This window comes from Amycolatopsis sp. SB7-3, assembly GCF_041021335.1.
Classification (GTDB): Bacteria; Actinomycetota; Actinomycetes; order Mycobacteriales; family Pseudonocardiaceae; genus Amycolatopsis; species Amycolatopsis japonica.
Genome location: NZ_JBFPJQ010000002.1, coordinates 338234 through 450098, shown reverse-complemented (window position 1 = coordinate 450098; position 111865 = coordinate 338234). Strand labels below are relative to the sequence as shown.

At 69.0% G+C, this 111865-nt stretch carries 109 protein-coding genes and 1 pseudogene (2 of these 110 cut by a window edge); 59 read left to right on the top strand and 51 right to left on the bottom strand.

Annotated elements, in window-relative coordinates:
• On the bottom strand, positions 1-1024 hold the 5' portion of the coding sequence (locus AB8M46_RS20310; protein WP_037338171.1) for a calcium:proton antiporter. Its footprint begins 74 nt before the window's first position; 1024 of the gene's 1098 nt are visible here — the first part of the coding sequence; the start codon lies at positions 1022-1024; its stop codon lies beyond the left edge, outside the window.
• 65 nt (positions 1025-1089) lie between these two features.
• Complete coding sequence (locus AB8M46_RS20305; protein ID WP_394361175.1) at positions 1090-1626, bottom strand: TetR/AcrR family transcriptional regulator; 537 nt, start codon at positions 1624-1626, stop codon at positions 1090-1092.
• Between the two features lie 77 nt (positions 1627-1703).
• Here AB8M46_RS20305 and AB8M46_RS20300 point away from each other — a divergent pair, with 77 nt between their 5' ends.
• Entirely contained in the window at positions 1704-3164 is a 1461-nt protein-coding gene (locus AB8M46_RS20300; protein WP_394361174.1) for an aldehyde dehydrogenase, read from the top strand.
• Here AB8M46_RS20300 and AB8M46_RS20295 read toward each other — a convergent pair.
• Positions 3136-3387, bottom strand: a complete 252-nt coding sequence (locus tag AB8M46_RS20295) for a hypothetical protein (RefSeq protein ID WP_394361173.1) — start codon at positions 3385-3387, stop codon at positions 3136-3138. The two genes, AB8M46_RS20300 and AB8M46_RS20295, sit on opposite strands and share 29 nt — an antisense overlap.
• Positions 3388-3724: 337 nt before the next feature.
• Here AB8M46_RS20295 and AB8M46_RS20290 point away from each other — a divergent pair, with 337 nt between their 5' ends.
• Positions 3725-4156, top strand: a complete 432-nt coding sequence (locus tag AB8M46_RS20290; protein WP_394361172.1) for a hypothetical protein — start codon at positions 3725-3727, stop codon at positions 4154-4156.
• A 57-nt stretch (positions 4157-4213) separates the two neighbouring features.
• Here AB8M46_RS20290 and AB8M46_RS20285 read toward each other — a convergent pair whose 3' ends face one another.
• The 3 genes from AB8M46_RS20285 to AB8M46_RS20275 all read right to left on the bottom strand — a co-directional run bounded on the left by AB8M46_RS20285 (position 4214) and on the right by AB8M46_RS20275 (position 7759).
• Positions 4214-5668: a trypsin-like serine protease gene (locus tag AB8M46_RS20285; RefSeq protein WP_394361171.1), complete on the bottom strand. Its 1455-nt coding sequence runs from the start codon at positions 5666-5668 to the stop codon at positions 4214-4216.
• A gap of 123 nt (positions 5669-5791) precedes the next feature.
• Complete coding sequence (locus AB8M46_RS20280) at positions 5792-6193, bottom strand: hypothetical protein (protein WP_233629657.1); 402 nt, start codon at positions 6191-6193, stop codon at positions 5792-5794.
• A 525-nt stretch (positions 6194-6718) separates the two neighbouring features.
• Positions 6719-7759: a DUF2891 domain-containing protein gene (locus AB8M46_RS20275; RefSeq protein WP_394361170.1), complete on the bottom strand. Its 1041-nt coding sequence runs from the start codon at positions 7757-7759 to the stop codon at positions 6719-6721.
• An 81-nt stretch (positions 7760-7840) separates the two neighbouring features.
• Between AB8M46_RS20275 and AB8M46_RS20270 the strand changes: the two genes are divergently transcribed.
• The gene (locus AB8M46_RS20270) at positions 7841-8524 is read left to right on the top strand and encodes a class I SAM-dependent methyltransferase (RefSeq protein WP_394361169.1); all 684 of its coding nucleotides are present in this window, start codon (positions 7841-7843) and stop codon (positions 8522-8524) included.
• Here the strand turns inward: AB8M46_RS20270 and AB8M46_RS20265 are convergent.
• Entirely contained in the window at positions 8521-8982 is a 462-nt protein-coding gene (locus tag AB8M46_RS20265) for a nuclear transport factor 2 family protein (protein ID WP_394361168.1), read from the bottom strand. The genes AB8M46_RS20270 and AB8M46_RS20265 overlap by 4 nt on opposite strands.
• 89 nt (positions 8983-9071) lie before the next feature.
• Here AB8M46_RS20265 and AB8M46_RS20260 point away from each other — a divergent pair, with 89 nt between their 5' ends.
• On the top strand, positions 9072-9635 hold the full coding sequence (locus tag AB8M46_RS20260) for a TetR/AcrR family transcriptional regulator (RefSeq protein WP_037338148.1): 564 nt from the start codon (positions 9072-9074) through the stop codon (positions 9633-9635).
• Here the strand turns inward: AB8M46_RS20260 and AB8M46_RS20255 are convergent, their stop codons facing one another.
• Together AB8M46_RS20255 and aztA are read right to left on the bottom strand one after the other, a co-directional pair.
• On the bottom strand, positions 9636-11645 hold the full coding sequence (locus tag AB8M46_RS20255; RefSeq protein WP_394361167.1) for an acyltransferase family protein: 2010 nt from the start codon (positions 11643-11645) through the stop codon (positions 9636-9638).
• 83 nt (positions 11646-11728) lie between these two features.
• Positions 11729-12466, bottom strand: a complete 738-nt coding sequence (gene aztA, locus AB8M46_RS20250; RefSeq protein WP_394361166.1) for a zinc ABC transporter ATP-binding protein AztA — start codon at positions 12464-12466, stop codon at positions 11729-11731.
• Between the two features lie 47 nt (positions 12467-12513).
• On the opposite strand from aztA, the gene aztB reads away from it, so the two are divergent.
• The 4 genes from aztB to aztD are packed head-to-tail and all read left to right on the top strand — an operon-like array spanning position 12514 to position 16647.
• Positions 12514-13365, top strand: a complete 852-nt coding sequence (aztB, locus tag AB8M46_RS20245) for a zinc ABC transporter permease AztB (RefSeq protein ID WP_037338133.1) — start codon at positions 12514-12516, stop codon at positions 13363-13365.
• A complete protein-coding gene (locus AB8M46_RS20240; protein ID WP_394361165.1) occupies positions 13362-14552 on the top strand; it encodes a hypothetical protein in 1191 nt (396 codons plus the stop codon). Before aztB ends, AB8M46_RS20240 begins: the two co-directional genes overlap by 4 nt.
• On the top strand, positions 14549-15448 hold the full coding sequence (aztC, locus tag AB8M46_RS20235; RefSeq protein WP_378418784.1) for a zinc ABC transporter substrate-binding protein AztC: 900 nt from the start codon (positions 14549-14551) through the stop codon (positions 15446-15448). The genes AB8M46_RS20240 and aztC overlap by 4 nt, the downstream gene beginning before the upstream one ends.
• A gap of 26 nt (positions 15449-15474) precedes the next feature.
• Positions 15475-16647 (top strand): zinc metallochaperone AztD, encoded by a 1173-nt coding sequence (aztD, locus tag AB8M46_RS20230; RefSeq protein WP_125733905.1) that lies wholly within the window; start codon positions 15475-15477, stop codon positions 16645-16647.
• Between the two features lie 308 nt (positions 16648-16955).
• On the opposite strand, the gene AB8M46_RS20225 is transcribed toward aztD, so the two are convergent.
• The gene (locus AB8M46_RS20225) at positions 16956-17591 is read right to left on the bottom strand and encodes a response regulator (RefSeq protein ID WP_394361164.1); all 636 of its coding nucleotides are present in this window, start codon (positions 17589-17591) and stop codon (positions 16956-16958) included.
• A complete protein-coding gene (locus AB8M46_RS20220; RefSeq protein WP_394361163.1) occupies positions 17588-18763 on the bottom strand; it encodes a sensor histidine kinase in 1176 nt (391 codons plus the stop codon). Before AB8M46_RS20220 ends, AB8M46_RS20225 begins: the two co-directional genes overlap by 4 nt.
• A 171-nt stretch (positions 18764-18934) precedes the next feature.
• Here AB8M46_RS20220 and AB8M46_RS20215 point away from each other — a divergent pair, with 171 nt between their 5' ends.
• The 6 genes from AB8M46_RS20215 to AB8M46_RS20190 all read left to right on the top strand — a co-directional run bounded on the left by AB8M46_RS20215 (position 18935) and on the right by AB8M46_RS20190 (position 25019).
• On the top strand, positions 18935-20017 hold the full coding sequence (locus tag AB8M46_RS20215) for an ABC transporter permease (protein ID WP_394361162.1): 1083 nt from the start codon (positions 18935-18937) through the stop codon (positions 20015-20017).
• Positions 20014-20697, top strand: coding sequence for an ABC transporter ATP-binding protein (locus tag AB8M46_RS20210; protein ID WP_394361161.1), 684 nt, complete (start codon positions 20014-20016; stop codon positions 20695-20697). The genes AB8M46_RS20215 and AB8M46_RS20210 overlap by 4 nt, the downstream gene beginning before the upstream one ends.
• A 170-nt stretch (positions 20698-20867) precedes the next feature.
• Entirely contained in the window at positions 20868-21728 is an 861-nt protein-coding gene (locus AB8M46_RS20205; RefSeq protein ID WP_394361160.1) for a universal stress protein, read from the top strand.
• 13 nt (positions 21729-21741) lie between these two features.
• Positions 21742-22347, top strand: a complete 606-nt coding sequence (locus tag AB8M46_RS20200; RefSeq protein ID WP_394361159.1) for an HPP family protein — start codon at positions 21742-21744, stop codon at positions 22345-22347.
• Positions 22344-23231 (top strand): universal stress protein, encoded by an 888-nt coding sequence (locus AB8M46_RS20195; RefSeq protein WP_394361158.1) that lies wholly within the window; start codon positions 22344-22346, stop codon positions 23229-23231. Before AB8M46_RS20200 ends, AB8M46_RS20195 begins: the two co-directional genes overlap by 4 nt.
• 51 nt (positions 23232-23282) lie before the next feature.
• Positions 23283-25019, top strand: a complete 1737-nt coding sequence (locus AB8M46_RS20190; protein WP_394361157.1) for a GAF domain-containing protein — start codon at positions 23283-23285, stop codon at positions 25017-25019.
• On the opposite strand, the gene AB8M46_RS20185 is transcribed toward AB8M46_RS20190, so the two are convergent.
• Positions 25016-25678, bottom strand: a complete 663-nt coding sequence (locus AB8M46_RS20185) for a response regulator (RefSeq protein WP_394361156.1) — start codon at positions 25676-25678, stop codon at positions 25016-25018. The two genes, AB8M46_RS20190 and AB8M46_RS20185, sit on opposite strands and share 4 nt — an antisense overlap.
• Positions 25679-25871: 193 nt before the next feature.
• On the opposite strand from AB8M46_RS20185, the gene AB8M46_RS20180 reads away from it, so the two are divergent.
• The 6 genes from AB8M46_RS20180 (at position 25872) to AB8M46_RS20155 (ending at position 34861) form a co-directional block, all read left to right on the top strand.
• On the top strand, positions 25872-26858 hold the full coding sequence (locus tag AB8M46_RS20180) for an Acg family FMN-binding oxidoreductase (RefSeq protein ID WP_394361155.1): 987 nt from the start codon (positions 25872-25874) through the stop codon (positions 26856-26858).
• A gap of 495 nt (positions 26859-27353) precedes the next feature.
• Positions 27354-28622, top strand: coding sequence for an aspartate kinase (locus AB8M46_RS20175; RefSeq protein ID WP_394361154.1), 1269 nt, complete (start codon positions 27354-27356; stop codon positions 28620-28622).
• Complete coding sequence (locus AB8M46_RS20170) at positions 28619-32683, top strand: Pls/PosA family non-ribosomal peptide synthetase (RefSeq protein ID WP_394361153.1); 4065 nt, start codon at positions 28619-28621, stop codon at positions 32681-32683. The genes AB8M46_RS20175 and AB8M46_RS20170 overlap by 4 nt, the downstream gene beginning before the upstream one ends.
• A complete protein-coding gene (locus AB8M46_RS20165) occupies positions 32680-34050 on the top strand; it encodes an aspartate aminotransferase family protein (protein WP_394361152.1) in 1371 nt (456 codons plus the stop codon). The genes AB8M46_RS20170 and AB8M46_RS20165 overlap by 4 nt, the downstream gene beginning before the upstream one ends.
• A gap of 202 nt (positions 34051-34252) precedes the next feature.
• Complete coding sequence (locus AB8M46_RS20160) at positions 34253-34603, top strand: beta/gamma crystallin domain-containing protein (protein ID WP_125733918.1); 351 nt, start codon at positions 34253-34255, stop codon at positions 34601-34603.
• 108 nt (positions 34604-34711) lie between these two features.
• Positions 34712-34861 carry a hypothetical protein gene (locus AB8M46_RS20155; protein WP_162836891.1) on the top strand — a complete coding sequence of 50 codons (150 nt, stop codon included), beginning with the start codon at positions 34712-34714 and terminating at the stop codon, positions 34859-34861.
• A gap of 17 nt (positions 34862-34878) precedes the next feature.
• Here the strand turns inward: AB8M46_RS20155 and AB8M46_RS20150 are convergent, their stop codons facing one another.
• Entirely contained in the window at positions 34879-35520 is a 642-nt protein-coding gene (locus tag AB8M46_RS20150) for a hypothetical protein (RefSeq protein ID WP_394361151.1), read from the bottom strand.
• 263 nt (positions 35521-35783) lie between these two features.
• Between AB8M46_RS20150 and AB8M46_RS20145 the strand changes: the two genes are divergently transcribed.
• Positions 35784-36137: a helix-turn-helix transcriptional regulator gene (locus AB8M46_RS20145; protein ID WP_037340009.1), complete on the top strand. Its 354-nt coding sequence runs from the start codon at positions 35784-35786 to the stop codon at positions 36135-36137.
• 401 nt (positions 36138-36538) lie between these two features.
• Here AB8M46_RS20145 and AB8M46_RS20140 read toward each other — a convergent pair whose 3' ends face one another.
• Positions 36539-37495, bottom strand: coding sequence for a helix-turn-helix domain-containing protein (locus AB8M46_RS20140; RefSeq protein ID WP_394361150.1), 957 nt, complete (start codon positions 37493-37495; stop codon positions 36539-36541).
• A 120-nt stretch (positions 37496-37615) separates the two neighbouring features.
• On the opposite strand from AB8M46_RS20140, the gene AB8M46_RS20135 reads away from it, so the two are divergent.
• Both AB8M46_RS20135 and AB8M46_RS20130 read left to right on the top strand, forming a co-directional pair.
• Positions 37616-38206, top strand: a complete 591-nt coding sequence (locus tag AB8M46_RS20135; protein WP_125733922.1) for a cysteine hydrolase family protein — start codon at positions 37616-37618, stop codon at positions 38204-38206.
• 70 nt (positions 38207-38276) lie between these two features.
• Entirely contained in the window at positions 38277-40016 is a 1740-nt protein-coding gene (locus AB8M46_RS20130; protein ID WP_394361149.1) for a pyruvate dehydrogenase, read from the top strand.
• Positions 40017-40097: 81 nt separating this feature from the next.
• On the opposite strand, the gene AB8M46_RS20125 is transcribed toward AB8M46_RS20130, so the two are convergent.
• Positions 40098-40673 (bottom strand): TetR/AcrR family transcriptional regulator, encoded by a 576-nt coding sequence (locus AB8M46_RS20125; RefSeq protein WP_037338078.1) that lies wholly within the window; start codon positions 40671-40673, stop codon positions 40098-40100.
• A gap of 222 nt (positions 40674-40895) precedes the next feature.
• Between AB8M46_RS20125 and AB8M46_RS20120 the strand changes: the two genes are divergently transcribed.
• The 5 genes from AB8M46_RS20120 to AB8M46_RS20100 all read left to right on the top strand — a co-directional run bounded on the left by AB8M46_RS20120 (position 40896) and on the right by AB8M46_RS20100 (position 47310).
• Positions 40896-41348, top strand: a complete 453-nt coding sequence (locus AB8M46_RS20120) for a (2Fe-2S)-binding protein (RefSeq protein ID WP_037338075.1) — start codon at positions 40896-40898, stop codon at positions 41346-41348.
• The gene (locus tag AB8M46_RS20115; RefSeq protein ID WP_378429122.1) at positions 41335-42297 is read left to right on the top strand and encodes an FAD binding domain-containing protein; all 963 of its coding nucleotides are present in this window, start codon (positions 41335-41337) and stop codon (positions 42295-42297) included. Before AB8M46_RS20120 ends, AB8M46_RS20115 begins: the two co-directional genes overlap by 14 nt.
• The gene (locus AB8M46_RS20110; protein ID WP_394361148.1) at positions 42294-44468 is read left to right on the top strand and encodes a xanthine dehydrogenase family protein molybdopterin-binding subunit; all 2175 of its coding nucleotides are present in this window, start codon (positions 42294-42296) and stop codon (positions 44466-44468) included. Before AB8M46_RS20115 ends, AB8M46_RS20110 begins: the two co-directional genes overlap by 4 nt.
• 275 nt (positions 44469-44743) lie before the next feature.
• The gene (locus AB8M46_RS20105) at positions 44744-46369 is read left to right on the top strand and encodes a carboxylesterase/lipase family protein (protein ID WP_394361147.1); all 1626 of its coding nucleotides are present in this window, start codon (positions 44744-44746) and stop codon (positions 46367-46369) included.
• A gap of 35 nt (positions 46370-46404) precedes the next feature.
• Positions 46405-47310 (top strand): SAM-dependent methyltransferase, encoded by a 906-nt coding sequence (locus AB8M46_RS20100; RefSeq protein ID WP_394361733.1) that lies wholly within the window; start codon positions 46405-46407, stop codon positions 47308-47310.
• On the opposite strand, the gene AB8M46_RS20095 is transcribed toward AB8M46_RS20100, so the two are convergent.
• A complete protein-coding gene (locus AB8M46_RS20095; protein WP_394361146.1) occupies positions 47289-48224 on the bottom strand; it encodes an ornithine cyclodeaminase family protein in 936 nt (311 codons plus the stop codon). The genes AB8M46_RS20100 and AB8M46_RS20095 overlap by 22 nt on opposite strands.
• Before the next feature lie 12 nt (positions 48225-48236).
• Complete coding sequence (locus AB8M46_RS20090; RefSeq protein WP_394361145.1) at positions 48237-49250, bottom strand: proline racemase family protein; 1014 nt, start codon at positions 49248-49250, stop codon at positions 48237-48239.
• A gap of 59 nt (positions 49251-49309) precedes the next feature.
• Between AB8M46_RS20090 and AB8M46_RS20085 the strand changes: the two genes are divergently transcribed.
• Positions 49310-49978, top strand: a complete 669-nt coding sequence (locus tag AB8M46_RS20085; protein ID WP_394361144.1) for a GntR family transcriptional regulator — start codon at positions 49310-49312, stop codon at positions 49976-49978.
• A gap of 56 nt (positions 49979-50034) precedes the next feature.
• Here AB8M46_RS20085 and AB8M46_RS20080 read toward each other — a convergent pair whose 3' ends face one another.
• The 5 genes from AB8M46_RS20080 to AB8M46_RS20060 all read right to left on the bottom strand — a co-directional run bounded on the left by AB8M46_RS20080 (position 50035) and on the right by AB8M46_RS20060 (position 54539).
• Positions 50035-50838, bottom strand: coding sequence for a metallophosphoesterase (locus AB8M46_RS20080; RefSeq protein ID WP_394361143.1), 804 nt, complete (start codon positions 50836-50838; stop codon positions 50035-50037).
• A 64-nt stretch (positions 50839-50902) separates the two neighbouring features.
• Positions 50903-51361, bottom strand: a complete 459-nt coding sequence (locus tag AB8M46_RS20075; protein WP_394361142.1) for a GreA/GreB family elongation factor — start codon at positions 51359-51361, stop codon at positions 50903-50905.
• Positions 51362-51451: 90 nt separating this feature from the next.
• Positions 51452-51622, bottom strand: a complete 171-nt coding sequence (locus tag AB8M46_RS20070; protein WP_037338058.1) for a hypothetical protein — start codon at positions 51620-51622, stop codon at positions 51452-51454.
• Between the two features lie 11 nt (positions 51623-51633).
• Positions 51634-52896: an NAD(P)/FAD-dependent oxidoreductase gene (locus AB8M46_RS20065; RefSeq protein ID WP_394361141.1), complete on the bottom strand. Its 1263-nt coding sequence runs from the start codon at positions 52894-52896 to the stop codon at positions 51634-51636.
• 107 nt (positions 52897-53003) lie between these two features.
• Complete coding sequence (locus AB8M46_RS20060; protein WP_394361140.1) at positions 53004-54539, bottom strand: PucR family transcriptional regulator; 1536 nt, start codon at positions 54537-54539, stop codon at positions 53004-53006.
• A 174-nt stretch (positions 54540-54713) separates the two neighbouring features.
• Between AB8M46_RS20060 and AB8M46_RS20055 the strand changes: the two genes are divergently transcribed.
• From AB8M46_RS20055 to AB8M46_RS20040, 4 genes are all read left to right on the top strand, one after another.
• Positions 54714-56282 (top strand): discoidin domain-containing protein, encoded by a 1569-nt coding sequence (locus AB8M46_RS20055; RefSeq protein WP_394361139.1) that lies wholly within the window; start codon positions 54714-54716, stop codon positions 56280-56282.
• 87 nt (positions 56283-56369) lie between these two features.
• Positions 56370-57929, top strand: coding sequence for a discoidin domain-containing protein (locus AB8M46_RS20050; RefSeq protein WP_394361732.1), 1560 nt, complete (start codon positions 56370-56372; stop codon positions 57927-57929).
• Positions 57930-57945: 16 nt separating this feature from the next.
• The gene (locus AB8M46_RS20045) at positions 57946-58989 is read left to right on the top strand and encodes a hypothetical protein (RefSeq protein ID WP_394361138.1); all 1044 of its coding nucleotides are present in this window, start codon (positions 57946-57948) and stop codon (positions 58987-58989) included.
• 11 nt (positions 58990-59000) lie between these two features.
• Positions 59001-59768, top strand: a complete 768-nt coding sequence (locus tag AB8M46_RS20040) for a class I SAM-dependent methyltransferase (RefSeq protein WP_394361137.1) — start codon at positions 59001-59003, stop codon at positions 59766-59768.
• Here the strand turns inward: AB8M46_RS20040 and AB8M46_RS20035 are convergent.
• On the bottom strand, positions 59693-60934 hold the full coding sequence (locus AB8M46_RS20035) for a tyrosine-type recombinase/integrase (protein WP_394361136.1): 1242 nt from the start codon (positions 60932-60934) through the stop codon (positions 59693-59695). The two genes, AB8M46_RS20040 and AB8M46_RS20035, sit on opposite strands and share 76 nt — an antisense overlap.
• 210 nt (positions 60935-61144) lie before the next feature.
• Here AB8M46_RS20035 and AB8M46_RS20030 point away from each other — a divergent pair, with 210 nt between their 5' ends.
• Positions 61145-62254, top strand: coding sequence for a response regulator receiver protein (locus AB8M46_RS20030; RefSeq protein WP_394361135.1), 1110 nt, complete (start codon positions 61145-61147; stop codon positions 62252-62254).
• Positions 62255-62261: 7 nt separating this feature from the next.
• Here AB8M46_RS20030 and AB8M46_RS20025 read toward each other — a convergent pair whose 3' ends face one another.
• Together AB8M46_RS20025 and AB8M46_RS20020 are read right to left on the bottom strand one after the other, a co-directional pair.
• Positions 62262-63911: a WXG100 family type VII secretion target gene (locus AB8M46_RS20025; RefSeq protein ID WP_394361134.1), complete on the bottom strand. Its 1650-nt coding sequence runs from the start codon at positions 63909-63911 to the stop codon at positions 62262-62264.
• Positions 63912-64013: 102 nt separating this feature from the next.
• Positions 64014-64793, bottom strand: a complete 780-nt coding sequence (locus AB8M46_RS20020) for an SDR family NAD(P)-dependent oxidoreductase (RefSeq protein WP_394361133.1) — start codon at positions 64791-64793, stop codon at positions 64014-64016.
• Between the two features lie 85 nt (positions 64794-64878).
• Here AB8M46_RS20020 and AB8M46_RS20015 point away from each other — a divergent pair, with 85 nt between their 5' ends.
• Positions 64879-65730 (top strand): helix-turn-helix transcriptional regulator, encoded by an 852-nt coding sequence (locus AB8M46_RS20015; RefSeq protein ID WP_394361132.1) that lies wholly within the window; start codon positions 64879-64881, stop codon positions 65728-65730.
• Here AB8M46_RS20015 and AB8M46_RS20010 read toward each other — a convergent pair.
• A complete protein-coding gene (locus AB8M46_RS20010) occupies positions 65689-66912 on the bottom strand; it encodes a PucR family transcriptional regulator (RefSeq protein ID WP_394361130.1) in 1224 nt (407 codons plus the stop codon). The two genes, AB8M46_RS20015 and AB8M46_RS20010, sit on opposite strands and share 42 nt — an antisense overlap.
• 146 nt (positions 66913-67058) lie before the next feature.
• Here AB8M46_RS20010 and AB8M46_RS20005 point away from each other — a divergent pair, with 146 nt between their 5' ends.
• Complete coding sequence (locus tag AB8M46_RS20005) at positions 67059-67889, top strand: SGNH/GDSL hydrolase family protein (protein WP_394361731.1); 831 nt, start codon at positions 67059-67061, stop codon at positions 67887-67889.
• 342 nt (positions 67890-68231) lie between these two features.
• Here the strand turns inward: AB8M46_RS20005 and AB8M46_RS20000 are convergent, their stop codons facing one another.
• Positions 68232-69371, bottom strand: coding sequence for a S8 family peptidase (locus AB8M46_RS20000; RefSeq protein WP_125734273.1), 1140 nt, complete (start codon positions 69369-69371; stop codon positions 68232-68234).
• 304 nt (positions 69372-69675) lie between these two features.
• Here AB8M46_RS20000 and AB8M46_RS19995 point away from each other — a divergent pair, with 304 nt between their 5' ends.
• Positions 69676-70479 carry a pentapeptide repeat-containing protein gene (locus tag AB8M46_RS19995; protein ID WP_394361129.1) on the top strand — a complete coding sequence of 268 codons (804 nt, stop codon included), beginning with the start codon at positions 69676-69678 and terminating at the stop codon, positions 70477-70479.
• Between the two features lie 5 nt (positions 70480-70484).
• Here AB8M46_RS19995 and AB8M46_RS19990 read toward each other — a convergent pair whose 3' ends face one another.
• Positions 70485-71123: an SDR family NAD(P)-dependent oxidoreductase gene (locus tag AB8M46_RS19990; RefSeq protein WP_394361128.1), complete on the bottom strand. Its 639-nt coding sequence runs from the start codon at positions 71121-71123 to the stop codon at positions 70485-70487.
• Positions 71124-71239: 116 nt separating this feature from the next.
• On the opposite strand from AB8M46_RS19990, the gene AB8M46_RS19985 reads away from it, so the two are divergent.
• Positions 71240-72193 carry a helix-turn-helix transcriptional regulator gene (locus tag AB8M46_RS19985; protein WP_394361127.1) on the top strand — a complete coding sequence of 318 codons (954 nt, stop codon included), beginning with the start codon at positions 71240-71242 and terminating at the stop codon, positions 72191-72193.
• Here AB8M46_RS19985 and AB8M46_RS19980 read toward each other — a convergent pair.
• Positions 72172-73110: an AraC family transcriptional regulator gene (locus AB8M46_RS19980; protein WP_378427237.1), complete on the bottom strand. Its 939-nt coding sequence runs from the start codon at positions 73108-73110 to the stop codon at positions 72172-72174. The genes AB8M46_RS19985 and AB8M46_RS19980 overlap by 22 nt on opposite strands.
• 80 nt (positions 73111-73190) lie before the next feature.
• Here AB8M46_RS19980 and AB8M46_RS19975 point away from each other — a divergent pair, with 80 nt between their 5' ends.
• Together AB8M46_RS19975 and AB8M46_RS19970 are read left to right on the top strand one after the other, a co-directional pair.
• A complete protein-coding gene (locus AB8M46_RS19975) occupies positions 73191-74018 on the top strand; it encodes an NmrA family transcriptional regulator (protein ID WP_394361126.1) in 828 nt (275 codons plus the stop codon).
• Between the two features lie 32 nt (positions 74019-74050).
• A complete protein-coding gene (locus tag AB8M46_RS19970; protein WP_394361125.1) occupies positions 74051-74542 on the top strand; it encodes a DUF1772 domain-containing protein in 492 nt (163 codons plus the stop codon).
• 59 nt (positions 74543-74601) lie between these two features.
• Here the strand turns inward: AB8M46_RS19970 and AB8M46_RS19965 are convergent, their stop codons facing one another.
• From AB8M46_RS19965 to AB8M46_RS19955, 3 genes are all read right to left on the bottom strand, one after another.
• Entirely contained in the window at positions 74602-75375 is a 774-nt protein-coding gene (locus tag AB8M46_RS19965) for an alpha/beta fold hydrolase (protein WP_394361124.1), read from the bottom strand.
• Positions 75376-75448: 73 nt separating this feature from the next.
• The gene (locus tag AB8M46_RS19960; RefSeq protein ID WP_394361123.1) at positions 75449-76681 is read right to left on the bottom strand and encodes an RNA polymerase sigma factor; all 1233 of its coding nucleotides are present in this window, start codon (positions 76679-76681) and stop codon (positions 75449-75451) included.
• Positions 76678-77814, bottom strand: coding sequence for a glycosyltransferase (locus AB8M46_RS19955; protein ID WP_394361122.1), 1137 nt, complete (start codon positions 77812-77814; stop codon positions 76678-76680). Before AB8M46_RS19955 ends, AB8M46_RS19960 begins: the two co-directional genes overlap by 4 nt.
• 43 nt (positions 77815-77857) lie before the next feature.
• On the opposite strand from AB8M46_RS19955, the gene AB8M46_RS19950 reads away from it, so the two are divergent.
• Genes AB8M46_RS19950 through AB8M46_RS19930 form a run of 5 tightly spaced genes read left to right on the top strand, consistent with a single transcriptional unit; the run spans position 77858 to position 81222 of the window.
• Positions 77858-78796: a hypothetical protein gene (locus AB8M46_RS19950; protein WP_394361121.1), complete on the top strand. Its 939-nt coding sequence runs from the start codon at positions 77858-77860 to the stop codon at positions 78794-78796.
• A 9-nt stretch (positions 78797-78805) separates the two neighbouring features.
• Positions 78806-79093: a hypothetical protein gene (locus tag AB8M46_RS19945; RefSeq protein WP_394361120.1), complete on the top strand. Its 288-nt coding sequence runs from the start codon at positions 78806-78808 to the stop codon at positions 79091-79093.
• Positions 79090-80490: a WXG100 family type VII secretion target gene (locus AB8M46_RS19940; RefSeq protein WP_394361119.1), complete on the top strand. Its 1401-nt coding sequence runs from the start codon at positions 79090-79092 to the stop codon at positions 80488-80490. Before AB8M46_RS19945 ends, AB8M46_RS19940 begins: the two co-directional genes overlap by 4 nt.
• The gene (locus AB8M46_RS19935) at positions 80474-81010 is read left to right on the top strand and encodes a hypothetical protein (RefSeq protein WP_394361118.1); all 537 of its coding nucleotides are present in this window, start codon (positions 80474-80476) and stop codon (positions 81008-81010) included. The genes AB8M46_RS19940 and AB8M46_RS19935 overlap by 17 nt, the downstream gene beginning before the upstream one ends.
• Positions 81007-81222 carry a hypothetical protein gene (locus AB8M46_RS19930; RefSeq protein ID WP_394361117.1) on the top strand — a complete coding sequence of 72 codons (216 nt, stop codon included), beginning with the start codon at positions 81007-81009 and terminating at the stop codon, positions 81220-81222. Before AB8M46_RS19935 ends, AB8M46_RS19930 begins: the two co-directional genes overlap by 4 nt.
• 178 nt (positions 81223-81400) lie before the next feature.
• On the opposite strand, the gene AB8M46_RS19925 is transcribed toward AB8M46_RS19930, so the two are convergent.
• On the bottom strand, positions 81401-82195 hold the full coding sequence (locus tag AB8M46_RS19925) for a TetR/AcrR family transcriptional regulator (protein WP_378427220.1): 795 nt from the start codon (positions 82193-82195) through the stop codon (positions 81401-81403).
• A gap of 68 nt (positions 82196-82263) precedes the next feature.
• Between AB8M46_RS19925 and AB8M46_RS19920 the strand changes: the two genes are divergently transcribed.
• Positions 82264-84981, top strand: coding sequence for a DEAD/DEAH box helicase (locus AB8M46_RS19920; protein ID WP_394361116.1), 2718 nt, complete (start codon positions 82264-82266; stop codon positions 84979-84981).
• Positions 84978-86138, top strand: coding sequence for an SWIM zinc finger family protein (locus tag AB8M46_RS19915; protein WP_394361115.1), 1161 nt, complete (start codon positions 84978-84980; stop codon positions 86136-86138). The genes AB8M46_RS19920 and AB8M46_RS19915 overlap by 4 nt, the downstream gene beginning before the upstream one ends.
• On the opposite strand, the gene AB8M46_RS19910 is transcribed toward AB8M46_RS19915, so the two are convergent.
• The gene (locus AB8M46_RS19910; RefSeq protein WP_394361114.1) at positions 86075-86722 is read right to left on the bottom strand and encodes a DUF4865 family protein; all 648 of its coding nucleotides are present in this window, start codon (positions 86720-86722) and stop codon (positions 86075-86077) included. The two genes, AB8M46_RS19915 and AB8M46_RS19910, sit on opposite strands and share 64 nt — an antisense overlap.
• Before the next feature lie 67 nt (positions 86723-86789).
• On the opposite strand from AB8M46_RS19910, the pseudogene AB8M46_RS19905 reads away from it, so the two are divergent.
• Positions 86790-87859 (top strand): annotated as a pseudogene (locus AB8M46_RS19905) (FAD-dependent monooxygenase).
• A 4-nt stretch (positions 87860-87863) separates the two neighbouring features.
• Here the strand turns inward: AB8M46_RS19905 and AB8M46_RS19900 are convergent.
• The 5 genes from AB8M46_RS19900 to AB8M46_RS19880 form a co-directional block, all read right to left on the bottom strand.
• Positions 87864-88295: a hypothetical protein gene (locus AB8M46_RS19900; protein ID WP_378427210.1), complete on the bottom strand. Its 432-nt coding sequence runs from the start codon at positions 88293-88295 to the stop codon at positions 87864-87866.
• A 243-nt stretch (positions 88296-88538) separates the two neighbouring features.
• Entirely contained in the window at positions 88539-90158 is a 1620-nt protein-coding gene (locus AB8M46_RS19895; protein ID WP_394361113.1) for an acyl-CoA dehydrogenase family protein, read from the bottom strand.
• On the bottom strand, positions 90142-90747 hold the full coding sequence (locus AB8M46_RS19890) for a TetR/AcrR family transcriptional regulator (RefSeq protein WP_037337980.1): 606 nt from the start codon (positions 90745-90747) through the stop codon (positions 90142-90144). Before AB8M46_RS19890 ends, AB8M46_RS19895 begins: the two co-directional genes overlap by 17 nt.
• Positions 90748-90779: 32 nt before the next feature.
• Positions 90780-91238 (bottom strand): peroxiredoxin family protein, encoded by a 459-nt coding sequence (locus tag AB8M46_RS19885; RefSeq protein ID WP_394361112.1) that lies wholly within the window; start codon positions 91236-91238, stop codon positions 90780-90782.
• Between the two features lie 22 nt (positions 91239-91260).
• A complete protein-coding gene (locus AB8M46_RS19880; RefSeq protein ID WP_394361111.1) occupies positions 91261-91794 on the bottom strand; it encodes an RNA polymerase sigma factor in 534 nt (177 codons plus the stop codon).
• 145 nt (positions 91795-91939) lie between these two features.
• On the opposite strand from AB8M46_RS19880, the gene AB8M46_RS19875 reads away from it, so the two are divergent.
• The 4 genes from AB8M46_RS19875 to AB8M46_RS19860 are packed head-to-tail and all read left to right on the top strand — an operon-like array spanning position 91940 to position 94632.
• Entirely contained in the window at positions 91940-92455 is a 516-nt protein-coding gene (locus AB8M46_RS19875; RefSeq protein ID WP_394361110.1) for a DinB family protein, read from the top strand.
• Positions 92456-92457: 2 nt separating this feature from the next.
• Positions 92458-93225, top strand: a complete 768-nt coding sequence (locus AB8M46_RS19870) for an NAD(P)-binding domain-containing protein (protein ID WP_394361109.1) — start codon at positions 92458-92460, stop codon at positions 93223-93225.
• Positions 93222-93980, top strand: coding sequence for a putative protein N(5)-glutamine methyltransferase (locus AB8M46_RS19865; protein WP_394361108.1), 759 nt, complete (start codon positions 93222-93224; stop codon positions 93978-93980). The genes AB8M46_RS19870 and AB8M46_RS19865 overlap by 4 nt, the downstream gene beginning before the upstream one ends.
• Before the next feature lie 10 nt (positions 93981-93990).
• A complete protein-coding gene (locus tag AB8M46_RS19860; protein ID WP_394361107.1) occupies positions 93991-94632 on the top strand; it encodes a class I SAM-dependent DNA methyltransferase in 642 nt (213 codons plus the stop codon).
• 1 nt (position 94633) lies between these two features.
• On the opposite strand, the gene AB8M46_RS19855 is transcribed toward AB8M46_RS19860, so the two are convergent.
• The 3 genes from AB8M46_RS19855 to AB8M46_RS19845 are packed head-to-tail and all read right to left on the bottom strand — an operon-like array spanning position 94634 to position 96262.
• On the bottom strand, positions 94634-95473 hold the full coding sequence (locus AB8M46_RS19855; RefSeq protein WP_394361106.1) for a class I SAM-dependent methyltransferase: 840 nt from the start codon (positions 95471-95473) through the stop codon (positions 94634-94636).
• Positions 95474-95522: 49 nt separating this feature from the next.
• Positions 95523-95774: a hypothetical protein gene (locus AB8M46_RS19850; RefSeq protein WP_394361105.1), complete on the bottom strand. Its 252-nt coding sequence runs from the start codon at positions 95772-95774 to the stop codon at positions 95523-95525.
• On the bottom strand, positions 95774-96262 hold the full coding sequence (locus AB8M46_RS19845; protein WP_394361104.1) for a DUF4303 domain-containing protein: 489 nt from the start codon (positions 96260-96262) through the stop codon (positions 95774-95776). Before AB8M46_RS19845 ends, AB8M46_RS19850 begins: the two co-directional genes overlap by 1 nt.
• A gap of 634 nt (positions 96263-96896) precedes the next feature.
• Here AB8M46_RS19845 and AB8M46_RS19840 point away from each other — a divergent pair.
• Positions 96897-97877, top strand: a complete 981-nt coding sequence (locus AB8M46_RS19840) for a tyrosine-type recombinase/integrase (protein ID WP_038513499.1) — start codon at positions 96897-96899, stop codon at positions 97875-97877.
• Position 97878: 1 nt separating this feature from the next.
• On the opposite strand, the gene AB8M46_RS19835 is transcribed toward AB8M46_RS19840, so the two are convergent.
• The gene (locus tag AB8M46_RS19835) at positions 97879-98262 is read right to left on the bottom strand and encodes a hypothetical protein (RefSeq protein WP_037337960.1); all 384 of its coding nucleotides are present in this window, start codon (positions 98260-98262) and stop codon (positions 97879-97881) included.
• A gap of 66 nt (positions 98263-98328) precedes the next feature.
• On the opposite strand from AB8M46_RS19835, the gene AB8M46_RS19830 reads away from it, so the two are divergent.
• Entirely contained in the window at positions 98329-99108 is a 780-nt protein-coding gene (locus tag AB8M46_RS19830) for a glycerophosphodiester phosphodiesterase (protein WP_125733977.1), read from the top strand.
• A gap of 58 nt (positions 99109-99166) precedes the next feature.
• Here the strand turns inward: AB8M46_RS19830 and AB8M46_RS19825 are convergent, their stop codons facing one another.
• Positions 99167-99841 (bottom strand): transglycosylase family protein, encoded by a 675-nt coding sequence (locus tag AB8M46_RS19825; RefSeq protein ID WP_199754979.1) that lies wholly within the window; start codon positions 99839-99841, stop codon positions 99167-99169.
• A 270-nt stretch (positions 99842-100111) separates the two neighbouring features.
• Between AB8M46_RS19825 and AB8M46_RS19820 the strand changes: the two genes are divergently transcribed.
• From AB8M46_RS19820 to AB8M46_RS19810, 3 genes are all read left to right on the top strand, one after another.
• A complete protein-coding gene (locus AB8M46_RS19820; RefSeq protein WP_394361103.1) occupies positions 100112-101512 on the top strand; it encodes an MFS transporter in 1401 nt (466 codons plus the stop codon).
• 30 nt (positions 101513-101542) lie between these two features.
• Entirely contained in the window at positions 101543-102301 is a 759-nt protein-coding gene (locus AB8M46_RS19815; RefSeq protein WP_038513508.1) for a thymidine kinase, read from the top strand.
• A 226-nt stretch (positions 102302-102527) separates the two neighbouring features.
• Positions 102528-102875 carry an RNA polymerase-binding protein RbpA gene (locus AB8M46_RS19810; RefSeq protein ID WP_005151365.1) on the top strand — a complete coding sequence of 116 codons (348 nt, stop codon included), beginning with the start codon at positions 102528-102530 and terminating at the stop codon, positions 102873-102875.
• Positions 102876-103027: 152 nt separating this feature from the next.
• Here AB8M46_RS19810 and dapA read toward each other — a convergent pair whose 3' ends face one another.
• Positions 103028-103927, bottom strand: a complete 900-nt coding sequence (gene dapA / locus AB8M46_RS19805) for a 4-hydroxy-tetrahydrodipicolinate synthase (protein ID WP_394361102.1) — start codon at positions 103925-103927, stop codon at positions 103028-103030.
• 73 nt (positions 103928-104000) lie between these two features.
• On the opposite strand from dapA, the gene AB8M46_RS19800 reads away from it, so the two are divergent.
• Entirely contained in the window at positions 104001-105002 is a 1002-nt protein-coding gene (locus tag AB8M46_RS19800; protein WP_394361101.1) for a LysR family transcriptional regulator, read from the top strand.
• On the opposite strand, the gene AB8M46_RS19795 is transcribed toward AB8M46_RS19800, so the two are convergent.
• From AB8M46_RS19795 to AB8M46_RS19785, 3 genes are all read right to left on the bottom strand, one after another.
• The gene (locus AB8M46_RS19795) at positions 104895-105680 is read right to left on the bottom strand and encodes an SDR family NAD(P)-dependent oxidoreductase (RefSeq protein WP_394361100.1); all 786 of its coding nucleotides are present in this window, start codon (positions 105678-105680) and stop codon (positions 104895-104897) included. The genes AB8M46_RS19800 and AB8M46_RS19795 overlap by 108 nt on opposite strands.
• A 67-nt stretch (positions 105681-105747) precedes the next feature.
• Positions 105748-106782: an RNA polymerase subunit sigma-70 gene (locus AB8M46_RS19790; protein WP_394361099.1), complete on the bottom strand. Its 1035-nt coding sequence runs from the start codon at positions 106780-106782 to the stop codon at positions 105748-105750.
• A gap of 133 nt (positions 106783-106915) precedes the next feature.
• Positions 106916-107290, bottom strand: a complete 375-nt coding sequence (locus AB8M46_RS19785; RefSeq protein WP_394361098.1) for a DUF4406 domain-containing protein — start codon at positions 107288-107290, stop codon at positions 106916-106918.
• A 51-nt stretch (positions 107291-107341) separates the two neighbouring features.
• Between AB8M46_RS19785 and AB8M46_RS19780 the strand changes: the two genes are divergently transcribed.
• A complete protein-coding gene (locus AB8M46_RS19780) occupies positions 107342-108106 on the top strand; it encodes a DeoR/GlpR family DNA-binding transcription regulator (protein WP_394361730.1) in 765 nt (254 codons plus the stop codon).
• Here the strand turns inward: AB8M46_RS19780 and AB8M46_RS19775 are convergent.
• The 3 genes in view from AB8M46_RS19775 to AB8M46_RS19765 are tightly spaced (at most 26 nt apart) and all read right to left on the bottom strand, a layout consistent with a single transcriptional unit that may run on beyond the window.
• Entirely contained in the window at positions 108093-108860 is a 768-nt protein-coding gene (locus AB8M46_RS19775) for a polyprenol monophosphomannose synthase (RefSeq protein ID WP_394361097.1), read from the bottom strand. The genes AB8M46_RS19780 and AB8M46_RS19775 overlap by 14 nt on opposite strands.
• Positions 108861-108886: 26 nt before the next feature.
• Positions 108887-110479, bottom strand: coding sequence for an apolipoprotein N-acyltransferase (lnt, locus tag AB8M46_RS19770; protein WP_394361096.1), 1593 nt, complete (start codon positions 110477-110479; stop codon positions 108887-108889).
• A gap of 9 nt (positions 110480-110488) precedes the next feature.
• Positions 110489-111865: the 3' portion of an amidohydrolase gene (locus AB8M46_RS19765; RefSeq protein ID WP_394361095.1), read on the bottom strand. The gene runs 234 nt beyond the window's last position; only the last 1377 of its 1611 coding nucleotides appear in the window; its start codon lies off the right edge, out of view; it ends in the stop codon at positions 110489-110491.

Here is a 111865-nt window from a genome sequence, read left to right as displayed (position 1 = left end):
GGCCGGGGACGACGGTGAGCACGCTGACCGCGATCGTCAGCGCCAGCAGCACGATATGGGTGGCGCCGAGGCCCAGCAGCAGGGGCCCGTCCAGCCAGATCGACGCCAGCGCGATGGTCGGGATGGTGAGCCCGATGCTCGCGATCGCCGAACCGTAGGCGAGGTTGATGCTGGTCTGCATCCGATCGCGCCGCGCGGCCCTGGTCGCGGCCAGCGTCTCCGGCAGCAGCACCAGCATGGCGATCACGACGCCGACGAACGACTGCGGGAAGCCCGCCGCGCTGACCCCCGCTTCGATGGCGGGGGATTCGACCTTCGCCAGGCCGACCACGGCGACCAGTGCCACGAGCAGCAACCCGAGGCTGGTGAGCGCGGCCTTGTTGGTCGGCGGCTCGGCGTGTTCCTCTTCCTTGACCGAGCCCTCGCTGTCGACCGGCAGGAAGAAGTCGCGGTGGCGGACGGTCTGTGTGAGCACGAAAAGGCCGTAGAGCAGCAGAGAGGCGACGGCGGCGAAGGTGAGCTGCGTGCCGTTGAAGGCCGGCCCCGGGGTGCTGGTGGTGAAGGTCGGCAGCACGAGACTGACGGTCGCCAGCGTCGCCACCGTGGCGAGCGCGCCGCCGCTGCCTTCGGGGTTGAAGTGCGTCTCGCCGTACCGACGGGCGCCGACCATGAGCGAAATACCGGCGATGCCGTTCATGGTGATCATCACCGCGGCGAACACCGTGTCGCGGGCCAGCGTCCCGGCCTCAGGGCCGCCCGAGGACATCATCGTCACGATCAACGCGACTTCGATGACCGTGACCGCGATCGCCAGCACCAGCGAGCCGAAAGGCTCCCCGACGCGATGCGCCACCACTTCGGCGTGATGCACCGCGGCCAGCACCGTCCCGCCGAGCGCGAGCGCGACGATGATCACCGGCACCGCGCCCAGGTCGCGGCCCCAGCTCAGCGCCAGCACGACGATGGCGACGACCGGCATGACGGTGGTCCAGGACAGCGGGAATCGCCTGTGGGAAGCGGCCATGCCGCCACCTTCGCACACTCTGCGTGACGTCGCCGTTCCATGTGGGTCGAGGGGTGACGAAGTTCTTAGTGAGCGCCGACCCCGCTCAGGAAGGTCTCGACGAGCAGATCGGCGGCGCGCGGGGCGTCCATGTCCTCCCGCGAAGCGAGATGGAGCAGCTGGATCAGCAGCCTGCCCGCCCAGCCGTCCGGGACGTCCGCGCGGAGAAATCCCTCGTCGGTGGCCCGCTGCAGGAACCTCTCCACCTCGGCGGAGAGCCGGTTCCGGCGGTCCTGGATGGCGGGTTCGGCGCGCATCCGGGTCAGTTCGACCGGCCAAACGCGGTTGACCTCGATGATGCCCTCGACGTAGCGGTGCAAGGCCACGGGAACAGCCGTCTCGGTGAGCCGGGCAGCTTGAACGACCTGCTCGACCGCGGACAGCCGCGAGTCGTAGATGGCGGCCAGGAGCTCCTCGCGAGAGGCGAAGCGCCGATAGACGGTGCGCCTGTCGACACCGGCTTCGGCGGCGATCGCGCTGATGCTGGCCGAGGGGTCGTGAGCGAGCATGCGCGCGCCGGTGGTCAGGACGGCTTCGAGATTGCGCGTCGCATCGGCTCTCATGCCGGGAATGTATCACGCAGCTGTGTCGTTAACCGTCATAAATGCTACTCAGGTGTGACAGTTAGCGAGGTAGAACGATGATCACGAACGACAGGCTCTTCATCGGAGGCGAGTGGACGGCGCCGAGCGATCCGGCGCGGCTGGACATCGTGTCCCCGCATGACCAGTCGGTTCTCGGACGCGTCGTCCAAGCTCTTCCGGCCGACGTCGACCGTGCCGTCGCCGCGGCACGGCTCGCCTTCGACGAAGGTTCGTGGCCACGGACTCCGCCGGAGAAGCGGATCGCGGTGCTCCGGCGGCTGAACGCGCTGAGGGAGGCCCGCGCGGACGAGATCGCCGAGCTCATCTCGGCCGAGAACGGTTCCGCGCTCTGGTTCACCAAGGCCGGACAGCCCGGAGTAGGACGTCTCGCCGTCTCGTACCTGAAGGCGGCGGAGGAATTCGGGTGGGAGGAGACGCTCACGCCCTCGGACCCGTCCGCGCCGTTCCGTTCGATCGTGCGCCGGGAGCCGATCGGCGTGGTCGCCGCGATCATCCCGTGGAACTCGCCGTTCTCGGCGTCGATGGCCAAGATCGTCCCGGCGCTGCTCGCGGGGAACACCGTCGTCCTCAAGGTCTCGCCGGAGAATTCGCTCAGCATGAGTCTGCTCGCGGAGCTGCTCAAGGAGGCCGGGCTGCCGTCCGGAGCGATCAGCGTGCTGCCCGCGGACCGCGAGACCAGCGAGTACCTGGTGAAGCACCCCGGCGTCGACAAGATCGCGTTCACCGGTTCGACCGCCGCCGGCCGCCGGATCGCGTCACTGGCGGGGGAGCGGCTGAAACGGGTCAGCCTTGAGCTGGGCGGGAAGTCCGCGGCGGTGATCATGCCCGACGCCGTCCTCGAGGACGTGATCGCCGGGCTGAAGTTCGGATCGCTGCTCAACAACGGCGAAGCCTGCATCGCGCAGACACGGATCCTCGCGCCGCGCGACCGGTACGACGAGGTCGTCGCCAGGCTCAAGGAGATGATGGAATCGCTCGTGGTCGGCGACCCGGCCGACGAGAAGACCTTCATCGGCCCGATGGTGCGGCCGGACCAGCAACAGCGGGTGCGCGACTACATCGAGATCGGAATCGCCGAGGGCGCGCGCCTGGTCGCCGGAGGCTCGGGAATCCCGGCAGGCCTGGACAAGGGCAACTACGTCACGCCGACGTTGTTCGCCGACGTCGACAGCGCGATGCGCATCGCCCAGGAGGAGATCTTCGGGCCCGTGCTCGTCGTCATCCCCTATACGGACGAGGACGACGCGGTCCGCATCGCCAACGACTCCGAGTACGGGCTCTCCGGCGGTGTCTGGTCGGCCGACGAGGACCGCGCGCTCGCCGTCGCACGGCGCATGCGCACCGGGACGGTCACCGTCAACGGGGCGCCGATCGGCTTCGACGGCCCCTTCGGCGGCTACAAGGCCAGTGGCATCGGCCGTGAATACGGCGCGGCCGGCCTCGCGCAGTACGTCGAGCTCAAGACCGTCACGAAAGGCGAGCGTCCGGGATCTTGACCGTGATCCGCTCGTCCGCGGCCAGGATCCGCTGCAGCCGGAACCGGCAGAGCGTATGGAACATCTCGCCCAGCTCTTCGGGGTCGATACGGCCTTCGAGGTCGCGCTTGCTCGCGTTGAGCACCCGGCTGATCACGTTCGCGGGCAACCGGCCGCCGAACTCGCCCAGCAGCCAGACACCGATTTCGCCGATCTCGTCCGTGATCGTGCGCTGCGCGGTCATCAGCCGTACCCCTCTGCTTCGGAGTGTCGCCGGTTCGCCCCGGCGACACTCCGACGGGCGACCGGGTCACCCATGACGGGGATACCGCGAGATTGCTCTGCTCGGCCTAATCGCCGACGCCGGTTGCACCGAACCGTGCAGTGGGCGGGGCGATCTCCGGGGAAACCCCGATGTGATCGACATCCGGGTGTGCCAGCCTCGATGGTGACCCTTGTGGACAGTCGGAGAGGAGGGCACACGCGTAGTGGCCCCGGCAAGTGATGAACAAACCGCGCGGTGGATCGCGGAACTGATGATCCTGACGGAGCTTTACCGATCCTCGGGATCGGCGGGCCAGGTGTCACACGAGGGGTGGCACACCGGAGCCCGGATCGGGTCCAGCACCGGGGACGGGCGGATGCTGGCGTACCAGGATTCGGGCGTCGAGGCGGAATGCGTCTTCCGAGCGGGAGAAAGCACGCTGTTCAACATCATGAGCACCGGATACGGGAGTGACACCACGGAGCGCGGGTTCGCGGTGTGGAGCGCGCGGCCGGGCGCGCTGGGAGCGATCGACCCCGGGGTGACCCGGCTGGACGTGACCGACGCGGACGGCGTCGTCGTCCAGGCCGAGATCGTGGCCCACACCTTCGCCGTGGACGTGGACCTGGGGCCGGCGCCCCGGACGATCGACGAGGTGTTCGCACCCTGGGAGCCGCCGGAGCTGACGGTCCGGGTGTACGGCGAGGATGACGCGTTGCGCTACGAAGGTCCCTTGCTGACCAGGTGACGCGAAGGCCCCCTTCACCGCGTCCGCGACGAAGGGGGCCTCCAGTTACTGGCGAGATCAGCCGTTCGGAGTCGTGATCACCGCGAAGGTGGATCCCTGACTGGCGATCCGCTCGCTGAGATCGGTCGTGATCGTCTCGATCGGCGCGTAGTTGTTCAGCTCACCGGCCTGGCAGGGGCCCGAGCGGGACTGCTGGTTGCCGACCAGGATGCCCAGCGCCGCGTGGTCGGCCTGGCTGAACAGCGGTCCGCCGCTGTCGCCCGGACGGGCACACAGGTCGGTGTTGATGCCGACATCGGTGGACAGGACCCGGCCGCAGCGGGTCCCGACGAGGTAGCCGGCGCCCGCTCCGCTGTCGACGGAATCGGGGTAGTTCACCTTGCTCGACGCCGTGCCGGAAGCGCAGACGACATACCCGGCCTTGATCTCGGCGAGCTTGCGCGCGCCGGTGATGTACTCGTCCACAGAGGTGGCCTGCGCACCGCACGGGGTGTCGCCGTTGCTGTCCATGCCTCCGTTGCGGCAGTACTTCAGCACCCGGTTGTGGCCGGTCTGGCCTTCGAGCCACTTCGTCGACGCCGCGTCGTTGACGTACGGCAGGGCCGCGTAGTCGTACGGATACGAGCTCTTCTCGATGCCGTGCTGCTGCAGGACGTCATTGCCGTTGTGCTGCGTCGGCGTGTTGTTGGTCTTCGTCCGCATGCAGTGCCCGGCGGTGAGCACCCAGCCCTTGCCGGGGAAACCGCCACCGGTGGACCGCAGGTTGAACCCGCTGGTGCAGCCGCCCCAGGTGCCGTCGTCCCGCTTCATGTCCAGCCGGAGGCCGCCCCGCATCGGACCGTAGTTCGTGCAGTAGAGCGGATGACAGAAACCGAGATCCACGTTCGGCGTGGCCAGCGCGTTCGGATTCTTCAGCACCCGGGAGACGACCATGCCGGATTCCTCCGCTGTGGCCCGTTGCGCGGTGCTCGTCTCGGTGGCCACGGCCGCCTTCGCCCGCGCCACCCAGTCGCGTTCCCAAAGCACCACACGGTTTTCCGACTCGCTCACCGACGGCAGGTAGACCGCGTCCGGTCCCGCGCCGACCTTGGCGGCGACGCGTTCCTTCGCCGCTGTGAGCTGCTGCAACGAGTGCTGGACCTGTTGCGTGCGAACAGCGGAACGCCTTGGCATCGCCCTCAGATACGGCTCGGCCGCCGCCGGCTTGGTCATCGCGACGACCAGTTGCCCCCGGTCCTGGTCGAGCCACATGCCGCCGTACTCGGCGCCGCGGTCGCGTCGCAGCAGTTCGTCCAGCTTGCCGCCGTCGGTCTGCAATTCCAGGCGGCGCAACGCCTCCTGTTCGCTCACTCGGTAGTTCTCGACGAGATAGCGCACCGACTCCCGCACCGAAGCGGGGTCGAGCGAGGTGTGGAACGACTGCACGGTTTCGGCCGACGCCGAGCCGCCCAGTGCCGTGGCCGCCGCCAGCACCGAAACGACCAGGGCCCCCAGTCTTCTAGCTCTCCGCACGAGATCTCCTCACATGTCGGGACTTCGCGATCATTTAACCGGAGGGCACCGAACAGGCGTGGAGATTTTCCGACATTGCCGCGCCCCGTGCCCGCGACGAGGCGGGCACGGGGCGGAATTCGTTTACAGACTCGGCTCTCGCCGCGGTTTACCTTGCCGGGACTTCACAATCCAGGCGCCGAAAAGAGTCAGAAGACCGATGCTGGTCCCCGCCGACACCCCGACTTTCGGAGTGCTGATCTCGACGACGCCGACGACGATGGCGCCACCGACCGTCAGCAGCAGGCACATCCGCAACGTCGGAGCCCAGCCGGCGAGGACCGCCATCGCCAGGCAGAGCCAGCTGTCGCGGCTCTGCACTTTGCGATGGCGTCCCGGCGTCCTCAGCAGCGGCCGCGCCGCGCGGATCATCTCCGCGGACGTCGCGACTCGCCGAGCCGGCTTTTCGACGTGTTCGATGACGACCTTGACCCGTTGGGGCGGTCCGTTGTCTGGTGTCTTCGCGTTATCAGGCTGTATGGTCACGACCGTCCTGTCCTTGTTCTAGCGAGCTTGCGAATGGACATCCGCGTGGCCTCCTGTGACAGCAGGGGGCCACGCGTGCGTTACCGGTTCTTGACCGGTGCGGCTGAGGACATCTTGGCGAAAGCGGACTGTGACCGTTCAGTAGTACAGCGTGTGTCGCGCTGAACGGTATGCACGCGTCGCTCAACGGTCTGGGTGACCCGGAAAACTACTAAAAGTAGCGGGTGGGGCCGAATGGACCAGCGCCGCCGACAGCTCGGCAACTTGCCTTTTCCGGCGCCGACGTGAAAGTGCAGCTGCGGTTCTCTTCGCAGGTGGCGACCAAGATCTTCCCCTGTTTGTTTGCCGCTTTCGCATGATGCGAAATGCTGATCGCAACTGTCGAGTACGGTCGAACTTCGGTCAAGCTCGCCGAGATTCGAGCAGGCATGCTCACGGTGGGTTCACTCGTTCAGGCGCTTGGACGCCCGTTGTCGACCCGCTCGGCTTACCAACAGCGAGTGACTAGTCTGAACGGGTGGACACTCAGCCGAGCAGTAGGAGTGCGTAGTAGGCGAGGAAGTGTTCGACCATGTAGGCGCCGCCGGTCGCCTGTGCGAATGAGGCTTGGGTGTGAGCGCGCGTGGTTTCGAGTATGGCGGGGATTCGCTCGTCATCGCCGGGAAGGGCGCGCGCGACCCGGTGCCAGCACCAGGCTCGGTGCAGGTTGAGGCCGTGCAGGTGGGCGAGCAGCCCGTCGGAGGTGTCGGTCGCGGTCACCGGCGTGAAGAGCGTCGCGGGTTTCCGTTCCCCGACGCCGGGCAGGAATCCGTCCAGCCAGCCTGCGAACTCGGCTGTGGGGAGCAGGCGGGACATGAGTTCGGCTTCGGCGAGGGCTGGGGACAGGAAGTCGGCCCCGGAGGGTTCCCAGGAGCCGGGGTAGTCACGGTCGGAACCGAACCAGCGCCAGGCGGTCTCGGTGAGGACCTGGAGCAGCCGCGGGTCGCCGTGGTCGGCGAGATGGCGTGCGTACGGCAGGGCGCGGGACAATCCGAACGCGCCGTTGTCGTGCACCCCGTATCGAATCGGGTAAGTGGCCTTGGGCAGCCAGCCGAGGTAGCGGGTCACGAAGATCGCACTCAACTCTCGCAGCCCCGTCGACCAACGCGCGGCGTCCGGGTCGTCCCAGGTGGCGGTTTCGAAGGTGAGCTCCAGCAACGCCGACCAGCCGTAAGGGCGCTGAGTGGTGCGGTGTTCCTCTGGAGTGAAAAATGCGACCTCGCCCGCGAGGGCGTCTGCGGTCAGGTGTTCGTCGAGGGTGTCGCGGATCTCGTCGGCGGGCACGAGATCCCCGTGATGGCGAAGCAGGCGTACGAGCACCCAGAACATCTCGACGCACGAATGCCAATCGAAACTGCCGTAGAAGCACGGGTGCGCCAGCCGCGGGGAGGGGATGGGTACGCCTTCGAGGTGCCAGTGACTTTCGTGGTGCGGATACTCGCGCACGACGTTCGTCAACGCCGTCCTGGCCAAGGCCTCCGCATTCGCCTCGAGCAGCTCGTTTCGTTCGGAATTCCAATCGGTCATGACGCTGCCCCCGGAACCTCGTGAGTGGTAAGGACGGTTCTAACCGTCCTTACCACTCACGAGGTCATCTACGATGAGGAAGTGGACGAACGACCGATCACCACGGCGCAGCGCAACTTCCGTCGGGTCGCCGGCGAGCTGGAAAGCATGGGGACCCAGGATCGTTTCACCTACATCTTCCGCTCCCGATTGTGGAGTTCCTCGTCGGCCTCCGGGCCCGGCTCCGAGTCCGTCCAGACGCGGGAGCTGAGCGATCAGTTGCCGCCGCTCCTCGCTCGGTTCGGGGTTCGGACGCTGCTCGATCTCCCCTGTGGCGACTACGGCTGGCTCAGCGAGGTGGATCTCGATCTCGACCGCTACATCGGCGCGGACATCGTTCCCGATCTCATCGACCTGAATGCGGAGCGGTTCCGGGGCGATCCGGTCCACGAATTCCAGGTGCTCGATCTGACCGCCGACCCGCTGCCGAAGGCCGATCTCGTGCTGTGCCGGGATTGCCTGGTGCATCTCAGTTTCGCCGACATCGAGCGGGCGTTGCGCAACCTCCGGCGGAGCGGTTCCCGGTACCTGCTGACCACGACGTTCACCGAACTCGGTACCAACAACGACATCGTGACCGGCGACTGGCGGCCGCTGAACCTGTGCCGCGAACCGTTCGGGTTCCCCGAACCGCTGGCCGTACTGGTCGAGGGGTGCACCGAGGAGGGCGGCGCCTACGCCGACAAGTCCTTGGGGCTGTGGGAGATCTCGGCGATCGTGGACTAGCGGAGCGGGAACTCGTCGCCGTGTTCCTCCTGGGGACGCGGGCCGAAGATGCGTCGCTCGGCTTCGGGGATGGCGACGTCGTTGATGCTCGCCTCGCGACGGCTCATGAGGCCGTGCGCGTCGAACTCCCAGAGTTCGTTACCGTAGCTGCGCCACCACTGTCCGGCCCGGTCGTGCCATTCGTACTGGAACCGGACGGCGATCCGGTTCTCGGTGAACGTCCAGAGATTCTTGCGCAGCGCGTAATCCAGCTCTCGCTCCCACTTCGCCGTCAGGAACGCGGCGATCTCCTCCCGGCCCTGGACGAAGGTGTCGCGGTTCCGCCAAACGGAGTCCGGCGTGTACGCCGACGCCACCTTCCGGGGATCGCGCGTGTTCCAGGCGTCCTCCGCCGCTTGTACTTTCCGCAGCGCCGTCTCCCGGGTGAACGGCGGGTAGGGCGGGCGATCTTCCGTCATGGTCGAACCTCCTCATGTAGAGAACGTGCGTTCTCTACGGTCGGCGCCTACGATAGGGAACGACCGTTCTCGACGTCAAGGGAGTACCGATGCCTGCCGCCGTCACCGACGAGCAGAACCGCGTGGACCGCGAAGCCCTGCTCGATGCCGCCGAGAAACTCTTCTACGAGAACGGCATCCAGGCGGTCGGCATGGATCAGGTCCGCGCGGCGTCCGGCCTCTCGCTCAAGCGGATCTACCGCTTCTTCGAAGCCAAGGAAGACCTCGTGGTGGCGATGCTCAAACGCCGTGATCAGCGCTGGCGGGGCAGCCTGGCCGCTCGCGTGGAGCAGGTCCACGATCCCCGGGCGCGCGTGCTCGCGGTCTTCGACTGGCTCGCCGACTGGTTCGCCGAACCCGGCTTCCGCGGCTGCGCCTGGATCAACGCCCACGGCGAGTTCGGTCCGTCGTCCGCGGCCGTACTGGCCGAGGTGCGGGCCCACAAACAGGCGTTCCACGAGCAGATCGACAACTGGGTGCGGGCCACCGGACGGCCGGTCACGGAACCGGTGTACCTCCTCGCCGAAGGGGCGATCGTGACGGCGGGGATCAGCGGCGACCCGGCGCCGGCCCGTCAGGCGCGCGAGGCCGTCAAGGCGCTGCTGGGCCTGTGATCACCAGCTGAGCGCGCTGATCATTCCTCGTTCCAGCACGGGGGACAGGGTGGTCATGAAGCTGGCGGTGACGTGGTTGTCGTCCATGTACACCAGCACGTTCCCCACGACCGGACGGCAGAGTCCCCGCCCGCAGAAGTAGTCGCTGAAGTCGAGGAAGGAGACGTTCTCGGGAACGTCCTTCAGTTTCGCGTACGGCGGCTCGGCGAGCAGCTTGTTCCGCGGCACGGTGCATTCGGGTGCTTTGATTCCGTGAGCGTCGATGCAGGCGGGCGGGGAGAAGCCGGGGCGGGGACTGTCCCGGATCGCCACCACCGGGATTCCCGCGCGGTCGAGGACCTTCCACTGGTCGACGAACCCCTGCGGCGTCTTCTCCGTGGGGCCGACCCGGACGTCCCGAGTGGACAGTGCCACCACGGCGTCCGGCCGCATCGCCAGGATTTCCTTCTGTGCCGCCGAATTCCACGCGAGACAGCCCGGGTCGCCCGGCATCACGTCCGACGTCGTGGAGAACGGGCACGCTCCCTTGAGCATGAACGTGACCTGGTAACCGTTCTTCTCCGCCATCGGTTTGATCGCCGCCAGGTATTGCTGCATATGCGAGTCACCGACGGCGACGATCGTCTTCGTCGGGGCGCCCTCCGGCCGGGATGTGCACACTTCGAGGATCTGGTCGAACCGGGACGGTGTGCATTGCGCGTCGGGGATACCGCCCCAGTCGTTCGGGACGGCGATCAACGGAGGTAACGCTTCTTTGCCGGGGACGGTCTTCTTCGGCGTCTCCGGGTCTCGCGCCATCGCGCCGGGATGGTTTTCGTCGTCGAGTGCGATGGTGAAGTCGGCCTTCTTGGTGCTCACCACCTGCCAGGTTCCGGCGACCAGGAGCACCGGCAGCAGCGCGAGCACGGCGAATCGGTACGCGCCCCAGGGCGTCCGCTCGCCGATCGAGGACTTCCGCACCGGTTCTTCGACGAACCGGTAGGTGGCGGCCGCCAAGACCAGGGACACCCCGATCACCACCGCCCCGCCGAGTGGTCCGACGGCTTCGCGATGCCGGGCGACCAGGTAGAACAGCAACACCGGCCAGTGCCACAGGTACAGCGCGTAGCTGAGGTTGCCCAGGTACACCAGCGGCCGGGACGACAGGAACCGATCCGCGCCCGCGCGGCTGCCGGTCGCACCGGCGACGATCACGAGCGCGGCGGACACGGTCGGCCACAAGGCCGCCCAGCCGGGGAAGACCTCGCCGACGTCCAGGACCATCCCGCAGGTCACCAGCGCGGCCACGCCGATCCAGCCCAGCAGGATCCGGGCGAGCCGTGGCAGGACGAAGCGGTCGATGGCCAGTGCGAGCAGCCCGCCGAGGGCGAACTCCCAGACCCGGGTGAGGGAGTGGAAGTAGGCCAGCGGCTGGTTCGTCGCGGTGAGCCGGATGGAGAACGCGAGCGACACGGCGAACAACACACCGAGGGTGATCGCGACCGAGTCGGTCAGGGAACGGCGCAACCGGGTGGAGGCGAAGGCCACGAGCCCGATCAGCAGGGGCCACACGAGATAGAACTGCCCCTGAATGGACAGCGACCAGTAGTGCTGGACGACACTCGCCGTGTTGTGCTGGGCGAAGTAATCGACCGAGTCCGCCGCCAGCCGCCAGTTTTCGACGTAGAGCGCGGCGGCGAAGACCTCCTTGATGGTCTGGAACCAGCGATCCTGCGGCAGCAGCCACATCCCCAGGAAGAGCACCGCGAGCAGAACGGTCAGCGCGGCGGGGAACAACCGCTTGATCATCCGGCCCCACAGCGGCCGGAACGCGATCCGTCCACGGCCGGCGGCCCGCACCAGCTGGCCGGTGATGAGGAACCCGGAGATCAGGAAGAAGACGTCGACGCCGCCGGAGATCCGGCCCAGCCACACGTGGTAGACCACGACCAGTAGCGCCGCGAGGGCACGCAGTCCCTGCAACTCTGGCCGATAGCGGCGGCGCGTTTCCGCTGCTTCGGCGGCTGGCATACGCGATTCCTCACTGACGGTCGGACGTCCTGGCAGCCTAGGTGGTGACCCAGGGTGATTTCGTTCCCACCGTCAGGGGAGTGTCACGTCACAACGTGCCGCGGTCTGCTCGCCCTGCCGGACGGAAGACCCCAGGCTTCCGCCACCTGCTCCGGGGTCAGCACCGAAGCGGGCGCGCCTTCGCCGACGAGGCGGCCGTCCTGCAACAGCAGGCAGTGATCGGCCCGGCCCGCCACTTCGAGATCGTGCGTGACCCGTACGACCGTCGTACCCGCGGCGAGTGCGGCACGCAAGGCTTCATCGATTAAACCGCGGGCATGCAGGTCGAGACCGGCCGAAGGCTCGTCGAGCAGCAGCAACCCGGATCGCTGGGCGAGTCCCTGCGCCACCAGCGCGCGTTGCCGCTGCCCGCCGGACAGCATGCCGATCGGCCGGTCCGCGATCGACGTGATCTCCAGTAGTTCCAGGCATTCCCCGACGATCTTCCGGTCCAACTTGGACAGTCGTCGCCAATGGCCCCGGTGCGCCCAGCGGCCCATCGTGACGGTCGCGCGCACGGTGATCGGCAGCGATCGCGACACCTCGCTCTGCTGGGTCACGTAGGCGACTCGGCCTGGATCCCGGCGGGTCACCGAACCGGTGGTCGGCGGGAGCACGCCCGCGACGAGGTTGAGCAGCGACGACTTGCCCGCGCCGTTCGCGCCGGCGACCGCGGTGAGCCGCGCCGACGGGATCTGGGCGGTGATCCCGCGCAGCACCTCGCGGGAGCCGTAATGGGCGTGCGCACGGTCGATCGTGAGCGCCGTTGTGTCCTGGGTCATCCCACCTCTTTCAGATAATGACAATCATTACCACTATAGTGTGACGCGTGGAGTGGTTGCTGATCCCCTTCGAAGTGTCGTTCGTGCAGCGTGCGCTGGTGGCCGGAGTGCTGGTTTCGGCGGTGTGCGCGGTCGTGGGCACCTGGGTGGTGTTGCGCGGTATGGCGTTCATCGGCGACGCGATGTCGCACGGCATGTTGCCCGGCGTGGCGATCGCCTCGCTGACCGGCGTGAACCTGTTGATCGGTGCGGCGATCAGCGCCGGCGTGATGGCGCTCGGGGTGACGGCGCTCGGGCGTTCGCGGCGGCTTTCCGAGGACACCACGATCGGGCTGTTGTTCGTCGGCATGCTCGCGAGCGGCGTGATCATCGTGTCGCACTCGCGGTCGTTCGCCGTCGATCTCACCGGATTCCTGTTCGGTGACGTGCTCGCCGTCGGCTCCGGCGATCTGGTGGGCCTCGCGATCACCCTGCTCGTCGTGGGGGTGGTGGCACTGGCGGGACACCGCTCGTTCACCGCACTCACCTTCGACGTCCGCAAAGCGCACACCCTGGGACTGCGGCCACGGCTCGCGAACGCGGTGCTGCTCGGGCTGGTCACGCTCACGATCGTCGCGTCGTTCCGTGTCGTGGGGACACTGCTGGTGTTCGGCCTGCTCATCGCCCCCGCCGCGGCGGCGCTCTTCTGGTCGCGGCGGATCACCACGATCATGCTCGTCGCGGCGCTGCTCGGCATCGCCGCCACGGTCGGCGGTCTGCTCGTGTCCTGGCATTGGGGCACCGCGGCCGGCGCGACCATCGCCGCCGCCGCGGTCCTCCTGTTCTTCCTTTCCGCGTTCCTTTCCTTCGTACGACAGCGATTCCGTTCCCTGACACCGGAGATCGAGTGCTCACGATGAAACTGAAAGCAGTGACGGTGGTCGTCGCGGCGCTGACCCTGGCGGCGTGCGGCGGCGAGCAGCCGAAGGAGGTGACCGCGGAAGTCCCACACGGCTATGTCGAAGGCGCCGAGGAAGCGGCCGAGGCGCAGTCACGGCTGATCGTCGCCGACTCGGACACGGGCGCGGTGCGGGTCGTGGACCTCATCACCGAGGAGGTGCACGAAGTCGGGCGCGTCGACGGCGTGCAGGCCGTGACCGGCGACGGCCGCTTCGGCTACCTGACAGCCGGTGACGGCACGATCCGGGTGATCGACAGCGGGTCCTGGATGGTCGACCACGGTGACCACGTCCACTACTACCGGGCGAAGGTCCGTGATGTCGGGCTGGCGCCGGGAAAGCAGCTCTTGGCTGCCTACAGCGATCCCGCGGTCTCGGCACTGTCCTATTCGGACGGAACGGCGATCCTGCTCGACCGTGCCGCGCTGGACAAGGGGACGTTCACCGAACTGGGGAAGATCCCGCGCGAGCCGCATGCCGGCGTCGCGATCCCGTACGGCGAGCACATCATCGCCACGGTGGCGGACACCGGTAAGCCGTTCGCCCGCGGAGTGCGTGTTCACGACCGCCAAGGCAAGGCCGTGGCCGAGATCGACCAGCCCTGTCCGGAACTACGGGGCCAAGCGGTGACCCGGCGAGGTGTCGTCTTCGGATGCGCGGACGGCGCTCTGCTGGTGACCGAAAAGGACGGTGCGTTCGCCGGGGTGAAAATCCCGTATCCGCGCAGCGTCACCGCTCAGGAACGCGCCACCGCCTTCTTCCATCGGCCGGGTGGTGCCACGCTGGCCGCCCGGGCGGGCGAGTCAGCCGTGTGGTCGCTGGACGTCGGACGCCGCAGCTGGCAGTACGTCGAGACCGGACCGGTCGCCGCGGTGAACGCCGTCGGTGAGGGCGGCCCACTGCTGGTCCTCAGCCGAGACGGGAAGCTGCGCTCCTTCGACGGCACCGGAAAGGAACAGACGGCGATCCCGCTCCTGACTCCGGAAGCGACAGCCGCCGCCTTGATCCAGGTCGATCTGACGCGCGCTTACGTCAACAACCCGCTGTCCGCTGAGGTGTACGAGATCGACTACAACGACAACCTCCGGCGTGCCAGGACCCTGAAGGTCGGCGGCAAGGCGGGTCACATCGTGGAGACCGGCCGATGAGGCGCCGGGCGCTCGCCCTGGTCGCGGTGGCACTGCTGGCGGCGGCGGGATGCTCCGGAAGCGGCGGGGGCGGCAAGTCGGTCGTCGTCACGACGAACATCCTCGGCGACATCACCCGCGCCGTCGTCGGCGATCAGGCCGAAGTGACCGTGTTGATGAAGCCGAACGCCGATCCGCACTCGTTCGGCATCTCCGCACAGCAGGCCGCCCAGGTCGAGCGGGCGGGGCTGATCGTCTACAACGGACTCGGGCTCGAAGAGGGCATGCTGCGCACCGTTCGCACCGCCGAGGAAAACGGCGTACCGGCGCTGCCCGCCGGGGAGCGGGTGAATCCGATCAGTTACGCCGACAACAAGCCGGACCCGCATTTCTGGACGGATCCGGCACGGGTGCGCGATGCGGTGAAGACGATCGCGGACGAGGTCGTCGCCCATGTCGGCGGCGTCGACGAAGCGGTCATCCGCGCGAACGCCGACCGCTATCGCGGGGAGATCGAAGCGCTCGACCGCATGATGACCGAGAAGTTCGGCGGGATTCCCCGTGAACGCCGGAAGCTGGTGACGAACCATCACGTGTTCGGCTACCTGGCCCAGCGGTTCGGGTTCGAGGTCGTCGGCGCGGTGATTCCCGGCGGGACGACGCTCGCATCACCCAGCTCGTCGGATCTGAAATCCCTCGCCGACACCGTTCGCGCGGCGGGCGTGCCGGTGATCTTCGCGGATTCCTCCCAACCGGACCGGCTCGCGCGGGTGCTGGCTGAGCAGGCCGGACTGCACGTCCAGGTGGCCCCGCTCTTCTCCGAGTCGCTCAGCGAACCAGGCCAGGGCGCGGCCACCTACCTGGAAATGATGCGCGCCAACACCGAATCGATCACCACCGGTTTGACCCGTTCCTGATCGGAACAGACGAAAGGCACAGTGAAATGGCACGGAAGACCCGATATCTCGCGCTGATGGCGACGACGGCGAGCACCCTCGCACTCGCCGCCTGCGCGACCGAACAGCCGGCGGCGGAACCCGGAAAGGACGCGGCTCCGGCTCCCGTCGTCGCGAATCCGGTGGCCGTCACCTACGACGGCGGAATCGTCCTGCTCGACGGGAAGTCCTTGCAGGTCGCGAAGAACCTTCCACTGGAAGGCTTCAACCGGCTCAACCCGGCCGGGAACGACCGGCACCTCATGGTCTCGACCTCCACCGGGTTCCGGGTCCTCGACGCCGTCGGCGCCGTGCTGACGGACAACGAGGTGAAGGCGGCCAAGCCGGGCCACGTCGTCCGTCACGCCGGCAAGACGGTGTTGTTCGCCGACGGGACCGGCGAAGTGACCGTCTTCGACCCGAAGACGATCGGTACCGCTGCCTTCCCCGCGCCGAAGCACAAGACACCGGAAGCGCATCACGGCGTGGCCGTCGAGCTCGAGAACGGCGAACTGGTGACCACGGTCGGGAACAAGGACAAGCGCTCCGGGATCGTGGTGCTGGACAAGGACAAGAAGGAGATCGCGCGGAACGAGCAGTGCCCCGGTGTGCACGGTGAAGCCGCCGCGCGCGGGGAAGCGATCGTGGTCGGCTGCCAGACCGGCGCGCTGATCTACCGGAACGGGGTGATCACCAAGGTGACCAGCCCGGATGCCTACGGGCGCATCGGCAACCAGGCGGGTTCGGACGTCTCGCCGATCACCTTGGGCGACTACAAGGTCGACGAAGCGGCCGAGCTCGAACGCCCGACCCGGATTTCCCTGATCGACACCGAGAAGGCCACGCTCAAGCACGTCGACATCGGGACCAGCTACACCTTCCGCTCGCTGGCCCGCGGTCCTCAGGGCGAGGCGCTGGTGCTGGGCACCGACGGTCAGATCCACGTGATCGACCCGGTGAGCGGTGCGGTGACGAAGAAGATCGCCGTCATCGGCACCTGGCAGGAGCCGATCGAGTGGCAGCAGCCGCGCCCCGCGATCTTCGTCCGCGGCGGGACCGCGTACGTGACCGATCCCGGGAAGAAGGAGATCCACTCGGTCGACCTCGCCTCCGGCGCGAAGACCGCGACCGGCACGATCCCGGGAACGCCGAACGAGGTCAGCGGCGTGCTCGGAGGCTGATCAACTCGTGGGTGTGAGGACGGGTTCTCACACCCACGAGAGGTGTCCGACCACGCGGCCGCGCCTTTGCTCCCCTTGCGGTACAGGAAGGTCCGTGAAGGCCTCCTTGAGGGACTTGTTTGCTGTGGGGCGAGCCTGAGGGGATGGGGCCTTGTAGGTCCTGGCTCCTCCACACAGGGAGTTGTTGATGAAGGATTTGGGACTGTGAACGTCCCAAATCCTTCATCAACGACGCTCGGCCCGGTCTGGAACGGAGCGAATCCCAGGAGGCCTTCACGGACAGAGCCGGAACCTGCCGCGGCAGGCGGTCAGCGGCGGATGAGGCCCAGGTCGGTCGCGGTGGCGACGGCGGCGGTGCGCGAGTCGACGCCGAGTTTGGTGTAGCTGCGGGCGAGGTGGGATTTCACGGTGCCTTCGGTCAGGTGGAGCCGTTCTGCGATGGCCCGGTTGGACAGACCGTCGGCGACCAGGACCAGGACTTCGATTTCGCGCAATGTCAGCGCGGCGGTGGGCATCCGCATGCGGTTCATCAACCGGTCCGCGACGGTCGGGGCGAGGGTGGTGCGTCCGGCGGCGGCAGTACGCACGGCGGCCACCAGCTCCTCGGGTGGGGCGTCCTTGAGGAGATAGCCGGTGGCGCCCGCTTCGATGGCGGGCAGTGTGTCGGCGTCGGTGTCGTAGGTGGTGACGATCAGCACGCGCGGAGCGTCCGGCCGCGCCGTGATCACCGCGGTGGCCTCGGCGCCGGTCATTCCGGGGCCGAAGCGCAGATCCATCAGCACGACGTCGATGTCGCCTCCCGCGGCGCGGGCAACGGCTTCCTCCGCGGTCGCGGCTTCGGCGGAGACGACGAGACCGGGTTCGGTTTCCAGCAAGGCGCGGAGGCCCGCCCGGACGATCGGATGATCGTCGGCCAGCAGGAGCCGGATCGGGGGTTCGGTCACGGACGTTCCTTGGTTTCGACGGGCAGCCGCACGGACAACTCGGTGCCGTTACCGGGGGAGGACTCGACGGTGAAGGTTCCGTCCAATGCCTCGGCTCGGGTCCGCATCGCGGTCAGACCGAAGCCGCTGTGTTCCGGATGGAAGCCCACACCGTTGTCGACGATGTCGAGCGTGACGTGCTCGTCGAGGTAGCACAGGGTGACTTCGGCGGTTGACGCGTCGGCGTGACGGACGGTGTTCGCGAGGGCCGCCTGGCCGATGCGCAGCAAGGCGACCTCGTATGCGGTCGGCAGGGGAGTGGGTGTACCGGTGAACCGGAACCGCGCGGCGATCCGGTGCCGGGCGCTGGTGGTGGCACACAACCGTTCCAACGCGTCGGCGAGCGTGGTGTCGTCGAGCGCCGGCGGGGACAGCGCGTCGACGAAGCGGCGGGCTTCGGCCAGGTTGTCGGCGGCCGCCTGCCGAGCCTGCTCGACGTAGCGGGCGGCGTTGCCGGCGGTGTCGGGAATGGTTCGTTCCGCGGCACGCAACAGGAGCTGAATGCTCGACAGTCCTTGGGCGAGGGTGTCGTGGATCTCGTGGGCCAGCCGTTCCCGCTCGGCGAGCACTCCCGCCGCGTGCTGGGCTTCGGCGAGATCGGCGCGGGTGGCGGTCAGTTCCTCGATCAGGTTCCGGCGTCGTTCGCTTTCGCGGTACAGCGCCTGGTATCCCCAGACGACCGCGACCGCCACGGCGGCTCCCAGCGCCGGGCCGATCGCCGCCGCCGGGACGAAGGAACCTTGGTGGGCGGCGAACGCGGTGATCGCCGCCAGCGCGGTCGCGATCACCGCGACCAGGCCCTGGCGGCGCGGCAGCAGATGCAACTGCAGGAAGTAGAGCGGGAAGGCGACCCAGACGCCGTCGGCGGTCAGTACCAGCAGGACCAGCCACACGACGCCCACCGCGATCAGCCACCACTGGGCGGCCTGCCGGGACGTCCTGACACGCGGCAGGAGCGGGCCTGCCGCGTACACGACAGCGCACGCCAACGCCGTCGCGACGACTGCTCCCGCGTCGGACGAACCGTCCGCCACCGCACGGACGGCCGCGAGTGCGAGCAGGGCGATGAGCAGCAGGTGCAGACACCAGGTCAGCAGCCGGCTGGTCGGGGTCAACGGGAATGTGGTGGTCACAGTGCTTCCAGGTTACGGAGCGCGACCGGCGGCCGCCTCTATCCAAAGGTAGAACCGGCGTGCCGTCTTCCGGCCGACGAAGTGCCATCTCCGGCCAGATGTCATCGCGATCCCCGGCGGCGATCGTGGAGAGGTAACCAGCCCACCCGCCGGAGAGGACAGACCGGAACCGTGTTCGTCGCCTGGAGAGATCTGAGATTCGCCAAAGGGCGGTTCGCCCTGATGGGAGCCGTGGTCGTGCTGATCACCCTGCTGGTCGGCCTGTTGTCCGGGCTCACCGCAGGGCTGGGTGAGCAGAACATTTCCGCGATCACCGGCCTGCCCGCCGACAAGATCGTCTTCGCCGCTCCTGGTGACGGGCAGAGCCTGTCCTACGCCAACTCCGCGATCAACGAGACACAGCGGCGGCAGTGGGCCGAAACCCCGGGCGTCACCGGTGCCGAACCGTTGGGCATCTCCACCACCAAGGCCACCGCGGGAAACCGCAGTGCCGGGATCTCCGTCTTCGGAGTCCGGCCCGGTTCGGCGCTCGCCCCGGAGGCCGGGAACATCACCAGTGACTCGGTGGTGCTGTCGGCGTCCGCCGCCGACGACCTGGACGTCCGGAACGGGGACACCATCGCCGTGGCCGGGCGCCAGCTGACGGTCTCCGCCGTGGCGGGGGACGCCTGGTTCAGCCACACCCCGGTGGTGTGGGCCGGGCTCGACGTCTGGGCGAGGACGGCGCCGCCCACCGGCGGTGAGCCGAGCGCGACGGTGCTCGCGCTGACCACCACTGCCGGCGCCGATCTCGCGGCCACCGATCTCGCCGCCGGCACGAAGACGGTCTCGAAGAGCGACTCGTTGTCCGCGATCGGCTCCTACACCTCGGAAAACGGCACGCTGCAACTGATGCGAGGGTTCCTCTTCGCGATCTCCGCGCTCGTGATCGGCGCCTTCTTCACCGTCTGGACGATCCAGCGCAGCGGCGACATCGCCGTCCTCAAGGCGCTGGGGGCGAGTACGGCCTTCCTGCTGAAGGACGCGCTCGGCCAGGCTGTCGTCCTTCTCGTCGGTGGTACCGCCGTCGGCACCGCACTGGCCGTCGGCCTCGGCGCGGTCGTCGCCGGATCCGCCGTGCCGTTCCTCCTGACACCGGCCACCGTACTGGTCCCGGCCGCCGTGATGATCCTGCTCGGCGCTCTCGGGGCCGCGCTTTCCGTCCGCCGCATCACCTCCGTCGACCCGCTGACCGCATTGGGGAGTGCCCGATGAGCCTGAACCTGACCGATGTCACCCTCACCTATCCCGACGGCGATTCCCGCCTCACCGCCCTCGACGGCGTCACCCTGGACGTCCCGCCGGGCACGATCACCGCCGTCGCCGGGCCTTCCGGCTCGGGCAAGTCCAGCCTGCTCGCCGTCGCCGCCACCCTCATCGCCCCGGACCACGGGACCGTCACCATCGACGGCACCGAGACCACCGGGCTGAGCCGTGGTGAACTCACCGAGCTACGCCGTCGCAAGATCGGGATCGTCTTCCAGCAACCGAATCTGTTGCCCGCCCTCACCGCCGCCGAACAACTGCAGGTCATGGCCCGGATCGACGGCCGCTCCCCGTCCGCGGCACGCGGCGTGGCCCTGGATCTGCTCGATGCCGTCGGGCTCGGGCAGCAGGCGGGACGTCGGCCGCACCAGCTCTCCGGCGGCCAACGGCAGCGGGTGAACATCGCCCGTGCGCTGATGAACGAGCCCACCGTGCTGCTGATCGACGAGCCGACGAGCGCCCTCGACCACGACCGCGGTGCCGCGGTCATCGACCTGATCACGCGCCTGACCCAGCAGCGGGCCACCGCCACCGTCCTGGTCACGCACGACCGGGCGCATCTCACCGCGGTCGATCGGATCGTCGAAGTCCACGATGGACGGTTGGGCATCCCCGCGCCGGTCGGCTGATCCGCCTCCGGTCATAGGGACTTTCGCCCCTTTCTCGTGGGCCGGTCGGCGACGCGACCGGGACCCTGGAGCAGGTGCCGGGGGACTTCGTCCTCTGCGATCGGGAGGCGCCGCCATTCGAGACTGGGACCGGCCCACGACAGCGGGTCCGACCTCGAAAGGAGCCGGGGATGCCGATCGCCACGGAAGGTTCGATCGTCGCCGGGATCGACGGATCGCGCTCGGCGAGGACGGCGGCCCTTTGGGCGGCGGCCGCCGCTTCGCGACGGGGTGTGCCGCTCCGGCTCGTCCACGTCTACGCCGTGCCGCTCGCGAAGGTACCGAGTGTCCTTCCGCCGGCCGAGACGATCCGAGCGGGGTTCGCCGGTCTGGGGGAAGAGTGGGTGTCCCAGGTGCGGGAGGCGGTGCTGGCCCGCTTTCCGGGCCTGGTCGTCGAGACCGCGGTCCGGGAGTGGAGCGCGGTGCCCGCGCTGGTCCAGGAGTCCACCAGGGCGACGATGCTGGTGCTGGGATCACGGGGGCTGGGCGGGTTCACCGGACCGTTGATCGGTTCCACCGCGGTCGCGCTCGCCAAATACGGTCATTGCCCGATCGTGGTGGTCCGCGGCGCGTGGCGCGACGAGGACCGGATCGTGGTCGGCACGGACGGCTCCCCAGCGAGCGAGGACGCCCTCGGGTTCGGCTTCGACGAAGCGAGTTCGCGGAACACCGGGCTGACCGTCGTCCGGACCTGGTCCGACCTGTCGGATCGGGTCGAGGACGACGAGCGGATGTCGCTCGAAGAGCAAGTGGCTCCCTGGCGGGACAAGTATCCGGAGGTGCCGGTCGAGTTCGTCCTGCGGCAGGGGCGTCCCGTCCGTGCCCTGCTCGAACTCGGCAAGCGGGCGGGCCTGCTCGTCGTCGGCTGCCGTGGCCGCGGCGGATTCGAAGGGATGCTTCTGGGCTCAACGAGCCAAGCGCTGATCGCCCATGCGGAGTGCCCGGTCGCCGTCATCCGGCCCGCTGTACCGAGCGACGACGCCGAACTGTGAGACGGGGAACGACATGCGGGCAAGGGATCTGATGACCAGGCCGGTCGTGACCGTCACCGAGGGGACGACCGCCAAACACGCCGCCGAACTGCTGGCCGAGCACGGCTTCACCGCTCTGCCGGTGGTGGACGAAGACGACCGCTTGATCGGCATGGTGACCGAGGCGGACCTGATCCGGGACCGATTCCCCGAAGACGTCCGGTTCGTCCGGCGTCGCGCCGGGTATGGGACACCGGGTGCCACCGTGGCGGAGGTGATGACGACACCCGCCACCGCGATGAGCGCCGGAGCGGACCTCACGGAGGTCGGCAAGGCGTTGCTCGACGGGAAGATCCGCGCGATGCCCATTGTGGACGGTGCGGCGGTGGTGGGCATCGTCACCAGGGCCGATTTCGTCCGTGCCTTCGCCAGGGCCGACGGCGCGATCGCCGCCGACGTCCGGCACCACCTCGCGATCTACGGCGGCCCCGGCCGCTGGACGGTCGACGTCGAAGACGGCCTTGTCCGGATCGGGGACCGGTACGGGAACGACACCGACCACCACGTCGCGAGGGTCATCGCGGAGGGGATCCCCGGTGTCGTCCAAGCGAAGGTGACCTACCAGGAAGGTGAGAGATGAACCGGATCGTCGTCGGGGTGGACGGAGCGGAACCGGGCCGGGCGGCCGTGCGATGGGCGGCCGCCGTCGCGACCGAACGAAATTTGGGGCTGCTGATCGTGCATGCCCTGCACGTGGAGCAGTGGGCCTATGGTGGTGGCGGGCTGGCCGGTCCGGTGCCGTGGTTCGACGTGCTCGCGGGCGAGGGGCGGCGCGTCCTCGATGAGGCCGTGGCGGAAGCCGGATCGACCGCGCCCGGTGTCCGGGTCGACACCCTCATGCCCGCGGATTCGCCGGTCCCGACGCTGGTCGACGCGTCGAAGTCGGCCACGATGGTCGTGGTCGGCGGGACGGGCAAGGGTTTCTTCGGGCAGATGACCTTGGGATCGACGGCGTCCGCGCTGATCGCGCACGCGCACTGTCCCGTGGTCGTGCTCCGGGGCAGGAAGGGAACGACGAATCAGCCCGACACGGGGCCGGTGGTGGTCGGGATCGACGGGAGCCCGACCAGCGAGCGGGCCTTGGAGGCCGCTTTCGACGAAGCTTCGCGCCGGTCCGCGACGCTGGTCGCCGTGCACGCGTGGTCGGACGTCACCTATGACGACGTCTACGGGATGGCGCGGCTGATGAGCCAGTGGGAGTCCATTGAGGACGATGAGCGCAGGCTGCTCGCGCAACGTCTCGCGGGCTGGCAGGAGAAGTACCCCGACGTCACGGTGGAACGCTCGCTCGTTCGTGACCGGCCGCGGCAGGTTCTGCTGGAGTGGAGCGCCAAGGCGAGGCTCGTGGTCGTGGGCAGCCGCGGTCGTGGCGGGTTCACGGGACTTCTGCTCGGCTCGACCAGCCAGGCGTTGGCCCAGCACGCCGAATGCCCTGTGATGGTGGTCCGCCGAGTGGAACGCTGAGGCCGGTGCGGACGATGAACGAGTCGTCACCCTATCCGGAAGGAGGTGGCGATGGCGTCCGAGCCATCACCGGCGGGCGGGCATCCGCCGCCCAGCGCGGCGGTGCTGACCGGGCTCCGGCTGGACGAGTTGCTGCACGAGGTCCAGGAGCGGCTTTCGGAGATCGTGAAGACCCGTGACCGGCTGCAAGGGTTGCTCGACGCCGTTCTCGCGGTGGGGACCGGTCTCGAACTCGATTCGACCCTGCAGCGCATCGTCCAGGCCGCGGTCGAGCTGGTCGACGCCCAATACGGGGCGTTGGGTGTCCTCGGCGACGAGGACGGCCTCTCCCAGTTCGTGTACGTCGGCATCGACCAGGACGTACGCGAGACGATGGGTCACCTGCCCGAGGGCAGGGGTCTGCTCGGCCTGCTCATCGAGGATCCGCAGCCGGTGCGGGTCCCGGACCTTTCGGCGCATCCCGCCTCGGTCGGCTTCCCGGCCAACCATCCGCCCATGCACAGTTTCGTCGGTGTGCCGGTCCGGGTGCGGGACGAGGTGTTCGGGAATCTGTACCTGACCGAGAAACGCGGAGCCGCCGAGTTCACCGCCGACGACGAGGTCGTCCTGCAGGCACTCGCCGCAGCCGCAGGCGTGGCAATCGACAACGCCCGCCTCTTCGAGCGCTCCCGGACGCGGGAACGATGGCTCGAGGCGGTGGCGAAGGTCAACGGCGAGCTGCTCGGCGGCGCGTCGGTCGTGGACACGCTGGCGCTGATCGTCGGAAGCGTCCGCGAGCTGGCCGGGGCCGACGAGGTGATGATCCTCCTCGCCGAAGACGGCGAGAAGGGGACGCGGTCGTTGACGGTCACCGCGGTGAGCAGCGGACGGCGAGGTCCGCTGCGAGGGAAGCAGGTCTCCGGTGAGCATCCCTTGCTCGACGAGATCTTCGCCGGCGGGCAGACCTGTCTCGTCGCCGACCTCGGCACCGTGTTCGGTTCGGCGGACACGGCACTCTCCGGTCCCGGGGCGCTGGCGCCGTTGACCAGCGCGACGGGTGTCGGCGGCGTGCTGGTCGCCAGCCGGGAGAAGGGCACGCAGCAGTTCAAGGCCGACCAGATCCCGATGTTGTCGTCGTTCGGCGACCAGGCCGCCGTGGCGCTCGAGTTCGCCGAAAAGCAGCGCAACCAGCGCCTGCTGGACGTGCTCGCCGACCGGGACCGGATCGCGCAGGATCTCCACGATCACGTCATCCAGCGGCTTTTCGCCACCGGTATGAGCCTCCAGAGCATCCTGCCGAGAGTGCCGGACGACTTCGCCCGCAACCGGGTCACGCAGGCCGTCGAGCAACTCGACCGGACCGTTCGCGAGATCAGGACCTCGATCTTCGACCTGCACACCGCGGGAGCGGGGGAGTCGGCCGGTCTTCGCCGGCGGCTGCTCGACATCGTCACGGAACTGACCCCGGCTTCGGCCGTGACACCGTCGGTCCGGATCGCGGGCGCGGTGGACACCCTCGTTCCGGTCGAGGTGTACGAGCACGCCGAGGCCGTCGTCCGTGAGGCGCTGAGCAACGCCATCCGGCACTCGGGCGCGAAAGAGATCTCCGTGACCGTCGAGGCCGGCACCGAACTCGCCATCGAGGTGAGCGACGACGGTGTGGGACTGCCGTCGTCCGGCCGGCGCAGCGGGCTCGACAACCTTTCGCAACGCGCCGAACGGTGCGGCGGATACGCCGAGTTCACCGGCAGGGAGGGCGGCGGGACCCGGATCTCGTGGCGTGTCCCGCTGTCGCACGAAGACGCCTAGCGGTCTCCGAACAGGCGGATCCGGTCTTCCTTCTTGAGCTCGTTCGCGAGCACGGCGGCCTGGGTCCGGCGCTGGATACCGAGTTTGCCGAGGATGCGGGAAACGTAGTTCTTGACCGTCTTCTCCGCCAGGAAGAGCCGTTCGCCGATCTCCCGATTGGTGAGTCCTTCCCCGATGAGCTCGAAGACGGCTCGTTCCTGCTCGGACAACCCGGCGATCGGATCGTCACGGTCGTGCTCCCGGCGGATGCGGTTCATCAGGGCGGCGGTGGTGCGGCTGTCGAGCAGTGAGCCGCCTTCGGCGATGGTCCTGATCGCCGAGACGAGGTCGTTGCCGAGCACCTGTTTCAGGACGAAGCCGGAGGCGCCCGCCATGATCGCGGTGAGCAGGGCCTCGTCGTCGGCGTAGGACGTGAGCATCAGGCAACGCAGGTCGGGCCGGGTCGAGAGCAACTCGCGGCACAGCTCGATACCGGTGCCGTCCGGGAGGCGGACGTCCAGCACCGCGATATCGGTTTCGGTCGCGGGAATCCGGGTGAGCGCTTCGGAGACCGACGCGGCTTCGCCGGAGATCTCGATGTCCGGCTCGCTGCCGAGCAGATCGGACAGCCCCCGCCGGACGATCTCGTGATCGTCGACCAGGAACACCTTGGTCACCATCGCTCGTCCTCCCGCCGCAGGGTCCTGGCCGTGCTGCCGAACCTACTCCGGCACGCGGGACGGCACAGCGGTCTGGACGTCCCGGCGTCGTAGGGCTTTGGTCCCGGAGATCGGAGCCGTCCGCACCTGCGCACCGGTTCCGGAGTGGCGCACGGTGGATTCGAGCACAGCGCCACCGCGGAGGGCAGGGAGCATGGAGCGACGAGAGATCTGGTCGGCGGGGGAGACGGAGGTCCTGGCCCGGACCTTGCTGCGGGCGCCCTCGGTGCACAACACCCAGCCGTGGATCCTGGAGTTTGACGGCGGAAGGCTGCTGCTGATCGAGCGCCGTGACCTGACCCTCCCGGAACACGATCCGCTGGGCCGCGACCGGGTGATCTCCTGCGGCGCCGCCCTCACGAACCTGGAGCTCGCCGTCCGTGTGCTCGGCTACGCGCCGTGCACGGAGACGTTTCCCGAACCGGGCCGCCCGGAAGTGGTCTCGTCGGTCACGCCAGGCGAGCGTGCGTTGCCGTCCGCGGACGATCTGCATCGCTACTCGGCCATCGAACGACGGCGCAGCCACCGGCGGCGGTTCGCCGGACGGCCTGTCTCGCGTCAGCGGATCGGCGAGCTGGTGGACACCGCCGCCTCGGACGGCGTCGAAGCCAGGCCGATCCGTGACGAGCTGGAACTCGGTCGCGTCGCCGAACTGCTCGAATTCGCGGCGGAGGCCCACCAGCACGATCACGGATACCAGCGCGAGCTCGCCCTGTGGACGATCCGGGACGAGGTGTCGCATCGCCACGGCGTGGGGCTCGCCGCGACGGCGCTTCCTCCAGGCTCGCTGCCCTGGGCGGGCTTGGTCCGGCCGTCGACGGCGTTGCCGGACAGCGTGGTCCTGACCCATCGGCTGACGGAAGAGACGTTGCTCGTCTTCTTGACCCTCGACGACACCCGGCACGACCACTTGGCCGTGGGGCAAGCGGTGCAGCGCACCTGGCTCGACGCGGTCGACGGAGGTCTCGTCGGCTCGGTGCTGACCCAGCCGCTGCACCTGCCCGAAGTGCGTTCCGCGTTGTGCGACGATCTCGAACTCGCCGGTTTCCCGCAGCTGCTCATGCGGCTCGGCTATCCCGCCGGCGCGGTGCCGTCCAGCCCGCGTCGCGCCATCGACGAAATACTCGGTCGCGGTTTCTGAACCCGAGACTCCACAAAGGACATACGACAGCTCGGTCCACGATCTGGGACCGCGCGTCGTCATGTCCTCTTTCCGAACAGTGGGAAAAATGCTGGGTTTCGGCCGCCGCGCGCGGCATGGTCATTTTGACGGGTTCCCACTCGGCTTCGGACACGTAAAAGGATCTCGTAACTTCGGGCGAACGGGGAAATTCGTTCCGTTTTGTCACGCGGCCGTTCTCCCGAATTTCGAAGTGACTGCGAATACGTCATTCTTCTGCCCTAATTCCATCGAACTCGGCTGTTTGCCGTCATAACCTCGCGCGCTGTCGTCGGGTTATGGCCTGGGAGAAACGGACGACCGATCTTTCGTACTTACGGAGGTACCCGTGGAAAGTGTCCCGCACTACTTTCCAACCCTGTCACCTCCGCCAGGGCATCTTGTCCGGCAGGTACTTCCGAACTCCGCCTTATACCCCACCGCGAATGCGGCCACTGTGGCTACCTATTAAGGAAAATGGTGAATTCTTCCCCGAAACTCGATGTCAGCCCGAACCCGCCCCTGTCGAAGACGCGAAACGAAGGACTGGTCATACGAAAATACGGTGGCTCGTCGCTGGCCACACCTGAAATGGTGCACAACGTCGCCGCCGAGGTGGCTGCGATCGCCGAGGCGGGACATCGGGTGGTCCTGGTCGTGTCGGCGATGGGGGACAGCACGGACCGGTTGATCGCGCTGGCGGGCGAGTTCGCGGAACCGCCCGTTCCCCGGGAGCTCGACCAGTTGATGGCGACCGGTGAACAGGTCTCCGCGTCGGTGCTCGCGATGGCGTTGGCCGAGCGCGGGATCGAGGCCGTCTCGTTGTCCGGTGACCAGGCCGGGATCGAGGTCGCGGGTGAACCCGGCGCGGGGACCATCGTGCGGGTCGATCCCGGCAAGATCGTCGCCCGGCTGCGTGACGCGCGGGTCGTGGTCGTCGCCGGGTTTCAGGGCCGGAACGCCGACGGCGAACTGCTGACCTTGGGCCGAGGTGGTTCCGACACCACCGCCGTGGCGCTCGCGGCCGCGCTCGGCGGTTCCGAATGTGAGATCCGGACCGACGTGCACGGCGTTCGCACGGCCGATCCCCGGATCGTGCGGGACACCCGGCCGGTCCGGACGATCTCGTACGACGCGATGGTGGAGCTCGCCGGACTCGGCGCCCGCGTGCTGCATCCCAGATCCGTCGAACTCGCGCGCCGTCACGGAGTGGCGGTGCGGGTGACGCACGCGTCGGATCCCGGCCCGTCGACCGTCGTGACGGCGGAAGAACCGTCGCTGGAAGGCACTCCTCGCGTCATCGGCATCGCCCACGAGCGCGACGTGCGACTCGTCCGTGTCGAGGTTTCGGCTTCCGGTCCGGACCACTACGCGCGCGTTCTCACGACGCTGGCGAACTGCGGAGTGCGACCGGACAACCTCAGCTGGCCCGATCCCGGCGAACTGCGGTTCACCGTCCGGGGGACCGAGCCGCTCGGCCTGCCGATCGCCCGGCTCGCGATGGACCTCGACGCCCGCTCCACGGTCTTCGACGAACTCGGCTCGGTTTCCGTGGTCGGCACCGGGCTGCTTGATCCGCCCGGATTCCTGCCCGAGTTGCTGCGGGTCCTCGCCGACCACCGGGTCACGGTGCCCGCGATGACGACCTCGCAGTCGCGCCTCACCGCCGTGATCCCCGCCGACGCCGTCGACCCGACCGTCCGCGCCCTGCACGACTCGTTCGGCTTGTCGGCGGACAGGACATGAGCCCCTACGGACTGCCGTCGGGCCAGTTCACCACCGATGGCCTGGTCCTGACCTGCGACGGCCACGACCAGCGGATTCGATGGCGGGTCGGCGATCGGCTGGAAGAGTTGTACGAGCGGCTCTGCGACCGGCTGCGAGCCGACGGCCTCGGCGACCGTCTCGCGGTCGACGCCGAGGGCGAGAAGCTCACGTTCGACGGCTTGGACGAGCGGGCGAACCGGCTCGCCCGCCATCTGCGAGCCCACGGGGTGCGGCCCGGCGACCGGATCGGGTTGTTGTTCGGCGAACCGGTTCACCCCTACGTCGCGATGCTCGCCGTGCTCAAGGTCAACGCGGCGTACGTGCCGCTGGACGCGGGGTTTCCGGACGACCGCTTGGCCTACATCGTCGAGGACGCCGGCGTCCGGCTCGTGGTGTCGACCGCCGCCCTGCGGGACCGGTTCGAACCGGGCAGCGTCGAGGTGGTCTGTGTCGACGAGGACTCGGATCGCATCGCCGGGCTGTCGGGCGAGCGGCTCACCGCGGTCGAGAGGGGCACTCCGGCCGACGAACTCTGCTACATCGTCTACACGTCCGGCTCGACCGGGCGGCCGAAGGGCGTGACGATCGACCACGCGTCGATCTGCAATTTCGTCCAGGTCGCCGCCGAGGTCTACGGCATCCAGGGCACCGACCGGGTCTACCAGGGCATGACGATCGCGTTCGACTTCTCGGTCGAGGAGATCTGGGTGCCGTTGCTGAGCGGCGCGACACTCGTGCCGAAACCCGGCGGCGCCGCGCTCGTCGGTCACGACCTCCTCGAATTCCTGCGGGAGAACGAGGTCACCGCGCTGTGCTGCGTTCCGACCCTGCTGGCCAGCCTCGACGAGGATTTGCCGCTGCTGAGATTCCTCCTCGTGTCCGGTGAAGCGTGCCCCGAAGACCTCGTGCGCCGCTGGTATCGCCCGGACAGACGGTTCCTCAACGTCTACGGCCCGACGGAGGCCACTGTCACCGCGACGTGGTCGGTGCTGCGGCCGGATCGGCCGGTGACCATCGGCGTGCCCTTGCCGACCTATTCCGTCGTCATCCTCGACCCGGACGAGCCGAGGGCGCTGGCCGCGGGCGAACTCGGCGAGATCGGCATCGCGGGGATCGGGCTCGCCGGCGGCTACCTCAACCGGGCCGATCTGACCGAGCGCGCGTTCATCCCGGATTTCCTCGGCATCGGGCACAATCCGTCCCAGCGCATCTACCGCACCGGTGATCTGGGCCGGATCACCCCGGACGGCGAGATCGAGTACCACGGCCGCGCCGACACCCAGGTGAAGATCCGTGGCTACCGGGTCGAGCTCACCGAGATCGAGTCGGTCCTCCTGCAGATCCCCGGAATCGCCCAGGCTGTGGTCGAAACCCACCATCCGGAACCCGGCACCGTCGAACTGGTCGCCTACTACAGCCTGCGCCGCGACCGGACGGACGTCGATCCCGGTGAACTCCGCAAGCGCCTGGCGGAACTGCTGCCGGGCTACATGGTGCCCGCCTATCTCGAAAGGCTCGACCACATCCCGCTGACTCCGGCGGGCAAGGCCGACCGCAAGCATCTCCCGGCGCCCAGCGGTCCGCGGAGAGCGGGAAACGACATCGGTTACGTGGCACCGGCCACCGAGACCGAACTCCGCTTGGCGGAGGCGTTGGGCGGTGTCCTCGGGATCGAGCGGATCTCGGCGACGGGGCACTTCTTCGACGACTACGGGGCCGACTCCCTGCTGCTGGCCAAGTTCTGCGCGGTGATCCGGGAACGTGGAGACCTCGCGCCGTTTTCGGCCAGGGACGTGTATCTCAACCCCACCGTTCGCGGTCTCGCCGAGTCGGCCGCCGCCGCGTCCCAGGTGACGGTCGCTCGCGCCGAGGAGCCGCGCCGCGCGTCGACCGTGTCGTACGTCCTTTGTGGAGTGTTCCAGCTCATGGCGTTTCTGGCCTACGCCGCCGGTTCGGGCTGGATCCTGGACACGGGATTCGCGTGGATCTCCGCAGCGACGGGGTTCGTCGAGAGCTACGCGCGCGCCGCCGGACTCGGGCTCGTCGTCTTCGTCATCATGTCCGTGGTGCCGATCGCGGCGAAATGGACGATCGTCGGCCGGTGGAAACCGGGGGAGATCCCATTGTGGAGCGTGGGCTATCTGCGCTTCTGGACGGTCAAGACCCTGGTCAGGTTCAGCCCGCTGATGCTGTTCATCGGCACGCCTCTGTACTCGTGGTACCTGCGGGCGCTCGGTGCGGACATCGGCAAAGGCGCCGTGATCCTGTCGCGGAACCCGCCGGTCTGCACCGATCTGTTCAGCGTCGGCGCCGGGGCGGTCATCCGGAAGGACGCGTACTTCTCTTGCTACCGCGCCAGGGCAGGGCGGATCCAGACCGGGCGGGTCACGCTCGGCGACAACGCCTTCGTCGGTGAGATGACCGTGCTCGACATCGGCACGGCACTCGGCCACGACTCGCAGCTCGGCCACTCGTCTTCGTTGAACTCCGGGCAATCGGTCCCCGACGGCGAAAGCTGGCACGGGTCGCCCGCCCGTCTCTCCACAGTGGACTACCGGGCGCTGGGAACGGTCCCGCGCGGCAGGCTCAGGCCGATCGTCTTCTGCGCCTCCAGCCTGCTGCTCCTGCTCTCGGTGACACTTCCCGTGACGCTGGGCGGGGCAGACGTGTTCGTCGACCGCTGGCTCACCACGACGACGGACTTCACGAGCTGGGCCTTCTATCGCGGCCGGATCCTCGACTCCGCTCTGCTGTACTTCGGGGCGTTGCTCGCCGGACTCGCGGTCGTCCTCGCGATCCCGCGCCTGCTCGGCCTCTTCCTCCGGCCGGATCGCGTCTATCCGCTCTACGGCAGGCATTTCGCCATCCAGCGGTTGATCGCGCGGCTGACCAACATGCGTGCGTACACGTACTTGTTCGGCGACAGCAGCTACATCGTGTACTACCTGCGTGCGCTGGGATACGACCTGTCGAAGATCCAGCAGACCGGATCCAACTTCGGGGTCGAGGTCAAGCACGAGACGCCGTTCCTCAGCACGGTCGGCACCGGCACGATGGTCTCGGACGGTCTTTCGCTGCTCAACGCCGACTTCTCGTCCTCGTCGTTCCGTCTGCGCAGGACGTCCGTCGCGCCGGAGGCGTTCCTGGGCAACGAGATCGCCTTCCCGCCCGACGCGCGGATCGGCCGGAACTGCCTGCTGGCCACCAAGGTCCTGGTTCCGCTGGACGGGCCGGTCCGGGAGAACGTCGGCTTGCTGGGGTCGCCCGCGTTCGAAATCCCCAGGACCGTCCGACGCGACACCGGATTCGAGCATCTCGGCAGCGGGGACGCGCTGCGCCGGGGCCTGCGGGCGAAGAACCGCCACAACACCGTCACCATCGCCATCTACCTGCTCGTGCATTGGTTGCACCTGCTCGGAATCCTGTTGATCGGTACGGCGGCCGGCGTCCTGCACGAGCGGATCGGCCCGCTCGCGGCCGGTGTCGGCATCGTGGCGACCCTGGTGTTCTCGGTCGCGTTCCTCATGGTGGCGGAACTCGCCGTACAGGGCTTCCGGGCGCTGCGGCCGAGGTTCTGCTCGATCTACGATCCGGTGTTCTGGCGGCACGAGCGGTTCTGGAAGCTCAGCCCGGCCCGCTATCTCGCGCTGTTCAACGGGACGGCGTTCAAACCGTTCCTGCTGCGTCGCCTCGGTGTCCGAATCGGCCGTCGGGTCTTCGACGACGGGTGCGGGATCCCGGAGCGGTCGCTGGTGAGCATCGGCGACGACTGCGTGCTCAACCTGCACACCGTCGTGCAAGGACATTCGCTCGAGGACGGCACGTTCAAATCCGACTACATCGACATCGGCGCGGGGTGCACCCTCGGCACCGGCGCCTTTGTCCACTATGGAGTGACGATGGCGGACGGGGCGATCGCCGAAGCGGACGCGTTCCTGATGAAGGGCACCACGGCCCCGGCACGGACCCGCTGGTACGCCAATCCGGCGGTCGAACTCGACACGGCGGAAGAGATCACCGCGGCAAGGAGGCTGCCATGACCCGCACTCCCACGGCGAGACCGGCTCTCGCCCCCCGTGTCGAGGGCGCCCTGCCCGGTCCTCGTTCGGCTGAGTTCCTCGAACACCAGCGACAATGGGAATCCAGCGCGCGGGCGTATCCACGCCATCTGCCGATCGCCATCGCGGGCGCGGAGGGCAGCTACCTGTGGGACATGGACGGGAACGTCTTCCTCGACTTCCTGGCGGGTGCGGGCGTGCTCTCCCTCGGCCACAACCATGCCGAACTGGTGCACGCGGCCACTGAGCAGATGCATGTACTCACCCACGGCCTGGACTTCCCGACGGCGGCGAAACGCGAGTTCGTCGACGCCCAGCTGTCCATGCTGCCGCCGAGCCTGAGCTCGCGGATGCGGATGCACTTCTGCGGCCCCGGCGGCGCCAACGCCGTGGACGCCGCGATCAAACTGTGCAAGACCGCGACCGGACGCGGTGACCTGGTGTCCTTCCAGGGCGGGTTCCACGGCTCGAGTCACGCCGCGATGGCGTTGACCGGCCTCGTCGCCCAGAAACGACCGATCGCCAACGGGGTACCCGGCGTGCACTTCTTCCCGTACTCCTACTGCGCCCGGTGCCCGGTGGGGCTTTCGCCGGACACCTGCGCGACCAACTGCGTCGGCCTGCTGGAACGGTCGCTGCGGGATCCCAACGGCGGCATCCCCCTTCCCGCCGCGGTGATCCTGGAAATGGTGCAGGGCGAAGGCGGGATCATCCCGGCGGACCGCGACTTCGTGCGCCGGGTCCGCGCGCTGACCGCGGAACTGGACATCCCGCTCGTCGTCGACGAGGTGCAGACCGGTTGCGGTCGCACCGGGACCTGGTTCGCGTTCGAGCACTACGACATCGAGCCCGACGTGATCATCGCCTCGAAGGCGTTGAGCGGGATGGGACTCCCGGTGGCGGTGATCTTCTACGACCGGCGGCTGGACGGCTGGGCACCCGGTGCGCACACCGGGACGTTCCGCGGCAACCAGGCCGCGTTCGCCGCCGGCGCGGCGGCGGTCCGCATCGTCCGGCGTGACGACGTGCTCGGCAATGTCCGGCAGCGCGGACGACAGCTCGCGCAACGGCTCGGCGTCCTGCACGGCGACGTCTGGGTCCGCGAGGTGCGCGGCCTCGGCCTGATGTGGGGGATCGAGCTGGCCGATCCGCGCGACGGCCGTCCGGCCGGCGCATACGCCCGGGCCGTGCAGGCGTATGCGTTGCAGCACGGGCTGATCGTCGAACTCGGTGGCCGCGACGACAGCGTGATCCGCCTGATGCCGCCGCTCACCGTGACCGCCGAGGAGATCGACCTCGCCTGCGCGATCCTGCTGGACGCGATCGAGCGCTGCGGTCCGCCGCAGTAGGGAAGCCGCAGGTCCCGCCTCGTGAGTGGTGAGGACGGTTAGAACCGTCCTCACCACTCACGAGGCCGTTGCCTCTTCGGACAGCGTCGGTGTGCGCAACAGGCAGCATCGCAGGCTTTTCGTTCTTCGCCGCTCTTGCGTGGATAGGCTCGCTCACGCCCGGTCGGGCAGCTATCCGTTGCGAGGAAAGGAATCCAGCCCCATGCGGAAGAGTGCCAAGAGGCTTTCGGTAGTCGGTGCGGCCGCACTCGGCCTGCTCGTCGCGGTTCCGGCGAGCCCGGCCTTCGCCATCGACCAGGTCGCCTGCGGCAACAGGGACGACTTCGTGAAGCTGGACATCTCGTTCGGCAACGGGATGGGCACCAACCGATGCTTCGCGAACGGCGGCGTCACCGGCACGGACATCGGCGGGGTCTACAACATCACCTCGGGCAACAACAAGGTGACGGTCAACTACGAGCGCAACGGCCGGTACGAATCGTCGACCCTCGGGTACTGGCAGGGGGTCGGTTTCGCCGGGACCGTCCGGGTGTACGAGGTGCGCATCTGGTGATGATCGCCTCAGGGGGAGCGACCAAAACTCCGGATACGGCCCGTGATCGATACCCGGCCGTTAGAGTGAACAGTCGCTGTAGCCGTCACCCTTGAGGAGTAGCAGTTCATGATCGCCGAGAGCGCGAACCAGCAGAGCGTGACCTTCCCGCAGGAAGCTACGCCGATCTTCGATCTGGTCGCGAAGATGGTGTCGCGGACGCAGACCGAGGACGAGCACGACTTCGAGCGCGAAGCCGGTCTCGCGACGTCGGTGTAGCTTCCTGCCGCGGCAGGTCAGTCAGACGGTGTGCCGGCGTGGCCGCGGAGTTCCGCGGCCGTGCGGCGGGCGTGGGCCAGGCCGTCGAGTATCCATTGCGGGGGCTGCCGGTCGTTGGTCGCGATCCGCTCGTAGGCGGCGACGAGCCGTTCCGCGATCTTCAGCCGGGCTTCCACGGCAGGCGGTTCGGGGTCGCTCTGCTCGGCCGGGATCGTGACCAGGGCCAAGTGTCCGGCAGGCGCACGAGTCGCGGGCTCGGCGGGTGTGTCGGATCGCTGTTCCGTGGTGGACAGGCGTCGAAGGCGGAGGGTCGTCTCCTCGGTGTTTCCCGGCACGCCCTCGCGACGGGAGCCCTGCGAGGGGAAGGGATCCGCCCGGAACCGCGCGACCGAGGGCCAGTACCGGCTTCGTGCCGACTTCGGTGTCTCCCCGTCGAGGCCGCCCGCGATCTCCTGCCAGGTCTTTCCGTCGAGTCGCGCAGCGACCACCGCCGCTTCGACGATCTGCTGCGCCATCCCGATCATGCCGGAGTGGTCGGGCGGAGAGGACGCGTCCACCCTGGCGGCGTTCGCCGCGAGATCGGCCAGTTCCGCCGCGTGCGCGGCGAGGACCAGATGGGCCCGGGTGGCCGCGGCGGGGATGGTGTGGCGTGTGGTCACCGTCCGCTCCTCGTGGCAGGCCGGAGGCTCGACAAGAGGCTCGCGGAATCCCGCATGCCGTGACTCACAGGTGTTCTCACCTTCTCTGATATGCAAACTTGCATAAATATGCAATTAATGGGTGTGCGGCGCTGCGCAAGAACCGCGAGATTGTGCCCTGATCGGGTGTGGTCGCGCCCGTTCCGTGTGAGGTGACGTTCGGCCGCCCTCGATATCGGGCACGATCAGGGAGGTGCGGACGGCTCTGCGGGGAAGGGATGCCGATGAACAGCCCCCTGTATCAGGCGACGGCGGAATTCTTCAAAACGCTGGGGCATCCCGTCCGGATCCGCGTGCTCGAACTGCTCAGCGAGCGGGACCACCGCGTCTCGGAGCTGCTGGCCGACCTGGGGATCGAGCCCGCCAACCTGTCCCAGCAGCTCGCCGTCCTGCGCCGGGCCAATCTGGTGGTGCCTCGCAAGGACGGCACGACCGTCTCCTACTCCCTGACCAGTCCGTCGGTCGCCGAACTGCTCGCCGTCGCGCGCGGGATTCTGACCGGGGTCATAACCGGTCAGCTGGGACTGCTCGACGATCTGCAGAGTTCCACCGGTTCGGTTTCGCCTGAATCAGGATGAAAAGCAATTTCTATTATTCACGGCCACACGGCGACCGTCATTTGTTTTCGTTGTCGGAATCGGCGTGCTGTCCATTCGGTTCGGAATGGTCCTCGCCGTCCCGGGTCCGCCGTGTCTCCTCGACCAAAGAGTCGAAGATGGGGGTTCCGCACAGCTCCACATGGTCCTCCGTCGCGCCGGTCCTCGTGCCCGATCATCTTGCCCCGGAACGGCTTCTTCGATCCAGTTCCGCCGGGCAATGCACTCGATTGAGCTCACCCTCGGGGGTGAGCTATTCATCGATGTGAAAAGCGAAGTGTAGGACATGACCCTTTCGTCGGTGTCGCCGGGTTTTGCGGAAATAATGATTCCGCTTTCCCGGCGTGCGTGAGAAAAGGATTGCTCACTCGTCTCGTGGCTGGTCAGCGAGGGGCGGAGAACTCGACCCGGTAGCGGGTCGGTGTCGTGCCCAGCGCGGTGGCGAAGTGCTCGCGAAGCCGGGCGGACGTGCCGAAGCCGGACTGTGCGGCTACGGCGTCGACGCCGAGCGAGGTCGTCTCGAGCAGGTGCCGCGCCCGCGCGAGACGTTGTGCGACAAGCCAGTTGTGGACGGTGGTTCCGGTGCGGGCGCGAAACGAGCGGGTGAACGTACTGCGGCTCATATGCGCCCGGGCGGCGAGGCCGTCGATGCTGTGCTGCGTGCCCAGATGGGCCCGCGCCCAGCTCATCACCTCGGCGAGCGGATCCTCGTCCGCGGCGGGTACGGGAAGTTCGATGAACTGGGCCTGGCCGCCGGGACGGTGCGGCGCCGCGACGATCCGGCGGGCGACGCGGTTGGCCACGACCTGTCCCGCCGTGCGGGCGAGCAGGTGCAGGCAGGTGTCGATCCCGGCGGTCGCACCGGCGCCGGTCACGACGTCGCCCTCGTCGACGTACAACTCCTCCGGGCGCAGCTCGACCGATGGGAAACGACGGCGGAACGTCTCGATCCATTTCCAGTGGGTCGTCGCGGCACGGCCGTCGAGGATGCCGGCGTCCGCGAGAGCGAAGACCCCCAGGCAGAGTCCGACGACGAGGGCTCCGCGTTCGTGCGCGGCCCGCAGCGCGGCGGACACGGGTGCGGGCGTCGCGGTTTCCGGGGCGGACCACCACGGCACGACGACGATGTCGGCTTCCGCGAGGGCGTCGAGCCCAGCGGAGACGCCGATCGTGTATCCGGCGCTCGTGGTGAGCCTGCCCGGTTCGGCGGCGACGACGGTGAGCGGCCACGGTTCCATGTCGCCCGCCGGGGATTCCGGGCCCCACACCAGCGACGGGACGGCGAGGTGGAACGGACTGATCCCCTCGAACGCCAGGACGGCCACCCTCGGAGCACTCATCGATCCCTCTTCCCGCGGATGTCGGCCGATCTCGACCATGACTGACCCGATTCCGTATCTCGATGTCGAATCGGGTCAGCCAAGATGGTAGCCGTACCGACGGAAAGCAAAGGAAACACGATGACCAGCACGACGCTCCGCGAAATCAGCACCCTGCCGACGACCCCCGCCGCGCTCTCGGACGCGACGGTGATCCTCGTCGACTACCAGAACACCTACACGCGCGGCGTGATGGAGCTCGACGGCTGGGAAGCGGCGCTCGACGAGGCGGCCACGTTGCTGGCGCGCGCCCGATCCGCGGGCGCGACGGTCATTCACGTCATGCACGACGGCGGCGAGGGCAGCCCGTACGACCTCCAGCAGGACATCGGCCGGATCCACGAGCGGGTCGCCCCCGCTCCGGGCGAGGAGGTCGTGGTGAAGACCGCGCCGAACTCGTTCGTCGGAACCCGGCTGGGGGAACTGGTCGACGCCGCCGGACATCAGGACGTCGTCGTGGCCGGGTTCATGACGCATATGTGCGTCACGTTCACCGCGGAAGGCGCGTTCCTGCGCGGGAACAGCCCGACCGTGGTGGCCGCCGCCTGTGCCACGCGCCCACTCCCGTCCGTCGCGGGTCCGGTGACCGCCGCCGAACAGCACCGCGCGGCACTCGCCACGATCGGTGATCTCTACGCGGTCGTGGTCGGCACGACGGCCGAGCTCGGCTAGGACCTGCGAGGCCGCGCTCGCGCGTGGATCATGAAGGTGTTCCCGCCGCCGAAGCATCGAAGGGGTCCTGATGGCCAAGCCCAACGTCGCCGAGCAGTTCGTCCAAGTCCTGGTCCAGGCCGGGGTGGAGCGGATCTACGGCGTGGTCGGAGACAGCCTCAACCCCATCGTCGACGCCATCCGCCGGACACCGGGTATCGAATGGGTGCACGTGCGCAACGAGGAGGCGGGCGCGTTCGCGGCGGCGGCCGAGGCCCAGCTGACCGGACGGCTCGCGGTGTGCGCCGGCAGCTGCGGTCCCGGCAACACCCATCTGGTGCAAGGACTTTACGACGCGCACCGTACGGGAGCACCGGTTCTCGCGCTGGCCTCGCATATCCCGTCCGGTCAGATCGGGACCGGGTTCTTCCAGGAGACCCATCCCGAACGGCTGTTCGTGGACTGCAGTGGCTATTGCGAGCAGATCAGCAGGCCCGCCCAGATGCCGAGGGTGCTGCGGATCGCCATGCAGCACGCGTTGTCCCGCGGCGAGGTGTCGGTACTGGTGTTGCCTGGGGACGTCGCGCATCTCGACGCCGTCGCGCCCACGGGGAACGGGGTGCCGGTCACCGAGCACGGGACGGTCGTGCCGCCCGAGACGCAGGTGACCCGGCTCGCCGAGTTGATCAACGACGCCGAGACCGTCACCTTGTTCGCGGGTGCCGGGGTGCGTGGCGCGCACGCGGAGGTGATGGAACTGGCCGAGACCGTGCAGGCACCGGTCGGCCACAGCCTGCGCGGCAAGGAGTGGATCCAGTACGACAATCCGTTCGACGTCGGGATGAGCGGTCTGCTCGGCTACGGCGCCTGCTACCGGGCCATGAACGACGCGGATCTGCTGGTCCTGCTCGGCACCGATTTCCCTTACGACTCCTTCCTTCCCCAGGCGCGGACCGTGCAGGTCGACCACGACGCGACCCGTTTGGGCCGTCGTACTCCGCTTGAGCTGGCGGTGCACGGCGACGTGCGGGAGACCCTGCGGGCCGTGCTACCGCTCCTGCGGCGCAAGTCCGACCGCACGTTCCTGGACCGGATGCTGCGTGACCACTGCAAGACGCTGGAACAGGTCGTCGACGCCTACACCCGCAACGTCGAGCGGCACGTGCCCATCCATCCGGAGTTCGCCGCGGACCTGCTCGACGAACTCGCCGCGGACGACGCGATCTTCACCGTCGACACCGGTATGTGCAACGTGTGGGCTGCTCGGTATCTCACGCCCAACGGGCGCCGCCGGGTCATCGGGTCGTTCTTGCACGGCACCATGGCCAACGCCCTGCCGCACGCCATCGGCGCCCAGTTCGCCTACCCGGGCCGCCAGGTCGTGTCGATGTCCGGCGACGGGGGACTGGGCATGCTGCTCGGGGAACTGCTCACCGTGGCCCTGCACGACCTGCCGGTCAAGATCGTGACGTTCAACAACTCCTCGCTCGGCATGGTGAAGCTGGAGATGCTGGTGGACGGCCTTCCCGACTACCAGACCGATCATCGCCCGGTGGACTTCGCCGCGATCGCCAGCGGCGCGGGACTGCGGGCCGAGCGGGTGACCGACCCGACCCGGCTGCGCGCGGCGCTCAAGGAAGCCTTGAGCCACGACGGCCCCGCGCTGGTGGATGTCGTGACGGACGCGAACGCCCTGTCCGTCCCGCCGCACATCACCGCCGGTCAGCTCGGCGGATTCGCCTTGGCCGCGAGCAAGGTCGTGCTCGAAGGCGGGGTCGGCCGGATGATCGATCTCGCCCGGGCCAACCTCCGCAACATCCCGCGGCCGTAGACCGCTGCGCCGGCTGATAGTTCGCCGACGACAGTTCACGGACTCGAGAACACGGGCAGAGGATCCGTCCACTGTGGATGGTCAGGCTCGGTCGGTGCCCATTCCGCGCCAGAGCAGGTCGAGCAGGCTCGCGACGTCGCTCCGCCATTCGCCCTTCGGGTCGAGGTAGAGCAGGCCGCCAAGGCCGCGCAGGATGGTCTCGGGTTTCAGATCCGCGCGGACGGTGCCCGCCTCGACATTGGCCTGCAGCAAGGTGGAGACCGCCCGGACCATGTCCTGATAGGCGCCTGCCGGCAGCTCTCCGCGTGAGGCTCCCGCGGCGCGCAAGGCGTCGGCCAGGCCGCGTTTGGTCATCATGTAGTGCGCGAGGTGATCGGTCGTCCAGACTCGGAAAGCCTGTTCCGGCGAGTACTTCTCCAGCAGGCTGGGCACGATCTCGACCAGCTGGCGCACCTCGCGCCGGTACACCGCGAGGATGAGGGCTTCCGGAGTGGGGAAGTGCCGGTACACCGTGCCGACGCCGACCTCGGCCTGCTTCGCGATGGCATTGAACGAGACCTCACCGGAGCAGGCGAGCGACTTCGCGGCGGTGGCGAGGATGCGCTCGTGGTTGCGCCGGGTGTCCGCACGCCGGGGATTGACCGAGCCCGTCGTCATCTGCCCTCCTGTCCACCGATCCCGTTCTCCGTGAATGTAGCCGAGGGAGGCGGGAAACCTGGAGCGACTCCAGGAGTGGACATCGACCTTGCCGGGTGGATCGCGATCCGCTAACTTGAAATCGAAGCGGATGAATATCCGTTTCGATTCACGAACGGACTCCCACCACCTCAACCTACGCCGTCCTGGCCGCGGCCAGGACGATCTGCGGAAAGAGTTTCAGTGGACATCTCACTCGAAGTCAATGGCAGGACGGAACACCTGAGTGTCGATCCCGGGGTGACCCTGCTGGACACGCTGCGAGAGCGGCTCGCCGTCACCGGACCGAAGAAGGGTTGCGACCGGGGGCAGTGCGGCGCCTGCACGGTGCATGTCGGCGGGCGGCCGGTGCTGTCCTGTCTCACCTTGGCCGCCACCGTGAAACAGCCGGTGACCACCGTCGAAGCATTGTCCACTGAGGACGGTCTGCATCCGGTCCAGCAGGCGTTCGTCGACCAGGACGCCCTGCAGTGCGGCTTCTGCACGTCCGGGCAGATCATGTCGGCGGTCGCCGCCGTCGAACAGGACGTCGAGGACGTTCGCGAGTTCATGTCCGGCAACCTCTGCCGGTGCGCGGCGTACCCGAACATCATCGCGGCGGTCGAGCAGGCGAGGAGGGCCGATGCGTCCCTTTGAGCTGCTCGCGCCCGAGACCGTCGAAGACGCGGTCGCTTCGCCCGGCACCTTTCTCGCGGGCGGCACCACCCTCGTCGACCTGATGAAGCTGAACGTTCTGACACCGCGACAGGTCCTGGACATCAACGCGGTACCGCTGCGTGGCATCGACACCACCGACGGGCTGCGCTTCGGCGCGCTGGAGCGGATGAGCGACATCGCCGGCCACGCCGGGGTGTACCCGGTGATCTCCCGGGCGCTGCTGCTCAGCGCGTCCCAGCAGATCCGGAACATGGCCAGCATCGGCGGAAACCTCATGCAGCGCACCCGCTGCTCGTACTTCCGTGACGTCGCCATGCCGTGCAACCGGCGGGTGCCGGGCAGCGGCTGCCCGGCGATCTCGGGCGCCAACCGGATGCACGCCGTGCTGGGCACGAGCGATGCGTGCGTGGCGACCCATGCCAGCGACGTCGCCGTCGCCCTGGTCGCGCTCGACGCGCGGCTGCAACTGGTCAGCGAGACCGGCACCCGCACCGTCGACCTGGCCTCGTTCTATCGGCAGCCCGGTGAGACCCCCGAGGTCGAGACCGATCTGCGGCCCGGCGAGCTGATCGCCGAGGTGGTGGTACCCCGGCTGGACTGGGCGTCGAACTCCACCTACGTCAAGGTGCGTGACAGGCAGTCCTACGAGTTCGCGCTGTGTTCCGCGGCGGTCGCGCTGCGGGTCGAGGACTCGCGCATCGTCGACGCCCGGGTCGCGGCGGGCGGTGTGGCGACCGTGCCGTGGCGGCTGCCCGCCGTCGAGGAGGCCCTGCGTGGTGCGCCCGCGACCGTCGCCGCCTTCGAAGAAGCCGCATCGGTGGCCGCCGACGGCGCGCGCCCGCTCGCCGCGAACGCGTTCAAGCCGTCGTTGCTGCGGCGGACCATCGTCCGCGCGCTGCTCGAACTGACCGAAGGGAACCGCTCATGACCAGCAGGGTGGACGGGCCGCTGAAGGTCACCGGCCGGGCCGAATACGGGGCGGACCACACCTTTCCCGGGCTGGTCCACGGCTACGTCGTACTGAGCACGATCGCCCACGGCGAGATCGACACGATGGACGTCACGGCGGCGAAGGGCGCTCCGGGGGTGCTCGGTGTGTACACGCCGTTCGATCCGCTGCAGTTGCAGACGCCCGCGACGCCGGTCATGGGTGAGACGTGGGTTCCCTTGCAGGACAAGGAAGTCGCCTACTACGGCCAGCCGATCGGCTTCGTGGTCGCCGAGACGTACGAGCAGGCACGCGACGCGGCGATGCTGGTCGAGGTCACCTATCAGACCCGGCCCGCCCTGACTTCGCTGCAGGACGGCCTCGCCTCGGCCGAAGACGCGCCGGACGGGAGGGGCGGCCCCTCGTCCCTCGCGATCCTCGCCGAGGGAGTCGAGTCGATCGAGGACGCGCTCGAGGAGAGCCCGGTGGTCGTCGAGGCCACGTACACCACCGCGACGCAGAACCATGCCGCGATGGAACCGCATTCCGCGGTCGCGGTCTGGGGTGCCGACGGACTCACGATCCACAGCGGCAACCAGGCCTCCGATCTGCAGGCGGCGGAGCTGGCGATGGCGCTCGGCGTGGAACCGTCCGAGGTGCACGCGGTGAACCCGTTCGTAGGCGGCGCGTTCGGCGGCAAGGGACACACCTCCACCCCGGCGTTCCTGGCCGCGGCCGCGGCGAGGGCACTGGGCAAGCCGGTGAAGGCCGTGCTCAGCCGGGAACAGGTCTTCACCGCGACCGCGGGCCGTGCCGCGACGGTGCAGAAGATCTCTCTCGGCGCGGAACACGACGGAACGCTCAACGCGCTCCGGCACGACTCGTGGTGCACCACGCCCATGGACCGGTCGTTCGTCGAGCCGACTTCGCACGGCACTTCGCGCGAGTGGTACGCCACCCGCAACCTGGCCATCAGCCAGAAGATGGTGCCGCTCAACATCCCGCCGACCACCTTCATGCGGGCGCCGGGGGAAGCACCCGGTTCTTTCGCGCTGGAAAGCGCGATCGACGAACTCGCGGTCGCGCTGCGCATGGACCCGATCGAACTGCGGCAGCGGAACAACTCGACCGCTCCGCCCGGCAAGGACCTGCAGTGGTCGAGCAAGCATCTCGACGAATGCTTCCGGGTCGGCGCGGAGCGGTTCGGCTGGGCCGACCGCGCACCCGAAGGGCGGACCGACGGCGACTGGCTCGTGGGCATGGGCACGGCCACGGCCATGTTCCCCGCGCTGCGGTTCCCGGCCACGGTCGAGCTCACCCTCCTGCCCGACGACACGGCCACCGTCGCGACCAGCGGGGCCGATCCGGGCACGGGCCTGCTGACCGTGCTCTCCCTGGTCGGCGGGGAGTCGCTCGACATCTCACCGGACCGGGTCAAGGCGCGGCTCGGTGACTCGCGTCTGCCGTCCGGGGGTATGTCCGGCGGTTCGACGGCGACCGCGAGCGCCGGGACGGCCATCATGGTCGCCGCCGCCCAGGCGATCGACGAACTGCTGGCCCTGGCGTCGGCCCCGGGTGCGCCGTTCGAAGGCATGGAGGTCGCCTACGCGGACGGTCGCGTGCAGGCCGGGGAGCGGATGATGACCTTCGGCGAGCTGTTGCGGGCTCTGGACCGGCCGGCGCTGTCCGTGACCGGTTCTTCGGCGCCCGGCGAGGAGTTGACGAAGCATTCGTTCAGCTCGTTCGGCGCGCAGTTCTGCGAAGTCCGCGTGCACAAGTGGACGCGCGAGATCCGGGTGTCGCGCATGCTCGGGGTGTTCGACGCCGGCCGGATCATCAACCCGAAGGCGGCGCGGAGCCAGATCATGGGCGGCATGATCTGGGGCGTCTCGGCCGCTCTACACGAGGGGCTGGAGATCGAGGAGAACGGGCGCTTCGCCAACGGGGATTTCGCGAGCTACCTGATCCCGGTGAACGCGGACATCCCGGAGGTCGACGTCCACTTCGTCGAGTACCCGGACACGTTGCACAACTCGGTCGGCGCGAAGGGCCTCGGCGAGATCGGCACCGTCGGGATGGCGGCGGCGGTCGCGAACGCCGTCCACAACGCCACCGGCATCCGGGTGCGGCACATCCCCATCCTGATCGAGGATCTCCTCGACGAGTCCTAGAAGGGTGGGGAGGATTCGGGACGTTGAACGTCCTGAATCCTCCCCACCATCTCTCGGCGAAAGACCATTTCCTCCCTCGATTTGACAATTCCGGCGCGACCGAACGGTGGTTGCGCGGGTCTTGGGCATGACCAGACTGGAAAGATCGGGACACGGGCATCGTCGCCGTCGTGCCCGCGCCGGTAGGCCGTTTCGTTCGGTCTGTGGATGTCCACTCGTTGAATCGCGAATCTCCCGTTCGTCCCCTCGTGCCGGGCGGGAGTGAAGGAGGACGGATGAGACTCGACAGAAAGGTGGCCGCCGTCGTGGCGGCCGTCGTGCTGACGACGCCGTTGGCAGGCTCGGCGTCCATGGCCGGTGATCTGCGCGAAGCGAGGCAACCCGCACCGGCCTGTTCACCGGGTACCACGGTGACGACCGATGACGGCCCGGTGTGCGGTGTCGCCGGCGCCGCGGTCACGTCGTGGCAAGGAATCCGTTACGCCGCACCGCCGACCGGCGAATTGCGCTGGAAGCCGCCGCGGCGGCCCACGCCGTGGACCGAGCCGTTCGTCGCGACCACCGAGGGAAACCAGTGCGCACAACCGGCAGGCGCGGGGCCGGGCTCGGACGACGAGGACTGCCTCAACCTGACGGTCCGGGTACCCGCCAAGCGCGGCCCCGGTCCGCTCGCGGTGATGGTGCAACTGCATGGAGGCGGGTTCCTGCTGTGGAAACCGCAGGACGCGAGCCGCCTGGTGACCGCGGGCAACGTCATCAGCGTGGAGGTCAACTATCGGCTGGGGATCTTCGGATTCCTCGCCCACGAGGCGTTCGGCGCGCAGGCCGGGAACTACGGACTGCAGGATCAGCAGGCCGCGTTGCGCTGGGTGCAGCGCAACATCTCACGTTTCGGCGGAGACCCGCGCAACGTGACGATCTACGGTGCTTCCGCCGGCGGATCGAGCGTCTGCGCCCACACGATCTCGCCCGCCTCGGCGGGGCTGTTCCAGCGCGGTATCAGCGAAAGCGGCGAGTACAACTCGCTACTCGGCGTCGACACCATATGGCAGGCACAGGACTGCAAAGCAAAGCTGCCCACCGAAGCGCAGGCTCAGCGCACCGGGGCACGATTCGCCGCGGCCGTCGGTTGCGGCGACGTCGCCGAAGCGGCCGCCTGCCTGCGTAAGACGCCTGCCGCGGTGTTGCTCAAGCAGGCGGATCACGGGAGGAACCCCGACAACGGGACGGTCGCGCCGATCGTGGACGGGAAGACCTTGCCGATGTCGCCGGGGGAGGCCTTCGCCACCGGACGCGTCAACGACGTCGCCCTGATGCACGGCGTCGCCCGAGACGAAACCCAGTTGCCGTCCGCCTCGACTCCGGCCGACTACGAGAACCTGGTGCGCCAGCAGTACGGCAAGCACGCTGCCGCGGTCCAACGCCTTTATCCGCTGACCCGGTTCCCCACGCCCGCGCCGTTCCTCGCCTTCCGGACGATCGTGGCCGACTCCAACTCGGTCTGCCCTTCGATCCTCAACAACGAACGGCTGGCCCGGCATCTCCCGGTCTTCGCCTACCAGATGGACGATACGGACGTCCCGCCGCAGTTCTTCCTCGATCCCACCAAACCGAACGGCGCCTACCACATCGCCGAATGGCTCCTGCTGTTCCCGGACGGCGTTGAACTCGCGCCGAATCAGCAGGTCCTGTCCGACCAGCTCGTCGCGCAGTGGACCGGATTCGCCCGCACCGGTGATCCGACCGTGGACGGCACTCCGCGCTGGGATCGCTACACCGCCGGGAATCCCGTCGTCATGTCGCTCAACGCCGCGGGGGACAGCAGGCTCACGACCGACATCCCGCGTCAGCATCATTGCGGATTCTGGAAGAAGCTGACCCCGTTCGCCGAAGGACGCTGACCGGAAACGATAATCCGGGAAAGTCCACGGGGAGGATCATGTCCACCAGGCACGACGGAGACAGCTGGGATCTGGCTTCCAGCGTCGGCACGACCGCGACCATGGCCGCGACGGCGCGGGCGATGGCCACGCGCGCGGATCGTTCGCTCATCGACGACCCGTTCGCCGAACCCCTCGTCCGGGCGGTGGGTGTCGACTCCCTCACCCGGCTCGCGTCGGGTGAAACCGCCCCCGGCGACCTCGTCGAGCAGGTGTGGATCGACGTCGCCAAGGTCCGCACCAAGTTCTACGACGAGTTCTTCCTCGACGCCACCGAAGCCGGGATCGCGCAGGTCGTGATCCTGGCTTCGGGGCTGGATTCCCGGGCGTACCGGCTGCCCTGGCCTGCCGGGACCGTGGTGTACGAACTCGACCAGCCACAGGTCATCGAGTTCAAGACACGCACGCTGGCCGAACTGGGTGCGGAGCCCACCGCCGACCGGAGGGCGGTCGCGGCCGACCTCCGCGCCGACTGGCCCGCTGCCTTGGGCGCCGTCGGTTTCGATCCCGCTCTGCCGACGGCGTGGAGTGCCGAGGGCCTGCTGGGTTACCTGCCGCCCGAGGCGCAGGACGACCTGCTGGACCGCATCACCGAGCTCAGCGCACCGGGAAGCCGCGTGGCCACCGAAAGCAGGCCCAACCCCCGGCCGGGCGAGGAAGAGGAGACGAAGGAACGCCTGAACCGCATGTCCGAACGCTGGCGCGAGCAGCGCGTCGACACCGACATGGCGAGGCTGCGTTACTTCGGCGAGCGCAACGAGGCAGGTCCGTACCTGGTCGATCGCGGCTGGACACTGACCGGCATCAGCATCCGGGAGCTGTTCGCCGTCAACGGCCTGCCCGCGTTGACCGACGACGGCATGCGGATGGGGGACATGCTCTACGTCAGCGGGATCCGCTGACTTGCCTGCCTGTCGGCGAGAAGACGGGCGATCGCCCAGTCCTGCATGGCCACGCCGACGGACTTGAAGACCGTGCGGCCTCCGGATTTCACGACTCCGTCGGTCAGTGCGGTACCCAGTTCGATGAGGTCGTCCTCGGTGATGGCCCCGGCCGCGAGGGCGTGGATGATCTCGCCGGATTCCTCGAGGATCGCGTCTCGTTCGTCGATGACGACGGTCGCGTCGGCGAGCAGTTCGTCGGGCAGTTCTCGCATGGTGGGGCGGTACGCGCCGATGGCGTTGACGTGGGCGTGTTCGGCCAGTGATTCGAGGGAGAACAGCGGTGTGGTGGACGTCGTCGCGCAGCAGACGATGTCCACGTCCCGAACGGCCTCGTCGGCGTCGGTGAGGGCGACGGCGCTGATGTCCAGCTCCGCACCGAGTGCCTTGCCGAGCGCTTCGGCGCGTTCGAGTCCGCGGCTGACGATCCTGAGCTCGGTCAGCGGCCGGACGGCGTGCACGGCGCGGACCTGGTCGGCCGCCTGCCCGCCCGCGCCGATGAGGGTGCACGTCCTCGCTTCCGGCGGGGCCAGCAGATCGGTCGCGACGCCGGTGATGGCGCCGGTGCGGATGCGGGTCACCTCGATGGCGTCGGCGACGAGCTGACCGCTGTGGCCGAATTCGCTCCAGACGACGGTGCCGGCGATGGCCGGGTCGCGGTCGAAGTCGAGACTCAAGGTCTTGATCATCGCCGACGCGGTCGGCCGGTGGTGCGCCGACATCACGAGGAATCCGCCGTCGCGCAGCACGGTTCGCGTCGGCATTTCGAATTCGCCGCGGCGCAGGGCGAGAAACCCGTTCCGGACCGCGTCGATGGCGGCGGGCATGGACACGGCGGACCGGATCTCGTCCGGGCCGAAGGTCACGACGTCCACGAATCCTCCTTATCAGCGCAGTACGAAGCCCGGGACCAGGTCGTCGTCGGGATCCACGACGAACCGGTGATGACCGGTGCGGAACGCGCGGCCGGTCACGACGGGCAGCACCGCGTTCCGGCCGGCGACCACGGTCGTGTCCGCGATCCGGGCGGACCACGTCGAACCGACGATCGACGAGTGGACGAGGGTGCCGTCCGTCGCCAATCGTCCTGACGAATGCAGGGCCGCGACGCGGGAGGCGGTCCCCGAACCGCAGGGCGACCTGTCCACCTGCCCGTCGGCGAAGACGGTCACATTGCGCTGGCGGACGTCTCCGTCCTCGTCGCCGAGTTCGTCGAAGAAGATCACGCCGTAGACGCCGCTGAGACGCGGATCGAGCGGGTGCTCGGCGTAGGCGGTCGCGTTGATCTCGTTCTTGATCTCCCGCCCCAGCGCGATCAATTCGGGTAGCGAGGCCTTGTCGACGGAGAGGCCGAAGGTCGCCGCCGGCACGTGGGCGTAGATCGCGCCGCCGAACGCGATCGTGCACGTGGCGGCGCCGCGTGAGGTTTCCACGACGACCCCGTGGTGGAGCAGGTAGCCGGCGACGCTGACGAAGTCGACCGCGGTGACCTTCGTTCCGTCCGTGGAGACCCGGGCGGTCACCCGTCCGGACGGAACGTCGATCACGACGTCGGTGACACCGCTGGGATCGACGGGCACCAGTCCGGTCTGGACCGCCCAGGTGCCAAGGCACATCGTGCCGTGGCCGCAGGCGGTGGAGAAGCCGTCCTTGTGCCAGAAGAGAACGCCGAAATGGGCGCCCGGATCGTCCGGCGCGACGATGAAACCGCCGTACATGTCGGCGTGCCCGCGAGGCTCGGAGCAGAGCAGCTGCCGCAATCCGTCGACCTCGGGGTCGACGGCGGCCGCGAGCCGCTTTTCCGCGACCGTCGCTCCGGCCGGTCCCGCCGTCGCGGTGACGATCCTGAACGGTTCGCCACCGCAGTGGTAATCGACCGCCTCGATCCCGTCGTCCGTCATGGTGAACGAACGTAACATGTGACATTGTACTGAGCCAACGCCTGGTGAAGGGGTCGATGATGGGTACGGTCAAAGGACTGTCGTCGATCGGTGGTCGTCGCAACCTGCGCGACGAGGTCGTCGAGAACCTTCGCGGTGCGGTGATCTCCGGCGAGATGCGCCCCGGTGTCGTCTACTCCGCGCCCACGCTGGCCGCACAGTTCGGTGTGTCCGCGACCCCGGTGCGGGAGGCGATGCTCGACCTCGTCAAGGAAGGGCTCATGGAAACCGTGCGCAACAAGGGTTTCCGGGTCACCGAGCCGTCCGAACGCGAACTCGACGACTTCACCGAGCTGCGTGCCCTGATCGAGGTGCCCACCGTGCGCCGCATCGCCGAGACGGGCGCCGACGCCGGCGCGCTGAAGCGACTCCGCGAGCTCGCGGCCGGGATCGAGCGCGCTTCCGTCGACCAGGACCTGATCGGGCACGTCAGATTCGACATGGAGTTCCATCTCGCGCTGCTCGGACTGTCCGGCAACGAACACCTCGTCGAAATCGTCCGGTCGTTGCGAGCACGATCGCGGATCTACGGCCTCAGGGTCCTGGCCGAACGCGGACAGCTCGTCGCTTCAGCGAGCGAGCATGCCGAACTCGTCGACCTCGTCGAGACCCGTGACGCCGACGGTGCGGAGGCGCTGATGCGTCGTCACATCGGGCATGTCCGCGGTATCTGGGCGGCCGAGCCGTAGCCGTTCGGACGTGGCGAAGTCGGCGGCGGTACCCGTCTTTGTCCACACAGGACGATCTAGCGCGGGCTCGGTGTCGTGACGCGGGCGTCGTCGAGGATGAGCGGTCGCCACTCGTCGGCACCAGTGCGGCCGTGCCCCGGATCGATACCGGTGAACACCCGCCCTCCGACCCGAACGCGAACGTGGCGGGCCCGCCAGTCGACCGTCGTACGGTGCCGGATTCGGCCCGCACATCGCCAGGTCCGCTCGGCGAACCGCACGACCGTGGAGTGCCCGTGGACCTGGCCGAACGGTACGACGCCGAAGTAGCCCATCCACGGTTCGTGCAATGCCGCTCCCGATTCGGCCCACAAGGGCCCTGCGTCCCCGTCGCGGCCGTGTTCACCTCTTTCCCAGATCAAGTCCGGGCGCTCATTGAGGATCGCCGCGGCTTCCGTCGCCGACGTCGGTCCTCCCAGACGCTGCCAGCAGGCGAGCGTCAGACCCGCGTGCGTGACCAGAAGTTCTTCGCCGTCGGCGGTCCGTACCGCCTCGGCCACCCGCAACCGGCCGTCGGCCCACCATTCCCGCAACCTGGTGACGTCGTCTTCCGGTAAGGGCTCGCGCCAGAAGATCTCCCCACCCGGCAGGTACTGCGTCTCGTGGTTCCCGGCGAGCTGGATCCATCGCCGGTCTTCCAGCAGTTTCCCCGCGATGTCGAGCACTCCCGCGCTGTCGGGGCCGCGATCGACGAGATCGCCGACCTGGATCACGGTGAGCTCGGGTGGAAGTCGTTCCGAGGTCACGCCGAGCCAGGCCAGGGCCCGGCGCAGCTGATCCGGATGCCCGCCGACATCGCCGATGAGGGCGACTCTCCCCATACGCACTCCCCAGACCGGTCGTCAGGGCCCAGGTTACGGAATCTCGCGCCGGCGTGCTCCGGGCTCAGTGAGCGGCCTCCCGATGCCGCCCGTAAGGCTTGGCGTCCAGCAACGTGACGTGGACGGCCCCGCCGCTCGGCACGAGATATTCCCGCCGGTCACCCGGTTTCGCGCCGTGCAGCGCGCGCCCGAGCGGCGAATCGGGGGAGTAGACCTCCAGGTCGCCGTGCCCAGCCTCGTCGCGCGTGCCGAGCAGGAAGGTCTCGGTGTCGCCGTCGTCGTACCGGACGGTGAGCACCATGCCGGGCTCGGCGATCCCGTCGTCGGGCGGATCCTGCCCGACGACGGCGCCGCGCAGCATGTCCTCGATCTGCCGGATCCGTGCCTGCCGGTGGGCGTTGTGCGTGAGTTCGTCGTCGCCGTACCGGTCGTCGGTGCCGGGGCGCCGCAACGTCGCGAGCTCCCGCACCAGCCGAGCGTGCGCTTCCTTGGTCAGCCAAGGGCCTGACGAGACGGTGGCCATGGTGGTGATCGCCTTTCGGTGGATACGTCCGTGAGGGCCGGGCGCGGAAAGGACCCGGCCCCCACAGACCTTCGGTGAGTCCCGCGTCGGTCAGCGGGTCTCTGGTTCACGGGACCGCCGCTGGAAGGCGCCCGCGTCGGTGGCGAACCCGATCGCGGCCTTCAGCAGAAGGTCCTTCTCGGTGCGCAGCAGGGCGTTCTCGGCGCGGAGCCGGTCCACTTCGGACTGTTCGCCCGGTGGGGTTTCGTTCTCTGGGAGCATTTCCGTCCGAATCAGCGAAGGGGGTCGAAGGGCCGGAGCGCCTCCGGCTGTTTGCCGGTGGTGATGTGCTCGGCCAGAAGGCGTCCGGTGATCGGGCCGTGGGTCAGTCCCCACATCCCGTGCCCGCCCGCGACGTAGAGCCCGGGAGTGCTCGTCGCGCCGATCACGTGCCTCCCGTCGGTGGTGACCGGGCGAGAGCCGACCCATTCGTCGGTGCGCCGCTCCCAGGCCAGGCCGGTGAGGTACGGCCTGGCCGAGGCGATGATCGCGGCGATCCTCGCCGGATCCAGCCGAGCGTCCGGTTTCCGGAACTCCATCGTCCCGGCCACGCGCAGCCCTTCGCGGTACGGCGTGCACGCCACGCGGATGTCCGGCAGATAGAGCGGTCCGGGCACCGGTTCGTCGGTCGGCACGGTGAAGGAATAGCCGCGCCCGGCCCGCACGGGGACTTTGACGCCCCACTTGCGGCCCAGGTCTCCGAGCCAGGCCCCGGTCGCCAGCACGACCGCGTTGGCGTTCACCGTCTGGCCCGTCTTCGAGCGCACGCTCAACGCGTGGCGGTACGCGCGCAGGGAAGCGACCTCGAACTTGTGGCGGATCGTGCCGCCCCGGCTCACCACCGACCGTGCCAGCGACTCGACGAACCGGCCAGGGTCCACGTAGCGCTGCCCGTCGATCCGGACACCGGCGCCGAGCCTCGCCGTGGCCTGGGGGAACCGCTCGGCGAGATCGGCCGCGGTGAGACGGGTGTACGAGATGCCCTGCCCCACTTCCTCGATCCGCCGCAGTTCGCCGATCAGCCCGGCGGCCTGGCCGGCGGTCTCGAACGCCGCCGTGATCGGCGCTTCGATGGTCGGCGCGTCCACCCCGTTCGTGGTGAGGACGTCGAAGGCTTCCAGGCACTCCTCGTTCAGCGGTGCGTTCGCCTCGACCGCGCGGGTCCACGACCGGCCGGTGCAGTTCGCGGCGAACCGCGCGAGGAACGACCACAGGCGTGGGTCGGGCGACGGCGGAACGTGCAGCGGGGCTTGCCGGTCCAGCAGCGTCCGCAGCCCGTAGCGCAGTACGCCGGGTTCGTTGAGCGGGATCGAGAGGCCGGGGGAGAGCCAGCCGGCGTTGCCCCACGACGCGCCCGCCGCGATACCCGCGCGGTCGACCACCGTGACGCCGACGCCGCGTTCCTGCAGGAACCACGCGGTCGACAGGCCGACCACGCCGGCTCCGATCACGATCGCCGAACGCGGGCCGCCGTCGATCCGGTCGAGATCGCCCATGAGTTCCTCCGCAACGAGTGGTGCTGTCGCGGTCAGGATGGCTCGGATTCAGGCGGTCTCGATTGTCCGGAACCGACAACCTGGTCGGATCGTTTTGGCCGTAACGGTCAAGGAGCGGGGTCGGACACGGCCAGCTCGATGATCATCGCCAGCCGTTTAGCGGGCTGGTCGAGGCTTAGTTCGGTCACTTCGGCCATCTTCCGGAGCCGGTAGCGGATCGTGTTGGGATGCACCTCCAGCCGCTCGGCGGCCTCCGCGAGATCCCCTTGCGCCTCGAGCCAGGCGCGCAGCGTCGCGACGTAGCTGGTGGCGTTCGCGCTGTCGTGCCGCCGGAGCTCCGTGATCGGGCCGCGGGCGGGTGCCCGGCCGGACGCGGCCGCGGCCCGCAGCCGTTGCACCAGGATGTCGTCCCAGGCTTCGTCGTAGGCGATCGCGGATTTCGTGCCCGGGCGCACGCCGTGCAGCGCGAGACATTCGTCGGCCTCCAGCCTGCTGGCGGGCAGCTCGGCCGACGTCGCACCAGCTCCGATGCCGGCCAGCATCGTCACCTGCCGGGGCAGCGCCTCGCGGATCGAACCGACCCACGCCCTGGCCGCCTCGACGTCGTCGCCGGGCAGGACGGTGTAGACGGTGTTGCTGAACAGCGTGCTGCGGCCGGGGCGTGACCAGCCGAAACCGGTGGTCGCCCGCTCGAACGCGAGCAGTAGCGCGGCATGGCGCTCGTCGCCGATATGGGCCTGGAGCGCGATCACCCGGAACCGACCGGGCGGGAGGCCCAGCCTGCTGAGCACGGCCGCCGCGTCCGGCGTGCCCTCCACCAGCCGGATCACCAGATCGGATTCGACCTGCCGCTCCAGATCCGCGCTCGCGCGTGAGCGCAGCAGGTGGAGACCGACCGTGCGCGAGCTGTCCCGTAGGACGGCGCGCCGGGCGTCGGAGAGCGGCCGGTCGCATTCCACCCAGATCGAACCCAGCAGCTCCCGGCCCGCGCGGACCGCGACGACCATGCGTCCGGTCAGCCCGTGTTCCGGATCGGCCTCGACGAACAGCGGCTCGTCGGATTCGGCGAGGTGCCTGAACACGCCCCGCCGTTCGAACAGCTCGCGGACCGGCTCCGGGACCAGCCTGCCCAGGATCGTCTCCAGTCGTGCTCGGTCGGCCAGGTGCTGGCGGCTGGAGTAGGCGAGGACGCGGGACAGCCGGTCTTCGATGGTCACCGCGCTGCCGAGCGCGTCCGCCAGGCTGTCGGCGAGCGCGAACAGGTCGGTCGGTCCGCGGCCCGACTCGGTCTCGCGGCCCTCCAGCACGAGGCCGTAGACCACGCCGGCAAGCTGTCCCCAGGACACGTCCGGGTCCACCAGCAGCACCGCGACGCCGCCGCGCTCCGCCCGTTCGGCCGCCTCCGGATCCGGCGTTGAGCCGCGGACCAGGACGACGGAGGCCTGTGCCGCCGCGGCCAGCTCGACGGCGGCCGCGACCGACTCCGCGCCGACGGCGAGGTATACGTCCCCGCGCAGGTCACGGGGGTCGGCGGGGTCGTGCATGACCACGTCGCGCAAGGCCGCCTCGCGCGACACCGGGCAGCACCACAACCGCGCCCCGTATCCACCGAGGACGTTCACGAGCCGATCCAGCGTCACCATGGCCGCGACCCTGCCATCAAATGGTGCCGGGCACCGCGCGATCACCCGTTGACTGTGAGTTTAAGAACCTTTTACACTGCGATCGTTAGGAAATTTACTTAACTAAGCGACTCCGGCTGACAAGTCGCCGCCCACCGCCGGTACTCGCCGACTCCGCAACGTCGAGGAGTTCGCATGAAACGGAGAACACCCCTGGCCGGTGTCGCGGTGGCGACCCTGGCCTTGCTGGGGCAGACCTTGATTTCGTCGGGTACCACCGCGCAAGCGGAATCCCTGCTGTCGGCGGGCAAGCCGACCACCACGTCGTCGGTCGAGGCCGCCGAATTCGGCGGTGGCAACGCGGTCGACGGCAGCACCACGACCAGATGGGCCAGCGAGGAAGGCGTCGATCCGCAATGGATCGCCGTCGACCTCGGCGGGACCTCGACCGTCACCAAGGTCAAACTGAACTGGGAAGCCGCCTACGCCAAGACCTACAAGATCCAGGGCTCGGCCGACGGCCGGACGTGGACCGACATCAAGTCGATCGTCGGCGGTGACGGCGGCATCGACGAGCACCTCGGACTCAACGCCTCCGCCCGGCACATCCGTATCCACGGCACGGCCCGCGGCACGACCTACGGCTATTCGCTGTGGGAACTGGAGGTCTACGGCGACCGCGTCGGCGGCGGCGACACCCAGGCGCCGACGGTGCCCACCGGCCTCACCGCGACGGCCACCACCGTGGACAGCGTGACCCTCGGCTGGACGGCTTCCACCGACAATGTCGGGGTCACCGAGTACGAGGTGCTCCGTGACGGGAACGTCGTCGGCACCACCGCGACGACCACCTACACCGACAGCGGGCTGGCGTCCGGAGCGGAGTTCGGCTACTCCGTGCGGGCACGGGACGCGGCGGGCAACGTCTCCGCGGCGAGTCCGGTCGTCAAGGCCGCGACCAAGCCCGGCGGCACCGGCCCGGTCACCCTCGCGCTCGCGGGCGACATCGCCAACCCGGAGCTCTTCTCCACCCATCAGGGGACGGCGAACCAGGTCGCCAAGATCAACCCGCAGTACGTGCTGACCGTGGGCGACAACCAGTACCACAAGGGCACGATCTCCGAGTACCGCGCGCACTACGACAAGACGTGGGGCAAGTTCAAGAGCATCACCAAACCCACAACGGGCAACCACGAATGGGACGACCAGCTTCGGGGGTACAAGGAGTACTTCGGTGCGATCGCGTACCCGCAGGGCCTTCCCTACTACAGCTACGACATCGGCGACTTCCATTTCGTCGCCATGGATTCGAACCCGATCTATACCGGTGGCGGTTCCGAGCAGGTGACCTGGCTGCGCAACGACCTGGCGAAGAACACCAAGTCGTGTGTCATCGGGTACTGGCACCACCCCCGGTTCAACTCGGGGAACTCCGGTGACAAGAAGCAGATCGCCCCGCTGTGGAACGAGCTGGCCAGGGCGAAGGCCGACATGGTCATCGCCGGGCACGACCACCACTACGAGCGGACGAAGCCGCTGGACGTCAACGGGCACATCGACGAGGCCAACGGCGTGCGTTCGGTCATCGCCGGCATCGGCGGCGACTACCTCTACACGGACTACAAGGCCCGCGAAGGGGTGGAGAAGATCCTTGCCAAGCACGGCGTCATGAAGCTGATGCTGAACGGGAAGTCCTACTCCTGGGAGATCCACGACACCAACGGGAACGTGCTCGACAAGGCGGGCCCGTACACCTGCCGCTGACGGATCGGGTCCGGTGCCGTACTCGGCACCGGACCCGATCCGTGTTCCATGACGACGTAGGCCCAACCAGGAGTACAGGTGAATCGAATGGTGAAGCCGGGCACCGCCGCGATCGCGGCGATCGTCCTGCTCGCTCAGCCCGTGATCGCTTCCAGCGCCGCGGCCGGACCGGTGGAATCCCTGCTGTCGGTCAACAAACGGACCACGACGTCCACCGTCGAGAACGAGGGTTTCAGCGGTGCTCTCGCCGTCGACGGCGATTCGACGACCCGCTGGGCGAGCCTGGAGGGCGATCCACAGTGGATCGCCGTCGACCTCGGCGGTCCGGCGGATATCAGCCGGATCAAGGTCTTCTGGGAATCGGCCCACGCGAAGGACTACCAGCTCCAGGCGTCCGACGACGGCCAGAACTGGCGCGACGTGAAGACCGTGGTGGGGAGCGACGGCGGACTCGACGAGTTCACCGGCCTGAACACCTCCGCCCGGCACGTCCGGATCTTCGGCACGGCACGGGCGACCGTTTACGGGTACTCGCTGTGGGAACTGGAGGTCTACGGCGTCCGGACCGGCGACGGCGACATCCAGCCACCGTCGGTGCCGTCGGGGCTCCGGCAGGCGTCGTCCACCACCGAGAGCATCACGCTCGGCTGGAACCCGGCGAGCGACGACGTCGGGGTCGTCGAGTACGAGATCCTGCGCAACGGCAACGTGATCGGCAGGTCCGCGACGACGTCCTACACCGACACGTCACTGGCTTCGGGCTTCGACTTCCACTACGCGGTGCGGGCGCGGGACGCGGCCGGGAACCTGTCCGGGTCGACCGCGCCGGTGAAGGCGTCCACCCGGCCGACCCCGTCCGACGGCATCGTCATCGCGCTCGCCGGCGACATAGCCAAGCCGGAGCTGCCTTCCGAACACCAGCAGACCGCGGAGCTCGTCGCCAAGATCAAGCCGCGCTACGTGCTGACGGTCGGAGACAACCAATACGTCGACGGCACCATCGAAGAATTCCGGTCCTACTACGACAAGACGTGGGGCAGGTTCAAGAAGATCACCAAACCCACGCCGGGCAACCACGAGTGGAACAACGAGCTGGCGGGGTACAAACAGTACTTCGGCAAGATCGCCACGCCGAAGGGCAAGCCGTACTACAGCTTCGACGTCGGAGCCTTCCATTTCGTCGCGCTCGATTCGGACCCGGTGTACAACGGTGGCGGCGCCGAACAGGTCGCCTGGCTGCGCAAGGACCTCGCGAAGACGAAGAAGTCCTGTATCGCCGGCTACTGGCACCACCCGCGCTTCAACTCGGGGAACTCCGGTGACGCGAAGAGCGTGGCACCGCTGTGGAACGAGCTGGCCAGGGCGAAGGCGGACGTCGTGTTCGCCGGGCACGATCACCATTACGAGCGGACGAAGCCGCTGGACGTCAACGGGCACGTCGACGAGGCCAACGGCGTGCGTTCGGTCATCGCCGGTATCGGCGGCGACAGCCTGTACCTCGATTACAAGGCCCGCGAAGGCGTCGAGAAGATCCTGGGCAAGCACGGGGTGATGAAGCTCGTCCTCAAGGGAAAGAGCTACTCCTGGGAAATCATCGGCACCAACGGCGAACTGCTCGACAAAGCAGGCCCGTACCGCTGCCGGTGACGGGGAAGGAGACGGGATGAAGCTTCCGATGAAGTTCGTCGTGGCGCTGGCGGGTGTCGCCGCCCTCGCCGCCGCCTCGGTGGTGTACGTGGTGCAGGCCAAGGCGAAAAGCCCCGAGCGACAGGCGGCCGACGCGACGGTCGCGGTGGATTCCTCGGGGCAGGTCGAACTGGGGGAGCAGGGCAGACTGCTGTTCCGCAACGGCGCTTCGGGGCCGGGGTACGGCACCGTCGCCTCGGTCTCCGTCTCCGATCCCGGAGGGCCGCGACGGATCAGCTCGCTCACGTGTGAACGGTTCTACACCGTGGCGAACGGCGGCCTGTGCCTGGCGAAGGACTCCACGCCGATGGCGGGTGCGGTCGCCCGGTTCGTCGATGCCGCGCTCGGCGAGGTCAAACGAGTCGACGTCCCCGGAATCCCCAACCGCGCGAAGCTCTCACCCGGTGGCCGGATGGGCAGCTGGACCACCTTCGTCACCGGTGACTCCTACTCGACGCCCGGCACTTTCTCGACGCGCACGGCCATCATGGATCGCGAACTGAACGAACTGTCGAGCAACATCGAGGGCATCCCGTTGCGGATCGGGGACGTGCCCCATCGTGGCGAGGACGTCAACTACTGGGGCGTCACGTTCGCCGCGGACGAGCGGACGTTCTACGCCACGGTCGCCACCGGCGGGCGGACTTATCTGGTGCAGGGCGACAACACGGCGTGGAACGCCCGCACGCTGCGGGAAAACGCGGAATGCCCTTCGCTGTCGCCCGATGGGAAGAAACTCGCGTTCAAGAAGCGGGTGGCGGAGGGCGACGTCAACCCGTGGCGTGAACACGTGCTGGATCTCGCCACGATGCGTGAGACCCCGCTGGCGGAGACACGCAGTGTCGATGACCAGGTGGTGTGGCTCGACAACGACACGATCGGGTACAGCCTGCCGCGCGGGAACGGGAAGGAAAGCGACATCTGGGCCGTGCCCGCGGACGGCAGTGGCGCGGCGCGGCTGCTGGTTCCGCTCGCGTCGTCGCCGTCGGTCACGGGTGGTCTCGGCAAGCCCTCGTCGTGACTTAGGTTGGGTTGGTGGAAAACGACTACGACACCTTCGCCGAGGCGTATGCGGCCGAGAACGAAACCAGCCTGATCAACGCGTACTACACGCGGCCCGCCATCCTCGATCTGGCCGGCGACGTGACCGGCAGGCGGATCCTCGACGCGGGGTGCGGGGCCGGTCCTCTGTTCGAGGCACTGCGCGATCGGGGTGCCATCGTGAGCGGGTTCGACTCCAGCGCCAAAATGCTGGAGCTGGCCCGGAACCGCCTGGGCGACGACGCGGCATTGCGGGTCGCCGACATCGGTGAGCCGCTGCCCTATCCCGACGGTGCCTTCGACGACGTCGTCGCCGCCCTCGTTTTGCACTACCTCGAAGACTGGACGGCGCCGCTGGCCGAGATCCGGCGTGTGCTGAAACCCGGCGGCAGGCTGATCATGGCCGTCAACCACCCGATCATCTTCAAGCTGGTCCACCCCGAAGGCGATTACTTCAAGACCGTCAAGTGGTCGGACGAGTACACCTTCAGCGGCCAGAAAGCCGTTCTGACGTACTGGCATCGGCCCCTGCACGCGATGACCGACGCCTTCACCGCGGCGGGTTTCCGGACGTCCGTCGTCAGCGAGCCCCACCCGGCGCCGGGCGCGCGAGAGCGTTTCCCGGAGGAGCTCGCGGGCAAGACCGCCTTCTTGAGTTTCCTGTTCTTCGTGCTCGAGGCGGATCAGGAGGTGGGGTGCCAGGCGTCGGCGACCAGGTCGACCGCACTGCGGGCCGGGTCGCGGGCCGCGTGGTCGTAGACCGCGCTGGTGGTGTCGATGCTGGCGTGCCCGACGTCGGCCTGGACATGTTCCAGAGACGCACCCGCCTCCACCGCCGCGGTCACGTAGAAATGCCGCAGCGCGTGGGGATGCATCACTTCGGCGACACCGGCCAGCTCCGGGCCCGCGGCCGCGGCGACCCGGCGCAGCAGCTGCCAGATCGCCTGCCGGGCGAAACGACGTCCGCCGCGGGTCACCAGCAGCGGCCGGTCGCCACCGCGACCGGCCCGGCCGACCCCCGCCACGATCGCGGTTCCCGCGCCGTCGCCACGCAGATTCGCGTACTCCAGCACCGCGTTCTCGGCGGGGACGCTCAGATAGACGACTCGGACCTTGCCGCCCTTGCCTCGCACCCGTAGCGCCCGCCGCCCTCGCGTGACATGCAGATCCGCCTCGTCGAGCCCGCACAGCTCGCTCACCCGCAACCCCAAGGTGAACAGGGAGACGATCGCGACCGCGCGGGCGACATCGCACGGGCCGGCGCCACGCCGCGGCGTACCCGCCGCCCGGTGCAGAGCCGCGACCTGCCGGGAGGTCAACGTGATCGTCGCCGATGTGCTCGCGGCGGCCGCGGTCAGCCCGAGCCGCCGCCGGTCCAGTGCTGCGGGGTTCGCCGCCACGAGTCCGGCGTCGGCCAGGAACGCGTACAGCGTCTTCACCGTGGCGAGCATCCGGTCCCGCGTCGACGGCGCGGCGCCCGCCTCGTCCAGTTCTGCCAGCCAAGCCTTCACGTGCGCCGACGTCGCCGCCGTCGGGTCGACACCGCGCGCGGCGCACCACCGGAGCCAATGCCAGGACCGCAATCTGCCGCGACCCGCCGGCGGAGGCCCCGCCCGCCCGGACGCGGGCGCGGTGACCACGGCGTCGGCGTAAGCCGCCACCGCGGCGCTCCAGCGAGCGTCGCTCGGAGTGCCGGTCGGCGTCCAAGCCTCGGCGATATCGGCCGCGCTGACCGGCAGCCCGAGCCCTTCGGCGTAGGTGCGGCGGGTCTGACGGTTGCCGTATCCGGTGAGCCAGTCGGTGATCCCCGACAGCAGACCCGCCGGATCCGCCAGTCCCGGCCACACCTCGTCCGTGAGTGCGCCGGCGGGGGATAGCCCGGTCCTGGCGACGCTGTCGTCCTGCGCCACACCAGTCACGATCATCCGCACACCGTATCGGCGATGATCGCTTGCCCAGTTTTCGGCAGGCCCTCAGACGCCTCCGATTCTTCGCTTCCGGACGCTCACGCCTCCAGATCGACCTCCGCGAATCACTTAGCTACAAAATGTATCTTCTGTAGCTAAGTTAGGTTTGGGATAGGATTACTGATACCTCAGTTAGAGGTTGTGTAACTCTCAAGGTAGGCTCTGGATATGGTCGAGAACGCGAGCGCGGTAGCCGAGGAAAGTGCGCCGGAGCAGGCACGATGCGGGTTTCGCAAGTGCCGGGAGCCGCTGCCGCCGCCCGGACCGCGGGGAGGCAGGCCCTACGAGTTCTGCCCTGACCGGACATGGCCGGGCGGAAAGAGCTGCAAGCAACTGGCCGCGGCCGAACAGGCGCTACGGGAGGCTCTGGGCGACGAGGCCGTGCCGTCCGCGGCGCTGGCGGACGCCGGGCAGGCCTTCGACCAGGCCGCTGCCGCGCTGACCGACCCTCTCCGCACGTTGAGCAACGCGCTCGACGCGGTCACCGCCCATCTGCGCGACGAGATCGCGGCCGCCGTCGGTCAAGCCGAGGCCGCCCATGAAGCCGCCACTGAAGCCGACCGGCAGCGGGACGCCGCGCTGGCACGAGCAGCCGAGGCCGAAGCCGCCGCCGAGGAAGCGAAGGAAGCCGCCCGGATGGCTCAGCATGCCGAGCTTCTGGCCAAGGCGACCACGGACGAGGCGATCGAGGCCCGGGCGGCGGCCCAGCTGGCTCAGGCGAAAGCGGAGTCGGCCACCGCGGTGATCACCCAACGCGCGAAGGAAGTCGCCGAGGAAGCGGCGACGCAGCGAAACCGCGCCGATCAGCTGGCGGCCACGCTTTCAAACCTCAACGAGCAACTGGCGACCCGGACCGCGGAACGAGACGCCGCACGTGACGCCCTCAGCGCAGCCGATGAACAACGCAAGACATGGGAGCGGCTCCTGGACACGCAGAAAGCCGAACTCACCGCGGAGCTGGACGCCGCGAGGGCGCAGCTGCAAGCTCTCGACACCCGCCATCAGGAAGCCCTCGCCGCGCGGACCGCCCACGAAACCGCATCCCGAGCACGAGTCGCTGACGTTCAGGCAGAACTGACCGCCGTGCGCGGGCAACTCACCGCGGCCCAGGAACAGATCGCCCGAACCCAGGCATCGAGCGAACAGGCCGCGGGGACACTGGCCCTCATCCGTCAGCGTGCTCTCGCCGCGACAGAGGAACCTTCGACGCCCCTCCGACACGATCTGCTGGAGATTCTGCTCGGCGACGGCGGCGCGGCGCCGAAGAAACCCGAGTGATCTCGAGCTACCTGAACAACCCGCCGAGCTTGTCCAGCCCTTCCTTGACCCCGTCCTCGACGCGCCGGTACGTATCAGCCCCGGTGACCAGGCTGTCCGCGATGCCGCCGACCGCTTCCACTCCCGCCGTCAGCCGGTCGCCTGCCGCCGTGACGTGCTTGGTCAGCGCGTCGCTGAAGGTGGTCGCCGCGGGCACGTCGCCGAGCAGATGCGGCACGAGTTGCAGCCGCGACATCGCGCCGGCCGCGGTGCTCAACGTCGACGTCGCCCCGTCCAGCACGCCCGCGGCACCGACCAGCGAGTCCGGATCAGTCTCGTATCCGGCGTCGCCGGGGGAGAGCGCGCCGTCGGGGTCGAGGCCGAGTTCGTCCAGGGAGATCCTGGTCAGCTCTGGTTCGTCCCACTTCGAGCCAGGGTTCTTCTGGTAGCCGTAGGCGCCGGATTCGTGCGCCAGCACGATTTCCCCGTCGATCTCGACGGCCTCCTCGACGCCGTGGGAGTCGTAGCCGTCCTCGTTGCCCTGCTCGCCGCCCTTCAGTTCGATCTCTTCGCGATCGTTGAAGTCGTACCACTCCGGCGTCCGGTCCTGCCGGTAGAACTTGCCGCTGTGCCCGTCCGAGGACGAAAAGATGAACTCGTCGTCGCGCACCACGACACCCTGGACGTTGTTCGGCGTCTCGATCGGATCCCCGGCTTCGTCCGGCCGGGGTGAGCCATCCGGGCCGACCGGGACTTCGTAGAGCCGGTTGTTGGTGTAGTCGCCCACGAAGAGCTTGCCTTGCGCGTAGGTGACGTAGCTGTGGGCGGGTGTGTCGACCACGTCCACGGCGTTGACCGGTTCGCCGCTGTCCTGCGCGGCGTCGAGTTCGGCCTTGTCGTAGACGTACACGTAGCCGTTGGACGACACCCAGACGTGCTTGCCATCCGTCGCGACACCGCCGGTGTGCGTGGGCGCGCCGACCTCGCCGTTGCCGTTGAGGTAGACGTTCCCCGTTTCCACGCCGGTCTCGTAGTCGACGTAGGTCAGTCTGCTCGGTGTCAGTCCGGGGCCGACGGGGCTGTCGCCGGAGCCGTCCCCATCACCGTCGTGGTACGAGCCCACCAGCAGGTTCTTGCCGTCGTAGGCCAAGCCCTGGGAGGTCCACGGCTCGCCGGGGTTGACGCCGCTGATGTCGGCGTTGCCGTCGCTGTCCCAGCCCTCGCTTCCGCCGCCGTCGGTCGTGGCCGCCAGCGCGGTGAGCCGGCTTTCGTAGGTCTGCTGCGCGACGGTCAGGGCCCGGATGGTCTTCATCGCGATCTCCGGCGCTTCGAGCAGGTCGGTCAGGCCGAGCTTGCGCCAGGGGCCGATGGCGGTGTCGGCCGAGGTCCGCAGCGCGGAGTACGCCTTCGCGGCGCCCTTGACCGCGGCCTCGGCGGTGTTGAGCTGGGCATACACCTCGGCGACGGTGCGCGAGGACTGTTTCGCCTTGCCGACGAACTCCGCCGCCGCCGTGCCGCGCCAGGACCGGGCCGCCCGCAGGGCACCGTCGGAGATTCCGTCCGCCACGGTCTGCAACGACGTCTTGGCGTCCGCGATGGTGGCGCCGACCTCGGCGATACCCGCCGCGTCCCCCGACGTGAGCTTGGCGTAGAGCGGTTCGGGATCCAGGAACGGCATCGGCTTCTCCTCGGGCAAACCCCTGGTCAGGGTGGGTCGTGCGCGTTCAGACGCCGGAAGGCCGACGCCGGTTCCCCCGCATCACCCACCCCTTCCCCGAGGTCAGGCCAGCATGCCGCCGTCCGCCCGCAGGACCGTTCCGGTCACGTAGGAGGCGCGATCGCTCAGCAGCCACGCCGCGGCCTGCGCGATCTCCTCGGGCTCGGCCACCCGGCCCAGCGGGGTCTGGGCGTTGAGCCGCTGAAGGATGCCCGGCGAGCTCTCGACCCACTCGGAGAACATCTCGGTCAGCGTCGTGCCGGGTGCGACGGCGTTGATCCGGATCCCTTCCGGGCCGTAGGTGGTGGCGGCCGACGCGGTGAGGCTGTTGACGCCGCGTTTCATGGCGCCATACGCGGGGAGTTCCGGGTTGGCCATCAGGCTGCCGACGCTGGTGTTGTTGACGATGGCCCCGGTCTTCGCGGTGGCCCGGATGGCCTCGATCTCGGCGATCATCGCCAGCCACGGACCCTTCAGGTTCACCGCGTAGATACGGTCGAAATCGGCCTCGGTCACCTGGTCCATCGGGCCGGGTGGCACGTTGGTCGCCCCGTTGTTGAACGCGACGTCGAGCCTGCCGTGCAGTTCCACGGCGCGGTCGACGGCCGCGCGGATGTTCGACGCGTCGCCGAGGTCGCAGACGACGTGGTCCGCGATGCCGCCCTCCGCGCGGATCTCCTCGGCCACGGTCTTCAGCTGGGACTCGGTGCGGGCGGCGAGCACGACGCGGGCGCCTTCCCTGGCGAACAGCCGCGCGGCGGCGGCGCCGATACCTCGGCCGGCGCCGGTGACGAAGGCGACCTTGCCGTCGAGCAGGCCGGAAACAGTCGTTGTGGTGGTCATGGCACCGAGCGTTGTCCCGCCCTCGGCGCCTATCCAGGCATCGGCGGTACCTGGCTGGCGGGCCGCCATCGTCCACACTGGAGTGGTGGACAGACGACAACTGGCGGACTTCCTGCGCAGCAGGCGCGAGCGGATCACCCCCGCCGACGTCGGCCTTCCCGCCGGGCCCCGCCGCCGCACTCCCGGCCTGCGTCGCGAAGAGGTGGCACAGCTGGCGTACATCTCGACCGAGTACTACACGCGGCTGGAGCAGGCTCGCGGACCGCGGCCTTCGCGTGAGGTACTGGGCGGGCTGACCAGGGCACTCCGGCTGTCGGATGTGGAACGGGACCACCTGCACCATCTCGCCGGCGCGCCGCCCGGGCCACCGCCCGGACCGTCGCGTGAGGTCCGGCCGAGCATTCTCGCGCTGCTTCACCGTCTTCCGCAGGCGGCGGCGATCGTGCTCTCGGCGACTTACGAGGTGCTCGCCTGGAACGACCTCGCCGCGGCACTGATGGAGGACTTCTCCGCGCTGCCCCGGCGGGACCGCAATCTCGTGCGCCGCGCGTTCCTCGGGCCGCGGCCGGAGGGGAGACGTCTGTACGGGGTGTCCGATGTGGACGAGTTCGCGGCGAGCGCGGTCCGGAATCTGCGGGTCACCGCCGGCCGTTATCCCGACGACCCCGAAGTCGCCGGGCTGATCCGGGAACTACTCGACGGCAGTGAGGAATTCGCCCGGCTGTGGGCCGCGCACGACGTCTGCGCCGCGCCCACACTGTGCAAGACGTTCCAGCACCCGGTGGTCGGCCCGGTCAGCGTGAACTGCGACGTCCTCGACATCAGCGACCGGGACCAGCAGGTCGTGATCTATACCGCCGATCCCGGTACTCCGTCGGAGAACGCGTTGCGGCTGCTATCCGTCGTCGGGACGCAGCGGATGGATACTCCGCTCTGATGGATTTGTAGGTTCCCTCGATACCAGCGGGTCGATCCTGAGCGCGATCGCGAGCGCGAAGCGGCCTGCCGGGTCGTCGATCGTGCCGCCGAACAGCGTCCGCAACTGCCGGATCCGGTACCGGACGGTCTGAACGTGGACATGCAGTTCGACGCCGATCGCCTGCGGCTGGTCAGGCCGCGCGAGCCAGGCGGCGAGGGTCGTGGTGAGCCGTTGCCGCGCCGGTTCCGGGAGACCGGCCAACGGCGCTAGGACGTCTTCGGAGAACTCGGCGGCGAGTTCGGGATCGGCGGTCAGCAGCAGATCGATGCGGTGATCGGTCGTGTGGACGAGCGGGTTGCCGCCGAGCGCGCCGGTGCGGGTCAGCCGCCAGAGCGCGCTCGCCCGGCGGGCACCGAGCGCGGCCGAGCGGAGCGGCACGACCGGGCCCACACCTGCCTGGTCGTCGCCGAGCAGGTCCCGCAACCGGCCGAGGTACCACTCCAGGCGGTCGGCGGGCATGACCACCGCGGTCAGGTCGTGGTGACGGCCGACCAGCACCCGCCCCGGCATCCGGTCCAGCAGCTGGGGTGCGACATCGGCGCTGGTGACCGCGACGACGAGCCTGCCGGGCAGGACCCACATGGCTTGGCTCGCGGCGTCTTCGAGCAGATCCCGGCTGGCGGCCGGTTCGGCGAGCAGGAGACCCAGGAGCCGGTCCCTTCGCGCTTGCCCGGCCCGCGCGGCCTGTGAGCGCGCTTCGGCGTACCCGTCGGCGGCCGCGGCCGAGAGTTCCGCGATGAAGGCGAAAAGCGCCTCACCGAGTTCGACGATCGCCTGGGTCGGCAGATCCACCGCCGGCGCCGCCGAGGTCAGCTGCCGCCACACGCCGAGCGCCGCGGATTGGTAGAAGCCGAGCATCTCCTCGAGACTGCGGCCGGCGGTGTGCTGGGCCCGGCCCTGCGCGCGGTAGACCTCCCGGTCGGTGGTGATGTCGGGATGGCCGATCTCGCTGAAGAAGGCGTGCAACGCGACGTCGAGGGTGACTTGGAGGTTCGCCGCCGTCCGGTCGTCCAGCGGGGACCGCAGCCCGGCACGGACCTGGTCCATCGCGGCGGACGCGATCGCGGCGGTGTCGGGTTCCAGGCGGGTCAGCACCGAGGCGTCGAGCCTGCGCCACGGCTGTGCCGACGCCTTCGTCATAGAGGGAACCTACAAAACTCCGATCAAGAACGCGCGCCTCCGTTCTAGTGGTTTTCCCCGCTCCGGCGGACGCTGACCGCAGCATTCGACGACGCATGCAGGAGGCGGCAGTGACACGCTGGGGAAGAATCGCCCGGATCGCCGCGGTGGCGGGCACCGCACTGACCCTCGTCGGAATCGGGACACCGGCCCTCGCCTCGGCGGAGCGGCAGGTGTACGTCGCGATGGGTGACTCGTTCTCGGCGGGCTCGGTGGTGCTGCCGCAGTCCGATCTGTTCACCTGCGCCCGGTCGGCGATCAACTACGCCGGACTGCTGGCGAAGCAGATCGAGGTCGACGAACTGCGCGATGTCACCTGTGGCGGCGCGACCACGACCCATTTCACCAATCCGCAGAAGGGCATCGTCTCCGGCACGAACCCGCCGCAGTACGACGCGCTCTCGGCCGACACGACACTGGTGACCGTCGGCATCGGCGGCAACGACATCGGTTTGGTCGGGCTCGCGACGTCGTGTGTGAACCTGCTGCCGGTGGGTGCTTCGTGCAAGGCGGCCAACACCGCGGGCGGGGTGGACAAGTACGCCACCAAGATCGACGCCTTCGCCGCGACCTACGGCACGGTGATCGAGACGATCCGCCAGCGCGCGCCGAAGGCCGAGATCGTCATGGTGGGCTATCCGACCGGGATCAAATCCGGCGGCTGCTGGCCGCTCGTCCCGGTCCTGCCGCAGGACGCCGACTACATCCAGGCCAACATCGACCGGCTCAACGCGCGGATGGCCGAGCAGTCCGCCGCGCACGGCGCGAAGTACGTCGACATCCGGACGCCGAGCATCGGTCACGACGCCTGCCAGCCGATCGGCGTCAAATGGATCGAAGGGCTGATCCCTTCGGTGGTGAACAACAGCTTCGCCCCGCTGCACCCGAACGCCGCCGGGCTCGCGGCTGTGGTGCCGAGTATCCGGAAGGTGCTGTAGCGCCGTCGCCGGGGCACGTCTTGCGAGTGGTGGCTCGTCACCGAGGCCTAGCGCTCCTCGGACTGTCCAAAAAGGTCACTCTTCGAGATCCAAGCGCCCGAGTTGGGCACTTTGTGCAGTTATTGCCCGGGGGTCGTGAGTGGCAATTGTCGTTCTAACCCTCTTTGCCACTCACGACCCCAGGCGAAACGGACTTACAGGCACAAAGTAGGCGCGTCCTGCCCGGATGGGGAACGCTCAGGCTCGTACGACCCACTTCCACACCAGCTGTGGGTGAAGGCTCCCTTCACTGCGTCAGACGCAGTGAAGGGAGCCTTCGCGCACCTCAAGCGAGACCTCAGGTCACGCGGTCGGCGACCAGTACAGGAGCCGGTTCGGGGAACCGGAGCCCGGGTTGGTCACCTTGCCCGTGGTGGCCGCGTTGATCAGCGCGGTGGCCACCTGCGCGGGCGTGGCGCTCTTGTTGTTCTGCAGGTAGCGGGCCGCGACGCCGACCACGTGCGGGGTCGCCATCGAGGTGCCGCTGATGGTGTTCGTCGCGGTGTCGCTGGTGTTCCACGACGACGTGATGTTCGTGCCCGGCGCGAAGATGTCCACGACGCTGCCGTAGTTGGAGAAGCTGGAGCGCGCGTCGGTGTTGGTGGACGAGCCGACGGTGATCGCCTGGGTCACGCGGGCGGGGGAGAAGCCCGACGCGTTCGAGTTGGAATTCCCGGCGGCCACGCCGTAGGTGACGCCCGCGGCGATCGACCGGCGGACGGCGTCGTCGAGCGTGCTGGAGGCACCGCCGCCGAGGCTCATGTTGGCCGCGGCCGGTTTGACGTGGTTCTTGGTGACCCAGTCGATACCCGCGATGACCCCGGCGGTGGTGCCGCTGCCGGAGTTGTTGAGCACGCGGACGCCGTAGACGGTGGCGCCCTTGGCGATGCCGTACTGCGAACCGGCGATGGTGCCGGCGACGTGGGTGCCGTGGCCGTTGCCGTCCTGCGCGACGGCGTCGTTGTCGACGAAGTCGTAGCCGTTGCGGGCGCGGCCGCCGAAGGTCTGGTGGCTGATCCGCACGCCGGTGTCGATGACGTAGACGTTCACGCCCGCGCCGGTGCTGGTGTAGCTGTACTTGTTGTCGAGCGGCAGGTTGCGCTGGTCGACACGGTCGAGGCCCCAGGACGGCGGGTTGGTCTGGGTCGCGTCCGCGTGGACGACCTGGTTCTGCTCGACCGAGGCCACCGACGGGTCGGCGGCGAGCCGCTTGGCCTGCCGTTCCGACAGTGTCGCGGAGAAGCCCTTGAGCGAGCTGCTGTAGACCTGCTCCACCTTCGCGCCGAAGCGGTTCGCCAGCGCGCCCACGACGCCGGTGTCCTTCAGCGTGACGATGTAGCTGTTCGGGATCGCTTCGGCGGATCCCGCGGCGAGGATCTGTCCTTCGGCGGCTTGGGCGGGAGCGGCGGTCACGCTGATCGCCACCGCGACCGCGCTCGCCATTCCGGCACGTGACAGCCAACGCGCTTGTCTCGTCTCTCGCATGTGTTCGTCCTGTCGTTCGCAGGGGACCGGCCGGTCAAGACCACAGCGGCGGAAAGGCGGTCCAGCTCGACCGCATGGGACGGCACCTGCCGATTCCCACGGAGATCGAGGTTATTGAGCGCATGACATGTCCGAATCGACTGAATGGGGCAGGACCCGACCTTCGTCTGGCGGCCATTGGCGGCGGGTGCCCTGCACGGAAAGTGTGCTCCGTACCCTGATGGCTGGAACATCTTGCCGAGCTTCTGGAGTCCGAACCACCGTGCCAGCCCTTTCCAGCCTGCGAGCCGACTGCGAGAACTGCTTCGGCCTGTGCTGTGTCGTCCCGGCCTTCGCGGCGTCGGCCGATTTCGCGATCACCAAACCGGCGGGCCAGGCGTGCCCGAACCTGCGCGAGGACTCCCGGTGCGGCATCCACGACAAGCTCCGCAAGAAGGGCTTCACCGGCTGCACGGTCTACGACTGCTTCGGCGCGGGCCAGAAGGTCTCCCAGGTCACCTTCGACGGCGAGGACTGGCGCAAGTCGCCGAAGACGGCCAGGACGATGTTCGCGGTCTTCCCGGTGATGCGGGATCTGCAGGAACTGCTCTACTACCTCACCGAAGCGGCGTCGCTGCCGACGTCCGCGCCCATCCGTGACGACCTGGCCGAGATGATCGACCGGACCGAGCGGATGACGCTGGACACGCCCGGCGTGCTGCGGAAACTGGACGTCCACTCGCATCGGGGCGCGGTGAACGGGCTGCTGCTGCGCGCGAGCGAGCTCGCCCGCGCCACCGTGTCGGGCAAGAAGAAGGAGCGGCGCGGCGCCGACCTCATCGGCGCGAAGCTCAAGGGATCGAACCTGCGCGGAGCGCTGCTGCGAGGGGCGTATCTGATCGGCGCGGACCTGCGGGGAGCCGATCTCCGGCAGGCCGACGTCACCGGGGCGGACCTGCGTGACGCCGACATCCGCGGCGCGGACTTCCGTGACACGCTCTTCCTCCTCCAGTCACAACTGGACGCGGCGAAGGGCGACGCGACGACGAAACTGCCGGACTCGCTTTCCCATCCGGCGCACTGGTAGGCCTGCTACGCCGTGTGGACGATCTCCTGTTCCCAGTCTTCTCGCGGCTGGGTGTGCAGCCGCCAGTAGTGCTCGGCGATGTCGTCGGGGTCGAACGGAGTTCCTTTCGCGACGGGTCCGGCGACGGTCACCGTGGCGACGTGCACTCCTGAGGGGCCGAACTCCTTGTCCAGCAGGAAAACCAGCGCCCGCACACCGGCTTTCCCGAGCGAGAGGCTCGTGTAGGCGGGTACGGCTTCGGGCATTCCGCCGGTCACGATGATCGTGCCCGATCCGCGCTCCGCCATCCCGGGCGCGACGTGCGAAGCGGCGGTGATCGCTCCGACGACGTTGACCGACCACGCCGCGAGATGCCGTTCGACGGACAGCTCGCCGGGGGTGTCGGCCTGGATGATCGCCGCGTTGTAGACCACGACGTCGGGCTCGCCGTGTTCCCGCGCGGCGGTGTCGAGAGCGGCTTTGAGGGAAGCCTCGTCGGTGACGTCGGCGGTGAGTGCCAGCGCGGTCCCGAGTTCGGCGGCCAGCGGCCCCAGGGTCGCCGAGCGGCGGGCCAGCAAGGTGATCGGCAGCCCTTCCTTGGCGAAGCGGTGCGCGACCGAGCGGCCGATACCCGGTCCCGCGCCGATGATCACTGCGCCTGCCATGTGCTTCTCCTTCTGAGTGGGGTGCGCCGACCGTAGGGTCTGACATCGATGTGAAGGTCAAGTCTGCGCCGCAAAGTGTTCACCGGATGAGCGGTTTTCCTGCGAGACTGGGCGCCATGCGTGCCGATCGCCTGGTGGCCACCCTCCTGCTGATGCAGGCGCGGGGCCGCGTCACGGCTTCCGAACTGGCGGAGGAACTGGAGATCTCGGTCGCCACCGCGCGGCGTGACCTCGAGGCGTTGTCGTCGGCGGGTGTCCCGGTGTACCCGCAGCCCGGCCGGGGTGGTGGCTGGTCGCTCGTCGGCGGCGCGCGGACCGACCTCAGTGGACTGTCCGCGTCGGAAGCCCAGGCGCTGTTCCTGCTCGCCGGTCCGGCCGCGTCGGTCTCGCCCGAGGTGAAATCCGCGCTGCGGAAGCTGGTCCGGGCCTTGCCGGACACGTTCCGCGCCGACGCGCAGGCCGCCGCGGACGCGGTCGTCATCGATCCGTCGCGGTGGGGTGAGCGGGAAAAGGAACGGCCCGAGTTGCTCACCGTGCTGCAGGCCGGGATCGTGCGCCGCCGCAAAGTCCGGTTCGGTTACGCGAAGAAGGGCGCGGAGCCGGTCGAGCGGGTCGTGGATCCGTGGGGGCTCGTGGACAAGGACGACATCTGGTACCTCATCGCGGGTACCGAGAAGGGGCAGCGCACCTTCCGCGTCGATCGCATGTCCGACGCCGAGGTCAGCGACCTGCCCGCGGGGCGGCCGGACGACTTCGAACTGTCGCGGGCGTGGGAGCAGGTGGTCGACCGGGTCGAGCAACGGCGTTCGGGGCTGGACGCGACCGTGCTCATCGCCGAGCGGCATCTGCCGATCCTCCAGGACCACTTCGGACGGCAGGCACGTGTCGAGGAGACGCTCGAAGACGGGCGTGTGCGGGTGACAGTGTCGGCGCCGGTGGCGTGGATGATCGCGCAGCAGCTCGCGGGCTGGGGTTCGATGATCGAGGTGCTGGGCCCGGAGTCGGTCCAGAAGGAACTCGCGCGGATCGGCGCGGAACTGGTCGAGCGTTACGCGACGCCGGCGCGGTAACCCTGCGGGCTGACACCGTGTTCGCGTTTGAACGCGGTGCTGAGCGCGAACGAACTGCCGTAGCCGACCTGCCGGGCGACCGCGCCGATGGTGACGTCGGGGTGCTGGCGCAGCAGATCGGCGGCGAGCGCGATCCGCCAGCTCGCGAGGTAGGCCATCGGCGGTTCGCCGACGGCGGCGGTGAACCGGCGGGCGAACGCGGCCCGGGACACGCCGGTGTCGGCCGCGAGGCTGGCCACGGTCCACGGTTCGGAAGGCTTGTGCTGCAACAGTTTCAGCGCGCGTCCGACGACCGGATCGCTGTGCGCGCGATACCAGGCGGGTGCCGCGGCGTCGGGCCGGTCGAACCAGGTCCGCAGCGCGGCGACCAGGAGCAGGTCGAGCACGCGGTCCAGGACGGCTTCCTGACCGGGCGTGTCCTTGACGATCTCGCCGGCGAGCAGCGTCACCAGCGGGTTGTCCCATTCGTCGTCCCGGACGACCAGCAGCGACGGCAGCGCGTTGAGAAGTCGTTTGCTGATCTCGCCCTCGAGCGGATAGGTGCCGGTGAGCAGGACGACGGGTCCGTCCGGATCGTCGCCCCAGGTACGGACGCCGAGATCCGACAGCTCGGTGAGGTGTTTCCCGTCCGGGGTCAGGCATTCCTGTCCCGGCAGGATCATCGCCTGCGGTGGGGTGGCGGGGTCGTCGGCGACGAGATACGGGTCCGGACCGCGGGCGATGGCGATGTCGCCGGTGCCGAGGCGGACCGCGTCCCCGTGGTCGGGCACCACCCACGACTCGCCGCGGACCTGTGCCATCACCGTCAGCGGCGCCTCGTCCTCGATCCGCAGTGACCACGGCGGGGTCATGACCGACTTCAGCAGGAAGGCGCCGCGGGCGCGGGGTCCGTCGAGCAGACCGGCGAGGGGATCCATGGCGCGAGTGTAGACGATGAAACATGGAAGAGAGCCTTTGAACTATGTTCCGTCTCATTCGTAAGCGCTTGACTAGTGCCATGACAAACACGAAGAACAACGAGACGGTCCTGGTCCTCGGCGCGACGGGCAAGACCGGAAGCCGGGTCGCGCAGCGGCTGACCGCCCTCGGGATCGACGTCCGGAAGGCCTCGCGGCCGGTGTTCGATTGGGACGACCGTTCGACCTGGACGGCCGCGGTCACCGGGGTCGGCGCCGCTTACCTGACCTACTACCCCGACCTGGCCTTCCCCGGCGCCGCCGAAGCGATCCGCGACTTCTCCAAGCTGGCCGTGGAACACGGGGTGCGGCGGCTGGTCCTGCTGTCCGGCCGCGGTGAGGAGGAAGCCGTGGTCAGCGAGCAGGGTGTCCGGGACTCCGGTGCCGAGTGGACGGTCGTGCGGGCCAGCTGGTTCGCGCAGAACTTCAGCGAGCACTTCCTGCTGGAACCGGTGCTCGCCGGGGAGATCGTGCTGCCCGCCGGATCGGTGACCGAGCCGTTCATCGACGTCGAGGACATCGTCGACGTGGCCGTGACGGCGCTGACCACCGACGGGCACGACGGCGAGGTCTACGAGCTGACCGGCCCCCGGTTGCTGGGTTTCGCGGACGTGGCGGCGGAAATCGGCAAGGCTTCCGGGCGGGATGTCCGGTACGTTCCGGTCTCCGCCGCGGAATTCGCCGCGGGAGCGGCCGAACAGGGCGTGCCGGAGGAGGAGATCGAGGGCCTGACCGACCTGTTCACGCGCATCCTCGACGGCCGGAACTCCTCGCTCACCGGTGACGTCGAGCGGGTGCTGGGCAGGCCCGCGAGGGACTTCTCCGAATACGCCGCGAAAGCGGCGGCCACTGGGGTCTGGAATCGATGAAACGAGCTGGAATCGGAAGGGAGGCGACAGGAATGGCCACGTTGAGCCAGATCGTCCTGATCGCGGCCGTCATCACGGCGGGGTTGATCGCCGGCTTGTTCTACGCCTACACGTGCTCGGTGATGCCGGGGCTGGGGCGCGCGGACGCCCGGACCTACGTGACGGGGATGCGGGAGATCAACATCGCGATCCTCAACGGCTGGTTCGCGCTGAGTTTCGGCGGCGCGCCGTTGTTCGCGGCTGTCGCGGCGGCGCTGCATTTCAGGGCGGAACTGCGGCCCGCGCTGCCGTGGCTCATCGCGGGGTTCGCCCTGCTGCTGGTGATGCTGATCGTGACGATGGCGATCAACGTGCCGCTGAACAACGCGCTCGAAGCGGGTTTCGACGGCGACGGCACCGACTTCGAGGCGCTGCGGGCGAAGTTCGAGGGTGTCTGGGAACGGTGGAACCTGATCCGGACCTTGGCCGCGATCGGCGGTTTCGGGGCTCTGGTGGGCGGGCTGATCGTGCACGTCCGCGCCTGACGCGTGTCAGGAAAGGGTCGTTCAGGACGAAAAACGTCTTGAACGACCCTTTCCTGACATCAGGCGTCGAGAAGCGCCAGAAGCTGCGGCGCGAACGCGACGGCCTCGGCCGCGAAACCACCGTGGTCACCGGGGAAGTAGACCGGCTCCACGCCGAGCCGGGCGGCCGCGAGCACCGCCGCCTCGTGCGAGGGCTGCCCGGCCGAGTCCTTCCCGACGCCGACGACGATCCGGGTCTCCGACGCCTTCAGCGCTTCGTAGTCCGGAGTGAAGTCCCCGATCATCTTCATCAGGTGCACGACGAAGAACTCCATGTTCTTCCGCATCTCCAGCGGGAGCGCGCTCCAGTCCATCTCGAAACCGGCGTCGGCCATGAACTTGGCCATCGCCGCCTCGATGCCCTGTTCGCGGTGGAGGCGCTGCAGTTCGTCCGGGTCACCGTCGGGTTGGCCGGGCAGCAGGCTCGTCAGCGGGGGTTCGTGCGCCAGGAGCGTCTTGACCCGCCCGGGATGACGGGTGACGAGGTCGAAAGCCTGCATGCAGCCGCCGCTGGACGCGAAGATCACCGCCGGTTCCGTGCTCACGCTGTCGAGCAGGCGTAGCGCGTCTTCGGTGTGGGCCTCGATCCGTTGCTTCCCGTCCGGATCGTCGAGCGGGCTGCGGGAGATTCCGCGCGGGTCGTAGGTGATCACCGTGTAGTGCTCCGCGAGCAGGCCCGCGATCGGCGCGAACATCGCGGAATCGGCCGCGCCACCGGGAATGCACAGCAGAACCGGGCCGCTGCCGGTCACGGTGTGGTGCAGCCGGGCGCCGGGGACGTCGAGAACGGCCATCGGATGACCCCTTCCTCTTTTCGGACTTGTCGCCCACCGACGAACGGTGACGCCGTGGACAGACAGCCGGGAGTCAGGAGATTTCGGCGATTTTTTCCGACAGGTAGGCGCGCTCGGCGTCGGTGCCGGCGAGCGCGAGTGCCTCGCGGTACGCGTCGGCGGCCTCCGCGAGCCGGTCGAGCCGCCGGAGCAGGTCCGCGCGGGTCGCGGGCAGCAGGTGGTATCCGGGGAGACCGCCGTCCGCGGTGAGCTTGTCGACCAGTTCGAGCCCGGCCTCGGGACCTTCGGCCATGGCGACGGCGACCGCGCGGTTCAGTTCGACGACGGGCGAGGGCACGAACCGCAGCAGTTCCCCGTAGAGCGCGGCGATCTGCGCCCAGTCGGTGTCGGCGGCGCGGGCGGCCGTCGCGTGACAGGCGGCGATGGCGGCCTGGATCTGGTACTGCCCGGCGACACCGAGCCGGAGCGCAGTCTCCAGCAACTCCGTGCCCTCGGCGATCTCGGCGGTGTTCCAGCCGCCGCGGTCCTGGTCTTCGAGCGAGACGAGCGTGCCCTGAGCGTCGACGCGGGTGGCCCGGCGGGCGTCGTGCAGGAGCAGCAGGGCCAGCAGCCCGAGGACCTCCGGCTCTTCCGGCATCAGGCTGGCGAGGATCCGCGCGAGCCTGATGGCCTCCGCGGACAGGTCGGGCCGGAGAAGATCCGTACCGGCACTGGCCGAGTAGCCCTCGTTGAACAGTAGGTACAGCATTCCCAGCACCGCGGCCGTGCGTTCGGGCAGCAGATCAGCGGGCGGGACCCGGTACGGGATGCCCGCCGTGCGGATCTTCCGTTTCACCCGGACCAGGCGCTGCGACATCGTCGCCTCGGAGACGAGGAAGGCGCGGGCGATCTCGGCGGTGGTGAGCCCGGCCAGGGTCCGCAGCGCGAGCGCGACCTGCCCTTCGAGCGGCAGCGCGGGGTGGCAGCAGGTGAAGATCAGCCGGAGCCGGTCGTCGTGGACGCCGCTCTCGTCCCAGTGCGGCTCGGCGGGGACGTTCAGTTCGGCGGCTTCGCGCAGTTTCGCCGCACCGACGGCCTCGCGGCGGATCCGGTCGGTGGCGCGGTTGCGTGCCGCCGTCGTCAGCCAGGCGCCGGGTTTCGCCGGGACGCCGTCGCGGGGCCAGGTGCGCAACGCGAGCGCGAACGCCTCTTGGAGACATTCCTCGGCGAGGTCCCAGTCGCCGGTGACACGGATCAGGGTGGCGATCACCTGTCCCGACTCCTCGCGGAACGCCCGTGTGATCGCAGCGTCGAGCTCGGTGGTCACCTGAGGAGTCCTTCCAGCAGCGGCACGATCTCTTCCGGTGCCGGGTACGCGGTGATCTCGTCCCGCAGCCGCCCGGCCGCCTCCCGGTAGGACGGTTCCCTCAGCACCGTGGACACGGCGTCGCGGATGTCTCGCGGTGTCGCGTCGATGACGTCGAGGACGGTGCCGAGCCCGAGTTCGGTGACCCGATCGCCGTTGTGGGGCTGGTCGGCGCCCATCGGGAGCAGCACCATCGGCAGCCCGTGGGCGAGCGCGCCGAGCAGGCTGCCCGAACCGCCGTGGCTGAGCACCAAGTCGCAGTATGGGAGGACGCCGTCCTGCGGCAGGTACCGCGTGAGGTGGATGTGCTCGGGCTGCGGGCCGAATTCGGCGGGATCGACCAGGTTCCCGACGGTCACCACGCAGGTCGCGTCGACCTCGCGCAGGCCGGTCAGTGCCCGGGCGAACAGGTCGCCGGATTCGGTGTTGAAGATCGTGCCGAGGGTGAAGTAGACGGTGGGACGGCCTTCGACGTGCCACTCCGGCACCGGTCCGCGGCGGGGAAGGGGACTGCGGAACGTCCGCGCGGTCGGCGGCAGCGGGAACCGGGGGTCGCGGAAGCTGGCGGGGAACGGGGAAAGCACGAGGTGGCGGTACGCCATCTCCAGGTTTCGTTGCGGCGGGAGACCGTGGACGGCGCGGACCTCGTTGAGCGCGTCGTCGATCAGTTCGGCGCGGATGAGCACGCCCGCCGCGATCACCAGGACGGTGGCGTGCGGGAGGCCGAGGCGTTCGGCGGCGATCATCGCGCCGTGATCGGCTTCGTCGCACACGAGCAGATCCGGTTCCCAGTCCTCGCAGAGCGCCATGACGTCCTTCGCCCGCTGTGGCGCGGTACGGCGGACGAAACCGTCACGGAGATCGCTGTCCTCGCGGTCCCTGTCGACGGGGAGCAACGGGCGAAGTCCGCCGCCGTCGCTGCCGAGGTTTGGGCCCGACGGGAACGCGGTGAACCCCGTCGCCTCGACGACAGGGACCATCAACGGCTCACCGGTGAACGCGATCGCGTGCCCCGCCTCGGCGACCGCGTGGGCGAGGGGGAGCAGCGGCCGGAAGTGGCCGTTGCCGCCGGCGAAGGTGAACAGGACACGCATGTCAGCGACCCTATCGGCGGGGCGGCGGCGCTACCCTGCTGCGGTGATCGATACGGACGCCGACGAGGTCCGCCTGTGCGCGCTGGAAGGCTGCGAGAATCCCCTGCCCCCGCCCGCGGTGGACGCCGACGGCAAACGCAAGGGTGGCCGTCCCTCGGCCTATTGCGGCAAGGCCCACGCCGACGCCGCCTCGCGGGCCCGGCGGGCGGCCGCGGTGGCGAGCGTGGCCGATCCGCTGCTGGAGGTCCGCCGGATCGCCGACGAGTTCACGCCGGCGGCGGCGTCGCTCGTGGAACTGCTGGACGCGATGCGTGCGCGGTTCGACGACGCCGGAAAGGCGGCGCTGGGCCGGGTGACCGAAGCGGAGACCGACGCGGCGACGGCCCGGCGCGAGGCCGAGGACGCACAGCAGGCGGCGGCGAAGGCCGACACGGCGCGCGCGACCGCGGTGGCCGCGTCCCGCGACGACAAGGCGGCGAAGGTCAAGGCGGAACGTGCCGCCGAGCAGGCATTGAAGGACGCGGAGGAGACCCGGCAGCGTTCGTGGGCCGAGGTCGCCGCCCACGAACGAGCCCGCGGCGCCGCGGAAGCCGCGACCGTCGCGGCGGAACGTGCCCGTGACGAGCTGGTCGCGGAGCTCCGGACGCTGCGTGAGGAGAAGACCCGGCTGACCACGGAGCTGGCCGAGCGCGACACGGCTTTGGCCAGGGCGGCCGCGGAACGCGTGGCACTGCGGGAGCGGCTCGACGAGGCCAAGACGCGCGCGACGGTGTCCGAAAAGGACTCGGCAGGGCTTCGGGCGTCGCTCGCGGAAGAACACACGGCCAGGAGCCTCGCCGAAGCCCGGGCGACGGCTCTCGCCGAGGAACTGGAGCGGGCGCACGCCCGCGCGGCCGCCGATCAGGCGCGGTACGACGACGTCGTCCGGCGGCTTGCCACCCCTTCGCGCGAATCGGCTGTGGAGCCCTCCGAGCTGACGTAAGGTCCCGCTGTGAGCGGATACGAGGTCGAGATCGGTCAGCTGCGGGCCGCGGCCAAGGCGGCGGGTTCCGCGGCTGACCAGGCCAGAGCCGTGGAACCGGGCACCGGCTTGGGTGCGATCGCGACGGCGTTGCCGGGCGGGGAGGCCGCGAAGAGCGCGCCCACGCTGGCGTCGACGTGCACCGAACGGGCGAAGGGGTGGGCCGTAGAGATCGACCGCTGGAGCGAATCGATCACCAAGGCCGCCAATGCCTACTCCGAAAACGAGAACTCCGCGGAGGAGGCGTTCGGACGATGACGGTCGGCTACGACGACGTCCGTGAATGGGACGCCGAGGCACTCCACGCGGCGGCCACCAACCTGGGTGGCCGCCGGGACAAACTCATCGGGCTGCAGGACGAACTCGACGACGCCAGGAAACTGCCCGACTGGCGTGGCCCGGCGGGCGAGCGCGCCCGCGATTCGCTGGGCGACACCCGGAACAAGGCCGAGATCCTGATCGCGGAACTGTCCGCCGTCGAACGTGCCCTGCAGAACGCGTCGGACGACGTGTCCGCGCTGAAGACCAGGGTCGCCAACAACGATTCCCTCGCCGGCACCTACCAGTTCAGCGTCGCCGCCGACGGCGCGATCGTGGACGGGAAACCCGCCGACCCACCGCCGAAGTCACGGTTCGAGGCCGAAGAACGCGCCGAGTCCCAGCGGCACCGCGAGACCATCCGGAAGCAGCTGGAGCAGGAATCCAAGGCGATCCTCACGACCGCGAACAGCATCGACGCCGCCCTCGCCCGGGTGATGCGGCTCGTGCAGGACGGCCAGATCAGCGACCACGAGGCGACCGACCTGGCGGGCGCCAAGAAAGCCGGGCAGATCGACGCCGGTGTGGTCGAGATGGAGCAGGCGCTGCGCGACGCCGGGCTGCTGAGCGGGCCACCCGCGTCCGGCCACTACCGGCAGTGGCTCGAGAACGCCGTCCGCCGGGGCGTATCGATCGACACCATCAAGAAGATCGCCGACGATCACGACATCACGCCGGAGGACTTCAAGGTCCTCGACGGGATGGAAGAGATCCGCGAGGACGAGGACGGCGACGGGACCTACAAGTCGTACTTCCTGATGCCGACCGACGTCAGCGGGGACGACGCCGCCAAGGCGGTGCGGATGACCTACGTCCTCAACGCGGGCACCGACTACGGCGCCGGAGGCGAGAAGACCGACTTCGCGCCGACACCGTACGGATCCGAGGAGCTGCGGCGGATCACCGACCGGCAGCGGGAGAACTCCTGGAGCTACGACGACGACGTGGGTTTCGTGCACGGCAACGGCGGGCGGCTGGTGACGACCCCGAACGGCATGATGATGGGTCTGGGCGGGAACGTCATCCAGGACCAGTTCAGCCAACAGGGCGGGACTGCCTGGGGCGACACGTTCATGCTGAACATCGACGACGCGAAGGATCCGGCGCAGCAGCTGCGGGAGGTGGTGAAGTCGGGGCACGCCTGGTACGAGGACGACAACGGCGCGTCCCAGGGCTCGCTCGACCTGGATCGGTTGCTGCACCACGAGGAGCGCCATTCCCAGCAGTGGGCTCGCGAAGGCTATGCCGGCTTCCTCGCCTCCTACGCGTGGGAGAAGGTCACCGGAGGCAACGAAACCGAGGAAGACGCGGGACTCACCGATGGCGGATATCACTAGACGGGTCTGCGCCGCCTTGCTCGTGGTGGCGGTGACCGCGGCGTGCGACACCAAGGCGCAGTTCGCGCCATCGCTGCCGCCGGAGGCCGGGTTCCGCGTCGACGGCGGCGTCTTGAAACTGTGGACGGGCACCCCGTGCGAAGGCGTCACCGGTCTGCGGCTGACGTTCGACTCCGGTACGCAGAACAGCACGGAGCAGGTGTGGGCCGCGCCGCGGCCAGGCGTGCGAGTCGAGCGGCTGGACCTGCTGGGTGGTTCCTCTTCGGACGCCGGTGGTCTCCAGGTCCGGACACCGCTGCCCTCGGCGTACGACTGGACGAAGGCGGGCTCGGTCAACATCGCCGTCGACGGCCCGAAGGCGTTCGGCGCCAAGGCCGACCTCGCCCAGGTGCTGCGCGAGTCGGCCGGGCATCCGGCCGGGAGCTACCTGTTCGGCCGGAGCGGCTGGATGGACGCGGCGGCCGTGCAGCGCGAGAACCGGAAGTCGTTTCTGACCGTCTGCACTCCCGATCCGGCATGACGGCCTCGCGGACGGTGGTGCGGCGCTTCGTGCTCGGCGCGTTCGTCGTTGTCGTGGCGGTGATCGTGCTGCTCGTCGGCAGCGCGGTGCTCAGCGCGACGGGACTCTCGTCGGATCCGCATGGGTACGGGATGTTCGCGGGAATCCTGTTCGGGGCGGTCCTGACGCCGGTCGCGCTGGCGCTGTGGCTGCTCTACCGCCGACTGCGCTGACGCGGTTAACCGACCCCGGCCACGGCGTGATTCGGGCGGTTCGCGTGACCGGAGGGACGACACACGTGACTGTGGGGACGACACGCGTGATTGGGCGGACGACACGTGATGGGGACTCGGCCGCGACAGTGTCGTCCGTCCAGTCACACGTGTCGTCCGCTCCCTCACGCGAGAACGCTCAGGAGGGAAGCTCGGTCCCCGAGGTACCGGAACCACCGGTGACCAGCTGCTCGACCCCGTCCAGGATCCGCGCCAGCCCGAACCGGAAGGTGTGCAGCGGCGCGCTCGCCGCACCGTGGGTCTCCCCGGCGGCCTGCCCGACGCGTGCCGCCAGCGGGAACAGACCGGCGTCGGCTTCGGGGATCTCCGCGAGCACGGGCGCGCTGGCCGTCCACCACTCCATGTCCGTCAGGCCGGAGCGCCGCACGAGACTCGCCGATTCCACCGAACCGCGTGCGATGCCCTGGACGAAGCCGTTGACCATCGCCACGACGGCGTCCATCTCCAGGTCGGTGAGCCCGATCGCGTCGACGGCCTTCAGCTCGCGTTCGTGCTTCGCGAAGGTGTGCGGGCCGAGCGGGAGACGGCCGGTGGTGAGCTGGAGCATCCAGGGATGCCGGTGGTACATCTCCCAGGCGTCCTCGGCGAGGATCGTCATCGTGACCCGCCAGTCGTGACTGGCCGGGGGATCGGTCAGCTCACCGTGGACCCGGTCCATCATCAGGTCGAGCAGCTCGGCGCGGCTGGGGATGTAGGTGTAGATCGTCATAGGGGAGACGCCGAGCTTTTCCGCGCCCCGGCGCACCGACAGCGAGGTGATGCCCTCGGTGTCGGCGATCTCGATCGCGGCGGTGACGATCTCGTCGACGGTGAGCTTGGGTTTGGGGCCGCGGCGGGGTTTCTCGCGCACGCCCCAGAGCAGCTCGATGGTCCGCCGTGGGTCGCCCGCCCCGGTGTGGTCCGCGTCCGTCATCACGTTCTCTCTACGGTGTACAGAGTTGTGTTATCCTGAACTGTACACCGTACAGAGATTGGGGTTGAGTGGCGTCTCACGACGGCTTCGGCAGTGTCGCTTTCGAACCGAAAAATCCCCCTCGGACCAGCGGATTCGTCTTCTGGAGCGCCGAGGGGAACACGCCGGGGACCGGGGAGGTGACGGTCGCTCTCCCCGAGATCACCACGGTGCCGTGCGTCCGGCTGCCGATGGCCGAGGCGCTTCCGGCGCTGCTGCGTCTCAATGAGAGCGACGACGACTCCGCGCGTTTCTGGAGCACGGCCGCCACGGCGGCGTTGAAGCTCGCCGAGGCGGGCAGGCTGCTTCCCGGGCTCACGGAGTCCGATGTGGACGCCTGGCGCGCCGGCCCGCTGGAACCGGCGGACGCCGCTTGGCTGCGCGAGCTGTCCGAAGCGATGCCCGCGCGAGCGCGGGCGATCCCGAGCGAGGGAAACCTTCTGCCGGCGCAGTATCCGTTGCTGGGCGCGTTCCTCGACGCCGTTGCCGACACCCTTCCGCGCACGCCCGCCGCCGCGCAGGCGGCCGGGGTGAAGGCGTTCGCCGCCGCGCCCTCGCACCGTGTTCCGCAGTTGCGGGACTGGGCGGCCGAGGTCGCGGCCGGGCTGGATTCCGGGGTCCGGGTCTCGATACGGATCGAAGCGCCGGGAGACGACTTCACGATCGGCCGGTTCAGCGGGGTCGTCCAGGTGCACAGCCTGGCCGACCCCGGTGTCCTGGCCGACGCCGCCGCGCTCTGGGCGGGTGACGACCGGTTCGGTCCGAGGGCGCGGATCGACGTGATGCTGGCGCTGCGCCGGGCCACGCAGGTGTGGCCGCCGCTGGAACCCCTGCTCGGCGCGGCGGTCCCCGACGAGGTCGGGCTCGGTGACGCCGACATCACGGAACTGCTCACCACCGCGGCGCCGCTGCTGGCCACGGCGGGTATCGACGTGCACTGGCCCGCCGATCTCGCCCGCGACCTGAGCGCGAAGGCGGTGGTCGGCGGCGGTGACGCACCGCCCGCCGATCTTCCGTCGTTCTTCGCCGGCGGCACGCTGCTGCAGTTCGACTGGCAGCTCGCCCTCGGCGGTGCACCGCTCACCGCGGCCGAGATGGACGCGCTGGCCGAGGCCCACCGTCCCGTCGTGCGCCTGCGCGATCAGTGGGTGCTCGTCGACCCGGCTCTCGCGGCGAAGGCGCGGGATCGCGCGCTGAAGCCGCTCACGCCGATCGACGCGCTCGGTGCCGCCTTGAGCGGGACCACCGAGATCGACGGTGAACGCGTCGACGTCCTCACCGACGGCTGGCTCGCCGCGTTGCGGGAGCGGCTGCTCGCCCCGCCGGAGCCGCAGGCGCCGCCGCGAGGCCTGGCCGCGACCCTGCGCGATTACCAGATGCGTGGCCTGCAGTGGCTCACCGCCATGACCTCGATCGGGCTCGGCGGCTGTCTCGCCGACGACATGGGTCTCGGCAAGACGATCACGCTGATCTCGCTGCATCTGCATCGCGCGGATGGTCCGACGCTGGTCGTCTGCCCGGCCTCGTTGCTGGGGAACTGGGAACGCGAGATCACCAAGTTCGCTCCCGGCGTCCCGGTGCGGCGGTTCCACGGCACCGAACGCTCACTCGACGACCTCGGCGGCGGCTTCGTGCTCACCACCTACGGCACCTTGCGAGTGGATCCGGAGCCGCTGGGGTCCGTCCACTGGGGACTGCTGGTGGCCGACGAGGCCCAGCACGTCAAGAACCACCGCTCCGGCACGGCGAAGGCGTTGCGGACGCTGACGTCGTCGGCGCGGGTGGCGCTCACGGGCACCCCGGTGGAGAACAACCTCGCCGAGCTGTGGGCGATCCTCGACTGGACGACACCGGGCCTGCTCGGCACGATGGCCGATTTCCGCCGGGTGTGGGCGAAACCGGTCGAGTCCGGAAAGGACCCGGACGCGGCGGAGCGCCTGTCCCGGCTCGTCCGCCCCTTCCTGCTGCGCCGCCGCAAATCCGATCCGGGGATCGCGCCGGAGCTGCCCGCGAAGACCGAGACCGACCGGCCGGTGACGCTCACGGCCGAGCAGGCGGCGTTGTACGAGGCGACGGTGCGCGAGCTGATGGCCGAGATCGCCGGGAGCGAGGGCATCGCGCGCCGCGGCCGGATCGTCAAGCTCCTCACCGGGCTCAAGCAGATCTGCAACCATCCCGCGCAGTACCTCAAGGAGCCCTCGGACGCGGTGCTGGACGGCCGGTCGGGCAAGCTCGAGCTGCTCGACGAACTGCTGGGCACGATCCTCGCCGAGGACGGCGCGGTGCTGGTGTTCACGCAGTACGTCGCCATGGCGCGGCTGCTGGAACGTCATCTCGCGCAGCGCGGGATCGGCACGCAGCTGCTGCACGGTGGCACCCCGGTGCCCAAACGCGAGGATCTCGTGCGCCGGTTCCAGGCCGGTGAGGTGCCGGTGTTCCTGTTGTCGCTCAAGGCGGCGGGGACCGGGCTCAACCTGACGCGCGCCGATCACGTCGTGCATTACGACCGCTGGTGGAACCCCGCGGTGGAGGACCAGGCGACCGACCGCGCGTACCGGATCGGGCAGACCAGGCCGGTGCAGGTGCACCGGCTCATCGCCGAGGGCACCGTCGAGGACCGCATCGCGGCGATGCTGCGGGAGAAGCGCGCGCTCGCGGACGCCGTGCTCGCCGGCGGCGAGGCCGCCCTGACCGAACTGACCGACGAGGAGCTGGCCGATCTGGTCGAGTTGAGGAGCCGCCGATGAGCACGCCTGAAGATCGCGTCCGCGGTTTCCCCGCTTTCGGCGCCCAGGGCGGACGCGGCCAGTTCGCCCGCTCGTGGTGGGGCCGCGCGTGGATCAGCGCGATGGAGGACACCGCACTGGATCTGCGGCAGCTCAAACAGGGCCGCAAGTACGCCGCGGCGGGCCGGGTCGGTCCGATCACGGTCAGCCCGGGGCGGATCGCCGCGGTGGTAGACGACCAGGAGGGTCAGTACCGCACCGAGGTCCGCCTCGCGGAGCTGACCGGCGACGAATGGGACCGCTTCCTCGACCGGGTCGCCTCGCGTGCCGGGCATCTCGCCGCGTTGCTGGACCGGGACATGCCGCACGACCTCGTCGAGGCCGCCGACGACGCCGGGGTGCATCTGCTGCCCGGGATCGGTGACCTCGACCCGGATTGCGACTGCCCCGGCTGGGAACTGCCGTGCCGCCATGCCGCGGCCTTGTCGTTCCAGGCGTCGTGGCTGCTCGACGCCGACCCGTTCGTGCTGTTGCTGATGCGTGGCAAGGGGGAGCGGGAGCTGCTCGACGAGCTGCAGCGGCGCAACGCGCCCCGGTTCGTGCGCACCGGGGACGACGACATCGACGCCGAGCGGGCGTACGCCGGCGAGCCCGGTCCGTTGCCGGATCTCGCCGCGTTCGCGCCCACCGGAGGCCCGACGGTGCCCGGGGCACCCGAGATCCCGGCCGAGGCCTTCGCCCTGCTGGTCGACAACGCGGGACAGATGGCCGGTGCGCTGCTGGCGTCGCAGTCGAAGCTCACCCGCAAGCAGGACGCCGTCCGCCTCGCCGCCACTCGCCCGGAGACCGCGGACAGGCTGCGCCCGGCCGAGCACGGTGAGGACTTCGACCGCGCGGTGCTCGCGTGGCGGCACGGCGGCCGCGCCGGTCTCGACGTCCTGGAGACCGTGTGGACGCCGCCGTCGCAGGCGATGGGCCGGGCGCGGGCCGCCTTCGCCGAGGTCGTGGACGATCCCGGCGAAGGACTGGACGTCGAACGCAACCACTGCACCGTTCACGGGACAGGGGTGCAGGTGCGGCTGGGCAAGGACGGGCTCTGGTACCCGTACCGGGATCAGTGGCCCGCCGGTCCGCCCGAAGCCGATCCGGGCGCGTTGTTCGCCGCGTTGCTCGGCTGATCCCACTGCCGTCCTCGCCGCAGCTCGTCCAGGTGCGGCGAGGACAGGTGGAGGATCTGATACCGGACCTCGTCCGATTCCGGTGCCTCGTCCACCCACAGGCTGTAGCGGACGACCTGCCAGGTCCGCGGGTCGACGGCCAGCGCGCCCGAATGCGCGCCGTCCTGGCTCAGGTGCTCGCGAAGCCCGTCGAGTGCCTCGCCGAGGAAAACCACCGGGTCGGTCTCGTCGGGGATCCGCACGACGTGCTTTCCCGCCGCGACCGGGGAAGCACCGAACGCGGGCCCCTCCTCGAAGCCGAGCACGGTCCAGTGCTGCACGGCGGGACGCCCGAAGGATTCGACGATGCCGCTGAACGGTCCGCCGAACAGGAAGGCATTCATCCCGGCTTCGTCGTGCCACAGATAGAACGGCGAGTACTGGTTCAGCGTCGAGCCGTCGACACCGCGCTCACGGATCCCGTAGACCTTCAGCCCCAGACCGCCGAAGTCGTCGAGCAGATGTCCGCGGGTGGCGACGCGGTCGCGGATGATGCCCATGTCGTAGTCGGCGGGGAGGGTGATCTCGTACTGCATCGCATGCATGCCGTACATACTAGTAGGTACAGAGATCGTCTTCGCTCCGAACCGTGGTGCTGCCGAAACTTGAAGCATGACAACAGGAAACGAGCACAGACCCGTCCTGATCGTCGGAGCCGGCGTGGCCGGACTCGCGCTCGGCAACTTCCTCCTGCGGGAGGGAATCGCTTGTGTCGTCTTCGAACGGCGCAGCCGCGAGTACGTCGAGCGACGGCAGCGCGCCGGGGTCATCGACACCCGTGCCACGCGCGTCTTCCGGAAACGAGGCCTCGAAGACCGCGTGGTCGGCGGGATTCCCATCAAGCCGACGCTCGGCTTCCGCGTCGATGGACAGCCGAGGCCTTTGACGCTGTCCGTCGAAGAACACGGGGAAGGCCGGCTCTGTCCTCAACAGGTCCTCGTCCGGAACCTCATCACCGCGTTCGAAGAAGACGGTGGCGACCTGCGGTTCGACACCGAGGTTTCCGTGGAGGACATCGGCGAACGCCCGCGCGTCCGACTCGGCGACGGGTCGATCGTCGAAGGGGACTTCATCGCCGGATGCGACGGCAACCACGGCGCGTCGCGGGCCGCCATCCCCGAAGACGGGACCACCCGCCATACCCACGAATACGGCTACGCGTGGCTGGTCGTCCTCGCCGACGTACCCGCCACCCACCAGACCGTGATGGCGATCCACCGGCGCGGATCTGGAGCGAGCTCGAAACGCGCTTCGGTGAACCGCTCGCCACAAGGGGCGCGATCCTGGAGAAACAACTACTGCCGTTGCGTGGCGAAGTGCTCAGCCCGATGAGCCACGGCAGGCTCCACCTGCTCGGCGACGCCGCGCACATCGTCCCGCCGATGGGCGCGAAGGGAATGAACCTCGCGCTGTACGACGCCGACGCCTTCGCCGACGCGCTGATCCGCTACTACAAAGAGGGCGACACGGGTCCGCTCGACGCCTACTCCGACGACCGTCTGCGTGAAGTGTGGAACTACCAGGCCTTCGCGACCTGGTTCACCGACACCGTCCACGACGCCGGCGATCCGTCCCACCGAGGGGAGTTCCGGCATCGGGTGGCGCGCGCCGACTTCGACCGCCTGTACCGCTCCGCCACGGCGAACCGGCTGCTGAGCGAATTCGTCGCAGGGTTGACCTGAGCGGCTATTTCCGGCTGAGCCGGACGATCCCTTCGTCGCCCTGAACCGCGACGACGACGATCACCTGCCGGTTGATCTGATGGGCCATCCCCGGCGGACCGGACACCGCGGCGCCCATCCCGCCCGAGGCAGGGGCGAGCCCCACCTTCCCGGCCTGGACCGCGACCGAGAGCGGTCCGGCGCCGCCGTCGTTGGGGATCTGGTCGCCGGTCCGGACGAGCACCTCGCACTCACCGTCGGCGCAGGACCTCAGGTCCCGTCCGTCCGCCGCCACGAACGGCGCACCGGACGGGGCCGCCGCCCCCAGCATCGGCGCGCTCTCCGCGGAAGGCGCCGAACTCGCCGCCGCGAAGATCGGCGTCGGCGCGGCCGTCGCACAACCGGCGGCGAACAGCGCCACGGGAACCAGGACCAGGCATCTTCGGCGATCGACCATGACCGAGGAACGTAGCCGACCCAAGAGCCCTTGCATGCACCCGAATTCCGCAATCCTGCGGCTGTTCGCAGTGCTCGGCGGCGGTCCGGCCGGGTGAATCGACCGGACCGCCGCAGCACGTGGTCATACGGGCACCGAGAGTCCCGGCCGTATTCGCCGCCTGATCACGCGAGATCCGTCTTCAATCACGCGAGTGCGCCGTTCAATCACGCGAGATCGCCGATCGCGCACGGCGTCCTCCGCTCAGACCTCCGCGCGCGAGATGATCGCCCGCGTGTCCACTCCGGACGGAAGCGTCCCGAACGCGACACCCCAGTCGCCGCCCAGCCGCGACGCGCAGAACGCGTCGGCCACCGCCGGCGTCCCGTGCCGCACCAGCAGCGAACCCTGCAGCACCAGCGCCATCGACTCGACCAGCCGCCGCGCCCGGTACTCGATGTCCGACAGATCGGACAGTTCCTTGCGCAGCCTGCCCACCGCGTCGTCCAGCCGGGCGTCGGCACCGGACGCCTGCTCGACCTCGGTGAAATACGCCGCCACCGACTCGGGTTGCTTCGCCATCGCCCGCAGCGCGTCCAGCGCCGCGACGTTGCCCGAACCCTCCCAGATCGACATCAGCGGAGCCTCGCGGTAGAGCCGCGGCATCCCCGATTCCTCGACATACCCGTTCCCGCCCAGGCATTCCAGCGCCTCGACCGCGTGCGACGGACCACGTTTGCACACCCAGTACTTCGTCACCGCCAGCCCCAGCCGCCGGAACGCCTGCTCCTGCTCGTCCTCCGGCCGGTCGGTGGCCGACGCCAGCCGCATCCCGACCGTGGTCGCCGCCTCGGACTCCACGACGAGATCCGCCAGCACGTTGCCCATCAGCGGCTGATCCACCAGATTCGCCCCGAACGCACGACGATGCCGCGCGTGGTGGATCGCCTGGACCGCGCCGTATCGCATCCCAGCGGCGCTCCCGACCGCGCAGTCCAGCCGGGTGTTGTTCACCATCTCGATGATGGTGCGCACCCCGCGGCCCTCCTCGCCGATCAGCCAGCCGATCGCGTCGTCGTACTCGATCTCCGACGACGCGTTGGACCGGTTGCCCAGCTTGTCCTTCAGCCGCTGCAACCGGATCCCGTTGCGCGAGCCGTCCGGCAGGACACGGGGGAGCAGGAAACACGACAGCCCGCCCGGCGCCTGAGCCAGCGTCAGGAACATGTCCGACATCGGCGCCGAGGTGAACCACTTGTGCCCGACGATCACGTAGCTGCCGTCACCCAGCGGCCGCGCCGCGGTCGTGTTCGTCCGGACGTCGGAACCGCCCTGCTTCTCCGTCATCGACATCCCGGCGATGAGGCCGCGCTTCGAACTCGGCTCACGCAACCCGAAGTCGTACTCCGTCGCCGCCAGCAACGGCTCGTACCGCGCGGAAAGCTCGGGATTGAACCGCAGCGCAGGCACCGCCGCGTACGTCATCGAAATCGGGCACGTGTGCCCCGCGTCGACCTGCCCCCATACGTACATCTTCGCCGCCCGCGCCGCGTGCGCGCCCGGACGGGGATCCCGCCACGGCGCCGCGTGCAGCCCGTAGGACACCGCGACGTCCATCAGCTCGTGCCAGTACGGGTGGAACTCGACCTCGTCGATCCGGTTCCCGACCCGGTCGTGCGTCCGCAGCACCGGCTCGTTCTCGTTGACCAGCCTGCCCCACTCCTGCGCCTGCTCACTCCCGGCGAGCCTGCCGAGGGCGTGCACCTCGGCCACCGCCCAGCCCGCGCCCGCCCGATCCAGCCCTTCCAGCAGGGCCGGATCGGCGGCGACGTCGTACTCCGCCAGCGGCGGGACCTGATTGGTGACCTCATGAGTGACCGGCATCGGAACCTCCCAGGGAACGCAGGACAAAAGTGCGCAGCCCGGACACCTCGTCCGCACTGCCGGTGGTCAACGGGCCGATCAGCACCTCGGCGGCCGCGCCGACGAGCGCCGCCGCGGTGACGTCCGCGTCCTGGGCTGGCAGGGCCCCGGACCGGACACCGTCGGCCACGTGCTGGGCCACGACGTCACGGAACGCGCGCCGGAACACCAGCCGCTCGGCCTCGATCGGCGCGTCGACAGGCTCGGCCAGCAGCGCGTACGCCATCCGCGGCGTCTTCAACGCACGGCTCGCGAAGGTGTCGAAGACCGCCACAACCCGCTCCGCGGGCGTACCGGGCCGCTCCGACACCTCGCGCACGGCCTCGACCTCACGCGTGACGACCTTGCGGAACAGCTCCACGACCAGCGCGGCCTTGGTGGGGTAGTGGCGGTACACGCTGCCGACCGCCACCCCCGCCCGTTCCGCGACCGCAGACACCGAGCAGCCCGCGTACCCGCGCTCGGCCAACTGCTCCATGGCGGCGGCGAGGACGGCGTCCCGCTGGGCGTCCAGACGCTCCTGGACCTTCGGTGTACGTCGATACGGCACCCAAGAAGTGAAGCACCGATTCACACCTTCAGTCAATGCACCTTGGCGAGCCCTTCGACGGCCTTGGCGATGCCCTTCTTGTCATAAGCGCTGTTCGGCATGGTCGCCGCATGCGCGTGACGAACCACCCCGTCCCGGTCGAACAGCACGCTGCCCGACTGCTGCAGCAGCTTCTTCCCCAGCCCGAAGGCCTCGTGCGGCGTCCCGCCCCGGCCGGTGACCACCCGGAACGGCACCCCGCGCTTGGCCCGCCACGCTTTGGCCTCCGCCCGCTCCTCGGGGACGGCGACCAGCACCCGCACATCGGCGGCGGCCAGCTCCTCCGCGCGCCCCACGAGATCCTTCACATGGCCGTTGCACACCGGGCACGAGGTCGACCGCATGAAATAGATCAGCACGTTCCCCGTGCCACGGAACTCCGAAAGCCGCACGACCTGCCCGGACGTGTCCTCCAGAACGACATCAGGGACCGTGGAACCGATTTCCAGCATTGAAGAACTCCTCAACAGAAGGTCAGGAAGCAGGGTTGTCGAGAGAGGCACGAACCGCCGCCCGCGCGCGATGCAGCCGGGACTTCATCGCGGCCGGGCTCAGCCCGAGCGCGCCGGCCACCACGCGGCCCGGATGACCCTGGATGTCACGCATGATCAAGACGCGCCGCTGATCGGACGGCAACCCGGCGATCGCCGCGGCCACCCGCTGCGCCTCCAGCCGATCCAAGGCGTCCTCTTCGGCCGACACCATCACCACGGAATCCGCCAGATCGTCACCACGCCACGCCCGGCGCGCCCGCCGGAGACATTCGTTGCGCACGATCCGGAACATCCACGACGCCAGCGCACCGGTGGCCCGCAACGAGCCGATCTTCCGGTACAGGATGATCAGCGCCTCCTGCGCCGAATCCTCCGCGTCCTCCGGCGAAGCGCACAGCGACCGCGCGAACCGCTGCACATGCGGATGGGAACCCGAGACCAAAGCGGCGATGGCGGACGCGTCCCCGCCCTGCGCCGCCACGATCAGCGAATCCCGCGGCCAATCGGCCTCCACGACGAACCTCCTCCCGCGCCGAGCTTGTCCCGGCCCTTACAAGAGCCGCGAACCCCACGAAAGGATTCAGCCCCGCTCACGTGACCCCGCTCACCCCAGCCGGTGCACCACGAATCCCACGTCACCCGATGGCATGATCGCCGCTATGACATGGACCGCCCCCGAGGTCAGCCGACCGTCCGGCGACACCGCCGCCGACGAGCGGATCCTCCTGCCCTCCCTGCTGACCTGGCACCGCAGCACCTTCCTCCACAAACTCGCCGGGCTCACCGGGGAACAGCTCGCCACGGCGTCGGTCCCGCCCTCCAACCTCACCCTCCTCGGCCTCGTCCGGCACCTCGCCAAGGTCGAACGCTTCTGGTTCCGCCTGCGCTACGCCGCACAGGACATCGAACCCCTCTACGACCCCGCCCTCGGCAAGGACCACGACTTCGAAGTCCTCGACGCCACCAAAGCCGAAGAGGCCTACGACATCCTCCTCGAAGAGATCCGGCTCGCCGACGAGGCGGCCGCCGGAGGATCGCTCGACGACACCTTCGACCTCGGCGGAAACCCGTTCTCACTCCGCATGCTCTACGTCCACATGATCGGCGAATACGCCCGCCACAACGGCCACGCCGACCTCATCCGCGAACGCGTCGACGGCCACACGGGAGCCTGACCATGGACTACGGATTCATCGGCGCGGGGGAGATCACCGCCGCCATCGTTGAAGGCCTCAGCAAGGACATCACCGACCCGCCCCGGATCTTCCTCTCGCCCCGCAGCCGCAGTGTCGGGCAAGAACTCTCCGCCCGCTTCGTCAACGTCGACGTCCGCGACAGCAACCAAGCCGTCGTCGACAGCGCCTCGACGATCATCCTCGCCGTCCGCCCGCCCATCGCCGAAGAAGTCCTCCGCGACCTCACCTTCCGCCCCGAGCACGTCCTGATCAGCGCCCTCGCCGGCGTCCCCCTCGACCGGCTGCGCGACTGGGCCGCCCCCGCCCGCGAAGTCGTCCGGAGCATCCCGCTGCCACCCGCCGCACGCCGCCAAAGCCTCACCGCGATGTACCCCGACAACCCCGAAGCCCGAGCCCTCTTCGACAGCATCGGCGGCAGCGTCGTCCCCGCCGCCGAGAAGGACCTCGACATCTTCAGCGGCGCCACCGCCACCTTCGCCGCCCACCTCGACTACCTCGGCACCATCGCCGCCTGGATGACCGACCAGGGCATCGACGACACCACGGCGACCACCTTCACCAGCCACATCTTCGGCCAGCTCGGCCAGTCCCTCGCCGAACAGAACGGCTCCCTCGAAACCCTCACCGGCAAGCACATGACCCCCGGCGGGCTCAACGAACAGTTCCTCACCGACCTGCGCACCAACGGCGTCCCCGACACCGTCCGCGAGGCCCTCGACGGAATCCTCACCAGACTGCGGGACAAGTGACCATCATCGACAGGCTGCGGGCGGCCGGGTGCGTCTTCGCCGAAGACGAAGCCCGGCTCCTCACCGCCGAAGCCCGCACCCCGGCCGAACTCGACACCATGGTCCAACGCCGCGTCGACGGCGAACCGCTCGAAGTCATCCTCGGCTGGGCCGAATTCCACGGACTCCGCATCGCCGTCGAACCCGGCGTCTTCGTGCCGCGGCAACGCTCCGAACTCCTCGTCCGCCACGCCGTCACCCTCGCCAGACCGGGAGCGGTGGTCCTCGACCTCTGCTGCGGAACCGGCGCACTCGGCGCCGCCATCGCCGCCGAACTCGGCGACATCCGGCTCTACGCGGCCGACATCGAACCCGCCGCCGTCCGCTGCGCCCGCAAGAACGTCGCCCAAGCCGGGGGAGAGGTGTTCGAAGGCGACCTGTACGCACCACTTCCCACGTCACTACGAGGCCGCGTCGACATCCTGGTCGTCAACGCCCCGTACGTCCCCACCGACGCCATCGCGATGATGCCGCCCGAGGCACGAGACCACGAACCCCACGTCGCGCTCGACGGCGGGCACGACGGCGTCGACGTCCACCGCCGCGTCGCCGCCGAAGCCCTCCGCTGGCTCGCACCAGGCGGGCACCTGCTCATCGAAACCGGCGAAAGCCAAGCCGCGAGTACCGCGGAAGCCATGGCACACAACGGTTTGACCCCCGAAGTGATCACCGACGAAGACCTGTACGCGACGATTGTTGTCGGTGCCCGGGTCTAGGGTCCCCGCCGTGACCGACTACCTCCAAACCACCCGCACCGCCTACGACACGGTCGCGGCCGACTACGCCGAACTCCTCCGCGACCACCTCGCCGGATCCACCTGGGACCGCGCCGTCCTCGGCGCGTACACCGAGCTCGTGCAGGCCGCCGGCGGCGGCCGCGTCGCCGAAATCGGCTGCGGAACCGGCCGTATCACCGAGTACCTCCACCAGCTCGGGCTCGACATCCACGGCATCGACCTCTCGCCAGGAATGCTCGCCGTCGCCCGGAAGTGGTACCCACATCTGGACTTCCAGCTCGGCGAGATGCCCGGACTGTCCCTTGAGGACGGTGCACTCGCCGGCGCCGTCGCCTGGTACTCCATCATCCACACCCCACGAGAGCGGCTGCCGGAGATCTTCGCCGACTTCCACCGGATCCTCGCCCCGGGCGGCCACCTGCTGCTCGCCTTCCAGGTCGGCGACGAAGTACGCCACATCGAGCACGCGTACGGCCACGACATCTCTTGCGACGCGTACCGGCTGGCGCCCGAGAAGATCGCCGAACAGCTGGGGGAGGCCGGTTTCAGCCTGCTCTCCACCCTCGTCCGTGAGCCGTCCGAGGAATTCGAGAGCACCCCACAGGCCTACCTGATCGCGCGCAAGCAGTAGCTCAAGGACGCCGCGCCTCGACGAGCCAGGCCGCCGAACCGTAGAAGACGCCCCGGTCGGCCTGGTGCTCGGCGAGATCCGCACGCAAAGCCTGGATGGCACCCTCCCGCGCGGTGTCATCCAGGTCGCTCAACCTGCCACCGTGCTGCTCGACGATGAACTCGGCCGCGTCGTCGACGTCCTCACCGAAGTACATCGGCTTGTTCACCGCGGTGCACTCGACGTCGACGTACCCGGCGGAGGTCATCAACTCCTCGATCTCCCGGGGATCGCTGAGCGCCAGATCCCCGGACGGCACCTCACGACCTGCCGCGAAGATCGTCCGGAAAGTGGTGATCCATTCGTTGAGCCGCAACGGCTGCCACGTCAGCAGAACCAGACGGCCACCCGGCCGGGTCGCCCTGGCCAGATTCGCGAACGCGGCCAGGGGAGTACCGAAGAACATCGAGCCGTGCCTGCTGATCACCACGTCGAACCGCGCGTCGGCGAACGGATGGACCTGCGCGTCCGCCTGTTCGAATGACACGTTGGAAACACGCTCCTCCTCGGCGAGCCGACGAGCGACGCCGAGCATCTCACCGGAGAGATCGACACCCAGCGCCGAACCCTCGGCGGCCAGCCGGGCCGCGTCCCGCGTCGTCTGACCGGCACCACAGCCGACGTCGAGAACCCGGTCCGTCACCTGGACATCGGCCGCGGCGAAGAAGAGGTCCCGGTACGCGGCGACACCGTCGTTGAACCGCTGCGCACGCTTCGCCCAGAACGACCCGTCGTCACCATCCCACGCCTTCAGCATCCGTTCGTTGGACGGATCGACACGCACAGCGGTGCTCTCGGACATTTCGGCAACCCCCAGATTCGGTATCCGGAGACGACCCTAGCGCGCCCCGTCAGCGGAACGCCGCCACATTCCTGGCAGCCCCGGCGACGGACAGCTTCTCGAAGTATTCGCGACGTTCGCCGTCGCCGCCGAGGTAGACCGCGACGTTGTTGCCAGGGGAGTGGGGCACGTCCTCGACCTGGCCATTGACATCGCAGGCCATCAGCGTGTGCCCGGTGGCGGTGTCGAGCTGAGCGTGCATGACCTTGTCAGCGGCGGGAGAGTCGGGCGCACCGAAATCCGCGATCGTGCCGATTTCCATCAGCCGACGCCCCAGTAGGCCAGCCAGGCATCCAGCGCCGGCCCAGGCGGGTTGAGCCGACGAGCCCGCGCGACGTTGTCCTCGTCTTCAGGGACGACCTCGGCCAGAATCAGGATTTCGGCGCGAGCTTCGCCGGCACCGAACAGACCTTCATCGGACAGCCTGCGCAGCGCCGTCTCCATCGCACGCAGTCGAAGGTCGAATTCGGCGTCGGACGCTTCGTCGTCGAGGTCGAAGACCGCCGGCCGGGCAGCGAACAGATCGCGGACCGGCTTCAGGTGTTCCTCACCCAAGATCGAAAACGGCGAATCGGCATAGGAGTAGCGGACCTCGTCGGCGTCGGCCCGCTGAGCCAGCGCCTCGTGCGACCACGCGGACAGCGCCGGACCGAACGCTTCGCCAGGTGTCGTCAGCGTGACGTAGTAGAAGGTGTGGCCGGGGTTGTCGCGGAACAGGTCTGTGACGGCCGCACGGGTGGCCGCGGTCAAGGCGTCAGCGAGATCGGTTTCGGTCGGAGTCATCGAGGCATCGAACCACACGCTGCGGGGAAGACGCTCATGACGCTTACTTGACATAATGTACATTATCGGCACTTCGGCCGACCTGGATAACGGCGGCCGAGAGGAGCCCTGACGTGGGCTGAAAGCGTCCTTCACCGCATGTCACACGGCGAAAGCGCCCTTCGCCGCACTCGGCGCGGACATCCCTCCCTGCACCTCTCCGTGCGGTGCCGGTGTCCCGAGGCCCCCGGGACGCCTCAGGGCACCCCCAGAGGACGGAGAACCGATGTCCAATCACCCGGCCTCAATACGTCACTGTGACGAATTGATCGGGACCTCTCGGCCGATGATGATCAACGGAGACGCTCAGTCGCAGGCAAGACCTCACCGAGTCGACCTAGCCGGTGACACCTGCAGGCTCCAGAGCGCCCCGATGGCCCGATGTGTCATGAAAGGGCCGTTCAGGACGAAAAACGTCAGGAACGGCCCTTTCATGACACATCGGAGAGCGACAGAAGGGCCGAGATCCCCCGCGAGGAGTTCCGGACCCATCACTCCGTTTCATGCATAATCACTATTATGCATGAAACGGAATATAACCCAGTGTAAGACTGTCGGTGCCATGCGGTACAAGATGTTCATGAGGGTTTCCGAGGCACAGCAAGCCTTTTTCGCCGCACGTCGTCCCCGTAAGGATTCTCCTCACACCACCGACGCCTACCGCCGCGACCTCGCCGGCATCACCGCTCTTCTCCTCCGCGAGCTGGACCGCTCCCCTGACGACCTCACGGTCGAGATGCTCACCGCCCAGGCGCTCCGCAACGCCTTCGGTGCCTTCGCGGACACACACGCGAAGAGTTCGGTGCTGCGTGCGTGGTCGACCTGGAACCAGTTCCTCACCTTCTGTGTGTCCGACGGGCTGCTCGCGGGCAATCCGATGGGCGCCGTCGCCCGGCCGAAGGCGCCGCCGTTGACGCCGAAACCCTTGCGAGGTGAGGAAACCCCGGAGCAGTTGCTCGCGGCCGCCGCCGACGGCGCGCGCCGGGCCCGGGATCCGTGGCCGGAACGGGACGTCCTGGTGATCGCGCTCGGGCTGGTCGCCGGGCTGCGTGCCGCGGAGATGCGGGCGCTGACGGCGCGGTCGCTGGTCGGCCGTCAGGGCGAGATGCGGTTGCACGTCCACGGCAAGGGAAGCCGGGACCGGTCGATCCCGGTGCAGCCGATCATGGAGAAGATCATCGAGGAGTACCTCGCCTCCTGCCGCCGCCGGTTCCCGCAGCAACGGTTCGGGCCGTCCACTCCCCTCCTCCGGGATCGGGCCGGCGAGCCGATCGGCCGCGGGGCGCTGGAGTACCTGGTCAAATCCTGCTATCGGTGGGCGGGCCTGCACGACCGGGTGCCGGTCGGGGCGAATCTCCACGCGTTGCGGCACACCTTCGCGACCCGGCTGGCGGAGGACGGCGCGACGGCGTCGGAGATCATGGCGCTGCTGGGGCACGCGAGCCTGGCGACCAGCCAGAACTACATCGAGGCGACCGGTCGTGAGCAGCGGGCGGCGGCCGCGAGCAACCGGACGTACCGGGCGCTGGACGGGATCGTGTAGGTCAGCGGAGTTGTTCGAGGTCCTTGGCTGCCTGGGCGATTTCGCCCGCCAGGTTCCGGAGTTCGGCGACGGAGGCGCCGTCGTCGGCCGCGGTGACGACGTCTTCCGCGGCGCAGCGGAGCTGGAAGAGCCGGTCCTGGAGGGTGGCGATCTCGGTGTCGGAGAGGACGACGGCGTCTTCGGGGAGGCCGCTGCGCTGGAGGGCGGTCCGGCGTTCGTAAGCCCGCTGGCGGCATGATTGCCCGCAGTAACGGCGGCGTCTGCCGACGTTGCCGCCCTGTTCGAGGCGCCGTCCGCACCATCCGCAGTGCTTGGGTGCCCCCGCGCGGCGTAGCTCGGACACCTCTTCGGCGGACGTCTTCGGGTGTTCGGCCACTTCCCTCACGGTTCAGACCCTAGCTGGCCACCCGACGATCATGCCGGGGCCACGACCGAAGTGCACACTAGTGGGGTGCCGACACTGTTTCCGTACCTCGCCGATCCGCTTCCGCGTGCCTTCGCCCATCGGGGCTGGCACCTCGGTGACCTGGAAGGACTGGAGAACTCGTTGCCGGCCTTCCAGCAGGCGGTGACTGAGGGTTACCGCTATCTCGAGACGGATGTGCACGCGACGTCGGATGGCGTGGTGGTCGTGCATCACGACGCGTCGTTGGATCGGACGACCGATGGCGCGGGGTTGATCTCGCGGCAGACCTGGGCGCAGCTGCGGACGGTCAAGATCGGGGGCCGTGTGCCCCTGTCGCGGCTGGAGGACGTGCTCGAGGAGTTGCCGGAGGCGCGGTTCAACATCGATGTGAAGTCGAACGAGGCGGTGGAGCCGTTCGTCCGGGCGATCGAGCGGACCGGTGCGCATGACCGGGTCGCGGCGGCGTCGTTCTCCGACGCGCGGCTGGCCCGGATCCGGAAGTTGGCGGGGCCGAAGCTGGTGACGGCGATGGGTCCGCGTTCGGTGGCGGTGATGTGGGCGAACGGGTTCTTGCCGCTGTTTTCGTTGCGGGCGTTGTCGCGGGGTGCGATGGCGCAGGTGCCGGTGCGGCAGGGGCGGTTGAAGGTGGTGGACCGGGCGTTCCTGCGGCAGGCGACGCGTGGGGGTTTCGAGGTGCACACGTGGACTGTGGACGATCCGGCGGAGATGCGGTTGCTGCTGGATCTGGGGGTGCACGGGATCGTGACGGATCGGCCGGATCTGCTGCGTGAGGTGCTTCGCGAGCGGGGTTCCTGGCCTTCCTGATCCCGCGTTTAGTCCTCTGAATGCGCTCACACGCATTTAGAGGACTAAACGCGAGGGGTCAGCGGGGTGGTTTGCCGTTCCAGGCGGCGTCCCAGGTCTTGGGGCCGAGCCGTCCTGAGTCGTTGATGCCGTTGGCGCGCTGGAGGGCGAGGACGGCTTCGCGGGTTTTGTCGTAGTAGCAGCCGGTTCCGGTGAAGCCGTAGCCGAAGGCGTTCATCCGCAGCTGGAACTGCTTGAGCGCGACGGCGCAGTCGCCGTAGGCGTAGACGACGCCGGGCCAGGCGGGTTTGGGGCCGCCGGGCGGTGCGGGCGGGGTGGGCTTCGGTTTGGGTGCGGGCGGCGGGGCGGGCTGTCCTCCCCCGCCGATGTAGGCCGACTCGGCGTAGGACGGGACACGTTTGCTGCGGCCGTCGCTGTCGTTGCGGAAGCCGAGTTTGCCGGCGCATTCCCAGGGTTGCCAGCCGCGCATGCGGTACAGGTAGAGGGCCCGGTAGTCCTGTTCGCGAGGGGTGGCCTGGTCGGGTCGCCCTTGGCCGCCGACGCTGCGCCAGGTGGGCAGGTCGAACTGGTAGGCGCCGTAGTAGCCGTTGCCGGTGTTGATGTTGTAGCGCCCGCTCGATTCACACATGCGGAGCTTGGACCAGTAGGTGCCGTGGGGATCCGCGGCGGCGGATCCGGTGGTGGCGATCTGCAGGCCCGTGACGGCGAGGGCGAGCAGGAGCGTTCTCGCCACTACGCGGTGTGCTGTGCGAAGGCGATGGGTCCTCATGAGCGGAACAGTAAATACCGGACACTTGCTTCACAAGAGTCACAGCTCGCTCACCAGCCTCACACGAAACACACGGGGATCGTGGCAGCGACACGCCGACGATGGTCGGGAAGGTGTCCGGCGAGGGTTCGTCTCGCGTCGAAACGAACACGGTCCGGACTCGTGCCGGACAGGTGGGTGTGCTCACCAGTAGTCTCCCGCTGACCTCGACGTTCTCGACTTCAGGAGCTGTGCATGACGGTGGCCGTGACCCGTGAACGCAAGCGGGTGTGGCGGGCTTGGTACCTCTACGACTGGGCCAATTCGCCGTTCTATTCGTCGGTGATCACCGTCTTCGGAGCGCTCTATTTGAGCGAGATCGCGTCCGCGGACGCGAAGGCGAATTTCACCCTTAACGGGGACAGGGCGTGCACCGATTCGAGTGGAGCTTCGAGCACCCTGCAGAACTGCGACGTCTCGTTGTTCGGGCTGCAGTTCCCGGCGGGTTCGCTGTGGGGGTATCTGTTGTCGATCGCGACGGTGACTCAGGTGCTGGTGCTGCCGATCGCCGGGGCGATCGCGGACCGCAGCAGGCACAAGCGGCGGATCCTCGGTGGGTTCGCGTTCCTGGGCGCGGTGGCCTCGGCGCTGATGTTCTTCATCGCGGGGACGAACTGGGAGGTCGGGGTCTGGACGTTCATCCTGGCGAACATCGGTTACGGCGGTGCGCTGGTCGTCTACTACTCGTTCCTGGTGGACATCGCTGAGCCGGACGAGCGCGACGCGGTGTCGTCGAAGGGTTGGGCGTTCGGGTATCTCGGCGGCGGCTTGGCGCTGGCGTTGCAGCTCGGGTTCTTCATGGGGCACGAGTTCTTCGGGGTGAGTGAAGGGCTGGCGATCCAGATCTGCTTCCTGACGTCGGGGATCTGGTGGGCGGTGTTCACGATCCCGGCGGTGCGGGCGCTCCCCCAGACTCATGTGCCGAAGTCGGGTGACCGGGGTCTGTCGGTGCTGACGGCCGGGTTCAAGGAGCTGGGGCGGACGATCAAGGACGCGAAGGCGTTTCCCCTGACGCTGGCGTTCCTCGGCAGCTACCTGGTCTTCACCGACGGGATCACGACGGTGGTGGCGGTGTCGGCGCAGTACGGGAAGGACGAGCTGAAGTACAGCACCCAGGTGCTGATCGTCACGATCCTGGTGATCCAGTTCCTGGCCTACGCCGGCGCGATGATCCATGGCGCGATCGCGGCCCGGATCGGGGCGAAGAAGACGATCTTGGGCAGTCTGGTGGCCTGGGTGGTCGTGCTGTGCTTCGCGTTCTTCATCGAGGCCGGTCAGCCGCTGCAGTTCTACGCGGTGGCGGTCGGGATCGGGTTGGTGCTGGGTGGGACGAACGCGTTGTCGCGGTCGTTGTTCGGGCAGATGATCCCGGAGGGCAAGGACGCGCAGTACTTCTCGCTGTACGTGGTCGGTGAGCGGGGGACGTCGTGGCTCGGTCCCCTGTTGTTCGCCGTGGTCGGGCAGATCACCGGTTCGTTCCGGTACGCGATCATCGCGCTGGTGATCTTCTTCGTGCTCGGTTTCGTGTTCGTGTGGCTGGTCCCGGTGCGCCGGGCGATCGAGGCGGCGGGTAACCGACCACCGGCGGTGCTGTGACGGCGGAGGGTGCCGATAGGGTCGAGCGTCGTGACCGTACTGAAGGAGAGTGGCCCGGATCCCACGGACGCGTTGTCGTCGGTGCCGGTGGCGGGTTCACGGCGGGGTGTGCCGGTCGTCGGGAAGTTGAAGTTCTGCTACGGGCCGATGGACTGCGGGAAGTCGACGCTGGCATTGCAGATCGACCACAACCATGCGCGGCAGGGTCGTCGCGGGATGGTGCTGGTGCGGCATGACCGGTCCGGGGAGCCGCAGATCACCAGCCGGATCGGGCTGACGCGCAAGGCGATCGAGGTGGGGAACGAGACCGACCTGCGGTTGCTGGTGCGTGAGCAGTGGGCGGCCGGGCGGCATGTGGACTACCTGATCGTCGACGAGGCCCAGTTCTTGTCGCCTGATCAGGTGGATCAGCTGGCTGAACTGGCCGATGACGTCCAGATCGACGTGTACTGCTTCGGGATCGCGACGGATTTCCGGAGCATGTTGTTCCCGGGTGCCGCGCGGTTGTTCGAGCTGGCGGACGAGTTGCAGCCGGTCCAGGTCGAGGTGTTGTGCTGGTGCGGGCAGACGGGGCGGTTCAACGCGCGGGTTTCCGATGGCGAGGTGCTGCGGGCCGGGGACACCGTGGTGGTCGCGGATACCGAGCAGGCGCTAGTTGAAACTTCATCGGCATCACGTTCCGAGGGCGAGCCGAACACGGTCCGTTATCAGGTATTGTGCCGTCGGCACTTTCGACTGGGCGACCTGGGGCCGACCTCGGCCCAACACGGTCAGTTACGGTTGACGTGACAGGCGTACTACTAGCCCATCTGGGGGATATCCGCACCAAGATGGCCGTATTGACGTCACGCCAGAGCGCGAAACCACTCCTACTAGGAGAAGCTGTTGCCACCGGGTGACACAGCTCATCGTGAGCAAGGACATGCTGCTCAGGGAATCTCCTGGGCCTCATCGTCGTTGCATAGGGTGAGCATCACCCTGGCTCCACCCGGAGCTGACTGAAAGGACCCCCATCATGGCCGACCGTGTTCTCCGTGGAAGCCGGCTGGGAGCGGTCAGCTACGAGACCGACCGCAACCACGACCTCGCGCCTCGGCGCACCGTGCGCTACGCCTGCCCCAAGAACCACGAGTTCGAGGTGCCCTTCTCCGACGACGCCGAGATCCCTTCGGTGTGGGAGTGCAGGCTGCACGGCAGCGAGTCCGAGATCGTGGACGGCGGGCAGCCGGAGCAGAAGAAGGTCAAGCCCCCGAGGACGCACTGGGACATGCTCCTGGAGCGCCGTTCGATCCCGGAGCTCGAAGATCTGCTCAACGAACGTCTCGCCGAGCTGAAGGGACGCAGGACCACCCGGTCCGCCTGACGCACGGCACAAGTAGCTAGCCCCACCACGAACCGGCGAAGCCCCCGCGACCTCCCTCCGCGGGGGCTTCGCCGTGTCTGGGGGATGTCAGGAAAGGGCCGTTCAGGACAAAAAACGTCAGGAACGACCCTTTCCTGACATCCCGCGGCCGATCAGGCGGGGAGCAACCCGGCGCCGAGAGGCACCAACGCCTCGCGAAGGCGCTGCAGGTGCCCCGGCGGCGATTCCAGCAGCGGGAGCCGGACCGTCGCGTGCGGGATGACGCCGAGTTCGGCCAGCGCGGCCTTCGCCATGATCGCTCCCTGCGAGGTGCGCATGAGGGCCTCCGCCAGGGGAAGCAACCCGGCGTTGAGCGAGCGCGCGGTGCCGAGGTCTCCCCCGCGTACGGCTCGGATGAGCTCAGCGTTGCGGTCGGCGAAGGCGTTGCCCACGACGCTGACCAGGCCGGTGGCTCCGGCGGCGAGATAGGGCAGGTTGAGCTCGTCGATGCCGCAGTAATACGCCAGCGGAGTGTTCGCCATGACGGTCATCGCTTCGAACAAATCGCCTTTGGCGTCCTTCACAGCCCGGATCCTGGGGTGACGGGCGAGTTCGATCAGGGTGACCGCTTCGAGGGCCGTGCCCGTGCGGGCCGGGACGTCGTAGAGCATGACGGGCAGGTCGGTGGCGTCGGCGACCGCTTGGCAGTGGACGACGATCCCGGCCTGGGTCGGCTTGGAGTAGTAGGGGCAGACGAGCAGGAGCGCGTCGGCGCCGGCCGCCTCGGCTTCCTTCGCGCGCCGGATGCAGGCGGTGGTGTCGTAGGTGCCGACTCCGGCGATCACGCGTGCCCGGTTCCCGGCGCGGTTCGCCACGGTGTGGACGAGCCGTGCTGCTTCGGCGTCGGTCAGGGTGGGTGACTCCCCGGTGGTTCCGCCGACGACGATGCCGTCGCAGCCGGTGGCGAGCAGGTGGTCGACCAGGCCGGTGAGGCCGGGTTCGCTGAGCGCACCGCCGGGTTCCATCGGGGTGACCATGGCGACGAGGTTGGTGCCGAAGGCTGTTCCGGTCATGCGGTCGATCCTGTCGGCGCCGATACCTGCGGTCCAGCGATGGTTTTTGGACGGTATTGCGTAGCCTGGTTTCATGATCGAGGTCGGGGCTCTGCGGGCGTTGCGGTCGGTGGCCGCGTTGGGGACGTTGGCGCGGGCGGCGGACGAGCTGGGCTTCACGGCGTCCGCGGTGTCGCAGCAGATCAAGCGGCTGGAACACCAGATCGGGATGCCGGTGCTCGCCCCGGCCGGTCGCGGCGTCGTACTGACGCCAGCGGGCCAGGCCGTCGTCGATTCCTCGCTGGAGGTGTTCCAGGCGCTCGAACGGTGCGCCGAGGCCGCTCAGTCGGTCGCGGAGGGCGCGCCGCGCGGTGTCCTGCGGGTGGCCGCGTTCTCGACCGGTATCCGCGGCCTGCTCGCCCCCGTCCATCCGCGGCTCCTGACGCGCTATCCCGACCTCCGCCTGCACATCACCGAGCAGGACCCCGACCAGGCGCTGCATTCGGTCGAGGCCGGGACGGCCGACCTCGCGCTCCTGCATGACGCCGACGGCCTGCCGGTCCCACTCTCCCCCGCGCTGTCGCGGCGCCTGGTGCACACCGACCTCGGTGACGTCGTCATGGCCGAGACCCATCCCCTGGCGCGGTCCGAGCCGCCGTTGGACGGCGCGGATCTGGCCGGGCACGCGTGGGTGACCAGTCCGCCCGGCACGGTCTGCCACCAGTGGTTCCGGCGCGTGTTCGCCGGCCTTCCGGAAGAACCCGATGTGCGGCATCTGGTGGACGACTTCTCCACGCAGCTGTCGCTGGTCGCCTCGGGCGAGGTCGTCGCGTTGATCCCGCGGCTGGCGCGCCCGCCCTTGGCCGAAGGACTCGTCGCCCGGCCGCTGCGGCGCCCGCCGACGCGTGAGGTGCACGCCGCGTGGCGCCGCAGCGCCGAGTCGAGTCCCGCGATCCGGGCGGTGCTGACGGAGCTCGGGTCGGCTCGGTCAGCTGGGGTACATGCTGGTCACGTTGACGAACGTGCCGGTGATCCCCATGGCGTCGTCGGAGGCGAGGAACGCCAGGGTGGAGGCGATTTCGGCGAGGCGCGGTGAGCGTTTGGTCAGCCGGGCCTCGGCGAGTCCGCCGAGGACGTTCCGTACCATTTCGGGGGTCGCCGGCAGCTGGTTGTTCACCGCGGCGAGCTTCTCGGGCGTGAGGGTCTCCGGGATGCCCGCGACCCAGATGCCGAGCGCGCGGACGCCGTGCGGTCCGATCTCGACGGCGAGATTGCGGATGAAGGTGTCCAGCGCGGCGTCGATCGAACCGGTGGCGCCCATCATCGGGCTGCCGTGGGCGGATCCGCTGTCGAGGGCGAGGATGACGCCGGAGCCCTGGGTGACCATGTGCCGGGCGGCGGCCCGCGCGGTGATGAAGTTCGTCGTGATGCCGTCGGTGATCGGACGGACGTAGTCCTCGACCGACATCTCCACGAGCGGGATGCCCTGGATGTCGCCACGCGGGACGAGGTTGAGCGAGACGTCGAGGCTGCCCGCCTCGGCCACGACGGAAGCCGCGTGCGCGTCGACCGCGGTTTCGTCGAGGCCGTCGACGACGGCGACTTCGGCCCGTCCCCCGGTCTCCTTGATCTCGTCGGCGAGCTTCGTCAGTGCCGGTTCGTGGCGGCCGGTGAGGAAGACGCGGGCCCCGCGCGCGGCGAACTCCTTGGCGACGCCGTTGCCGATCGCCCCGCCGGCGCCGTAGATGATCGCGTTCTTGTTCTGGAGGCTCATGGGTTTCCTTCCGCGTTTGTCGGTTGCGACGGTTGAGACGCGGAAGGCACGGAGATCTCATCGGTGCTCAGGTCAGCGTCAAGGGCAGCCCGAACGCGGGGAACAGGTGCGGCTCGAAGGCGGTGATCTCGGCGACCTGCCCGTCTTCGATGCGCAGCACGTCGAGCACCTGTGCCCGGTAGATCCGGGTGCCCGGCCGCCGGACGTAGCCCGCTGCGGCAGGGAGCCCGTTGGCGACGGTCGGAAGGTGTTTCCACTCCCCGAAGTACGTCGGCGAAGCCGGATCGAGGGACTTGGCGACGAACCCGAGGAAGACGTCGCGGCCGGAGAACCACAGCGGGTTCGGCGGCATCGTGACCAGCACGTCCTCCCTGAGCAGCTCGGCCATGACCCGGCTGTCGCCGTCGGCGGTGGCGGCGGCCATGTAGCGCCGCAGGATCGCCTGCTCCTCCTCGGTCGGCCGCACGGTCCTTGCCCAGTCGGTGCGACGTTCCGGCAGGCGTTCGCGCAGCGTGGGGCGTGCGCGCTGAAGGGCGCTGGTGACCGAAGCGACGCTGGTTTCCAGCAGGTCCGCGGTTTCGGCGGCCTTCCAGCCGAGGACGTCGTTGAGGATCACCACGGCCCGCTGTTTCGGCGGGAGGTGCTGGATCGCGGCCAGGAAGACGAGCTCCATCGTTTCCCTGGTCTCGGCGATCTCCGCGGAGTCGTCCGGGAACGGCTGCAACCAGGGCAGGAACTGCGGAGGTTCGCCCTGTTCGACGTCGGGCAACGGGTCGTAGGGACGAGGGACCCGTTTGTTGCGCCGCAGGAAGTCGAGGCAGGTGTTGGTGGCGATGCGGTAGAGCCAGGCGCGGAAGCTCGACCGGCCTTCGAACCCTTCACGACCACGGGCGCCGGTGTGACGTTTTCGTCCTTGGTCCGCAGCGCCAGCTGGGCGATGCGCCGCAGCCTGCCTACATCGGAGGTGAGGGAGGTGAGATCGGCGAGGAATTCCTCCGGCGGCTGAGGCGCGAGCCGGTTCGCGACGCGGCCGACCTCGGCGATCAGGGCCTGCACGTCGGGGGCGGGGTCGCGCCGTGACCGGTAGGCCCGCTGGCGGCACGCGGCGGAACAGTAGACGGCCGCACGCCCGCGCGAATCCGCCTTCGACGGCAGCGGGCCTCCGCACATCCCGCAGGCCTTCCCGGTCACGGCTCACCTTCCCCCGAAAACGTCACCTTCGATCGAGTGACGCATTATGCGGCTCGATACCCCGGGATGTCCTCGACTCGGTGGTAGACGTCGAGCCCGCGGGACAGGGCGATGGCGACGTCCTGGTCCGCGCCGGTGGATTCGCCGGGCAGCCGCAGGACGGCGTCGCAGTGGTGCAGCAGCCGGTCGGCCGTCGGGTACATGACCTCCTTGGCGACCGGATCGGCGACGGTCTTCCCGCCCGCTCCGCGCAGCACCGGCAGCGCGACCCACTCGCCGATCATCGGCACGTGCCCGCTGCGGAAGATCGGCCAGGCGGCCTCTTCGAGCCGGGCGAGGTTGCGGGCGAGCGGTTCGGGGTCGTCGCCGGTGCCGGAACGGAACGGTCCGGCGATGAGGATCATCAGAGGTTTGCTCATGCGACGGAGCATAATGTGCAACAATCGGCAGGAACAAGGAGGAACGTGCACATGTTGGCTGCGCAGCGCCGGGACCTGCTGATGGAACGACTCAAAACCGAAGGCCGGATCGTGGCCAAGGACCTCGCCGCCGAACTCGGCGTGTCAGAGGACAGTATTCGCCGTGACCTGCGAGAACTCGCCGACGCCGGGCTCTGTCAACGCGTCTACGGCGGAGCCTTACCGGTCTCCCCCGCCACCGCGGACTACGCGACGCGTATGGCGGTCAGCGTCGCGGGCAAGGAACGGATCGCGAAACGTGCAGCAGCGTTGATCCGGCTCGGCTCGACGGTGATCCTCGACGGCGGGACGACCGCGCTCGCGCTGGCGAAGGCGCTCCCCGTCGACCTCGAAGCGAAGATCGTCACGCACAGTCCCACGGTCGCGGCCGCACTCGTCACGCATCCGAAGGTCGAGGTGTTCCTCATCGGCGGCCGGCTCTTCAAACACTCCGCAGTCACCTGCGGGGCGGCCGCGGCGGAGGCCGCGATGGGGATCAACGCCGACCTGTTCTTCCTCGGCGTCACCGGGGTGCACCCCGAAACCGGGCTCACCACCGGCGACTCCGACGAGGCCGCGATGAAACGCACGCTCGCCAAACGGGCGGCCGACACCTACGTGCTGGCCAGTTCCGAGAAGATCGGCGCGGCCTCGCCGTTCACCGTGCTCCCCCTGTCCGACGTCGCGGGCGTGATCACCGACGCGGCGCCGGACGAGCCGACGGTGAAGGAACTGGGGAAACTCGGGGTGAGCGTGCTGGGCGTCAGCCCTTCTTGACCAGCCCGCGAAGCTGCTGCCAGCGACGCTTGAGCCCCCACAGCCCGACCAGGACGATCGCCTCGCGCACGACCGAGCCGCTCATCTTCGACTGACCGACCTCGCGTTCGGTGAAGGTGATCGGCACCTCGACGACCTCGAACCCGGCGAGCGCAGTGCGGAACGCCAGGTCGATCTGGAAGCAGTAACCGCGCGAGGCGATCTCGTCGAGCGGGAGCTTCTCCAGCACCGTGCGGCGATACGCGCGGAAACCGGCGGTGATGTCCTTGATCTTCGTGCCGAGCGCGACCCGCGCGTAGAAGTTCGCCATCCACGACAGCGCCTTGCGCTGGAACGGCCAGTTCACCGTGCTGCCGCCGGGAACGTAGCGGGAGCCGATGGACAGATCCGCGTCTTCCAGGGCCGCCAGCACCCGGGGCAGATCCTCCGGCGCGTGCGAGCCGTCGGCGTCCATCTCGACGATGGTGGCGTAGTCGCGGGAAAGCCCCCAGCGGAATCCAGCGACGTACGCGGCACCGAGGCCGGCCTTCTCGGTCCGGTGCATGACGTGGATCCGCTCGTCGGCCTTCGCGAGTTCGTCGGCGACGTCACCGGTGCCGTCCGGGCTGCCGTCGTCGACGACGAGGGCGTGCACGTCCGGGAGTGCTTTGAGCAGACGTTCCAGGATCGGGCCGATGTTGTCCCGTTCGTTGTACGTCGGGACCACCACCAGCACCGGGTCGATTCCCTGGGCCCCCCGCGGCGCCTGCGCCATCCGCTTTTCCTCCGTGTTCCGGCGGGTCAGCCCGCCGCTTCCCTCGTTGCCTTGGCGGCGCTCGCGCGCCGGGTGCGGAAACGGAGTACGTACCCGCCGGTAACCCCGGCGATCGCCAGGGCCAGCAGCCCGTACTCCGTCGTCACACCGAGTAGATCCGACAGCGTAGTCTGCTGCCTCAGCGGTACGCGCCCCACCAGGGAGTCTGCGGTGAACAGGCTGGTGGAGGCCCTGATCGAACCGTCGGGCGCGACGATCGCGCTGACCCCGCTGGTGGCCGAAACGATCACCGCGCGCCCGTGCTCGACCGCCCGCAGCCGCGACATCGCCAGCTGCTGGTAGCTCATCTCCCCTGGCCCGTACCAGGCGTTGTTGGTCGGCACGACGAGCAGTTCCGCGCCGTCGGCGACCGATTCGCGGGCCGGGTAGTCGAACGCGGTCTCGTAGCAGATGAAGACGCCGACCTTGGTGCCCGCGACCGACAGCGCGGCGTTGGCGCCGTCACCCGGTGTCATGTTCGCCACGCTGTCGACGAACGGTGTCACCAGCTTCGCGACCTCGCGGGCCGGGACGTATTCGCCGAACGGGACCAGCTGCTGCTTGGCGTAGCGCTGACCGGGGCCGGTCGCCGGATCCCAGACCAGCGCGGAGTTCTGGGCGGTGCCGTCGGGCAGCCGCACCAGCGCGCCGATGATCGCCTGCGTGCCGTAGTCGCGGACCATCCGGTCGACACCGGCGTCGCCGGTGCGCATGGCCATCGCGGTCTCGGGCCACACCAGCAGATCGACCTTGGTGTTGCTCGCCTTCAGCTTCTCGAGCAGGCGGGCGCTCTCGGCGAGGTGGTTGCTCCGCAGTTCGTCGCGACGGCCTTCCAGCGCCAGGCCGATGTCCGGCGCGTTGCCCTGCACCGTGGCGACGGTGAGTTCGCCGTCCTGGGCTTCGGTGCCGATCGTCGGCCACACCGCGAGACCCGCCACCACCGGCACCAGCGTCACCGCCGCCGCGGCCACGAGGGAACGCCGCGGATCGGCGCCCCTCAGCCGCAGGCAAAGCGCCGCGAGCCCGAAACCGGTCGCCACGACGGCGAGACCGACCAGCGGTGCGCCGCCGATCGAGGCGAGTGACACGAAGGCGCCCTCGGGCTGGCTGAACGCCACCCGGCCCCACGGGAAGCCGCCGAACGGGAACCAGGCCCGCGGGGTTTCCAGCGCGATGATCACCAACGCGGCCCACAGCGGTCCGAGCGGAAGCCGCCACACCACGGTGGCGAACGCCCCGCCGAAACCGAGGTACACCGACAGCGCCATCGACAGCGCGATCCACGGCCACGGCCCGAAATCCGGGCCGAGGAAGTCCAGCAGCCACGTCAGCAGCGGCAGGAAGAACCCCATCCCGAACACGAAGGCGTACCCGAACGCGCCCCGGAACCTGCGTCCGTGCACTACGAGCGCGAAGCCGGTGAACGCCAGCGGCGCGAGCCACCACAGCGGACGCGGCGCGAAACTGAGGTACAGCGTGAAACCCGACGCCGCGGCGACGAGGAAACGCAGGAGCCAGGCGCGGGAGAACCGCTTCCGGGGCGCCGCTTCGGGGTCCGGATCGGTCACGGTCGAGGACACCCCTGAACCCTAGGCCGTGCGGGTGAACACATCGTGGATGACCTCTCCGCCGCGGACCGTGCGCAGGCACCGGGGCAGCGTCGCCCCCTCGGCCAGGTTCGGCAGCGGGGGCACCCCCGCGCGCGGGTCGGTCGACCAGCGCTGCACCCGCGAGTCCGGCGTCGCGACGACGAGATCCTCGGCGTCCCAGATCGCGTAGTGCGCGGGAGCGCCCGGGACGAGGCTGCCGGTGACACCGTCGTTCACTCCGGCGGCGCGATGTCCCGCGCGGGTGTGGGCGGTGAAGGACGCGCGAGCGGACAGCCCCGAGCCCGGCGTGCGGTGATAAGTCCCGGCGCGGACGGTGGCCCACGGGTCGACAGGCGTGACGGGAGCGTCGGAGCCGAAGGCGAGCAGAAGCCCCTCGGCGGCCATAGCGGCGAAGGGGTTGAGCTTCGGAGCCCGTTCTCCGCCGAGACGGTCGACGTACATGCCGTGCTCGCCGCCCCATTCCGCGTCGAACTGCGGCTGGACCGACGCGACCACGCCCCAGCCGGCGAGTTCCTTCGCCTGGCCGGCGTCGATCATCTCGACGTGCTCGAGCCGGTGGTGGCGAGCGGCCAGCGCTCGACGGCCGACGGTCTTCTCCGCGCGCCGGAATCCCTCGACGACCTCGGCCACGGCGGCGTCGCCGATGACGTGGAAACCGGCCTGCAGTTCGGCCTCGGTGCAGGCTGCGACGTGTTCGGCGATGGCGGCGGCGTCGAGGTAGAGCGTTCCGGTGGTGCCGTGGGCGTCGGCGTACGGCTCGTGCAGCGCGGCCGTGCGGGAGCCGAGCGCACCGTCGACGAACAGATCGCCCGCGACTCCCCTGGCGCCGAGCGCGCGGGCGGTGTCGACTCCGCCGCGCTCGCCCCAGTAGCCGACGACCTCCGGCAGTCCCGGCTCGGACGCGAGCGCGAGCAGGTCGGTGAGGTCTTCCGCACCGGAGATGTCCGGGCCCGCGCATTCGTGGACGCTCACAACACCGCGGGCGGCGGCTTCGGCGAGGAACGCACGCTGGGCCTCGCGGCGCTGCCGCGGGGTGATCGCGTCGCGCATCGCGGCCCGCACCAGGTGATGGGCGTCGCGGGTCAGCGGTCCGTCGGCCGACCAGCCCGGCGCCTCGTGCACACCGGCGGCCAGCGCGACGAGGGCGCTGGAGACGAGCGCCGAGTGGACGTCGACCCGGCTCAAGTACACCGGGGCGCCGTTCGCGGCCTCGTCGATCTCCGCGCGGCTGGGCAGCCTGCCGTCGCTCCAGCGGGATTCGTCCCAGCCGTGCGCGACCAGCACCTGGCCGGGCCGGACGGCGTCGCGGACCGCGGCCAGCAGTTCGCCCGCGCCGCGGACGTTCGCGAGGTTCAG

Excerpts from the sequence above, each read along its gene's own strand:
- AB8M46_RS20305 (WP_394361175.1), bottom strand. The coding sequence starts at position 1,626 with ATGAGAGCCGATGCGACGCGCAATCTCGAAGCCGTCCTGACCACCGGC.
- AB8M46_RS20300 (WP_394361174.1), top strand. The coding sequence starts at position 1,704 with ATGATCACGAACGACAGGCTCTTCATCGGAGGCGAGTGGACGGCGCCG.
- AB8M46_RS20295 (WP_394361173.1), bottom strand. The coding sequence starts at position 3,387 with ATGACCGCGCAGCGCACGATCACGGACGAGATCGGCGAAATCGGTGTC.
- AB8M46_RS20275 (WP_394361170.1), bottom strand. The coding sequence starts at position 7,759 with ATGACCGATTGGAATTCCGAACGAAACGAGCTGCTCGAGGCGAATGCG.
- AB8M46_RS20265 (WP_394361168.1), bottom strand. The coding sequence starts at position 8,982 with ATGACGGAAGATCGCCCGCCCTACCCGCCGTTCACCCGGGAGACGGCG.
- AB8M46_RS20260 (WP_037338148.1), top strand. The coding sequence starts at position 9,072 with ATGCCTGCCGCCGTCACCGACGAGCAGAACCGCGTGGACCGCGAAGCC.
- AB8M46_RS20255 (WP_394361167.1), bottom strand. The coding sequence starts at position 11,645 with ATGCCAGCCGCCGAAGCAGCGGAAACGCGCCGCCGCTATCGGCCAGAG.
- aztA (WP_394361166.1), bottom strand. The coding sequence starts at position 12,466 with ATGACCCAGGACACAACGGCGCTCACGATCGACCGTGCGCACGCCCAT.
- AB8M46_RS20240 (WP_394361165.1), top strand. The coding sequence starts at position 13,362 with ATGAAACTGAAAGCAGTGACGGTGGTCGTCGCGGCGCTGACCCTGGCG.
- aztC (WP_378418784.1), top strand. The coding sequence starts at position 14,549 with ATGAGGCGCCGGGCGCTCGCCCTGGTCGCGGTGGCACTGCTGGCGGCG.
- aztD (WP_125733905.1), top strand. The coding sequence starts at position 15,475 with ATGGCACGGAAGACCCGATATCTCGCGCTGATGGCGACGACGGCGAGC.
- AB8M46_RS20210 (WP_394361161.1), top strand. The coding sequence starts at position 20,014 with ATGAGCCTGAACCTGACCGATGTCACCCTCACCTATCCCGACGGCGAT.
- AB8M46_RS20205 (WP_394361160.1), top strand. The coding sequence starts at position 20,868 with ATGCCGATCGCCACGGAAGGTTCGATCGTCGCCGGGATCGACGGATCG.
- AB8M46_RS20200 (WP_394361159.1), top strand. The coding sequence starts at position 21,742 with ATGCGGGCAAGGGATCTGATGACCAGGCCGGTCGTGACCGTCACCGAG.
- AB8M46_RS20195 (WP_394361158.1), top strand. The coding sequence starts at position 22,344 with ATGAACCGGATCGTCGTCGGGGTGGACGGAGCGGAACCGGGCCGGGCG.
- AB8M46_RS20190 (WP_394361157.1), top strand. The coding sequence starts at position 23,283 with ATGGCGTCCGAGCCATCACCGGCGGGCGGGCATCCGCCGCCCAGCGCG.
- AB8M46_RS20185 (WP_394361156.1), bottom strand. The coding sequence starts at position 25,678 with ATGGTGACCAAGGTGTTCCTGGTCGACGATCACGAGATCGTCCGGCGG.
- AB8M46_RS20180 (WP_394361155.1), top strand. The coding sequence starts at position 25,872 with ATGGAGCGACGAGAGATCTGGTCGGCGGGGGAGACGGAGGTCCTGGCC.
- AB8M46_RS20175 (WP_394361154.1), top strand. The coding sequence starts at position 27,354 with ATGGTGAATTCTTCCCCGAAACTCGATGTCAGCCCGAACCCGCCCCTG.
- AB8M46_RS20170 (WP_394361153.1), top strand. The coding sequence starts at position 28,619 with ATGAGCCCCTACGGACTGCCGTCGGGCCAGTTCACCACCGATGGCCTG.
- AB8M46_RS20165 (WP_394361152.1), top strand. The coding sequence starts at position 32,680 with ATGACCCGCACTCCCACGGCGAGACCGGCTCTCGCCCCCCGTGTCGAG.
- AB8M46_RS20160 (WP_125733918.1), top strand. The coding sequence starts at position 34,253 with ATGCGGAAGAGTGCCAAGAGGCTTTCGGTAGTCGGTGCGGCCGCACTC.
- AB8M46_RS20155 (WP_162836891.1), top strand. The coding sequence starts at position 34,712 with ATGATCGCCGAGAGCGCGAACCAGCAGAGCGTGACCTTCCCGCAGGAA.
- AB8M46_RS20145 (WP_037340009.1), top strand. The coding sequence starts at position 35,784 with ATGAACAGCCCCCTGTATCAGGCGACGGCGGAATTCTTCAAAACGCTG.
- AB8M46_RS20140 (WP_394361150.1), bottom strand. The coding sequence starts at position 37,495 with ATGAGTGCTCCGAGGGTGGCCGTCCTGGCGTTCGAGGGGATCAGTCCG.
- AB8M46_RS20135 (WP_125733922.1), top strand. The coding sequence starts at position 37,616 with ATGACCAGCACGACGCTCCGCGAAATCAGCACCCTGCCGACGACCCCC.
- AB8M46_RS20130 (WP_394361149.1), top strand. The coding sequence starts at position 38,277 with ATGGCCAAGCCCAACGTCGCCGAGCAGTTCGTCCAAGTCCTGGTCCAG.
- AB8M46_RS20125 (WP_037338078.1), bottom strand. The coding sequence starts at position 40,673 with ATGACGACGGGCTCGGTCAATCCCCGGCGTGCGGACACCCGGCGCAAC.
- AB8M46_RS20115 (WP_378429122.1), top strand. The coding sequence starts at position 41,335 with ATGCGTCCCTTTGAGCTGCTCGCGCCCGAGACCGTCGAAGACGCGGTC.
- AB8M46_RS20110 (WP_394361148.1), top strand. The coding sequence starts at position 42,294 with ATGACCAGCAGGGTGGACGGGCCGCTGAAGGTCACCGGCCGGGCCGAA.
- AB8M46_RS20105 (WP_394361147.1), top strand. The coding sequence starts at position 44,744 with ATGAGACTCGACAGAAAGGTGGCCGCCGTCGTGGCGGCCGTCGTGCTG.
- AB8M46_RS20090 (WP_394361145.1), bottom strand. The coding sequence starts at position 49,250 with ATGACGGACGACGGGATCGAGGCGGTCGATTACCACTGCGGTGGCGAA.
- AB8M46_RS20085 (WP_394361144.1), top strand. The coding sequence starts at position 49,310 with ATGGGTACGGTCAAAGGACTGTCGTCGATCGGTGGTCGTCGCAACCTG.
- AB8M46_RS20080 (WP_394361143.1), bottom strand. The coding sequence starts at position 50,838 with ATGGGGAGAGTCGCCCTCATCGGCGATGTCGGCGGGCATCCGGATCAG.
- AB8M46_RS20075 (WP_394361142.1), bottom strand. The coding sequence starts at position 51,361 with ATGGCCACCGTCTCGTCAGGCCCTTGGCTGACCAAGGAAGCGCACGCT.
- AB8M46_RS20070 (WP_037338058.1), bottom strand. The coding sequence starts at position 51,622 with ATGCTCCCAGAGAACGAAACCCCACCGGGCGAACAGTCCGAAGTGGAC.
- AB8M46_RS20065 (WP_394361141.1), bottom strand. The coding sequence starts at position 52,896 with ATGGGCGATCTCGACCGGATCGACGGCGGCCCGCGTTCGGCGATCGTG.
- AB8M46_RS20060 (WP_394361140.1), bottom strand. The coding sequence starts at position 54,539 with ATGGTGACGCTGGATCGGCTCGTGAACGTCCTCGGTGGATACGGGGCG.
- AB8M46_RS20055 (WP_394361139.1), top strand. The coding sequence starts at position 54,714 with ATGAAACGGAGAACACCCCTGGCCGGTGTCGCGGTGGCGACCCTGGCC.
- AB8M46_RS20050 (WP_394361732.1), top strand. The coding sequence starts at position 56,370 with ATGGTGAAGCCGGGCACCGCCGCGATCGCGGCGATCGTCCTGCTCGCT.
- AB8M46_RS20045 (WP_394361138.1), top strand. The coding sequence starts at position 57,946 with ATGAAGCTTCCGATGAAGTTCGTCGTGGCGCTGGCGGGTGTCGCCGCC.
- AB8M46_RS20035 (WP_394361136.1), bottom strand. The coding sequence starts at position 60,934 with ATGATCGTGACTGGTGTGGCGCAGGACGACAGCGTCGCCAGGACCGGG.
- AB8M46_RS20030 (WP_394361135.1), top strand. The coding sequence starts at position 61,145 with ATGGTCGAGAACGCGAGCGCGGTAGCCGAGGAAAGTGCGCCGGAGCAG.
- AB8M46_RS20025 (WP_394361134.1), bottom strand. The coding sequence starts at position 63,911 with ATGCCGTTCCTGGATCCCGAACCGCTCTACGCCAAGCTCACGTCGGGG.
- AB8M46_RS20020 (WP_394361133.1), bottom strand. The coding sequence starts at position 64,793 with ATGACCACCACAACGACTGTTTCCGGCCTGCTCGACGGCAAGGTCGCC.
- AB8M46_RS20010 (WP_394361130.1), bottom strand. The coding sequence starts at position 66,912 with ATGACGAAGGCGTCGGCACAGCCGTGGCGCAGGCTCGACGCCTCGGTG.
- AB8M46_RS20000 (WP_125734273.1), bottom strand. The coding sequence starts at position 69,371 with ATGGCGAGCGCGGTCGCGGTGGCGATCAGCGTGACCGCCGCTCCCGCC.
- AB8M46_RS19990 (WP_394361128.1), bottom strand. The coding sequence starts at position 71,123 with ATGGCAGGCGCAGTGATCATCGGCGCGGGACCGGGTATCGGCCGCTCG.
- AB8M46_RS19985 (WP_394361127.1), top strand. The coding sequence starts at position 71,240 with ATGCGTGCCGATCGCCTGGTGGCCACCCTCCTGCTGATGCAGGCGCGG.
- AB8M46_RS19980 (WP_378427237.1), bottom strand. The coding sequence starts at position 73,110 with ATGGATCCCCTCGCCGGTCTGCTCGACGGACCCCGCGCCCGCGGCGCC.
- AB8M46_RS19975 (WP_394361126.1), top strand. The coding sequence starts at position 73,191 with ATGACAAACACGAAGAACAACGAGACGGTCCTGGTCCTCGGCGCGACG.
- AB8M46_RS19970 (WP_394361125.1), top strand. The coding sequence starts at position 74,051 with ATGGCCACGTTGAGCCAGATCGTCCTGATCGCGGCCGTCATCACGGCG.
- AB8M46_RS19965 (WP_394361124.1), bottom strand. The coding sequence starts at position 75,375 with ATGGCCGTTCTCGACGTCCCCGGCGCCCGGCTGCACCACACCGTGACC.
- AB8M46_RS19955 (WP_394361122.1), bottom strand. The coding sequence starts at position 77,814 with ATGCGTGTCCTGTTCACCTTCGCCGGCGGCAACGGCCACTTCCGGCCG.
- AB8M46_RS19940 (WP_394361119.1), top strand. The coding sequence starts at position 79,090 with ATGACGGTCGGCTACGACGACGTCCGTGAATGGGACGCCGAGGCACTC.
- AB8M46_RS19935 (WP_394361118.1), top strand. The coding sequence starts at position 80,474 with ATGGCGGATATCACTAGACGGGTCTGCGCCGCCTTGCTCGTGGTGGCG.
- AB8M46_RS19930 (WP_394361117.1), top strand. The coding sequence starts at position 81,007 with ATGACGGCCTCGCGGACGGTGGTGCGGCGCTTCGTGCTCGGCGCGTTC.
- AB8M46_RS19925 (WP_378427220.1), bottom strand. The coding sequence starts at position 82,195 with ATGACGGACGCGGACCACACCGGGGCGGGCGACCCACGGCGGACCATC.
- AB8M46_RS19915 (WP_394361115.1), top strand. The coding sequence starts at position 84,978 with ATGAGCACGCCTGAAGATCGCGTCCGCGGTTTCCCCGCTTTCGGCGCC.
- AB8M46_RS19910 (WP_394361114.1), bottom strand. The coding sequence starts at position 86,722 with ATGCATGCGATGCAGTACGAGATCACCCTCCCCGCCGACTACGACATG.
- AB8M46_RS19900 (WP_378427210.1), bottom strand. The coding sequence starts at position 88,295 with ATGGTCGATCGCCGAAGATGCCTGGTCCTGGTTCCCGTGGCGCTGTTC.
- AB8M46_RS19895 (WP_394361113.1), bottom strand. The coding sequence starts at position 90,158 with ATGCCGGTCACTCATGAGGTCACCAATCAGGTCCCGCCGCTGGCGGAG.
- AB8M46_RS19885 (WP_394361112.1), bottom strand. The coding sequence starts at position 91,238 with ATGCTGGAAATCGGTTCCACGGTCCCTGATGTCGTTCTGGAGGACACG.
- AB8M46_RS19875 (WP_394361110.1), top strand. The coding sequence starts at position 91,940 with ATGACATGGACCGCCCCCGAGGTCAGCCGACCGTCCGGCGACACCGCC.
- AB8M46_RS19870 (WP_394361109.1), top strand. The coding sequence starts at position 92,458 with ATGGACTACGGATTCATCGGCGCGGGGGAGATCACCGCCGCCATCGTT.
- AB8M46_RS19855 (WP_394361106.1), bottom strand. The coding sequence starts at position 95,473 with ATGTCCGAGAGCACCGCTGTGCGTGTCGATCCGTCCAACGAACGGATG.
- AB8M46_RS19850 (WP_394361105.1), bottom strand. The coding sequence starts at position 95,774 with ATGGAAATCGGCACGATCGCGGATTTCGGTGCGCCCGACTCTCCCGCC.
- AB8M46_RS19840 (WP_038513499.1), top strand. The coding sequence starts at position 96,897 with ATGCGGTACAAGATGTTCATGAGGGTTTCCGAGGCACAGCAAGCCTTT.
- AB8M46_RS19820 (WP_394361103.1), top strand. The coding sequence starts at position 100,112 with ATGACGGTGGCCGTGACCCGTGAACGCAAGCGGGTGTGGCGGGCTTGG.
- AB8M46_RS19810 (WP_005151365.1), top strand. The coding sequence starts at position 102,528 with ATGGCCGACCGTGTTCTCCGTGGAAGCCGGCTGGGAGCGGTCAGCTAC.
- dapA (WP_394361102.1), bottom strand. The coding sequence starts at position 103,927 with ATGACCGGAACAGCCTTCGGCACCAACCTCGTCGCCATGGTCACCCCG.
- AB8M46_RS19800 (WP_394361101.1), top strand. The coding sequence starts at position 104,001 with ATGATCGAGGTCGGGGCTCTGCGGGCGTTGCGGTCGGTGGCCGCGTTG.
- AB8M46_RS19795 (WP_394361100.1), bottom strand. The coding sequence starts at position 105,680 with ATGAGCCTCCAGAACAAGAACGCGATCATCTACGGCGCCGGCGGGGCG.
- AB8M46_RS19785 (WP_394361098.1), bottom strand. The coding sequence starts at position 107,290 with ATGAGCAAACCTCTGATGATCCTCATCGCCGGACCGTTCCGTTCCGGC.
- AB8M46_RS19780 (WP_394361730.1), top strand. The coding sequence starts at position 107,342 with ATGTTGGCTGCGCAGCGCCGGGACCTGCTGATGGAACGACTCAAAACC.
- AB8M46_RS19775 (WP_394361097.1), bottom strand. The coding sequence starts at position 108,860 with ATGGCGCAGGCGCCGCGGGGGGCCCAGGGAATCGACCCGGTGCTGGTG.